This is a genomic window from Jutongia hominis (genome assembly GCF_014384965.1).
Taxonomy (GTDB): Bacteria; Bacillota; Clostridia; order Lachnospirales; family Lachnospiraceae; genus Butyribacter; species Butyribacter hominis.
Genome location: NZ_JACRSW010000008.1, coordinates 1 through 113,001, shown reverse-complemented (window position 1 = coordinate 113,001; position 113,001 = coordinate 1). Strand labels below are relative to the sequence as shown.

104 protein-coding genes, 2 tRNA genes and 3 pseudogenes are annotated in these 113,001 nt (G+C 38.0%); 92 read left to right on the top strand and 17 right to left on the bottom strand.

Annotated features, from left to right (window positions below; genetic code table 11):
• Nucleotides 1-125: 125 nt before the first annotated feature.
• The 23 genes and pseudogenes from H8700_RS02375 (at nucleotide 126) to serS (ending at nucleotide 23,555) form a co-directional block, all read left to right on the top strand.
• Nucleotides 126-740 (top strand): WYL domain-containing protein, encoded by a 615-nt coding sequence (locus H8700_RS02375; RefSeq protein ID WP_249302780.1) that lies wholly within the window; start codon nucleotides 126-128, stop codon nucleotides 738-740.
• A 197-nt stretch (nucleotides 741-937) separates the two neighbouring features.
• Nucleotides 938-1,555: a hypothetical protein gene (locus H8700_RS02370; RefSeq protein WP_249302778.1), complete on the top strand. Its 618-nt coding sequence runs from the start codon at nucleotides 938-940 to the stop codon at nucleotides 1,553-1,555.
• Nucleotides 1,556-1,682: 127 nt separating this feature from the next.
• Nucleotides 1,683-1,841: pseudogene (locus H8700_RS12520) on the top strand (hypothetical protein); the annotation flags it as partial.
• Between the two features lie 323 nt (nucleotides 1,842-2,164).
• A complete protein-coding gene (locus H8700_RS02365; RefSeq protein ID WP_249302776.1) occupies nucleotides 2,165-3,337 on the top strand; it encodes a hypothetical protein in 1,173 nt (390 codons plus the stop codon).
• 331 nt (nucleotides 3,338-3,668) lie between these two features.
• A complete protein-coding gene (locus H8700_RS02360; protein WP_249302774.1) occupies nucleotides 3,669-4,295 on the top strand; it encodes a GNAT family N-acetyltransferase in 627 nt (208 codons plus the stop codon).
• Nucleotides 4,296-4,524: 229 nt separating this feature from the next.
• Entirely contained in the window at nucleotides 4,525-5,415 is an 891-nt protein-coding gene (locus H8700_RS02355) for a Fic family protein (RefSeq protein WP_249302771.1), read from the top strand.
• Nucleotides 5,416-5,687: 272 nt separating this feature from the next.
• Nucleotides 5,688-5,765 carry an AlbA family DNA-binding domain-containing protein gene (locus tag H8700_RS12605; protein WP_442905247.1) on the top strand — a complete coding sequence of 26 codons (78 nt, stop codon included), beginning with the start codon at nucleotides 5,688-5,690 and terminating at the stop codon, nucleotides 5,763-5,765.
• A gap of 398 nt (nucleotides 5,766-6,163) precedes the next feature.
• Nucleotides 6,164-7,882 carry an AAA family ATPase gene (locus H8700_RS02350; RefSeq protein ID WP_330606269.1) on the top strand — a complete coding sequence of 573 codons (1,719 nt, stop codon included), beginning with the start codon at nucleotides 6,164-6,166 and terminating at the stop codon, nucleotides 7,880-7,882.
• A gap of 31 nt (nucleotides 7,883-7,913) precedes the next feature.
• Nucleotides 7,914-8,231: a helix-turn-helix transcriptional regulator gene (locus tag H8700_RS02345; protein ID WP_055274060.1), complete on the top strand. Its 318-nt coding sequence runs from the start codon at nucleotides 7,914-7,916 to the stop codon at nucleotides 8,229-8,231.
• A gap of 82 nt (nucleotides 8,232-8,313) precedes the next feature.
• Nucleotides 8,314-8,976 (top strand): hypothetical protein, encoded by a 663-nt coding sequence (locus tag H8700_RS02340; RefSeq protein ID WP_118004304.1) that lies wholly within the window; start codon nucleotides 8,314-8,316, stop codon nucleotides 8,974-8,976.
• A gap of 100 nt (nucleotides 8,977-9,076) precedes the next feature.
• Nucleotides 9,077-9,149: transfer RNA gene (locus H8700_RS02335), tRNA-Thr, on the top strand.
• A gap of 667 nt (nucleotides 9,150-9,816) precedes the next feature.
• Nucleotides 9,817-10,443, top strand: coding sequence for a hypothetical protein (locus H8700_RS02330; RefSeq protein ID WP_249302769.1), 627 nt, complete (start codon nucleotides 9,817-9,819; stop codon nucleotides 10,441-10,443).
• Nucleotides 10,444-10,561: 118 nt separating this feature from the next.
• Nucleotides 10,562-10,840 (top strand): helix-turn-helix domain-containing protein, encoded by a 279-nt coding sequence (locus tag H8700_RS02325; protein ID WP_249302767.1) that lies wholly within the window; start codon nucleotides 10,562-10,564, stop codon nucleotides 10,838-10,840.
• A 20-nt stretch (nucleotides 10,841-10,860) separates the two neighbouring features.
• The gene (locus H8700_RS02320) at nucleotides 10,861-11,427 is read left to right on the top strand and encodes a hypothetical protein (RefSeq protein WP_249302765.1); all 567 of its coding nucleotides are present in this window, start codon (nucleotides 10,861-10,863) and stop codon (nucleotides 11,425-11,427) included.
• Between the two features lie 429 nt (nucleotides 11,428-11,856).
• Nucleotides 11,857-12,066: a MerR family transcriptional regulator gene (locus H8700_RS02315; protein ID WP_249302763.1), complete on the top strand. Its 210-nt coding sequence runs from the start codon at nucleotides 11,857-11,859 to the stop codon at nucleotides 12,064-12,066.
• Nucleotides 12,066-13,346: pseudogene (locus H8700_RS12375) on the top strand (tyrosine-type recombinase/integrase). Before H8700_RS02315 ends, H8700_RS12375 begins: the two are co-directional and overlap by 1 nt.
• Before the next feature lie 111 nt (nucleotides 13,347-13,457).
• Nucleotides 13,458-15,041 (top strand): DUF4062 domain-containing protein, encoded by a 1,584-nt coding sequence (locus H8700_RS02305; RefSeq protein WP_249302760.1) that lies wholly within the window; start codon nucleotides 13,458-13,460, stop codon nucleotides 15,039-15,041.
• Nucleotides 15,042-15,209: 168 nt separating this feature from the next.
• A complete protein-coding gene (locus H8700_RS02300) occupies nucleotides 15,210-15,680 on the top strand; it encodes a low molecular weight protein-tyrosine-phosphatase (protein WP_249302758.1) in 471 nt (156 codons plus the stop codon).
• 163 nt (nucleotides 15,681-15,843) lie between these two features.
• A complete protein-coding gene (locus H8700_RS02295) occupies nucleotides 15,844-16,365 on the top strand; it encodes a VanZ family protein (RefSeq protein ID WP_249302754.1) in 522 nt (173 codons plus the stop codon).
• 735 nt (nucleotides 16,366-17,100) lie between these two features.
• A complete protein-coding gene (locus H8700_RS02290; protein WP_022142418.1) occupies nucleotides 17,101-18,264 on the top strand; it encodes a galactokinase in 1,164 nt (387 codons plus the stop codon).
• Nucleotides 18,265-18,373: 109 nt separating this feature from the next.
• Nucleotides 18,374-20,893 carry a bifunctional diguanylate cyclase/phosphodiesterase gene (locus H8700_RS02285; protein ID WP_249302752.1) on the top strand — a complete coding sequence of 840 codons (2,520 nt, stop codon included), beginning with the start codon at nucleotides 18,374-18,376 and terminating at the stop codon, nucleotides 20,891-20,893.
• A 277-nt stretch (nucleotides 20,894-21,170) separates the two neighbouring features.
• Nucleotides 21,171-21,986 (top strand): CAP domain-containing protein, encoded by an 816-nt coding sequence (locus H8700_RS02280; protein WP_249302750.1) that lies wholly within the window; start codon nucleotides 21,171-21,173, stop codon nucleotides 21,984-21,986.
• Between the two features lie 273 nt (nucleotides 21,987-22,259).
• A complete protein-coding gene (gene serS, locus H8700_RS02275) occupies nucleotides 22,260-23,555 on the top strand; it encodes a serine--tRNA ligase (RefSeq protein ID WP_249302748.1) in 1,296 nt (431 codons plus the stop codon).
• Nucleotides 23,556-23,830: 275 nt separating this feature from the next.
• Here serS and H8700_RS02270 read toward each other — a convergent pair whose 3' ends face one another.
• Entirely contained in the window at nucleotides 23,831-24,331 is a 501-nt protein-coding gene (locus H8700_RS02270; RefSeq protein ID WP_249302746.1) for a ribonuclease FAU-1 family protein, read from the bottom strand.
• A gap of 287 nt (nucleotides 24,332-24,618) precedes the next feature.
• On the opposite strand from H8700_RS02270, the gene H8700_RS02265 reads away from it, so the two are divergent.
• From H8700_RS02265 to H8700_RS02210, 12 genes are all read left to right on the top strand, one after another.
• Nucleotides 24,619-24,969 carry an AtpZ/AtpI family protein gene (locus tag H8700_RS02265; RefSeq protein WP_022142423.1) on the top strand — a complete coding sequence of 117 codons (351 nt, stop codon included), beginning with the start codon at nucleotides 24,619-24,621 and terminating at the stop codon, nucleotides 24,967-24,969.
• Between the two features lie 3 nt (nucleotides 24,970-24,972).
• Nucleotides 24,973-25,371, top strand: a complete 399-nt coding sequence (locus tag H8700_RS02260; RefSeq protein ID WP_249302744.1) for an ATP synthase subunit I — start codon at nucleotides 24,973-24,975, stop codon at nucleotides 25,369-25,371.
• 93 nt (nucleotides 25,372-25,464) lie between these two features.
• Nucleotides 25,465-26,220, top strand: a complete 756-nt coding sequence (gene atpB, locus H8700_RS02255; RefSeq protein ID WP_249302786.1) for a F0F1 ATP synthase subunit A — start codon at nucleotides 25,465-25,467, stop codon at nucleotides 26,218-26,220.
• Between the two features lie 121 nt (nucleotides 26,221-26,341).
• Nucleotides 26,342-26,608, top strand: coding sequence for an ATP synthase F0 subunit C (gene atpE, locus H8700_RS02250; protein WP_022142426.1), 267 nt, complete (start codon nucleotides 26,342-26,344; stop codon nucleotides 26,606-26,608).
• 101 nt (nucleotides 26,609-26,709) lie between these two features.
• Complete coding sequence (gene atpF, locus H8700_RS02245; protein ID WP_249302784.1) at nucleotides 26,710-27,255, top strand: F0F1 ATP synthase subunit B; 546 nt, start codon at nucleotides 26,710-26,712, stop codon at nucleotides 27,253-27,255.
• A complete protein-coding gene (gene atpH / locus H8700_RS02240; RefSeq protein WP_022142428.1) occupies nucleotides 27,243-27,794 on the top strand; it encodes an ATP synthase F1 subunit delta in 552 nt (183 codons plus the stop codon). The genes atpF and atpH overlap by 13 nt, the downstream gene beginning before the upstream one ends.
• Before the next feature lie 29 nt (nucleotides 27,795-27,823).
• The gene (atpA, locus tag H8700_RS02235; protein ID WP_249302742.1) at nucleotides 27,824-29,338 is read left to right on the top strand and encodes a F0F1 ATP synthase subunit alpha; all 1,515 of its coding nucleotides are present in this window, start codon (nucleotides 27,824-27,826) and stop codon (nucleotides 29,336-29,338) included.
• A gap of 20 nt (nucleotides 29,339-29,358) precedes the next feature.
• Complete coding sequence (gene atpG / locus H8700_RS02230; RefSeq protein WP_022141162.1) at nucleotides 29,359-30,240, top strand: ATP synthase F1 subunit gamma; 882 nt, start codon at nucleotides 29,359-29,361, stop codon at nucleotides 30,238-30,240.
• A gap of 68 nt (nucleotides 30,241-30,308) precedes the next feature.
• A complete protein-coding gene (atpD, locus tag H8700_RS02225) occupies nucleotides 30,309-31,706 on the top strand; it encodes a F0F1 ATP synthase subunit beta (RefSeq protein ID WP_022141161.1) in 1,398 nt (465 codons plus the stop codon).
• A gap of 14 nt (nucleotides 31,707-31,720) precedes the next feature.
• Nucleotides 31,721-32,128: a F0F1 ATP synthase subunit epsilon gene (locus H8700_RS02220; RefSeq protein ID WP_022141160.1), complete on the top strand. Its 408-nt coding sequence runs from the start codon at nucleotides 31,721-31,723 to the stop codon at nucleotides 32,126-32,128.
• 491 nt (nucleotides 32,129-32,619) lie between these two features.
• A complete protein-coding gene (locus tag H8700_RS02215) occupies nucleotides 32,620-35,007 on the top strand; it encodes a phosphoketolase family protein (RefSeq protein WP_249302740.1) in 2,388 nt (795 codons plus the stop codon).
• A 450-nt stretch (nucleotides 35,008-35,457) separates the two neighbouring features.
• Nucleotides 35,458-37,923 carry a CotH kinase family protein gene (locus tag H8700_RS02210; protein WP_249302738.1) on the top strand — a complete coding sequence of 822 codons (2,466 nt, stop codon included), beginning with the start codon at nucleotides 35,458-35,460 and terminating at the stop codon, nucleotides 37,921-37,923.
• Here H8700_RS02210 and H8700_RS02205 read toward each other — a convergent pair.
• The 4 genes from H8700_RS02205 to ispE all read right to left on the bottom strand — a co-directional run bounded on the left by H8700_RS02205 (nucleotide 37,868) and on the right by ispE (nucleotide 41,604).
• Complete coding sequence (locus H8700_RS02205) at nucleotides 37,868-38,956, bottom strand: DUF389 domain-containing protein (RefSeq protein ID WP_249302736.1); 1,089 nt, start codon at nucleotides 38,954-38,956, stop codon at nucleotides 37,868-37,870. The genes H8700_RS02210 and H8700_RS02205 overlap by 56 nt on opposite strands.
• Before the next feature lie 784 nt (nucleotides 38,957-39,740).
• Nucleotides 39,741-40,370, bottom strand: coding sequence for a hypothetical protein (locus H8700_RS02200; protein ID WP_249302734.1), 630 nt, complete (start codon nucleotides 40,368-40,370; stop codon nucleotides 39,741-39,743).
• On the bottom strand, nucleotides 40,355-40,519 hold the full coding sequence (locus H8700_RS02195) for a hypothetical protein (RefSeq protein ID WP_249302732.1): 165 nt from the start codon (nucleotides 40,517-40,519) through the stop codon (nucleotides 40,355-40,357). The genes H8700_RS02200 and H8700_RS02195 overlap by 16 nt, the downstream gene beginning before the upstream one ends.
• 188 nt (nucleotides 40,520-40,707) lie before the next feature.
• Nucleotides 40,708-41,604, bottom strand: a complete 897-nt coding sequence (gene ispE, locus H8700_RS02190) for a 4-(cytidine 5'-diphospho)-2-C-methyl-D-erythritol kinase (protein ID WP_249302730.1) — start codon at nucleotides 41,602-41,604, stop codon at nucleotides 40,708-40,710.
• Nucleotides 41,605-42,118: 514 nt separating this feature from the next.
• Here ispE and H8700_RS02185 point away from each other — a divergent pair.
• From H8700_RS02185 to H8700_RS02175, 3 genes are all read left to right on the top strand, one after another.
• Nucleotides 42,119-43,252 (top strand): M15 family metallopeptidase, encoded by a 1,134-nt coding sequence (locus H8700_RS02185; protein ID WP_249302728.1) that lies wholly within the window; start codon nucleotides 42,119-42,121, stop codon nucleotides 43,250-43,252.
• A 69-nt stretch (nucleotides 43,253-43,321) separates the two neighbouring features.
• Entirely contained in the window at nucleotides 43,322-44,053 is a 732-nt protein-coding gene (locus tag H8700_RS02180; RefSeq protein ID WP_249302726.1) for a lysophospholipid acyltransferase family protein, read from the top strand.
• A gap of 220 nt (nucleotides 44,054-44,273) precedes the next feature.
• A complete protein-coding gene (locus H8700_RS02175) occupies nucleotides 44,274-44,774 on the top strand; it encodes a hypothetical protein (RefSeq protein WP_249302725.1) in 501 nt (166 codons plus the stop codon).
• A 190-nt stretch (nucleotides 44,775-44,964) separates the two neighbouring features.
• Here the strand turns inward: H8700_RS02175 and H8700_RS02170 are convergent, their stop codons facing one another.
• Both H8700_RS02170 and spoIIR read right to left on the bottom strand, forming a co-directional pair.
• On the bottom strand, nucleotides 44,965-45,402 hold the full coding sequence (locus tag H8700_RS02170) for a YwiB family protein (RefSeq protein ID WP_249302723.1): 438 nt from the start codon (nucleotides 45,400-45,402) through the stop codon (nucleotides 44,965-44,967).
• A gap of 174 nt (nucleotides 45,403-45,576) precedes the next feature.
• Nucleotides 45,577-46,425 carry a stage II sporulation protein R gene (gene spoIIR, locus H8700_RS02165; RefSeq protein ID WP_249302722.1) on the bottom strand — a complete coding sequence of 283 codons (849 nt, stop codon included), beginning with the start codon at nucleotides 46,423-46,425 and terminating at the stop codon, nucleotides 45,577-45,579.
• 293 nt (nucleotides 46,426-46,718) lie between these two features.
• On the opposite strand from spoIIR, the gene H8700_RS02160 reads away from it, so the two are divergent.
• From H8700_RS02160 to H8700_RS02110, 11 genes are all read left to right on the top strand, one after another.
• The gene (locus H8700_RS02160) at nucleotides 46,719-49,217 is read left to right on the top strand and encodes a transglycosylase domain-containing protein (protein ID WP_249302721.1); all 2,499 of its coding nucleotides are present in this window, start codon (nucleotides 46,719-46,721) and stop codon (nucleotides 49,215-49,217) included.
• A 65-nt stretch (nucleotides 49,218-49,282) separates the two neighbouring features.
• Complete coding sequence (locus H8700_RS02155) at nucleotides 49,283-50,236, top strand: glycosyltransferase family 2 protein (RefSeq protein WP_249302720.1); 954 nt, start codon at nucleotides 49,283-49,285, stop codon at nucleotides 50,234-50,236.
• Between the two features lie 53 nt (nucleotides 50,237-50,289).
• Nucleotides 50,290-50,637 carry an ArsR/SmtB family transcription factor gene (locus H8700_RS02150; protein WP_022142313.1) on the top strand — a complete coding sequence of 116 codons (348 nt, stop codon included), beginning with the start codon at nucleotides 50,290-50,292 and terminating at the stop codon, nucleotides 50,635-50,637.
• 82 nt (nucleotides 50,638-50,719) lie between these two features.
• On the top strand, nucleotides 50,720-51,433 hold the full coding sequence (locus tag H8700_RS02145; protein ID WP_249302718.1) for an acyl-[acyl-carrier-protein] thioesterase: 714 nt from the start codon (nucleotides 50,720-50,722) through the stop codon (nucleotides 51,431-51,433).
• 29 nt (nucleotides 51,434-51,462) lie between these two features.
• Complete coding sequence (locus tag H8700_RS02140) at nucleotides 51,463-52,209, top strand: YdcF family protein (protein WP_249302715.1); 747 nt, start codon at nucleotides 51,463-51,465, stop codon at nucleotides 52,207-52,209.
• A gap of 124 nt (nucleotides 52,210-52,333) precedes the next feature.
• Nucleotides 52,334-52,903 (top strand): DUF4358 domain-containing protein, encoded by a 570-nt coding sequence (locus H8700_RS02135; RefSeq protein WP_022142316.1) that lies wholly within the window; start codon nucleotides 52,334-52,336, stop codon nucleotides 52,901-52,903.
• Between the two features lie 17 nt (nucleotides 52,904-52,920).
• Nucleotides 52,921-54,138, top strand: coding sequence for a DHHW family protein (locus H8700_RS02130; RefSeq protein ID WP_249302713.1), 1,218 nt, complete (start codon nucleotides 52,921-52,923; stop codon nucleotides 54,136-54,138).
• Between the two features lie 90 nt (nucleotides 54,139-54,228).
• Nucleotides 54,229-55,674: an MBOAT family O-acyltransferase gene (locus tag H8700_RS02125; protein WP_249302711.1), complete on the top strand. Its 1,446-nt coding sequence runs from the start codon at nucleotides 54,229-54,231 to the stop codon at nucleotides 55,672-55,674.
• Between the two features lie 228 nt (nucleotides 55,675-55,902).
• Nucleotides 55,903-56,991, top strand: a complete 1,089-nt coding sequence (locus H8700_RS02120; RefSeq protein ID WP_249302709.1) for a DHHW family protein — start codon at nucleotides 55,903-55,905, stop codon at nucleotides 56,989-56,991.
• A gap of 278 nt (nucleotides 56,992-57,269) precedes the next feature.
• Nucleotides 57,270-58,655: an NlpC/P60 family protein gene (locus H8700_RS02115; protein WP_249302707.1), complete on the top strand. Its 1,386-nt coding sequence runs from the start codon at nucleotides 57,270-57,272 to the stop codon at nucleotides 58,653-58,655.
• Nucleotides 58,656-59,001: 346 nt separating this feature from the next.
• The gene (locus tag H8700_RS02110) at nucleotides 59,002-60,696 is read left to right on the top strand and encodes a D-alanyl-D-alanine carboxypeptidase family protein (protein ID WP_249302706.1); all 1,695 of its coding nucleotides are present in this window, start codon (nucleotides 59,002-59,004) and stop codon (nucleotides 60,694-60,696) included.
• Nucleotides 60,697-60,765: 69 nt separating this feature from the next.
• On the opposite strand, the gene H8700_RS02105 is transcribed toward H8700_RS02110, so the two are convergent.
• Both H8700_RS02105 and H8700_RS02100 read right to left on the bottom strand, forming a co-directional pair.
• Nucleotides 60,766-60,839: transfer RNA gene (locus H8700_RS02105), tRNA-Arg, on the bottom strand.
• Nucleotides 60,840-60,917: 78 nt separating this feature from the next.
• Nucleotides 60,918-61,745: a sensor histidine kinase gene (locus H8700_RS02100; RefSeq protein WP_249302705.1), complete on the bottom strand. Its 828-nt coding sequence runs from the start codon at nucleotides 61,743-61,745 to the stop codon at nucleotides 60,918-60,920.
• On the opposite strand from H8700_RS02100, the gene H8700_RS02095 reads away from it, so the two are divergent.
• Nucleotides 61,744-61,899 carry a hypothetical protein gene (locus H8700_RS02095; RefSeq protein ID WP_249302704.1) on the top strand — a complete coding sequence of 52 codons (156 nt, stop codon included), beginning with the start codon at nucleotides 61,744-61,746 and terminating at the stop codon, nucleotides 61,897-61,899. The two genes, H8700_RS02100 and H8700_RS02095, sit on opposite strands and share 2 nt — an antisense overlap.
• Before the next feature lie 344 nt (nucleotides 61,900-62,243).
• Here H8700_RS02095 and H8700_RS02090 read toward each other — a convergent pair whose 3' ends face one another.
• Nucleotides 62,244-62,957, bottom strand: coding sequence for a LytR/AlgR family response regulator transcription factor (locus H8700_RS02090; RefSeq protein WP_249302703.1), 714 nt, complete (start codon nucleotides 62,955-62,957; stop codon nucleotides 62,244-62,246).
• A gap of 82 nt (nucleotides 62,958-63,039) precedes the next feature.
• On the bottom strand, nucleotides 63,040-64,389 hold the full coding sequence (locus tag H8700_RS02085; protein ID WP_249302702.1) for a hypothetical protein: 1,350 nt from the start codon (nucleotides 64,387-64,389) through the stop codon (nucleotides 63,040-63,042).
• A 244-nt stretch (nucleotides 64,390-64,633) separates the two neighbouring features.
• Here H8700_RS02085 and clpX point away from each other — a divergent pair, with 244 nt between their 5' ends.
• Complete coding sequence (gene clpX, locus H8700_RS02080) at nucleotides 64,634-66,046, top strand: ATP-dependent Clp protease ATP-binding subunit ClpX (RefSeq protein WP_249302700.1); 1,413 nt, start codon at nucleotides 64,634-64,636, stop codon at nucleotides 66,044-66,046.
• A 124-nt stretch (nucleotides 66,047-66,170) separates the two neighbouring features.
• Complete coding sequence (locus H8700_RS02075) at nucleotides 66,171-67,922, top strand: S8 family peptidase (RefSeq protein WP_249302697.1); 1,752 nt, start codon at nucleotides 66,171-66,173, stop codon at nucleotides 67,920-67,922.
• Between the two features lie 53 nt (nucleotides 67,923-67,975).
• On the opposite strand, the gene H8700_RS02070 is transcribed toward H8700_RS02075, so the two are convergent.
• A complete protein-coding gene (locus H8700_RS02070) occupies nucleotides 67,976-68,266 on the bottom strand; it encodes a DUF2508 family protein (protein ID WP_022142326.1) in 291 nt (96 codons plus the stop codon).
• A 286-nt stretch (nucleotides 68,267-68,552) separates the two neighbouring features.
• On the opposite strand from H8700_RS02070, the gene H8700_RS02065 reads away from it, so the two are divergent.
• The 12 genes from H8700_RS02065 (at nucleotide 68,553) to H8700_RS02010 (ending at nucleotide 78,947) form a co-directional block, all read left to right on the top strand.
• Nucleotides 68,553-68,828: a pro-sigmaK processing inhibitor BofA family protein gene (locus H8700_RS02065; protein WP_249302695.1), complete on the top strand. Its 276-nt coding sequence runs from the start codon at nucleotides 68,553-68,555 to the stop codon at nucleotides 68,826-68,828.
• 90 nt (nucleotides 68,829-68,918) lie between these two features.
• Complete coding sequence (locus tag H8700_RS02060; RefSeq protein WP_022142328.1) at nucleotides 68,919-69,470, top strand: A24 family peptidase; 552 nt, start codon at nucleotides 68,919-68,921, stop codon at nucleotides 69,468-69,470.
• Nucleotides 69,464-70,426 carry a P-loop NTPase family protein gene (locus tag H8700_RS02055; protein ID WP_249302693.1) on the top strand — a complete coding sequence of 321 codons (963 nt, stop codon included), beginning with the start codon at nucleotides 69,464-69,466 and terminating at the stop codon, nucleotides 70,424-70,426. Before H8700_RS02060 ends, H8700_RS02055 begins: the two co-directional genes overlap by 7 nt.
• Nucleotides 70,427-70,437: 11 nt before the next feature.
• Nucleotides 70,438-71,724, top strand: a complete 1,287-nt coding sequence (locus tag H8700_RS02050) for a TadA family conjugal transfer-associated ATPase (protein ID WP_249302690.1) — start codon at nucleotides 70,438-70,440, stop codon at nucleotides 71,722-71,724.
• A complete protein-coding gene (locus H8700_RS02045) occupies nucleotides 71,711-72,436 on the top strand; it encodes a type II secretion system F family protein (RefSeq protein WP_249302689.1) in 726 nt (241 codons plus the stop codon). The genes H8700_RS02050 and H8700_RS02045 overlap by 14 nt, the downstream gene beginning before the upstream one ends.
• Before the next feature lie 27 nt (nucleotides 72,437-72,463).
• Entirely contained in the window at nucleotides 72,464-73,918 is a 1,455-nt protein-coding gene (locus H8700_RS02040; RefSeq protein ID WP_249302688.1) for an immunoglobulin-like domain-containing protein, read from the top strand.
• 100 nt (nucleotides 73,919-74,018) lie between these two features.
• A complete protein-coding gene (locus tag H8700_RS02035; protein ID WP_022142333.1) occupies nucleotides 74,019-74,213 on the top strand; it encodes a Flp1 family type IVb pilin in 195 nt (64 codons plus the stop codon).
• 89 nt (nucleotides 74,214-74,302) lie between these two features.
• Nucleotides 74,303-75,955 (top strand): DUF5702 domain-containing protein, encoded by a 1,653-nt coding sequence (locus tag H8700_RS02030; protein ID WP_249302687.1) that lies wholly within the window; start codon nucleotides 74,303-74,305, stop codon nucleotides 75,953-75,955.
• 232 nt (nucleotides 75,956-76,187) lie between these two features.
• The gene (locus H8700_RS02025; RefSeq protein WP_249302686.1) at nucleotides 76,188-76,742 is read left to right on the top strand and encodes a hypothetical protein; all 555 of its coding nucleotides are present in this window, start codon (nucleotides 76,188-76,190) and stop codon (nucleotides 76,740-76,742) included.
• Nucleotides 76,743-76,894: 152 nt separating this feature from the next.
• Nucleotides 76,895-77,314 (top strand): prepilin peptidase, encoded by a 420-nt coding sequence (locus H8700_RS02020; RefSeq protein ID WP_022142336.1) that lies wholly within the window; start codon nucleotides 76,895-76,897, stop codon nucleotides 77,312-77,314.
• An 80-nt stretch (nucleotides 77,315-77,394) separates the two neighbouring features.
• A complete protein-coding gene (locus H8700_RS02015; RefSeq protein WP_249302685.1) occupies nucleotides 77,395-77,802 on the top strand; it encodes a TadE/TadG family type IV pilus assembly protein in 408 nt (135 codons plus the stop codon).
• A complete protein-coding gene (locus H8700_RS02010) occupies nucleotides 77,799-78,947 on the top strand; it encodes a DUF6382 and FHA domain-containing protein (RefSeq protein ID WP_249302683.1) in 1,149 nt (382 codons plus the stop codon). The genes H8700_RS02015 and H8700_RS02010 overlap by 4 nt, the downstream gene beginning before the upstream one ends.
• Before the next feature lie 6 nt (nucleotides 78,948-78,953).
• Here H8700_RS02010 and H8700_RS02005 read toward each other — a convergent pair whose 3' ends face one another.
• Entirely contained in the window at nucleotides 78,954-79,373 is a 420-nt protein-coding gene (locus tag H8700_RS02005) for a protease complex subunit PrcB family protein (protein ID WP_249302681.1), read from the bottom strand.
• 274 nt (nucleotides 79,374-79,647) lie between these two features.
• On the opposite strand from H8700_RS02005, the gene H8700_RS02000 reads away from it, so the two are divergent.
• From H8700_RS02000 to guaA, 7 genes are all read left to right on the top strand, one after another.
• The gene (locus H8700_RS02000) at nucleotides 79,648-82,110 is read left to right on the top strand and encodes a glycogen/starch/alpha-glucan phosphorylase (RefSeq protein ID WP_249302679.1); all 2,463 of its coding nucleotides are present in this window, start codon (nucleotides 79,648-79,650) and stop codon (nucleotides 82,108-82,110) included.
• Nucleotides 82,111-82,422: 312 nt separating this feature from the next.
• On the top strand, nucleotides 82,423-83,439 hold the full coding sequence (gene sppA / locus H8700_RS01995; protein ID WP_249302677.1) for a signal peptide peptidase SppA: 1,017 nt from the start codon (nucleotides 82,423-82,425) through the stop codon (nucleotides 83,437-83,439).
• On the top strand, nucleotides 83,429-84,487 hold the full coding sequence (locus tag H8700_RS01990; RefSeq protein WP_249302676.1) for an RDD family protein: 1,059 nt from the start codon (nucleotides 83,429-83,431) through the stop codon (nucleotides 84,485-84,487). Before sppA ends, H8700_RS01990 begins: the two co-directional genes overlap by 11 nt.
• A gap of 215 nt (nucleotides 84,488-84,702) precedes the next feature.
• Entirely contained in the window at nucleotides 84,703-85,533 is an 831-nt protein-coding gene (locus tag H8700_RS01985) for a peptidoglycan DD-metalloendopeptidase family protein (RefSeq protein WP_249302675.1), read from the top strand.
• Between the two features lie 662 nt (nucleotides 85,534-86,195).
• Nucleotides 86,196-86,876, top strand: a complete 681-nt coding sequence (locus H8700_RS01980; protein ID WP_249302674.1) for a TIGR00266 family protein — start codon at nucleotides 86,196-86,198, stop codon at nucleotides 86,874-86,876.
• A gap of 405 nt (nucleotides 86,877-87,281) precedes the next feature.
• Nucleotides 87,282-87,788, top strand: a complete 507-nt coding sequence (locus tag H8700_RS01975; protein ID WP_249302673.1) for a putative signal transducing protein — start codon at nucleotides 87,282-87,284, stop codon at nucleotides 87,786-87,788.
• Nucleotides 87,789-88,172: 384 nt separating this feature from the next.
• Complete coding sequence (gene guaA, locus H8700_RS01970) at nucleotides 88,173-89,717, top strand: glutamine-hydrolyzing GMP synthase (protein WP_249302671.1); 1,545 nt, start codon at nucleotides 88,173-88,175, stop codon at nucleotides 89,715-89,717.
• Between the two features lie 191 nt (nucleotides 89,718-89,908).
• Here guaA and H8700_RS01965 read toward each other — a convergent pair whose 3' ends face one another.
• A complete protein-coding gene (locus H8700_RS01965; protein WP_249302669.1) occupies nucleotides 89,909-90,430 on the bottom strand; it encodes a helix-turn-helix domain-containing protein in 522 nt (173 codons plus the stop codon).
• Between the two features lie 335 nt (nucleotides 90,431-90,765).
• Between H8700_RS01965 and H8700_RS01960 the strand changes: the two genes are divergently transcribed.
• From H8700_RS01960 to H8700_RS01935, 6 genes are all read left to right on the top strand, one after another.
• Nucleotides 90,766-90,954, top strand: a complete 189-nt coding sequence (locus H8700_RS01960; protein WP_087175032.1) for a hypothetical protein — start codon at nucleotides 90,766-90,768, stop codon at nucleotides 90,952-90,954.
• Between the two features lie 12 nt (nucleotides 90,955-90,966).
• Nucleotides 90,967-92,055: a site-specific integrase gene (locus H8700_RS01955; protein ID WP_249302666.1), complete on the top strand. Its 1,089-nt coding sequence runs from the start codon at nucleotides 90,967-90,969 to the stop codon at nucleotides 92,053-92,055.
• On the top strand, nucleotides 92,055-92,402 hold the full coding sequence (locus H8700_RS01950) for a plasmid mobilization protein (protein ID WP_118656685.1): 348 nt from the start codon (nucleotides 92,055-92,057) through the stop codon (nucleotides 92,400-92,402). The genes H8700_RS01955 and H8700_RS01950 overlap by 1 nt, the downstream gene beginning before the upstream one ends.
• Nucleotides 92,403-92,609: 207 nt before the next feature.
• Complete coding sequence (locus H8700_RS01945) at nucleotides 92,610-93,194, top strand: CHC2 zinc finger domain-containing protein (RefSeq protein ID WP_249302664.1); 585 nt, start codon at nucleotides 92,610-92,612, stop codon at nucleotides 93,192-93,194.
• A 27-nt stretch (nucleotides 93,195-93,221) separates the two neighbouring features.
• Nucleotides 93,222-94,565 (top strand): virulence-associated E family protein, encoded by a 1,344-nt coding sequence (locus H8700_RS01940; protein WP_249302782.1) that lies wholly within the window; start codon nucleotides 93,222-93,224, stop codon nucleotides 94,563-94,565.
• A 397-nt stretch (nucleotides 94,566-94,962) separates the two neighbouring features.
• Nucleotides 94,963-96,510, top strand: coding sequence for a coiled-coil domain-containing protein (locus H8700_RS01935; protein WP_249302662.1), 1,548 nt, complete (start codon nucleotides 94,963-94,965; stop codon nucleotides 96,508-96,510).
• Between the two features lie 72 nt (nucleotides 96,511-96,582).
• Here the strand turns inward: H8700_RS01935 and H8700_RS12370 are convergent, their stop codons facing one another.
• On the bottom strand, nucleotides 96,583-96,837 hold the full coding sequence (locus tag H8700_RS12370; RefSeq protein WP_226861992.1) for a helix-turn-helix transcriptional regulator: 255 nt from the start codon (nucleotides 96,835-96,837) through the stop codon (nucleotides 96,583-96,585).
• A gap of 108 nt (nucleotides 96,838-96,945) precedes the next feature.
• On the opposite strand from H8700_RS12370, the gene H8700_RS01925 reads away from it, so the two are divergent.
• From H8700_RS01925 to H8700_RS01885, 9 genes are all read left to right on the top strand, one after another.
• A complete protein-coding gene (locus H8700_RS01925) occupies nucleotides 96,946-97,380 on the top strand; it encodes a hypothetical protein (RefSeq protein ID WP_226861993.1) in 435 nt (144 codons plus the stop codon).
• Nucleotides 97,381-97,510: 130 nt separating this feature from the next.
• Entirely contained in the window at nucleotides 97,511-98,659 is a 1,149-nt protein-coding gene (dcm, locus tag H8700_RS01920; protein ID WP_226861994.1) for a DNA (cytosine-5-)-methyltransferase, read from the top strand.
• Nucleotides 98,659-99,840, top strand: coding sequence for a type II restriction endonuclease (locus tag H8700_RS01915; RefSeq protein ID WP_226861995.1), 1,182 nt, complete (start codon nucleotides 98,659-98,661; stop codon nucleotides 99,838-99,840). The genes dcm and H8700_RS01915 overlap by 1 nt, the downstream gene beginning before the upstream one ends.
• 1 nt (nucleotide 99,841) lies before the next feature.
• The gene (locus H8700_RS01910; RefSeq protein ID WP_249302660.1) at nucleotides 99,842-100,291 is read left to right on the top strand and encodes a very short patch repair endonuclease; all 450 of its coding nucleotides are present in this window, start codon (nucleotides 99,842-99,844) and stop codon (nucleotides 100,289-100,291) included.
• A gap of 15 nt (nucleotides 100,292-100,306) precedes the next feature.
• A complete protein-coding gene (locus H8700_RS01905) occupies nucleotides 100,307-102,085 on the top strand; it encodes an ATP-dependent nuclease (protein WP_249302657.1) in 1,779 nt (592 codons plus the stop codon).
• 21 nt (nucleotides 102,086-102,106) lie between these two features.
• Nucleotides 102,107-103,216 carry a DNA cytosine methyltransferase gene (locus H8700_RS01900; protein WP_226861998.1) on the top strand — a complete coding sequence of 370 codons (1,110 nt, stop codon included), beginning with the start codon at nucleotides 102,107-102,109 and terminating at the stop codon, nucleotides 103,214-103,216.
• Nucleotides 103,217-103,485: 269 nt separating this feature from the next.
• Nucleotides 103,486-104,628, top strand: coding sequence for a hypothetical protein (locus H8700_RS01895; protein ID WP_226861999.1), 1,143 nt, complete (start codon nucleotides 103,486-103,488; stop codon nucleotides 104,626-104,628).
• A 260-nt stretch (nucleotides 104,629-104,888) separates the two neighbouring features.
• Entirely contained in the window at nucleotides 104,889-105,131 is a 243-nt protein-coding gene (locus H8700_RS01890; RefSeq protein WP_249302655.1) for a hypothetical protein, read from the top strand.
• Nucleotides 105,132-105,359: 228 nt separating this feature from the next.
• Nucleotides 105,360-108,095: a restriction endonuclease gene (locus tag H8700_RS01885; RefSeq protein ID WP_249302653.1), complete on the top strand. Its 2,736-nt coding sequence runs from the start codon at nucleotides 105,360-105,362 to the stop codon at nucleotides 108,093-108,095.
• 487 nt (nucleotides 108,096-108,582) lie between these two features.
• On the opposite strand, the gene H8700_RS12155 is transcribed toward H8700_RS01885, so the two are convergent.
• Together H8700_RS12155 and H8700_RS12150 are read right to left on the bottom strand one after the other, a co-directional pair.
• The gene (locus H8700_RS12155; protein ID WP_283242173.1) at nucleotides 108,583-108,690 is read right to left on the bottom strand and encodes a tyrosine-type recombinase/integrase; all 108 of its coding nucleotides are present in this window, start codon (nucleotides 108,688-108,690) and stop codon (nucleotides 108,583-108,585) included.
• A pseudogene (locus H8700_RS12150) lies at nucleotides 108,691-108,867 on the bottom strand (restriction endonuclease subunit S domain-containing protein); the annotation flags it as partial.
• An 89-nt stretch (nucleotides 108,868-108,956) separates the two neighbouring features.
• Here H8700_RS12150 and H8700_RS01875 point away from each other — a divergent pair.
• The 6 genes from H8700_RS01875 to H8700_RS01850 all read left to right on the top strand — a co-directional run bounded on the left by H8700_RS01875 (nucleotide 108,957) and on the right by H8700_RS01850 (nucleotide 112,792).
• Nucleotides 108,957-109,157, top strand: a complete 201-nt coding sequence (locus H8700_RS01875) for a DNA-binding protein (protein WP_249302649.1) — start codon at nucleotides 108,957-108,959, stop codon at nucleotides 109,155-109,157.
• A 27-nt stretch (nucleotides 109,158-109,184) separates the two neighbouring features.
• Nucleotides 109,185-110,015 carry a GIY-YIG nuclease family protein gene (locus H8700_RS01870; protein ID WP_249302647.1) on the top strand — a complete coding sequence of 277 codons (831 nt, stop codon included), beginning with the start codon at nucleotides 109,185-109,187 and terminating at the stop codon, nucleotides 110,013-110,015.
• Between the two features lie 12 nt (nucleotides 110,016-110,027).
• Nucleotides 110,028-110,240, top strand: coding sequence for a hypothetical protein (locus H8700_RS01865; RefSeq protein WP_249302645.1), 213 nt, complete (start codon nucleotides 110,028-110,030; stop codon nucleotides 110,238-110,240).
• A 45-nt stretch (nucleotides 110,241-110,285) separates the two neighbouring features.
• Nucleotides 110,286-110,819: a hypothetical protein gene (locus H8700_RS01860; protein WP_249302643.1), complete on the top strand. Its 534-nt coding sequence runs from the start codon at nucleotides 110,286-110,288 to the stop codon at nucleotides 110,817-110,819.
• Between the two features lie 16 nt (nucleotides 110,820-110,835).
• Nucleotides 110,836-111,987: a macro domain-containing protein gene (locus H8700_RS01855; protein WP_249302642.1), complete on the top strand. Its 1,152-nt coding sequence runs from the start codon at nucleotides 110,836-110,838 to the stop codon at nucleotides 111,985-111,987.
• Between the two features lie 112 nt (nucleotides 111,988-112,099).
• Nucleotides 112,100-112,792: a vWA domain-containing protein gene (locus H8700_RS01850; protein ID WP_249302634.1), complete on the top strand. Its 693-nt coding sequence runs from the start codon at nucleotides 112,100-112,102 to the stop codon at nucleotides 112,790-112,792.
• Nucleotides 112,793-113,001: the final 209 nt, after the last annotated feature.

The window sequence follows — 113,001 nt, the reverse complement described above, 5'->3', positions numbered from 1 at the left end:
CAGTTGAGTAGTCAAGCTACAGAATAAACATCAAAAGTCCATAGTATCTGAATTGTATTGAACCACGATATTAAAAGAAAGGAAACGTGTGATAATTAACTTCCTAATTATCATACAAGATGAATATGAAATTTTCTGATGTAGAACCACTGTTTCTTCCATCAGATATTAGTATTTTTGACCAATATGATGATGGAGATCCATATTCTGATGCCGGATATATTGCTAACTTTCGTTTAATTTTGGAGGCAATACAGAAAAAAATACCGTTGGATGTATATTTTTTTAGTAAAAAAGGTAAAAAGCTGCATTCTGTTATTTTACCGGAATATCTTGAATATTCTGAGAAGGATGATAAGTTCCGACTGGTGGGTAGCGATAGCAAATTTAAAACGACAATTAATCTTGGACGAATTGCAGAATGTACATTTTATAAAAAGCCTTTTTTGACAAATTATCAAGAGAATAAGATTGAAAATATATGTCAAGTCAGTTTTGAACTAACTGATCAGCGAAATACTCTTGAGAGGGTGTTACTTCATTTTGCACATTTTAAGAAGTGTGCAAAAAAAGTTTCTGATGATAGATATTTAGTGACGATTTATTATGATAAAGAAGATGAGATGGAGATGGTTATTCGGATACTTTCTTTTGGACCAACAATTAAAGTTGTAGAACCAACGCATTTTATTGAATTAATAAAGAAAAGACTGATAGAACAAAAAAGTTGTGAAATTTGATGGTTTCGCAACTTTTTTTCCGTGAATAAAAAATTGAAAAAGGTAAAATATGGATATATTTTGCAAATATAAAAATTCAATTAGAAACAAAATGAGCGGAATGTAATAATTAATTTTGCGTTTCTAAAAGATATTACAGATCTGGAAAATTATATACTGGATGAAATATCTATGCACAGAAAATGGAGGAATGTATTATGAAAAAGACAATGATGTTAGGTTTAATGATTGTATCGATGTGTTTTGTGCTTACAGGTTGTAAGAGTGCTGATTATAAAAAAGCGAATGAGTATCAGACAAATGGACAATATAAAAAGGCTCTTGATATATACAATACAATTTCAGATTATAAGGATTCAAAAAGCAAGAGTGAAGAGTGCAAAAAAAAGATGGATGCGTTAGTAAACAATCCTAAAGAGCAATATATTATTAAATGTTTGAAGAAGGTAAAAGTAATTACAGGTATATCAGCAGTAACTGAAGATAATGATCCTAACGGAAATCTTGGTAAATCAGGTGAATATACTTCGCAGATATTTTTTTCTTGTAAATGGGTGGATCAAAGTGACTTTTCTGATCAAGAAAAAACAATTATTGATAAAGGTACTGCTTGTGGCGGTAGTGTTGAAGTGTATGATAGCATTGAGAATGCAAATAAGCGTAATGATTATCTTGCATTCTTTGATGGGAGTCGTCTCGATAGTGGTTCACATAAAATAGTTGGAACAGTTATTGTCAGAACATCATACAAATTGCCGTCGTCGAAGCAGAAGAAGTTAGAAAAGGCAATTATTACACAATTAATAGGAGGATGATTAAAATATACTCTTATGTTAAAGAAAAAGAGTACTACAGTTATACCAATGAGTAGATTTTGGAAGTGAGGTAGAGTAATTTTTAATAAAATAAAGGATATTTTGAAGAAATAATTTACCCCTCCCCTCAAGAACAGGATACATTTTTGCCGGCTGGTACACAACATCTTATAAAAAGAAAGTAATCGGTATCGATCATGGAACAACAGGAGATACAGCAGTTTATGCCATGTGGAAAACAGATCCAAAGTATGTCTATCTGAAATATGCCAAAGTGAAAAAATAAAGCCACAAAAATGTACCGGCAAAAAGATAAAACCAAATGTAGTGATCACATTGCAGGGGAAGAAACTTCGGAAAAACACAGATTACAAGCTTACATATAGCAAAAACGTAAAAGTCGGTAAAGCAAAGATTAAGATTACCGGAAAAGGAAGGTATAAAGGAACAAGAAAAGTTACTTTTAGAATTAAAAAGGTGAGGAAAAAACGGTAAAGATAGGAGGAGATATAATGAGTAACAAATAAAAGTGCTTTACAAATGTAATGTGTTTTTCTAAGGTAAGCTTGAGATAAAAAGGGTGATTTACAGTAAGTTAGGAGGGAAGATATGAATATTATTATAGAGATTTTAGGTGCAACAGTAGTGGCAAGTTTGTTTGCGTTTTTAGGATATAAAATTTATTATAAACCAACAATAATAGAACACAAATTAAATCCTGCTTCTTGGTTTTGCGCTCATCTGGCAATATATTTTTTAACAATTTTTTTGATGGTTGGTTCAGATGTTATAGTTATTAATTCGAAAGTAGATAAATGTATGCCGCTTAGCATTATGGGAGTGGTGTATTTATTTGTTCAAAATGGAGGATTGATCATATTTGTAATGGCAATCTCTTCTTTAATTTATGATATGTGGATAAAATTGATTGAGTTTAATTATTTTATCGAAAGATATAAGTGGTTAAAAAAATGTTTTTTTACAGTTGTATGTGCATCTCTGATAATAATGTATTTAATAATAATGGGAGAACAACCAAAGAACAAAAATATATTATGTGGTGAACATCAATATTGGGTTGTTTGGTTAATTGTTGTCATTGAAATATGGATTGGTTTTGATACAAGTTTTTTTAGTCGAGATAAATTAAGTGAATGGATTGCTCTTGAAAAAGAGAAAATTAAAAGAGAAGAAGAGAAAAAATATATAATCAGTTGTGTGGCAACAATGGTAATAATGTTGATTGTACCATTGATTCTATGGATTTCTCTGAAGTTGAGTGCTGATATTTTGTCTTTTGTTAATAATATTATTGCAGTCATTTCTGTTATGCTTATGATAGGTGCAACAGTAATGATTTTTACCGTGCTTTTTTTATATTACAAAGAAAGACCAAATCAAAAGAAAAGTAGAAAAAAATATCAAGCATTATTTGCAAACGTTCAAAAAGAGAAAAGGACAGCATTTTATATGGGACTGAAATACATGTTGTGGAAAGAAGAGGACGAGTATTTTTATAAAATAGAAAAGAAAAATATAATGCTTGGTGATGAAAAAAATTTTTCAAATGAATATATTAAAGAATTTCAAAAAGCATTTGATCAGGAAAGTGATAAATATTCGCTTAAGAAGTATAATGAAAAGGAGATATATCGATTAATAGAGGAAAAAATATTTGCAAAAGCTAAAAAACGGCAAGAATTATTGAGAGAAGGCTGGAAGATTGTTTATGAGATATGTGAAAAAAATGAGAAGGAATATACTGATTTGATGAATAAGTAAGATTATCTGACAAAATGCAAAGGAGTAGTAAGATGTGATGTTGATGGGGTGCTAAAAATAAAAAGTTGACTGGAACATTATTTTTTGTAAAATTTCAAAAGAAGGATTTAGCAACAATAAAAGGGATGACTAAATGGATATAAATATACTTGATTTAGTGGCTAGTAATGCTTTGGAATTTTGTAGATCTTTCAATTATATGAATTAAAATAATATTGATGCAAAAATATGTTTTGATTATGGTAATATAAGGACAAGTAATCTATTTTCTATGTGTATTATATTCTAGTTGTATATTTTTGATACGATGGAAATCAGGGAGAGAGGATATATGAAGAGAAATATCTTAGATAGAGATCAGACATGCCCGGATGGAATGATGTTTACAGAAGATGAATCATATTTATTGTGCAGATATGAAGAAAAGGACCGAAAACTATATGATAAAATATGGGAAGAGACATTTGGTCAATCACCGGTATTAAATGATACAGAGTTAAAAATAAAATTATGGCAAGATGTTTTATTTGACAAAAATAAATTGCAATTAAAAATAATACATAAAAAGACAGGAAAATATGTCGGTGAAGTTATGGTTATGAACCTGGATTCAGAAATGCCGGAGCTTGGAATTCAGATACTGAAAGAGTATCAGGGACAGGGGATTGGTAGCCGGATTATGAAAAATTTCATTGACCAGCTAAAGTCAATACTCCCGGTAGAAGCATTTCTGGTTAAAATCTTATCTGATAATCACATTAGCCGGAAATTGTTTGAAAATATGGGAGCGGTTCAAATTGGAGAAGAGGGAAAAGAATATGGTGAACTATTCAAAAAAGCAATGGAGGACATGGGAAAGGAAGTTTTTGAAAAATCAGTTACAAGTGATGTGGGAATCTTTCAACGATATATTATTTGTTATAAAATAGAGGCTAGGGGAGGAAATGGAAGACAATAATTAACTTGATACATTGATTAAATATGAAGTATGCCCTTAAGTCTGTATGAAGATTAGAAATGAAAATAAACTTTTTAATTCAACGTCGGCAAAAAATAATAATAAAAACAAAATACGTGCATTTATTGCCGATAACGTGATATACTAATCACGGTAAGTGTGATTTTTGACATCATGACAATGAGAAACTCATAGAATGTTTTTTTATCGTGTGAAAGGAGGACGGTGGATGCGATACCTTTCAGCTGCTGAAATAGCGAAAAAATGGGATGTATCTGAACGGAGTGTAAGAAATTATTGTGCCAATGGGCGTGTTCCGGGAGCGTTTCTTACCAGAAAGATGTGGAATATTCCGGAAAATGCTCCCAAGCCGGAGCGTTCTAATAAGAAGAAAGAAAAGCCGACAACTCTGCTGGATATTTTGCAGAATGAGAAGGCAAATAAATACTCTGGAGGTATTTATCATAAGACACAAATTGATTTAACATATAATTCAAACCATATGGAAGGTAGTCGGTTGACTCACGATCAGACCCGATATATCTTTGAGACGAATACCATTGGTATAGAAAAAGAAGTGCTCAATGTAGATGATGTGATTGAAACGGCAAATCATTTCCGGTGCATTGATATGATTATTGATCGCGCAAAATTGTCATTGACGGAAAAAATTATTAAGGAGCTGCATCTGATTTTGAAAAATGGCACAAGTGATTCCAGAAAGGATTGGTTTGCTGTTGGTAATTACAAGAAATTGCCAAATGAAGTTGGTGGTATGGAGACTGCGCTTCCGGAAGAAGTTGCAAATAAAATGAAAAAATTGTTGTCAGAGTATAATAACAAGGAAGAAAAGAACTTTGAAGATATTCTGGACTTCCATGTGAAGTTTGAGCGGATTCATCCGTTCCAGGATGGTAATGGGCGTGTGGGCAGATTGATTATGTTTAAGGAGTGTCTGAAATACAATATTGTTCCGTTCATTATCGAGGATAATCTGAAAATGTTCTATTACCGTGGATTGAAGGAATGGGACAACGAAAAAGGTTATCTGACAGACACTTGCTTGACAGCGCAAAATAGATATAAGGCGTACCTGGATTATTTTAGAATTTCATATTGAGAGAAAAATAAGAATTAGAATTATGTGAAAGCGGGGTGTTGCTTTTTATTTGCCACGACAGGTTTTGGGGGAAGATAAAAGATAAAGTTTCAGCGGTTGAAACTATTTTACACTTTTGGAAGATCAAATCGGTATAATTAAAATAATTATCACAATTCAGTTGGACAAAAAAGAATAATACATGCAAAAACAATCATTAGGGATGGAAAGGGATTGATTATTATGAGTGAGACAAGAATATTAGAATTCAGGGAACAATTACGAATACTTTTTTGAAAACAGTCAGTGCCTTTTCGAATTATAATGGTGGAACAATTCTTTTTGGTGTTGATGAGGAACAAAATATATAATTAAGTGAGAGGATCAGCTGGGCTGGTCCTTTTTCAGTGGAGTTAAACTTGTCTGAGTAATATGCTACAAACAAGTTTGTGGGCTGAAAAACCAAAATAAAAGTGCCGAAAAATACAAGACGCAAAACATTAAGCAAACGCAATAATTAAACGCAAAATATCGAATTGATTTGACTTTTTGCGTTTTGCTTAGGTATAATTTGCGTAAGATGAGGAATAATATTGCGAATGACAGGAGCTGATATATATATGAAAACTTGTAAAGAAAAGGCTTTAGAGTGGAATGTTTCTCCACGTTCCGTAAATGATATGTGCAAAAAGGAAGAATACAGGGTGCAATAAAAGAAAAAGGATCTTGGTTAATTCCAGACGACTCTCCAAAGCCAATGGATGGAAGAGTGTCTAATGGAAAATACATCAAGAAAAATATGGTTGCGAAAGCAGAAGTTAAATCATTACCAATCGGCATCTCTGACTATGTTCGTGCGCAGGAAGAATATTACTATGTCGACAAGACGTTATTAATCAAAGAATTCTTGGATCAAAAGCCATTGGTATCTTTGTTTACGAGACCAAGGAGATTCGGAAAGACCTTGAATATGGATATGCTCAGAGTGTTCTTTGAAATATCAGATAAGAATACTAGTAAGTATTTTGCCGATAAAAATATTTGGCAATGTGGAGAAGAGTATCGTTCACATCAAGGAAAATATCCAGTCATATTCTTAACTTTTAAGGATGTTAAATTTGATACTTGGGACGCAACAATAGATAAAATAAGGGGACTACTTCAAGAAGAGTATGGAAGACATCAAGAGCTACTAAATAGTGATAAGCTCTCACAATATGAGAAGGAGTATTTTACAAAGATTATTAGCGCTGCAGCTAATGAAGTGGAGCTTACTTCTTCGCTAGAAAGACTATCTAAAATGCTTGCTTCACATTATGATAAGGCTCCAGTAATCATTATTGATGAATATGATACTCCGATTCAAGAGGGATACTCTAAGGATTTCTGCGATGAAATTATTGGATTCATGAGAAATTTCTTTTCAGGAGCATTTAAGGATAATAAGAATTTATCCTATGGTTTCCTAACAGGAATTTTGCGTATTGCTCAGGAAAGTATCTTTAGTGGTCTAAATAATTTAACAGTGAACTCCGTAATGGATGAAGAATACGATAGCTTTTTTGGATTTACAGAATCTGAAGTGAAAGCAATGCTCAGTTACTATGGAGTATCAGATAAAGAGGAGGAACTTAAAGACTGGTACGATGGATATTTGTTTGGTAGCGAAGAAATATATAATCCATGGTCTGTAATCAACTATATTTCCAAGGGATGCCTTCCTCAAGCATATTGGGTAAATACAGGAAAAAATGAAATCCTTGATGATGTACTAAGAGTGGCTACAGATGATATTACAGAAAGATTATATGACCTTTTGCAAGGAGAAAGAGTAGTTGCAAGAATTGATCAAAATGTGGTGTATAGATCGCTTGCGGAGGATCCAGCAAATATTTATAGCTTATTGTTGGTTGCTGGCTATTTGAAAACTCCTAAAAAGGAACTGCAAGCAGATGGTTCATATTTATGTGAAGTATCAATTCCAAATAGAGAGATTGCAGCTGTATATAAGAGTGAAATCTTGTCACATTTCTTGCAAACTGGAGCAATTACAAGGACTACAGCAAATAAGATTGCAGAAAGTCTTTATGCCAATGATTACAAGAAGTTGCAGAGCGTTATTGGGGAATATATGGATAAATCAATTAGCTTCTTCGATGGTGGAGCTGAAGGATTTTATCATGGTTTGATGCTAGGATTAATAGCATTAATGGATAATCAGTATAAGATTAAATCGAACCGAGAATCTGGAGGTGGCAGATTTGATGTTTCTTTAATTCCAAGAGAAAAAAGGTATCCTGGTATTATTTTGGAATTAAAGTGGAAAGAAAAATTAAGAGATGTTGAGCTTAAAAAATGGTCTAATGAAGCATTAAAGCAAATTGGTGAGTTGCGATACGATTCTGAAATGAAAGAGGATGGAATTACGGAAATCTTGAAGTTTGGAATTGCTTTTTCGGGGAAGAAAGTATGTGTAAGAACTGAGTAGAACAAGAATTTAGTGCAAAGGAGGCGATAGTATGTTTCCAACAATTAATAAAAAAGAAACAGGTGTTAATCTTCGAAGAATTATGGATATGAGAGGAGTAAAACCAAAAGATATTCAAGAATATTTAGGGTTTGGATGTGTGCAGAGTGTTTATCGATGGTTGGATGGCGTTAGTATGCCAACAGTCGATAATCTGTATGCAATTAGCAAAATGCTTCAAGTTCCTATGGATTCAATTGTTTGCGGAAATGCTGGAAGAACAAAAAGTCAAATGGATGCATGTCTTACGGATCAGGAGAGAAGAGTTTATACCTACTATAAGAAAATGAGAGAATTAAATGCAGCATAATTTTTGAACTACAAGTTCAATGACATTACATGAATCCTCCCTTAGAATTATATTAAGAGATAATTTTAAGGGAGGATTTTTTATGAGCGAAAAGATGTTAGTAACACAGGCTCTTGACGAAAGAGACCTACTAGTAAAGAAGATATCAGATAAAATTGACAAAGCAAGTTTTGTGGATACCATAAAGCCAAATGAGGATAAAGTATATTCAAAGCGCATTGGCAAGGATGAATATGCGAAAGAAGCGGAGTCGGCATATCAGCAGATTGTTGATTTGATTGAACGATTCCAGAAAATTGATGCAGCTATTGTTGCATCCAATGCTGAAACAGAAATCACAACATCATATGGAAAATTCACAGTTGCTGGAGCTATTTCGCTTCGAAGCAGACTTCGTGGACTAGGAACATACGATGGAGAAGCTGATTTTGAAGGAATCCTTAAGTCTAAAATGCAGGATGAGTATAACGAGCGTGTGCGCACATGTGATCTTAAGAACAGTCAGCTTCAGAATACTGCTGAGAGCATGCGCCTTAGCATTCTCGGAAAAGACAGTAAAACAAAAGACGATAAGCCTCTTGGAGTCGTGGATGCATATGTGAAGGAAAACACAACAGAACTTGTGGATCCGCTTGATATCAAGAAAAAGATAGAGAGCCTGGAGGAAAAGAACAATACACTTTTAAAGGAATTAGATACTCAGATTAAAGTGTCTAATGCGACTACTTTGATTGAAATAGCATAAAGTATTTGCCTGCATTGCGAAAATCCTAAATCTGGCTTCCCGTAACAGGGTTACGTTACAAGATAAGTATACCAATTCAGCGAAAATTGGGTTACCAATATACAAAGTGGCGCAATGGGTAGCGCACATGATTTGTAATCGTGAAGTTGTAGGTTCGAATCCTATCTTTGAAAACATTGGTTTAACAGCGATGACTGATAATCATCTCCAATTTTAACGGTTTTGTGTCTTATTTGAACATTTAATTGTGAATTGTAAACTTTTAAATGATTGAATTGTTTTAGGTAAAATAAAAACATTGATTTAGGCATAGAGATATGCTGAAATCCATGAAGATGGTTAAAGTGTTAAGCCAGTTGACTGAGGAATATCCACATGGCTGCAATGTGGGCAAATATTTAATGGTGGAGTCATGGCGTAAGCTATGGCTCCATTTTAAGTTAGGGATGATTTAGGGAGGAATTAAGAAATGGCAAGAGGTAGCAAATCTACCGATTACGTTATTCTGTATTCACGGAAATCATGAGCGAAGACCAACAACTATTGTAGAATACAAGCTGCAGGAGTGGAATGGCGGAAAAGTATGGGTTGAAGAAGCATATCCAAATATTCTCTTTGCAAAGGATGGAGAAATATATGATATAGCGGGCATGAAAACAATTGTAATTGGTGGGGCATATAGTGTTGATAAATTTTATAGGTTAAGCAAAGGCTACAATTGGTTTGAAGATGAGCAACCGTCAGATTCTACATAGAAAACTAGATTATCAATAAGCTTTGAAAAATAGAAAGTGATGGATTGGAATGAGAAGAAGCAAAAGCTATGAAGTAAGAAATCCAATGAATATATGGAATAAATATGATTTTGCTATGTCAGGTCTCGGAAAGAAAAGCAAAATCTTGGCAAAAATAAAACATTTTTTTAAATGCGTAAAGTGGAGTAAACAGCGTATTACAAGGGGCTATTGTGATTGTGATGTTTGGGAGATGTTTTCTTTTCTTCAGACGCTTATTCCGGATATGCTGCAAACACTGAAAGATACAAGAATGGGTTCACCAGGATATTTGGGAGAAAACTATACCAATGAAAATGGAATTCTTGTAAATGATACCTGCCATGAGGAGTGGAATTGCATTCTAGACAAAATGATATTTTTATGGCGAGAAGCGGAGGAAGATACATGCTCACAAAAGAATCCATTTGATGAAGCGCATTCCAAAGCAATGGATGAATTTACGGAACGATTTGGATTATTTGGAAATAAACTTCAAACTGAGAAAGAATTAGAGGAAAATAGGAAGCGCGGTGGCGGAGGAACAATTCATTTTATGGATGAGTTGCCTGAGTATAAAGAGATTTCCGATAAATATCGCGAAGAAGAAAAGCGTTTGGAAGAATATAGAAGAAAGTGTAAGGATGAAGCTATAGATATGCTTAAACAATATTTCTATGACCTGTGGGATTGAGTTATTAGTAAATCTTAAACCAAAAGTTTAATGCAATTAGTAATAGAATCTGTTATACTAATCATCTACAGGTAAACTTGTGATTCGGGATGGAAGAAAATTACGGAGGTACAAAGAGATGGAACCAATGTATTTGCAGATCCTGCAAAAAGAAACAGGAAGACAGATTAAGAAACTGCTCGTGGAAAATGGTTATACCGTGAAAGACGTGCAGAATGCTATGGGATTTGAAAATCCACAAGCAGTCTACAAATGGATTTCAGGTAGATCATTACCGAGCTTAGACAATTTTGTAATCTTAAGCAGATTACTGCACACCAGCATAGAAGATATCCTCGTCATTGACGGGGATATTGTTCGTTTATGGGGATTTTCCTTTAAACTGTTAGTACAATGACAAACTTAGCGGAAGGCTTTATGCTGATATCAGAACAGGAGAAATCAGGAAAAGTAGAGAGGAGAAAAGATATGCAAACAATGACATCAGCATATGCAAATAAAATGCTTAAGAGTTTGGAAGAGGATAAGGCTTTCTGGCTGAACAAGGAGGAAGAGGCCTGCACATATGTTGCGGCAATTAATGAGGAGCCAGTTGTTCCTGATTATGATTATGTCGAGGTCGCAACGACAATTGCTGCGCTAGATGAGAAGATTGCTATTATAAAGCATGAACTTAATGTAACTAATGCAAGCGCAAAGGTTCTAGTAGGTGATGTAACAATGAGTATAGATAGCATTCTTATTAAGATGGCACAGCTGAATAGAAGAAAAACGGTATTAGACGTAATGCGTAAACGATTGCCTAAATCCAGAGAAGAACAACGTTCTTATATGTCCCGTAATTCGGTTCCTGAGTATAGATACATTAATTACGATTTGGAACTAGTTAAAAACGAGTATGAACTTGTGTCTAAGTCGATTATGGAAATGCAAATGGCACTTGATAAATATAATCAAACGGTACAGTTTGAAGTAGACATCTAAATGAAATATCCGTACAAGGCTTCATGAGATTGATAGTTGATCCAGGAGGTTCGTGTTCATTGTTAAGGTATATTTGTTATTAGTTTTTGTTTAACGTGAATAACATCAGAAAGCATGATTTCTTAACAGTTGCGTTGTAGAAAACCTGCAGGAAACTGCGTGTAGAGGTTCGGTTCTAAACACAAAACTGTGGAAAGTTTTTGGATTTTCCACAGTTATTTTTATGTGAAGTTGATAGACCCCATACTAGTAATATTGGATAAGTGACCAGTCACAATATTTATGCTAGTTCAAACTGAATTAGAAGAATAGTAGGGGTGGATTGCATTAGCTAAATAAATATGTTTACAGCAAGGGCGGCTGTGTACATAGGATGACCCCGAAAATCCTTGAAAAATGGCCATTTTGGGCAGAAAGGAATGTGATTTTATGGCAAGACCAAGTTTAGCAGAAAAGGATATTTTAAATCCTTCTGAGACAATTGAATATTTTGTTTTGAGCCGGAGAAAATTTTATGATTTATTGAATAATACGGATGGAGAAGAGTTTCTGGCATACTACGGAGAACGCAAGCTGATTCTTCGTGTAGCCTTTGAAAGGTATCTGCATAACCATCCAGAACTAAGGAGGCGGGTATAATGGCAAAGGCAGGAAGAGGACAGACAAGGCGAGATTCCAAGCGTAGAGTATTAAGACCGGGAGAGAGTGTAAGAGCAGATGGAAAATATCAATATAAATATCACATTGATGGGAAACCACACTTTGTATACAGTTGGAAACTGGAGCCTACGGACAAACTTTCAAAGGGCAAGAAACCATGCCTTTCCCTTCGTGAATTGGAAAAACAGGTAAACACAGATTTGGATTTGCTTGTAAATATCGTGGACGGACAGATGACAGTATGTGAACTGGTAGACCGATATTTGAAAACAAAGACCGGAGTAAGGCAAAGCACAAAACAGGGATATGTTACAGTACAGAGATTACTTGCAAAGGAAACATTCGGTAAAAAGACGATACGAAGTGTGAAAACATCCGATGCAAAGCTGTTCCTTATCAAATTACAGCAGGAAGATGGAAAAAGCTACAGTTCCATTCATACCATCAGGGGAGTGTTGCGACCAGCCTTTCAGATGGCGGTGGATGATGACATTCTGGTAAAGGATCCATTTGGATTTTAACTTGCCGGAGTATTGGTAAATGATGCAGTTACAAGAGAGGCAATCACAAAAGATTAGATGAGAAAGTTCTTAAAGTTTGTGCATGACGATGTGGTGTACTGTAAATATTATGAAGTGGTGTACATACTCTTTCATACGGGAATGAGAATATTAGAATTTTGTGGTTTGACGCTGAAGGACATTGATCTTGAGAACAGAACTGTAAATATTGACCACCAGTTGCAGCGAACATCAGATATGCGGTAAATCATAGAAACTACAAAGACGGATGCCGGAACAAGAGTATTGCCAATCACAGAGGATGTGGTACAGATGTTTCAGGCAATCATCGAGGACAGAAATGCACCGAAAGTGGAGAAAGCTATAGACGGCTATAGCGGATTCCTATTTTATGATGATAATGGAATGCCACTTGTGGCAATGCACTGGCAGCATCGATTCAATCATATGGTTGGAAGGTACAATGATATCTACCGGGTGCAGATGCCAAACATTACTCCCCGTGTATGCAGGCACACCTACTGTTCCAACATGGCAAAATCGGGAATGAATCCAAAGACGTTACAGTACCTTATGGGGCATTCGGATATTAGCGTTACTATGAATGTGTACACGCATATCGGGTTTGATGATGCTGAGGAAGAATTGAAGCGGATGGAAGAGTTTAGGAAGGCACAGACGGGGGTTGAGCAGAAGAAAGAGAAACCGATGTCGCAGAAGATGTTTAAGGTGGTTTAATATAGAAGAGGGATGACGCTCTGGTTTGGCTAGGGCGTTTTTTCTATGGAAAAGAAGTGAAAATGACGATATAATATATCTTGGAATAATTTTATATTGGAGGGATTGTGTATGCCAAGAGCGGGTATTACAGCATATGATTTATTAATATCATGTCCAGGAGATGTAGAAAAATACATTGAAGTTGTTAAAGAATGTTTAGAGGGATTTAATACTGTAATTGGTAGAATTAATAACGCAGAAATTGTAGGTAGACACTGGTCAACAGATAGTTATGCTCAGTCAGGAGATAAGCCACAAGAGTTGCTAAATCAACAATTTGTCAGAGATTGTGATGCTGCGGTTGCAATTTTTTGGACTAGATTTGGAACCCCAACAGATAAGTATGGATCTGGAACAGAAGAAGAGATAGAAGAAATGTTATCTGCAAACAAACAAGTATTTATGTATTTTGTTGATGAGCCTATCCCTATGTCTGGGGTGGATTTAGAGCAATACAAAAAAGTGCAAGGATTTAGGGAAAAGTACAAAGATAAGGGAATTTATTTTGTTGTAAAGGATGTTGAAGAGTTAAGAAAATTATTTACGAATCATTTATCACTTCATTTTCTGCCAATAATTGTTGGTGAAAAAACAATGAATATAAAAGAAACAAAAAGCCCCTTACTATCCATTCATGGAATTAATCATATAGCTGATAATAAGGCGGATATATTTTGTACGTCATATACAGATAGTAAATTTATTAAAACTTTGGAAGAAAAAATTTTAACAAAAATTGAGAGAGAAAAGGGTAACAAATTAGAGAAAAGAAAGGCTGACGAGATAAAGCCAAAACAAGAAGTGGCAGAGACGCATGATGAAAATTTTATCCGACTTCAAGAAGCATTTAAAAATGTTGATTTTTTAAAAGAACTTACGACAAATGCATATATTCCCGAGGAATGGAAGCAAGTTATTATAGCTTTTTGCAATCGATTTGACGTAATAATAGAAGAGGACTTTTGGAATGTGGGTAATTTGAAAATATCACAGTCATTAGTGAATCCTATGCTTGGTGGTGGTTCTTCTTTAAGTGGTGAGGATGATGAGAAGATTCATTATAAAGAAATTCGTGATATATATTGGAAGATAAAAGAATTGAACGAATACAGGCAGTATTTGGGGGATTTAGACAGTTATAAAATGGTTGAGTTTATTGTTTCAAATGATGGTACAACATATGACGAAGATATTGATATTAAGTTAATTGTTCCAAAAGGTAAAATTGTCAACAAAAAGAAATTGCCGATACCGGGAATTAATATTATTGATACATTATTAGAAATGCAGTTTATGAAATCTGCATTTCTAATTAAAGCAACAGATGAAATAGATTCGTATTGTGGATATTCAGCAATGCCAACAAGATTTGAGTATACATTTACCAATCCATTAAATCCGCCATCAGCTCGAGAAGAGTATGAATCAAGCAAGACGAAATATATGGATGAGATTAATCAATTATTCTGTTATGAATTGTTTGAAAAAGAGGATTGTGATGTTTTGACTTTTCATCTTAACTATTTGAAACACAATACCCGAATGGCATTTCCGTCTGTTCTTATTTTTTATGATGTTCCAGAGAGTATTGATTATGAAATGACATCAAAGCATTCGCCGGATGTGATTAAAGGAAAGATAGAAATTGCTTAGTAGTAACCAAATCCCGTTTTACTACCAACTTTACTACTAACAGCCCACAACAACTTGCTTCATCTTGCCCTATTTTGCCAAGATGTCAGCCAATACACACATTTCACAAATCCCCGAAATCCCTTGCAAAACAGGGCATTCCGGGGCAAAAGAAGGAGAAACAAAACTATGATAAAAGTATTATTCATCTGCCACGGTAATATCTGCCGTTCCACCATGGCACAATTCGTTTTCCAGGACATGATCAACCGTCAGAACTTAGCGGACAAATTTCTGGTCGATTCCAAAGCGACCAGTACCGAAGAGATTGGCAATGGTCCACACTACGGTACCGTTCAAAAGCTGCGCGAAGTAGGCGTTCCGGTGCTTGCCCATCGTGCGAGTCAGTTGCGACGAAGTGATTATGAAGAATTTGATTATCTGATTGGAATGGATCATTGGAATATGAAAAACATGCTTCGGATCGTAGGTGGCGATCCGGAAGGAAAAATGGCATTGCTTTTAGATTATACAAAACGTGCAGGGCAGGAAATTGCAGATCCGTGGTACACCGGAAACTTTGATGCAACGTATGATGATGTGGTAGAAGGCTGTACCGGCTTTTTAGAATATGTACGTAAAACACATCGGGAAATTTAAAGTAGCAATGATACAAAAGTTTATTCATAATATCTATCAGTGATACTATTTTGTCAGAATGTTGTAATAGAAAAAACTATATTGTGAGGAAGGTCATTTGATTATTTAAGAAAAAGGAAAATGACCATTTAGCATCTTAATAAAAAAGAAATGGCTCAGTAAAATGAAAAGAAAAATATATATTATATTGACGATCATCTGGATGATTACAATCTTTTGTTTTTCAGCAAGAAATGGTGTGACTTCTACCGGTGACAGTCACTATATCGGCATGAAGATCGGTGAAGTTTTTGTGCCGGGATTTGACCAATGGAACAGTACAAGACAGCTTGCTTTTGCGCAAAAAGTAGATTTTCCGATTCGCAAATCAGCTCACGCGATGGAATATGCATTGCTTGGATTTTTGATCACAGGATCATTTATTACAAATGCAAAGGAAAGAAAAAAGCAGGGAAATAAAGTACAGGAACATAAAAAACTGTATCTGGCTGCATGGATAGGAAGTGCTTTCTATGCAATGACAGATGAGTTTCATCAGCTTTTTGTGCCGGGAAGAAGTGGAAGAGTAGCAGATGTACTGCTTGACAGTACAGGGGCTGCTGTTGGTGTATGTCTATTCCTGATTATACAGATGTGGATTCAGCACAAAACACACAGCAAATCCACTGCAAATTGTATCAATTAATCTTAGTACCAATTATACAGTGAACCCATAATCCCCTATTAATTAAAAATTATTTGACTAAAAACTAAATATATATTTATAAATCTATCCGTCCATCGTTCCATCAAGTGATAACCATCACTAACTGATCCCTCTGTTTTATTCTCTATTCTTTTTAGTATATGTTCAACAAAAGCCTTGATTTTTCTGACTTTATGGAACAGTTGGTAAGTTACATATATCTGTAAAATAGAGTTTCACCCAATAATATATCACCGACAGCATAGCGCCGATAGCATATTCCTGACAGTATATCACCGATAGCATATTCCTGACAGCATATCACATATCCCAGACAACACAACAATGTTTGCCTGTTTTTTGCATATCATATATATAATACTTTTAAGCATCACCAATAACATTTATATATGTAATATAATATTATCTATCCAGTAATATTACCTATCTGGAAAATCCGGCAAACTCCGAATACATTCCAACACCAGATTCCTGCAAAATTCCGCAAAGAAGGACAACTATGCTCTGCATCTGAAAGATGAACCTCATATACATAGAGTGCGTATATATCCATATATAGAGAGCCTGTATATAGTGCTTGAAACTCCGTATGTATTCATGTACAATAATAATTGAGTTGTTATACTATTATTATAGCAATCAGAATAGATTGCATCACAACACGAAAAAGACAAAAATATAATTTAAAATATATAGTCGCAAAGGAGAGCAGGCATGAAAGATATTATTCTTAAAAAATTCGGTGAAGTATATGGAACTACAGAAGGTGCAAGAGCATTTTTCGCACCCGGACGTGTGAATTTGATCGGAGAACATACAGACTACAACGGAGGTCATGTATTTCCGTGCGCATTGACGATCGGTACTTATGCAGTAGCGAGAAAGAGAAATGACAGAAAGCTTCGTTTCTTCTCAATGAATTTTGAGCATCTTGGAATTATTGAGTCGTCTTTAGATGAATTAAAGCCAATGAAAGAAGCAGGATGGACAAACTATCCAAAGGGTGTGATGTGGGCATTCGGTGAAAGAGGAATGCATCTGGATTGTGGTCTGGATATCCTTTTGAACGGAAATATTCCAAATGGTTCGGGACTTTCTTCTTCTGCTTCCGTAGAAGTAGTAACCGGTTTTATCTTGAAATCATTATATGGATTTGATGTCAGCAATCAGGATCTTGCGTTGATCGGGCAGTTTTCAGAAAATAATTTCAATGGTGTAAATTGCGGTATTATGGATCAGTTTGCGATCGCAATGGGTAAGAAAGATAATGCAATCTTTTTAGATACAGCAACATTGGAATATGAATATGCTCCGGTCAAATTACAAGGAGCAAAGATTGTCATTTCATGCAGTAACAAGAAGCGCGGACTTGGCAGCTCAAAATACAATGAGCGTCGCAGTGAATGTGAGATGGCTTTATCTGAGATCCAGTCAGGAATGGGAATTGAAACACTTGGTGATCTGACAGAAGAACAGTTTGAAAGTGTGAAAATGGCGATCAAAGATGAAGATCGAAGAAAGAGAGCCAAACATGCCGTTTATGAGAACCAGCGTACGATCAAGGCAGTAGAAGCATTGAAGGCAAATGATATTGCATTGTTTGGTAAATTGATGAATGAGTCTCATGTATCATTGCGTGATGATTATGAAGTAACGGGTGAGGAGCTGGATACGTTAGTAGAAGCAGCATGGAAGATTGACGGTGTGATCGGATCCCGTATGACAGGCGCAGGCTTTGGCGGATGTACGGTCAGCATTGTGAAAGATGAGGCAGTGGACCGATTTATTGATCAGGTTGGTAAAACTTATAAGGAAACGATCGGCTATGCAGCAGATTTTTATGTCGTAGAGATCGGCTCCGGTCCATGTGAATTATAAAACAAGAGAAAAATAATAATATGTGACATTTGATATATCCATATGAATTTATAAATGTGCAACAAAGCGGGATGCCAACATCTGCTTGAAAGGATAAGGGGTGATATCCATGGGGAAAATAGAAGAACCACAGATGAGCGAGGAAGAATTAAGAAATTTACTGGAATATTCAGAGTGTGCAACGTTTGTTTTAGAACAGGGAATGGAGTTTAAAGTTGTATATGCCAATCCGAAATTTTATCAGATCTTGCGTTATACGAAAGAGGAGTTTGCCGATCAATTTGAGAATAAACTAAAGGAGCTGATTTTGCCGGAAGAAAAACAAAAGATATCTAATCTGATCGCAAGGCAGTCTGTAGCAGGTGGCCATATCCATTTGGAATATCGTATCAAACGCAAAGATGGTGTAGTTCGTTTTTTGTCGATGACAGCAAGTCCATTCGTTCGAAATGACAAGATGTGTTATTATTGCTCGGCAATGGATGTGACGCAGCAGAGACGGACATTAGCAGAAGTTTATGATGCAAAAAGACAAGTTGATCTCATAACAAATAATGTTCCGGGTGGCGTGATCAAGATTCGGATTTCTGATTTTTCCATTTTATATTCCAATGATGGCTTTTATCGTTTGGCGGGTTATAGTCGTTCGGAGTATTTCTCTTTGTTTGGAAATCATTGCGATAAAGTTATTTATGATCAAGATGTGGAAAGAGTAGTGCACATGATTCGTGCAGCGGTAGACAATGGTGGGACAATCAGCTTTGAATATCGTATCATTGCCAAAAACGGTGAAGTACGCTGGTCATATGTAAATGGATGTCGTGTGGATGATCTGGATGGTGAAGTTGTTTATCTTTGTATCATTATGGATATTACATCTAAGAAAAAACTGGAACAAAAAATGGAAGACAGTCTTCGCAGATCCGGTTATCTTCTGGAGTATATGAAGGAAACAGAGTGGACGTATCATATAATATCTAAAAAGCTATATCGCAATGGCTATATAGATGGCACCTATTCCAGAGAAAGAGAACTGAAAAATGCTTTTACCAGAGAAACATTAGGTCCGACGGTACATCCTGACGATTTGGATGCACTCTGTTCTTTTTTTGATGAACGGATGCGTAAAATCGGTAAAGCTAAGGGTGTTTTCAAAGTAAAAGACAGCAAGGGAAATTATCATCCGACTGAAGTGTATGCAATTACAGTTGGTACAGAAGAGACAGGCATGCCGGAAAAAATTTATGGAGAAACTCGTTTTTTGGATGACCGCTCTTTCATTGTGTCGCAAGAGCCTGCTGTTTCCCTTGTATCCGGGACTGTAGGAAAAGTCTTAAAGATTGCTGAAATGGCACAGGAGAAAGTCAAAGATGTTGTGACGGGAAGCATGCCTTATCAGGAATGGATCGAACGGACGCGTAACATTTTGAAAAATAACAAAGAAGAAAAATACGGTATTCTGTGCTGTGATATTGACGGCTTTCAAAGACTGACCTATCATTATGGAATTTCGATCGGAAACGAACTTTTGATAAGTTTTGCAAAACTGTTATGCAAGCATATGGCATATGATAATATGTGTTCCCGTATCAATGGAGATTATTTCGTCGTCTTTTTCAAATATGAAAAGCACGGTGAACTTTTGAAGAGAGTTTCCCATATGCTTCGTGTGCAAAAAGAAAGGGAAAAAGAGCTTAGTTATAATACATACGGAACGACAAGCGGTATCTATCTGGTAAAACCGGGCGAGCAGGATCTTGACAAGATGTTAGAATGTGCGGATCTGGCAAGGAGAAGTATCAAAGGTACTCGTGGAAATCATTATTCGATCTATACGGAAGAATTGCAAAGAAACCAGTTCTTAGAAGAAGAAGTCATTTCCGAAATTGGCACGGCGATGATGGAGCAATCAATTGAAATCTGCTACCTGCCCCGTATTTACAAGAATCGGGATAATGTGATCGGTTGTAAGGCGATTCCTCAGATTCAGATGCAGAATGGTTCTTATCTCTCATTAGAGGATCTGCGTCGTTATATTGATCGCAGTGAAGAAATACAGCAGCTATTCTTCTATGTCCTTTCGAATGTATGCTGCAGCCAGGGAGTATGGAAATCAAAAGGTTATAAGATCAAGCCGATTTCCATCGATATTACGGCAAGCCAGCTCTGTTTACAGAATGCAGTAGAGAAAATAGATGAAACGATTCGTGAAAATAATCTTGAACCAAAAGATATTATTTTGGAAATGCAGGAACATTGTTTTAAGGACATGACAACGAATCTGCAAATGGCATTGGAGGATTTAGATCGAAGAGGGTATAAAGTTTTTATCAGTCATTTTGGTTCAGATCACACAGCGATTCATTCGTTGCGCAGTCTTCCGATTGCGGGAATTAAATTTCATGGCGAATATTTCAAACAGGATATTTCAGACAAGAAAGAACATATCATTTTGAAAAAGATCGTAGAGATGGTAAAAGAAATGGATCTGACAGTTGCATGTGGCGGAATCCACACAAAGCTGCAGGAAGATATTGCACGTTCGATTGGTTGTGATATACTGGAAGGCGAGATCTATTATGGAGCAGTCCGTAATGAAGTATATGAAAAATGCTTCTTAGACAATTAGTATGTCAAACGATCCGTATATCGAAAATATAATGTCGCTGTACGGAATGAAAAGAGCCGGAAAAAAGGCAACGTGTTGACGTTGCTTTTTTTGAGAAAATGAAACAGAGGGTATTTGGGAACAAAGAGTATTATGAAAACGAGAAGGTTTCTGACCGGGTGTTGGCTTGGCTTTTGTTGAGGGATTGCAATAAAAACAGGACAATGGATGCAGGATGTATCAGTAAATTATGTGAAAAATGCAAGTTTTCACATGAATAAAAAAGAAAGGAAATGGAATGATGGAAAACGGGAAAAAGTATTTACGCAGGATTATGTTAGTAGCAATGGCATTTTTGTTATGTACTGTATGCAGCATGGAAACAAAAAGTGCAAAAGCCGCCTCACGTCCGACCGTACGCGTAACAAAACGTACGAAGAAAGAAGCGACGATCAAAATATCCAAATCAAAAGCAACCGGTTATCAGGTCTATTTATCGGCATCAAAGCATGGCAGTTATAAGCTTTTGATGGCAACACGTACACAATATTATAAGATTACGGGCTTAAAAGCGAACAAGACATATTATGTGAAAGTACGCGGCTATCGTACAAGAGGATATCGCATTTCACGCGGTAAATATTCTAAAGCGGTTAAGATCAACATCTATAAAAAAGCTGCAAAGAAGTCAACGAAGAAAACGACAACCACGACAAATACCACGACAGAAAGCTTAACTGAAGCAACGACAGCGGCGTTGAACAGTATCAACACAGAACGTCAGAATCGCGGACTTACAGCTCTAACATCGGATGCAGCTTTGTGTAAAGCCGCCGATACCAGAGCACAGGAATTAGCACAGTCCTTTGGTCATACAAGACCGGATGGAAGAGAGTTCCAGACTGTTCTTGAAGATGCATCATATGATTGCGAATATGCAACAGAAGACATTTATACCGGAACGACAAATCTCGAAGAGGTTCTGACAAAAGCCATGACAGATGTGAATCGTGCTGAAAATATCTTCTCGTCAGAAGTCAAAAAGATTGCGGTTGGTTATTGTTATAATGAAGCGACTGCAACAGGATACTGGGCAATTCTGATCACAGAATAAACCGTGGGATATCCACTTGATGGATGTATGGAATGTAAGCATACCGCTGACTGTGTCGGTACATGGAATAATACCCGATAACCTATGTTGTCAGCATGCTTGCAATCTCTATGAAATCTGTGTAAAATAAAGAAATGTAGTTTCTGATACAGGATCAAAGTGTCAGGTCTTGTTTTAGATGGTATAAGAACAAGCATTTGTTATTTTGATCTAAGAAAGAAAAGGCAGGAAAAGAAAAAGGCAGTATGCCATAATATAAGGAGACAAAAAAGGATGTTAGATATTAAGTTTTTAAGAGAAAATCCAGATGTAGTAAAACAGAATATTAAGAACAAGTTTCAGGACGATAAGCTTCCTTTAGTAGACGAAGTCATTGAATTGGACGCAGAAGCCCGTAAGACACAGCAGGAGGCAGATGAGCTTCGCGCTTCACGCAAGAAAGTATCAAAAGAGATCGGTGCTTTAATGGGACAGGGCAAGAAAGAAGAAGCAGAAGCAAAGAAGCAGGAAGTGGCAAAGAATGCACAGCGCTTGGAAGAACTTTCCGTAAAAGAAAAAGAATTACAGGAAAAAGTCAAAAAGATCATGATGGTCATTCCGAATATCATTGATCCGAGTGTTCCGATCGGTAAAGATGACAGCCAGAATGTTGAGATTGAGAAGTTTGGTGAGCCGGTTGTGCCTGATTTTGAAATTCCATACCATGCAGAAATCATGGAAAGCCTTAGCGGATTAGACATTGATGCAGCAGGTAAAGTAGCCGGAAATGGTTTCTATTATCTGATGGGTGATGTGGCAAGATTACATTCTGCAGTGATTTCATACGCAAGAGATTTCATGATCGACAAGGGATTTACTTATTGTATCCCTCCATATATGATCCGCAGTAATGTCGTAACAGGTGTTATGAGCTTTGCTGAGATGGATGCCATGATGTATAAGATTGAAGGGGAAGACCTCTATCTGATCGGTACAAGTGAGCATTCGATGATTGGTAAATTTATCGATACGATCACAGATGCAAAAGAGCTTCCAAAGACTTTGACATCTTATTCACCGTGTTTCCGTAAGGAAAAAGGTGCTCATGGTATCGAGGAACGTGGCGTATATCGTATTCATCAGTTTGAGAAGCAGGAAATGATCGTAGTCTGTGAGCCGGAAGACGCTATGAAATGGTATGATATCATGTGGAAGAACACAGTAGAGCTGTTTAGAAGCCTTGATATCCCGGTTCGTACATTAGAGTGCTGTTCCGGTGATCTTGCCGATCTGAAAGTGAAATCATGTGATGTAGAAGCATGGTCTCCACGTCAGAAGAAGTATTTCGAAGTAGGAAGTTGTTCGAATCTTGGTGACGCACAGGCAAGACGTTTACAGATCCGTGTGCGTGCTGAGGATGGAAGCAAGCATTTTGCGAATACATTGAACAATACAGTAGTAGCACCGCCACGTATGCTGATCGCATTCTTAGAGAATAACTTACAGGCAGACGGTTCGGTTCGTATTCCTGAAGTGCTTAGACCATATATGGGTGGAAAAGAAGTTTTAGTTCCTACAAAGAAAAACTAAGACAGATACAAACAATGCCAATCAATGCGTAAAATATAGAGTGATGGGGAATGCTGTAAGCTATTAACGGTTTTTGCGGCTTAGCAATGCTGTATGTGTTAATAGCAGATAGTCTTTTCACTAAAAAAAGAAAAGCAGATTTCAAACACAGAGATCAAGATGATCTCGATTTGAAATCTGCTTTTCTGGTATTTTTTGCTAAGATCCGGAAAGGCAGCGTGTCAGATCCGTTCATTGGCTTTTTGATCAGATAACAGTTGAAAAATTATCACATATCACGCATTTTCTTTCGCAAGTGTTTTTTCCATCTCATCAATCTTATCGGTCAGAGTATGAAAATTTCCGGCATAAATCGTCTGCAAGAGGTGATCGGTACGACGAAGCGTAGCGATTCCGAGTGTTTCTGTCAGAATATTTTTTTCGAGAATATCAGCAAACTCATCCAGATCAACCACACGGACACGTCCATCCGGATAGATCAGCACATCGACCAAAAGATCGTTGAAAGTATAAGTGTGAGCGGCTTTGTCGATCACCGGCTCCACAATATCACAATACCAATAGACCAATTCTTCACTGGCATTATAGACTTTGCTTACTTTGACGCCAAGATCAATAAAATATGCGGATATTCCGTGTGCAATGTCTTTGCGGGGTTTTAACACGTTCCATTTTGTCAGGATCAGGTCATCGCTTAGAAATAAAACGGTATCGTCCTTTAATTCTGTTACTTCATCAGGCAGGAAACGTCTTCGAAATAATCGTATCTGCTCCATATTGTATTCTCCATTCTTCTCTCGATAAGTTTAAGATCACATTGCAGATCTTAATTTGTATTGAAATTATTATAATCGCCTGCCAGAAGAATGTAAAGAAAAAAATGATCGGAAACCGGATAAAAATGGTCGGAAACGGAATGGATTTTTATAGACTTTTTGGATGTAATATTTTATAATAATAGAGTGTATAACAATGAGCTGTACGAGCAGTGCAGACTCAAAAATGCCGATAAGATGCAACAAAGTATCTGACGTGGTAAAGAAAAGGTTGGTGGGGAAACATCATGAATGATAAAAAAGTTTTGCGAAGCCTTGTAATGATTACTCAGATCGGTATAAGCATGATGGTTCCGCTTTTTTTGTGCGCAGGTATAGGATACTGGATAAATGGGCAGTTTGGTATTGTAGCAGCATTTCCGATTCTGCTGTGTCTCGGTGCCGGTGCGGCATTTCGTAATCTTTTTGTTTTGACAAAGACCTTTTATGCAAAAGATATCCAAAAGGAGGCAAAGCAGAAAGAATATATGGAAAATTTAAAGGCTTATCATGAAAAACATCCCGATGAAGATTTTTCGGATGTGATGGAAGGCAAGAAAAAAAGGTATCCCGACCCGAAAGGACCGACAAGGAGTTAAACGATGAAACAAGCCAGACAGCTTTGCAAAGAAATGATAATAGGGTTGATCCTGTGGCTCATTCCTGTTTTACTGATATTGACGATAATTGCTCCAAATCATCTGGCGATGGCAGCAGGTGTTTTGACAGGCGGAGCGGTGGCATCCGGTTTGCTCTGGCATATGTACCGGCATCTGGATATTGCTTTGGATATGGATGCAAAACATGCCCAGTCACACACACAGTTTGCAGCATTCAAAAGAATGTTTTTTGTCGGAGTGATCATGGCAGCAGCATTAGTCCTGCCGCAGTATGTGCATCCGATCGGTGTGGTATTTGGAATTATGGGGCTGAAGATCACGGCACTTATGTATCCGAAGCTTCATCCTGTTATTCAAAAGTACAGGAAAAAGAGACTGTAGTGATACGCTTTTTGTATCATCACAATATATCTGTGTTTCACAGAAAAAATAAAAGTAAAGGAAGGTGAGAGTGTGGGAAATGGCATCTTAGGTATGTCGCAAGGTCTGTTGGGAAGTAAGGCTCTTCTTGCCGGAGGCGGTGAGCAGGTAGACTTTTTTATTCACGGATATACGGATACGAAGTTTACCGTTTTTGGATGGGACATTTATCTGACGACGACTCATATTTCTATGATCATCGTTATTGCATCCATTCTTGTTTTTGCAATCTTTGCAAACCGGGTGATCAAGAAGGCTGATCCAAACAAAGTTCCGGGACCTTTTCTGAATGTGGTTGAACTGATCGTTGAGTCACTGGATGGAATGGTTGCCAGTTCAATGGGATCGAAGAAAGCATTGAAATTCAGAAACTATGTCAGTGCATTATTCTTTTTTATTCTGGTATGTAACTTATCCGGTTTACTCGGACTTCGTCCACCAACAGCAGATTACGGTGTTACATTTCCATTGGCAGTAATGACATGGGTTTTGATTCAGTTTAACGGATTCAAATACCAGAAATTTGGTAAGATCAAAGCATTGTTTGAACCAATCTTTTTGTTCTTCCCGATGAACCTGATCAGTGAGTTTTCAACTCCGGTATCTATGTCGTTACGTCTGTTTGGTAACATTTTATCCGGAACCGTTATGATGGGACTGATCTATGGTCTTTTGCCAAGGGTACTTACTCTGGTATGGCCGGCAGCACTTCATGCGTATTTGGATGTATTTTCCGGAGCGATCCAGACATACGTTTTCTGTATGCTGACGATGTGTTTTGTTTCGGATGCGATAGGCGACGAAATATAATCCTGCTTCGCATAAAGAGCAGTGAGGAAACAGCTTAGGCAAAAGTATCCGGCTTTTTTGAAAGCAGGATGCAGGAAAGCATTTAAGAAAGTAAAATTTTTATTTTAAGGAGGATTTTAACATGAATATAACAAATGAAGGTTTAGTATTAATGGGTTCTGCTATTGGTGCAGGTCTTGCAGTTATCGCAGGTATCGGTCCCGGTGTTGGTCAGGGTATTGCCGCTGGTTATGGTGCTTCTGCCGTAGGACGTAATCCGGGTGCAAAAGGTGATATCATGTCAACTATGATCTTAGGTCAGGCGGTCGCAGAGACAACAGGTCTTTATGGTCTGGTTATTGCTTTGATCCTGTTATTCGCTAACCCACTTTACAGCAAATTAAAATAATAGCATCAAAAGACAGGGCATTGTGCTTTGTCGGGATGGAAAAAGTGGTTAGAAATACAGTAAAAAGTTAATAACAGAAGGGAGGCTATAAAGTGAGTGTAATGAAAGTGGCTTTAGCTGGCGATGCTTTAGGCAATTACATTTTCGGACTTGATCCACAGCTTCTGATCGATTCATTGATTACGTTGATCGCAATGTTTGCACTTTTTCTGCTTCTGTCATATCTGCTCTTTGTACCGGCAAGAAACTTATTGCAAAAGCGACAGGATGGCATCCGTGAACAGATGGAAACGGCTGCAAAAGAAAAGAGTGATGCGATCGCTTTTAAAGCAGAATATGAAAGCAAGCTTAAAAACGTGGACAAGGAGGCAGAAGAAATCCTTACGCAGACACGTAAAAAAGCGATGAAGAAAGAAAGCGAAATCGTAAACGAAGCAAAAGAAGAAGCTGTCAGAGTTCTTGATAGAGCAAATCGCGAAGTAGAACTTGAGAAGAGCAAAGTAAAAGATGAAGTCAAGCAGGAAATGATTTCTGTAGCTGCTGCAATGGCAGGAAAGATTGTTGCATCTTCTTTGGATGAGGATAAGCAGGCACAGCTGATAGCAGACACTTTGGAAGAAATGGGTGATGAGACATGGCTAAATTAGTTTCAAAAGTATATGGTGAAGCTTTATTTGAAGCGGCCATAGAAGCAGGCACAGTCGATTCCCTGATGGAAGAAGTGGATGCTGTGCTGGCAATATTTCGTGCAAATGAGGAATATATCAAACTCTTGAATCATCCTAAGATTCCGGTGGAGGAAAAAGTTGCACTTTTGGAAGAAGCATTTAAAGGAAAAGCTTCGAACCAATTGGTAGGACTTTTGACTGCAACCGTGGAAAAAGGCAGATTTGCAGAGATTGAAAATATTTTGGCATATTTTGAATCCAAGGTACTGGAATACAAAAAAATCGGTATTGCCCATGTAACATCAGCAAGTGCATTGACAGATCAGCAGAAAGAAGAAGTACAAAAGCGTTTACTCGAAACGACTTCTTATGAAAGCATACAGACTGAATATCAGGTTGATGCATCGCTGATCGGTGGCATTGTCATACAGATTGGTGACAGAGTTGTTGATGGCAGTATCCGGACACAGCTGGGGAACATGGCAAAAGAATTGTCAAAGATCCAGCTCGTGAAATAAAATATTAAGAAAGAAGGTGCAAGAATATCATGAATTTGAAACCTGAAGAGATCAGTTCTGTAATCAAAGAACAGATTAATAAATATAGTACCAAATTCGAAGTATCCGATACAGGTACTGTAATCCAGGTTGCCGATGGTATCGCACGTATCCATGGATTGGAAAAGGCGATGCAGGGCGAACTTCTTGAATTCCCAAATGAGATCTATGGTATGGTATTGAACCTCGAAGAAGACAACGTAGGTGCCGTTCTTTTAGGTGATCATAAAAACATTAACGAAGGTGATCTGGTTAAGACAACAGGTCGAGTAGTTGAGGTGCCTGTAGGTGACGCAATGCTTGGTCGTGTTGTCAATGCGTTAGGACAGCCTATCGACGGAAAAGGCCCTATCGAGACTGATAAGTTCCGTCAGATTGAACGAGTTGCATCCGGTGTTATTTCAAGAAAGTCAGTAGATACACCGTTGCAAACAGGTATTAAGGCGATTGACTCTATGGTGCCGATCGGAAGAGGACAGCGTGAGCTGATCATCGGCGACCGTCAGACAGGTAAGACCGCCATCGCAGTAGATACGATCATTAACCAGAAAGGTCAGAATGTGAAGTGTATCTATGTTGCGATCGGTCAGAAAGCATCTACCGTTGCATCTATCGTAAAGAAATTAGAAGAATATGGTGCAATGGATTATACTACTGTTGTAGCATCAACAGCAAGTGAATTAGCACCACTTCAGTACATTGCTCCATATTCCGGTTGTGCGATCGGTGAGGAATGGATGGAAGCAGGACAGGATGTTTTAGTAATTTACGATGACCTGACAAAGCATGCAGCAGCATATCGTACACTTGCATTGCTCTTAAAACGTCCACCAGGACGTGAAGCATATCCCGGAGATGTATTCTATTTACATTCCAGACTGCTTGAGCGTGCAGCGAGATTGTCTGACAAATTAGGCGGCGGCTCATTGACAGCATTACCGATCATTGAGACACAGGCAGGTGACGTATCTGCTTATATTCCTACAAACGTTATCTCTATCACAGATGGTCAGATCTACCTTGAGACAGAGATGTTTAACTCCGGATTCCGTCCGGCTGTTAATGCAGGTCTTTCCGTGTCCCGTGTAGGTGGTTCTGCACAGATCAAAGCAATGAAGAAGATTTCAGGTCCGATCCGTATTGAGCTTGCTCAGTACCGTGAGCTGGCGGCATTCTCGCAGTTTAGTTCTGATCTCGATCCTGAGACAAAGGCACAGCTTGCACAGGGTGAGCGTATCCGTGAGATCTTAAAGCAGGATCAGTACAAGCCTATGCCGGTAGAGAATGAAGTAATCATTATATATGCAGCAACTAAGAAATATCTGATCGATATTGAAATTAGTGACATTCTTGACTTTGAAAAAGGTCTTTTCGAATATATTGATACAAAATATCCTGAAGTACCGGAGAGCATCCGTACAACAGGTGAGATCAAAGAAGATATTGAAAAGAAACTGATCGAAGCGATCGAAGGATTTAAGGCAGAATTCACTAAGAACAAATAGAAAGAAATGGGGAAAAGCATATGGCCTCAATGAGAGATATCAAAAGACGTAAAGAAAGTGTGCAAAGCACAGGACAGATTACGAAGGCAATGAAGCTCGTTTCTTCTGTCAAGCTGCAAAAAGCAAAGCTTGGGGCAGAAGTATCAAAGCCGTATTTTGATACAATGTATAATACAGTGGCAGGCATGATCGCAAAATCCGGTCAGATGTCACATCCATTTCTTCAAAAGAGCCGGTCGGACAGGAAAGCGGTCATTCTGATCACATCCAACCGAGGACTGGCAGGCGGATATAATTCCAATGTTGTTAAGCTGATCACGAAAGACGAACGTTTTTCGACAGAGAATACGGTGATCTATGCAGTAGGATCGAAAGGTCGCGATTCTATGGCGAGAGTCGGTTATGAAGTGGCTAAGGATTATTCAGAGGCTATGAATGAACCGATCTACAGCGATGCAACACTGATCGGCAAAGAAGTTTTAAGCCGGTTTGTCAAAGGAGAGATCGGAGAAATTTATCTTGCTTATACGATCTTTAAAAACACGGTCGTACAGATTCCGACTTTGACTAAGCTGTTACCGATCAATGCCGAAGACATCGTATCGGAAGAAGAAGATATATCAGAAAGTCCGATTGACAAGCTTACATTGATGAATTATGAACCGGAGCCGGAAGAAGCATTAAATGCGATCATTCCAAAATATATCAACAGTCTGATCTTTGGCGGACTGGTTGAATCTCATGCGAGTGAGAATGGAGCACGTATGCAGGCAATGGATTCCGCAACAAGCAATGCAGAGGAAATGATCAGTGATTTGTCTTTGAAGTATAATAGAGCAAGACAGGCATCTATTACACAGGAATTAACAGAAATTATAGCAGGTGCAAGTGCTATTTCATAATGCTATTCATAAAGAAAAACTTTATGAAACACAGTTATAAGCAGCTGAAAATGTAAAGGAGTGAAACAATGGCAGAATTAAATACAGGTAAGCTGACTCAGATTATCGGTGCCGTTCTGGATATTAAGTTTCCGGAAGGAAAACTGCCTGAGATCAACGACGCTATCAACGTACCGTTAGCCGATGGTAAAAAGCTGGTGGTCGAAGTATCTCAGCATCTGGGTGATGATACTGTACGTTGTATCGCGATGGGACCGACAGATGGTCTTGTACGTGGTATGGAAGCTCAGGCAACGGGCGGTCCTATCAGCGTGCCGGTAGGTGAAGCAACTCTGGGACGTATGTTTAACGTACTGGGAGAACCAATTGATGAGAAACCGGCTCCTGAAGGAGTTCAGTATGATCCGATTCATAGAAAAGCCCCTAAGTTCGAGGAGCAGTCAACAGAAACAGAAATTCTTGAAACAGGTATTAAGGTCGTAGATCTTCTTTGTCCTTATCAGAAAGGTGGTAAGATCGGTCTGTTTGGTGGTGCCGGTGTAGGTAAAACCGTATTGATCCAGGAACTTATCACAAATATTGCGCAGGAGCATGGTGGATACTCTGTATTTACCGGAGTAGGTGAGCGTACCCGTGAAGGAAATGACCTTTATTATGAAATGATCGAATCCGGTGTTATCGATAAGACAACCATGGTATTCGGTCAGATGAACGAGCCGCCGGGAGCACGTATGCGTGTAGGTCTTACAGGACTTACCATGGCAGAAAACTTCCGTGACCGTTCCGGAAAAGATGTCCTTCTCTTTATTGATAATATTTTCCGTTTTACACAGGCCGGTTCCGAGGTATCCGCTTTGCTTGGACGTATGCCAAGTGCGGTAGGTTACCAGCCGACATTACAGACAGAAATGGGTGCTTTACAGGAGCGAATCACTTCAACAAAGAAAGGTTCTATCACATCGGTACAGGCTGTTTATGTACCTGCCGATGACTTGACCGATCCGGCACCGGCAAATACATTTGCTCACTTGGATGCGACAACCGTACTTTCACGTTCAATCTCAGAGCTTGGTATTTATCCGGCAGTAGATCCGCTGGAGTCTACTTCGCGTATCCTTGATCCGCATATCGTCGGTGAGGAGCATTATCATGTAGCCCGCGGTGTACAGGAAATTCTTCAGAAATATAAGGAATTGCAGGATATCATCGCTATTCTTGGTATGGATGAATTGTCAGAAGAAGATAAGATCGTCGTAAACAGAGCCAGAAAGGTACAGAGATTCCTGTCTCAGCCTTTCCATGTTGCAGAGCAGTTTACAGGTCTTCCGGGACAGTATGTACCGGTAAGTGAAACAATCCGCGGCTTCCAGGAAATTCTGGATGGTAAGCATGATGATATCCCTGAGAACTATTTTCTTAACGCAGGAAATATTGATGAGGTAGTAGCCAGAGCTACAGACAGATAGGAAAGGAGAATCAGATGGCTGACAAAACGTTCAACCTGCGGATTATCTCCCCTACCCGCATTTTCTTTGATGGAGATGTTGATATGGTAGAAATGAAGACAACAGAGGGCGAGATCGGTGTTCTTGCCGGTCATATTCCTCTGACTGCCATTCTTGAACCGGGTGTGCTTCGGATAAAGCAAGAAGAAAATGTAAGAGAAGCAGCATTGCATGATGGCTTTGTAGAGATTCAAAAAGACCGTGTTACGGTGTTGGCAGAATCCTGCGAATGGCCGGATGAAATTGATGTAGAGCGTGCGAATGAAGCAAAAGAACGTGCTGAACGTCGTATTAAGAGCGGTAAAGCAGAAGTAGATATGCTTCGTGCTGAACTTGCATTAAAGAAAGCACTTACAAGAATTGATCTTGCAGGCAGAAAATAAGAAAAAGGCTTCCCAGTTAATAATATAAGCCGGGAGGCCTTTTTTCTTGTTTTAAGGATAGTATACTAACTTTGTGATTTGCTTTCCTTTCTTTTTAAAACTGAAAGTCTTTAAAGTATCTGCAGATGAGTAACTGCTGATGTTCCGACAGTATTTGGAAAATGTTGACTTTGAAACAGATGACATGGAAATATCCTGTGCCATATAATATTTTGCTTTTTGAGAGATTTTAAAAGTGCGTTTTTGGAATGATAAGGAAAAGCAAATACCAGATTTGCCATCGCTTGCTTTTCTTTTGGGTCCATTTATCACAAAGATAAAAAATAACTAAAAAAAAGACTATCTTTATTACTTTTTTGGAAAAAATGGAAAAAAAGCCGTGAAAGTCGGAAACACGTTGAAAAATGCTTGAATTTGTCGGTATTTGCACCTATAATAATGAACTATGGGTGAAAACTTACAAATACAAGACTATGAAAGGAGTTCATACTATGAATGAACAGAATAATTGTCTCGAAAAGCAGCCTCTCTGTGATGAGATGCTTCAGAAGATGGATGCATACTGGCGTGCAACGAATTATTTATCAGCCGGTCAGTTATATCTTTTAGATAATCCATTAATGAGAAAACCATTAACAATGGATGATGTAAAGAAAAAAATTGTAGGTCACTGGGGAACTGTACCCGGACAGAACTTTATCTATGTACACTGTAACCGCGTGATCAAACGTTATGACTTAGATATGATTTATATTTCAGGTCCGGGACATGGCGGAAACTTCCTGATCGCTAATACATATTTAGAGGGAACATACAGCGAAGTATATCCAAATATCAGTCAGGATGAAGAAGGAATGCAAAAGATGTTTAAGCAGTTCTCATTCCCATGTGGTGTACCAAGTCACTGTGCTCCTGAAACACCTGGTTCTATCAACGAAGGTGGTGAGCTTGGTTATTCTATCGCTCACGCATTTGGTGCTGTATTTGATAATCCTGACCTCATCGCTACAACTGTAGTAGGTGACGGTGAAGCAGAGACAGGTTCTCTTGCTACATCATGGCAGTGTAATAAATTCTTAAATCCGATCAATGATGGTGCCGTTCTTCCGATCCTTCATCTGAATGGATATAAGATCAGCAACCCTACTATTCTTTCTCGTATTCCTCAGGAAGAGTTAGAAAGCTTCTTCAAGGGTTGTGGATGGAAGCCTTACTTCGTAGAAGGTGACGATCCAATGACAATGCATAAAAAGATGGCAGAAACAATGGATACTGTTATCGAAGAAATCAAGGCAATCCAGAAGAATGCCCGTGAGAACAATGATCCTACAAGACCAATCTGGCCAATGATCGTATTACGCACACCAAAGGGATGGACAGGTCCTAAGGTTGTTGACGGTGACCAGATCGAAGGTACATTCCGTGCACATCAGGTTCCAATGTCAATGGAGAAACCGGAACATCTTGATATGTTAAAAGATTGGTTAGAGAGCTACAAGCCGGAAGAACTCTTTGATGAGAAGGGTCGTCTGATTCCTGAATTAGCTGAATTAGCTCCTAAGGGAGATGCACGTATGGGTGCTAACCCACATGCAAATGGTGGTCTTTTATTAAAGGATCTTCGTCTTCCTGACTTCCGTGAGTACGGTGTAAAAGAAGTAGATCCAGGTAAGACAAAAGCACAGGATATGATCGAACTTGGTGCTTATATCCGTGACATTTTCAAATTAAATAAGGAGAACAAGAACTTCCGTATCTTCGGACCGGATGAGTCTATGTCAAACCGTCTGTATCATGTATTTGAAGAGCAGAACAGAAGCTGGAATGCTGAGATGGTAGACAACGATGATTGTCTTGCAACAGATGGCCGTATCATGGATGGTATGCTTTCAGAGAATATGTGTGAAGGCTGGTTAGAGGGTTATCTCTTAACAGGTCGTCATGGTTTCTTTGCAAGTTACGAAGCATTTATCCGTGTTGTAGATTCCATGGCAGCACAGCATGCGAAATGGTTAAAGGTTACAAATCAGTTATCATGGAGACAGCCGATCGCATCATTGAACTTCATCCTGACATCAAACGTATGGCAGCAGGATCATAACGGATTTACACATCAGGATCCTGGTTTCTTAGATCATATCGCTAATAAGAAAGCAGACGTTGTCCGTATGTATCTCCCACCGGATGCAAACTGTCTGTTATCATGCTTTGACCATTGTATGAAGAGTAAGAACTATGTCAATGCAATTGTTGCTTCAAAACATCCAAGCTGCCAGTGGCTTACTATGGAGCAGGCTGTTAAGCATTGTTCACAAGGTATCGGTGTTTGGGAATGGGCAAGTAACGATCAGAACGAAGAACCTGATTTAGTAATGGCTTGCTGTGGCGATACACCAACACTTGAAACATTAGCAGCAGTAACTATTTTGCGTGATGCTATGCCTGAACTTAAGATCCGTGTTGTAAACGTAGTTGACCTCTTTAAGTTACAGTCAGATACAAAACATCCTCATGGATTAAGTAACCGTGAATATGACGCACTCTTTACAAAGGATACACCAATTATCTTTGCGTTCCACGGATATCCAACATTAATTCATGAATTAACATACGGACGTAACAACACAAACATTTCTGTACACGGTTATCAGGAAGAGGGTACGATCACTACTCCATTCGATATGCGTGTTCAGAATGAGATTGACCGTTTCAACCTTGTAAAAGACGCTATCATGCATTTACCACAGCTTGGAAATAAGGGCTCATACCTGATCCAGCAGATGAATGATAAGTTAGTAGAGCATAAACAGTACATCGCAGAGTATGGTTTAGATATGCCTGAGATCCGTGACTGGGAATGGACTACACCTGCAAAATAATTTGTAGGAAAAACAGATCAGAATCTGATCAAAAATATAAATAAAAATCCGGCTATATGAGAATACAGCCGGGTTGTAAAAGCGGAGACTGTAAAAAGTTCTCCGAATCGAAAAATCGCTTAGATCTCAGATCTGGGCGATTTTTTGTATCATTTATTATGAAGATATTTTTGCTAAAAGTGTCCTCATGTGATGTGTACTGTGCCGGTGTTGTTCTTGCTTTTGCAGTATGTTTTTGGCAAAAGAAGAAAAATGGATGTACAAGAAAGCGTAAATCTGCTGTATTATAAATATAGTAAATGTCGTATTGTAAAATTACAGGGTTTACAATACGAAGATATCGGATAATCGGCCATACGATCAGGTTAGGTGGTCAAAGCAGGCAAAACGAGTAGCTCTTGCCATGATAATCTGATAGGCGAAACATGTAGATCAGGAAAGGAGAAGCGTATGAGAAAAAAATTATGGAGCATATGTACCAAAGCAGCGGCAATTACTGTATTGACGTTTGCAATCACAACAGGAGCAGGGAATACCGCTTTTGCAAAAGAGGAAGCTGCAACGGTTACGATGTCAGCAGGCAGTGGGTGTTATGACAATGCATTTAATCTGACGATGACTTGTGATACAGCAACAAAAATCTACTATACAACGGATGGCAGTGATCCGAGAAGCAGCGACACAAGAAAAGAATATACTGCAGCTCTTACGATCAAAGACAGAAGCGGTGCAAACGGTGATGATAACTATGTTACCGCTGTTGATCCGGTCGAATTTGACAGTGCAAATGTCATATATCAAAATGGCAAGGCAAAGGATAAATATAAAGCACCGTCAAAAGAAGCTGTTGACAAGGCAACCGTGATCAAAGCAGCCGGTATGGATGCAGCCGGAAATTATACATCCGTAGCTACGAATACATATTTTGTCGGTCAGATGGATACCCATATCAAGGGAATCAAAGAAAGCTGTCAGGCAGCAGGTGTACCGATGTCGATCATGTCGATCTCGATGGATTACGATGATCTGTTTGATCAGGAAAAAGGAATTTATGTAAAAGGAAATATTTTTAAAGAAAAATTTTCTGAGGAGTCAGGACGTTTTTATAACGGGCAGGATATTTCTGATACCTGTCGGAAGTTAGATGCAAATTATAACCAGCGTGGCAAAGGATGGGAGCGTGCAGCACATATCGATTATATCGAAAGTGATGGTACAACGACAGAATGTAAATTGCAACAGGACTGTGGTATCCGTATTCAGGGAAATTATTCGCGTTCCGATATGCAAAAAGGACTTCGTCTGTATGCAAGAGAGGAATATGGCAAGAAGAACTTTAAGTATAACTTTTTTGGTAACGACACATTAAACAGCAAAGGAAAGCCGATGGATAAATACAAAAAGCTGACTTTGCGTGCCGGTGGTAACGCTGCATTTGCTGCTAAGTACAATGATGCATACTGGCAGTCACTGATCAAGGATCTGAAATGTGATACCCAGAGTTCAAGAGTATGTGTTGTCTATATAGATGGCGAATACTGGGGACTTTATATCTTACAGGAAGATTATTGCGATAATTACTGGGAAGAGAAATATGGTGTCAATAAAGATAATGTCATCTCTTATAAGGGAGATGCGGAAAAGTATGACATCGGATATGACATTGATGATGGAGAACTTCCGGAAGGACAGAATGATGTACGTTATTTCTGGAATGATCTTTTAAAATTCTATGATACACATGCAAATCTGAATAAGCAGGATGATTATGAAGCATTTGAAAAATTAGTTGATGTCGAATCGGTAAGAGATTACTTTGCGGTAAATCTCTGGCTGAACAATAAATGGGACTGGCCGGGCAAGAACTGGCTTGCATGGAAGACAACACAGGCAGAAGATGGCAATGCTTATGCAGACGGAAGATGGAGACTTTGCTTCTATGATCTTGATTTTGGTGGAGCAAGTTCAAAGGATTACAGAACCAATACGGTAAAAGAAGATAACTACAAAACATATGGTATGCTGGATCTGAATACAGAAAATCCGGTTGTATTGATGTTTGGTTATCTGATGACGAATGATACATTCAGAAATGAATTTAATACAAAGCTGTTAGCGTTATCTTCTACGAATTTTGAGAAAGATACAATGCTTACGAGACTGGATCAATATCTGAATACGTATAAACCATTATATGATCAGTTCTTTACACGCTATGACGGAAATGGAAGTGCATCACAGGCGATCAACAGTGAGTACCTGAGTTACGCAATGATAAAAGAGTTTGCTACAAACCGCAGAAACGTTGACAATAAGTATATTCAGCAGCAGATTGATTTTATCAACAGCAACTATGGTAAATCGTCCGGTACAAGAGATCAGATGGCAATGGACGATGGAGAGCAGCCGGATCAGACACCAACTCCGGTTCCGACAAAGACACCACAGGCAAGTACATCACCAACGAATGTACCGGCAGGACCGGCACAGAACCCTTCAACCACAACACCGTCTGATGTACAACCGACATTAAATCCGAATAGCACTACACAGCCAACGGTGACTCCGAATGAATCTGTAAAAGATCAGACCGGAACAGATACGAAGAATGATACTTCTAAGAAAGCAGATCGAAAAGCGAAAAAAACACTGCCTCTTAAAGTGACTGCACGTAAAGGTAAGAAAACGGTTACGATCAAGACAGTGAAAAAGGCAGTTGTTAAAGTGACAGCAACTAAGAAAGTGATATATAAAGGGAAGAAAGTGACGAAAAGACTTACGATTCCGGCAAAGAAAAACAAGACAGGAAAAATTGTCATCAAACTTTCTAAGCCGCTCAATAAGAACATGAAGTTAAAAGTTACTGTTTCAAAGAAGAATTATCAGACGAAGAAGCAGACGATAAAGGTGAAGTAAATTCCACATGGGAAATATCACCTTCCAAAGCCAGGATCTTTTTGATCTTGGCTTTTTCATTATTTTCTAAAGGTTCTTTTAACTTTACGATTGCCGTCAGAGTTTCGGTGGTATGTCCGTTTTCTTTTTCGTAGTCAAAAAGATAACCGATCTGAAGGGAATGAATCTGTGGATAGATCAGCTTGAGTTCTTTTGTAACACGCTCCACATTGATATTACCGATTTCCGATTCATATGTACCGGAATTTTCATTTGTTTCTTTTTGAACCAGTCGTGCCGCAAAAAAGATACTTGGAATGATCAAAATGATCGTATTGCGTATGATCTTATGGCGCAAGCGAAGCCAGACTTCTTTGGTAAATGTATGATCAGAAGCATGATGTTTTTCTTTTTTGGGAACTTCCAGTGCAATCAATACAATTGTGGAAGTCAGGCAGATAAAATATGTATTGATAATAAACAGATACAAAGCACCAAAGAAATAAGACAGACTGCCATTTGCAATCCCATAGCCAGCAGTACAAAGCGGTGGCATCAAAGCAGTAGCGATAGCGACACCCGGAATCACATTTGACTTTTCTTCGCGCGTTGTACCGATAATTCCTGCCAGTCCGCCAAAGCAAGCGATCAACACATCCCAGATCGTCGGACTGGTACGTGCAAGAATTTCACTCGAAGCCGTTTTGATCGGTGATATGGCAAAATACAAAGAAGAAATGATCAGACAGGCGATTACCTGAATTGTCAGACCGACTGCTGAGTTACGAACCATTTTAAAGTCAACGGTAGCAATACCGTAACCGATCGCCATGATACCACCCATTAATGGTGAGATCAGCATTGCTCCGATAATAACAGCGGTCGAATTCATATTCAGACCGATTGATGCAATGAAAATGGCAAGAACCAGAATACAAAGGTTAGTGCCCTTGATCTCTGCTCCACTCACGATCCGATTATGAATCTCATCATAAGAAGCCTTATCACCATGAATATTAAATGCCTGTTTTACGATTTTTTTAATTTGTTCCACTTAAAAAACTCCTTTCGGGATAGTAATAGAAGGCATTTGCAAAACAAAATGCATTCCCCTGAAACCATCCTCACACCAAAATGGAATGCGTCATGTTCATATTTATGATTTGTGTTTTTCTTTCTTTTAATTGTGGAATAGACACGACAGCTGATTAGAATTTTTGATTTTTTAATCTTTTTTGCTGATTGGGCGCGGGTCATAACTATAGGGGCGACTCAGTCTGAGTAGCATTGCTGTTTGGGACACGCTCCCGCTTCGCAAAGCCACGTAGCGCACACATAGCACTGCAAAAAGCAAATACTTTTTTGCAGTGCAAGTGACGACGGTCTTTGAGATTCCCAAACAGCAATGTACATCAGACCGGCCTTGCCCCTATATCAGATGAGAGCGCCCATAATCAAAGCAAAAAAGAAAAAAATCTTAAAAATTCTTATCAGGTGAAACAGTGCTTTCACAATTAAAAGAAAGAAAAACACAATTTAATCTCTTAAGATATGACGCATTCTATTTTTGTTGTGAGGATGTTGTTACAGCGCAGGGATTTGTTTTGCAAATGGCTGTTATACTAAGTAATAAAGAAAATATATCAAGTAGGCGTTTTTTTTGCAAGCTGTTATGATATCGAAAAAGCCCGGATGCCTCATTCGATGAAGTACCCGAGCCTTTTTCGATGTTATCAGTCAATCAGCATTTGCTGATTCTTTTCATAAAGTAAAGATCAATGCTTTGTTTCTATAAACAAAATCATTTTCATCATCCTTAACAGGATTACAAATGGATCTTATGATAAATAATCAGCGTAATCTTTTGCGGTTGTTACGCCGTTTTTCCAGTCATCCATTTTCTTCATAGCTGCATCATATGTATCCTGGCAAAGCTGTGGAAGCTTCTCACCCCATGCAGCAGTAGCTTTTTTAAAGCCTTTTGTGATTGCATTTTTTAATTCATCTGCTTTGTCAGTGTCTCCACCGGCAAGAGCAATTGCCATGCTGACCAAACGATCAGAAGTTTTATTCACGCCCCAGTAGCCGTCCTCTGCGATATCAGCCTGTGCTTTTGCAATATCTTCAGGGCTTGCAAACTGTACAGCCTGACGGAATGTTGCAGCTAAGTTTGTGCTGTTTGCAAGATCAAAAGTACCTTTCTGTTTTCCGAGAAGTTTTTCTACTAAATTCTGCATAGAAGCAGCTCGGTTTTCCTGGTCTGCTTTTAATTGGGCAACGACAGCATCACGATTATAAATCTTGTTTGCACTGTCTTTTTTCTCAGTTGTTGTTTTCTCATATACTGCAGCAGTATCGGCAGCTTTTGTCGTATTAGATGTGTTATCGGTTTTTTTTGCAAAAGACTTTAAAGCTGACTTACTTGAGCCGGTTGCGTAGGTGCCGCTTGTGTTTACTGATAAATCCATTCGAAAGAACCTCCTTTTTCTACTAATGTACTCTCGATATTTTCTCCAAACGAACCCTTTCGGCTGGATTTTCGATATACTGCTTCCATTTTCTCATCGTACACACCGTGTACGCATTGCAAAAATGTCATTGTATAACAAAAATCCATCTCGAAATATTTCGTTTAGAAAATTCCGAGAGTACATACTATAGTTATCAAAATAGAATAACTATTTTCCAATCATCTTTTGATGTGTCACATAAGTTTTGCTCATCCATGAGTTATCTTTGTAATATATATCGGCACGGAAATAAAAAAGTTGATACTCAGACAGTGTAAATATGCGACAAATCCACTTAATTGAAAATTTTGTCCGTATCAGGTTTTTTGGTCTGGCAAAGGATTACATCGCAATCGGAATATTTTTCCAGGGCAGCTCTGTATGCAAAATTCGCAAGGATCTCATCCTGAAAAAGACCATATGTCGTTGGACCGCTTCCGCTCATCAATGCACCGATTGAACCATTTTGCAATAAAAATTCTTTGATCTGTGCAAGAACAGGATATTCAGGGATTGTAACAAGCTCAAGAACATTACATAGCTTTTGGGCAATTCCGACCGGATCTTTTCGTTTGATCGCATCAATGACTGCATTCGTATCGGGACGTGTTACAATGTTCTGTTTATCAATCTCACCATATACATAAGGAGTACTGACTGAGATATGCGGCTTGATCAGGAGCGCCCAAAGAGGTGGCAGATCCGGCAGTGGCGTTAGGATCTCTCCGATCCCTTCAGCAAGCATCGTTCCCTGCATAATGCAGAAAGGAACATCTGCACCGAGGGTTACGCCGACCTGGCAGAGTTCTTCCTTAGAAAGTCCGAGATCACAGATAGTATTGATGGCAGTCAGAGTGGCGGCACAGTCAGCACTTCCGCCTGCAAGTCCGGCAGCAGCCGGTATATTTTTCTGAAGTTTAATAGCAAAACCATTGCTCAAATGGTATTTTTCCTGCATTACCTTAGCTGCTTTATATACCAGATTTTTCTCGGGTGGGATTTTATCGGGAAGTTCTTTATTCATATGCAGGTGAATTTCGGGAGAACCTGTTATGCTGACAGTTAAGACATCATAGATATCAATTGTCTGCATGATCATTTCGAGACTGTGATATCCGTTTGGCAGTTTTTGCAATACATCTAATGTCAGATTGATTTTGGCAGGAGCCGGTATTTCCAATGTGTTTGGCATAAAAATCCTCTTGCATTTTCCGTATAAACTTTTAAATTTGTAAATTCATGCAAAATTTCGTTTCCATAAATAGGGAAATGCTTTCTTTCTTAATTTATATTTATTCTTTTGGATCAAGATGTCTGTATTCTGATTTTGAGACTCTTGTACCCCTTATATATTTTGATAGAGTATAGAAAAAAAGTCAATGGAATATCTTAAGTTTATAAAGAATTTGTAATCTTATGGCAAAAAGTACTATCTGGAATGGAAAAGCATGTAAACAGGGTTGCTCAAAGGTTTTTGAGTGTGTTATAATTAACAATACGTGTGTAGAATGAACAAGGTTGTACACAACAAAAGAGATATCTGCACGACCGGGTATAGGAAAAAGAAATTTAAGATACATTTTCAATAGATGAGCAGAATCAGAGAAAGAGGCTGGTATGAAAGATCTTTATGCGACAGAGTATTCACACAAAAGATCTGTGCTTATAGTATAAAGCGCACAGCTGAGAAAGGAACATAAGCTTTTATGAAAAGAAAAATTGCAATTCTTGGGGCATGTGTGATCGTGCTTGCGGGAGCTGTCGGTATAAAGATGAGCAGTCAGCCGGCAACAGATGCAGTTTCAAAGTCCCAAAGTAAAAAATATGAATATACTGATATCCAAAAGGATCAGAAGGAGGAAACTGACGTGGCAAAGGAAGAAGATACTGCCACATCGGAGAAAAAGAAAACAGAATACATTAAAGCGGATATCAATCCTGACAGTTATACAGTGTTAGTAAACAGGGAACATTTAATATCAAAGGATTATATTCCCGGAGACCTTGTGATACCGAATATCCCGTTTAGCTTCTATGGGCGCTATGAGAAGAGTTATATGAGAAAAAGAGCTGCAGGTGCATTAGAAGACTTGTTTGCCGGAGCAAAGAAGAAGGGCTATACCTTAAAAGGGGTATCTGCATACCGGTCATATGAACGACAAAAGCAGATTTATGATAATAATGTAAGAAGCCGCGGAACGACACAGACAGATAAAGTATCTGCCGTGCCGGGAAGTAGTGAGCATCAGACAGGATTATCGATCGATGTTTCAAGTGATTCCGTAGGATGTTCGATCGAAACATCTTTTGGAAGTACCAAAGAAGGAAAATGGCTGGAAAAGAATTGTTATAAATATGGTTTTATCATACGTTATCCGAAAGATAAGACAAAAATCACCGGATATTCGTATGAACCATGGCATATCCGGTATGTCGGAAAGAATTTAGCAAAGTATCTTTACAAGAATAATCTGACGCTGGAAGAATATTATAAGATTACTACAATAGACAATAAAGTGGCAGCAGATCCGGTGGAAGATACCGATACTAACGCTGCGGCAGATAAGAAAGCAGAGACGGCTCCAACGCCAAGACCGACGAAGAAGCCAACGGCGACACCGGTTCCGACACCGACAGCAACGCCCAAAAAAACGAAGAAACCAAAGAAGACACAAAAACCAAAGGCAACGAAAAAGCCGACACCAAAGCCGACTAAGAAAGCAGTTGCTACAAAAAAACCGATAGTGACTGCAAAGCCGACACAAACTCCGGTGAGACATACAGAAGCACCATCTCAGGAGCCGACACAGACACCGGCAGCAGAAGAGCCGGGAATGTAAAAGTTGCGGTTTCAAAAAGGTAAAAAATATAGCGAATACTAATTTTAATGCGATGCAAAGGAGGAAATTATGAGATCAATCATCGTAGCATTCTATTTGCTTTTATATGCGATTGTCAGTTTGCCATTATTTTTGATATTCTATATTATAGGTAAGTTCAGTCCGTCAAAGAAGGCGTATTTATCTCAGAAATTTGTAAACAATTTTGGATTTCGTCCGATTCTGTTTCTATCGGGAGTCCGTCTGACAGTCAAGGGACGGGAAAATATCTTGCAAGATCAGGCGGCATTGTATGTCTTTAACCATCGTGGATTTTATGACATTCTGGCAGGTTATACGACAGCACCATATCCAACTGCTTTTGTATCGAAGAAAGAGATTGGGAAAGTGCCTATGGTATCACGCTGGATGAAATATATGAATTGCCTTTTCCTTGACCGTTCGGATATCCGCCAGGGACTGCAGACAATTTTACAGGGTGTTGAGCTTTTGAAAAATGGTACATCTGTATATATTGCACCGGAAGGTACAAGAAATACCGGTGAGGAACTTCTGGAATTTCATGCTGCCAGCTTTAAACTGGCAGAAAAATCAAAATGCCCGATTGTACCTGTTGCATTAAATAATACTGATGAAGTGCTAGAAAAACATATGCCTTGGATACACAAAGCACATGTGATCATTGAATATTGCGAGCCGATCTATACAGAAGATCTGGATCGTACACAAAGAAAGCAGCTTGCGAATAATGTACGTGATATTTTGTCAGAAAAAGTAAAAGCAAACAAAAAGGAAATCTAAGCAGATCATAGATTTGTCAGAAAAGTATTTTCAGATATCACAAAATATGCTATTCTATTTATTATGAAATCATGAAGTTGTTTGTAAGTGGCACAATGATAGTGGAAAAGGTCTGCAGGCTATACCGGTCAGAATGTCAGTCAGACAGCTTTGCCAGAAATAGTGGACGTGCATGAAAGAAACTGGCAAAAAGGAAGTGTGATGCACGAAAGGAGAACAGATGAGTAATTATATGATGGTAGTGCCCGTGTTGGGAATTGCAACATGGACGATTGTAATGTTAGTAGTATTAGTAGTTTTGATCGCTGCATTAGTAGCATTGAGTATTTATGGCAAGAAGCTTCAGGAACGTCAGGAGCAGTCACAGCAGGAACTTGAGAATGCTTCACAGAATGTTTCTCTTCTGGTTATTGATAAAAAGAGGATGAAACTAAAAGAAGCCGGACTTCCACAATTGATCTTAGATCAGACACCGAAGTATATGCGTGGACGTAAGGTACCGATCGTAAAGGCGAAGATCGGACCAAAGATCATGTCCTTTATCTGTGATGAGAAGATTTTTGAGGTTATTCCCGTAAAGAAAGAAGTACGCGCCATGATCAGTGGAATTTATATCATGGGTGTAAAAGGATTGCATACGAATCTGGATGCAAGACAGACCAAGCTTAAATTTACAGATAAGATGCGTTTGAAGATGGATTCTCTAAAAGGAAAGAAATAATAGGATATCATGTCCTTTCGAAATTTTTGTTCGGAAGATTTCGAGAATACATGATAAAGATAAGCAGGAAAAAGCCTGCCGGTAAGATAAAGAAGGGTATCATTCTAAAAGTCAGATGAAAGTATTGACGATTGGAAGGATACCCTTTTTGGTTCTTTTGTTTTGCATGTATAGAGAATAATTTTATGCTTTATGATTCTGCATTGTGATCAATGGATATGATCATTTCATTTTTAGAAACTTTTGCATGATTCATATGTAAAGTATAAAGCAGGACGATGCGAATCCCCGATGCAGTTTCTTCGACCAGAAGATCGTGTGTATCGATCGCGGTTGCGAATGTACCAAATGGAGTTTGGTAGATTCCTTCATGGCGGCTGTCCTTTTCAAAGTGCATCTGGCTTGTTACATCTCCTTTTTTGGAAATATGTACCATGTTTTGATTAAAGCGAATGATATTTTTACTTGTCATCGGAGCTTCGCCATCAGCAGCAAAAGCTTCTTCATAAGAAATGACATGTTTGTTGGAGACTTTACGATACAGTCCTGTATAGGACGTTTCAATCTTTGCTTCTTTCTGTTCGGTTGGAGTAGAAACAATTGTAATCGTTACTTGTTCTGGATTCATTAAATGCTTCCTTTCCGAATATAATATATGCATTGCAAAAATGCCATTACCCTGAAGTATACGCTATTTAGACAGAGCATGCAAGCAGTTGACTGTGAGTAGATTCTGCACGTTCCCACATTATAGTGTTCTGATCAGCGAGATCATGTGTTGCAACAGCCTGGTTGTATCTGTTTATTGTACTTTGGAATGTATCCAGTCTGCTATGCCAAAGCGTACTTTGATCTGCTTTTGACCGGGAGACGGTGCAGGAGTTGTGGATGCATTAGAAGTTGTCTGTCTGTTTGCAGATAAAAGACTATTATAATCCTCTTCCGACAAAGCAGATTGTAATTTTTCTTTGGAATCCTGTGGCACAACGGCTGTTGTTTCATCTACAAAGCATAAGCTTGGGAAAAGAACGCACCACCAGTTATGTCCATCGGCTTTACCGATCTCAATGCATAGTGCATCATATGTGCCGGCAGGAAAGGTCAGATCTCCATATTGCTTAACCGGAAAATACCGTTTGCCGACAACAACTTTTACAGATGCATTACAATGTTTAGAAACCAGTGCTTTCTGCGCCGCAGTCTGTATCTGCGTCAAATGTTTTTTGGTTACTTTTTTTGCTTCCGATGCAGAATGGACTTCTTTCATATCATTCTGAAGCGAATGCAGGATCTGATCACGGACAAAAAGCTTTAAATTCTGATCTTTTGCACTGTCGCTGTTTGCAATAATGTGTAACCGCAATACTTTTTTTGCGATTGCTTTCTGATCGCCTGCAGGGTGTGTGTTAGCAAGTGCGACAGATGACAATGCACCCGCATTTGCTGCGTCCGTATGTGAGGCATCGGTCTTTGCAGCAGATAGGGTAACTGTACCTGCTGATGATGTCACAGGTGATGTTTCCGCGTCAGCGGATGCTATCGGTGTAGTGGACGCAAGTTCAAGAACAAGTCCCTGCATGCCAATCAACAAACATCCGAGTGCAAATATGTATGCAGCAAATAAAATAATCCATCTTTTCTTTATTATCATATCAAAACCTCATTTCCTATATTTATATCCTCTCGGTATCTTCTCAAAACGAATCCTTTCGTCTAAGTACAGTATTGCCCCAAAATCAGAACTTAAACCAAAATTTTTCTATGTATGGTAAATGGATGGGAGTATTTGCCTGTAGTCAAAAAAAATATTTCTAACATCTGTAAATTTCAGAAAAATCCTATTGTTTTGCAAATATCAGAAAATATGATATTATGATATGATGATAAGTGTGATTGTTTGCGGATAGAGGAGAGTTTGAGAAAGCCAGGTTATGGAGGTATAACATGAACAACGACAACAAGGATTTTGATCCGATGCTTAGTATTCCGAGTATGGAAGAACTGGATCGGCAGTGGAAAGAAAGAGAAGCTGCCCAGAATTACACAAAAACGACATCGAGAAAAAATACCACAAAAAGAACAGCTTCCGGTCATAACAATGCAAGAAATAACGCTCAGAGAAGAACCATGGCGGAAGCACCGAGACAGAGTAATAAAGCAAAAGCGAATAAAAAGCAGAGAAGAGCAAAAGAAAAGAAACCAAAGAAGTTTAAGAAATTCAGACTTTTTTTGAAAATCTTTCTGCTTATTTTTCTGATCGCCTGCCTGGGTGTATTGATGGTGTTCTATTTTAAATATGGTGATGATCTTTTAAAATGGAAAAAGGAAGCCAAGACAATAGTAGAACAGTCAACGAAAAAGACATTTCAGGCTTCGGAGACCAGTATGATCTACGCATCAAACAAAAAAATGATCGCAAAGCTGCGTGGTGATAAGGATGCAAGCTATATTAATTTTGAAGATATTCCGCAGGCAGCGATTGACTGTATGGTTGTAACAGAAGACAAGGATTTTTATGAGCATTCAGGGGTTTCACTGCTGTCAACAGGGAAAGCAGCCTTTTTGCTTGTGAAGAGCAAGATACAAAAGCAGCATATATCCCGTGGTGGTAGTACGATCACACAGCAGTTAGCAAAGAATGTGTTCCTGAGTAATGAACAGACATATGAGCGTAAAGTGCGTGAAATGTTCTTAGCGGTAGAGCTTGAAAAGAAATATACCAAAGACGAAATTATGGAATTTTATATGAATAATATCTGCTTTGGTAATGCCCACTTTGGTATTGAGGCGGCAAGTAAAGCGTACTTTAGTAAGTCAGCAAAAGATCTGGATCTTGCCGAGATCGCTTTCCTTTGTGCAATCCCGAACAGACCGACGTATTATGATCCGCTGGATCATTTTGATAATGCCAATAAGCGTAAAGAAAGGATCTTAAAGCAGCTTTTGGACGATGGTAAGATTACTGCGGCTGAGTACAGTGATGCGATGTATGAAGAGATTATCCTGAAACCGGCAGATGCAGTAAAATCACAGGATTATATGACAACCTATGCCATTACCTGTGCAACAAAAGCGCTTATGAAGTCGCAGGGCTTTGAGTTTAAGACAGAATTCAAGACCAATCAGGAGAAAGAAGAATATGGCAAAGAATATAAGACGGTTTATGAAGAGTGTCATAGCTCTCTGTATACCGGAGGTTATCGTATCTACACTTCTCTTAGCATGAGCAAACAAAGCAAATTGCAAAAGTCTGTTAATACAACACTCAAAGGCTTTAAGGATAAAACGAAAGACGGAACCTATAAGCTTCAGGGTGCAGCAACTTCGATCGACAATAAGACAGGCTTTGTCGTTGCGATCGTTGGTGGACGAAAGCAGAAGAACACAACCGGATATACGCTAAACAGAGCGTTCCAGAGTGCGAGACAGCCGGGTAGCTGCTTTAAACCTTTAGTTGTATATACGCCACAGTTAGAGAGAGGATATACACCAAGTACGATCGTGGATGACAGCAGATTTAAAGGCGGACCGAGAAACTCAGGTGGAACGTATCTTGGCAAGATCCCACTTCGTACAGCGGTAGAAAAGTCCAAGAACGTAGTTGCATGGAGACTGTTTAAGGAATTGACACCTAAAGTAGGGCTTTCTTATGTATTGAAAATGAACTTTGCTAATATTGTAGCAAACGATTATTATCTGTCTGCATCACTTGGTGGTCTGACCAATGGTGTCAGCACGGTAGAGATGGCATCTGCCTATGCAACGATTGAAAATAATGGTGTCTATCGCGATGCAACCTGTGTCACAAAGATTACGGATTCTTCCGGAAATGTTGTGATCGACAATAAGAAGAACAGAGAAAAGAAACAGGTATATGAAGAGACAGCAGCACGTATGATGACAGATATCCTGGAAGGTGTTCTGATCCGTGGTACGGCAAGCGGTCATCAGTTATCTAATATGGCATGTGCCGGTAAAACAGGTACAACGAATGATAAAAAAGACGGATGGTTCTGTGGATACACACCATATTACACAACGGTAGTATGGGTGGGCTATGATTCGCCAAAGACATTAGATGATCTGTATGGATCAACCTATCCTTTGACAATCTGGCAGGATTATATGGAAAAGATCCATGAAAACCTTGAATATGAAGATTTCCCATCTTATAAAGGAGAATCATCGATCAATCATAAATCTACAGACAGTTCGGCAAACAGTTATGATACACCTTCTGAGACATTAGATCCGGAAGCAGTTGATAATACAGCAGAACCGGACAAAACAACAAAGCCTGCGGCAACAAAAGCACCAACGAAGACACAGGAACCTGCACAGACAACTGCACCAACGCAGGAACCCGCACAGACACAGGCACCGGCAGAGGATATACCGAATACCGATCAAAATACAGAAGATATACCGGAAGGTGCAGAGTAAAAGGAAACGGCATTGCATGTGCAGCTTTTATATAGTCTATGATGCAGAAGAAGGCAGGAGGAAAGATGACAAGCTTTAGTTTATGTATGATCGTCAAAAACGAAGAAAAGGTATTGGAACGGTGTCTAAAAAGTCTGGCACCGTATATGGATGAAATTATCATAGCCGATACCGGGTCGAGCGATACAACAAAAAAGATTGCTCAAAAATATGCAGACAAGGTCTACGATTTTGAATGGACAGGAAACTTCAGCGATGCAAGAAACTTTGTCGCATCAAAAGCAACAAAAGAGTATATCTATACTGCTGATGCAGATGAATATCTTGATGCAGACAATCAAAAAAAGCTTGCACAGTTAAAGCAGATCCTTTTGCCGGAGATTGAAATGGTGCAAATGTTATATTGTACAAAAGCAGAGTTTAATACCGTTTATAATTTTGAAAAAGAATATCGTCCGAAATTATACCGCCGTTTACGGGCATTTCAATGGATCGATCCAATCCATGAAACATTGCGGATCGATCCGATCGTATATGACAGTCAGATAGAGATCATTCATGAACCGCAATCGGATCATTCCAAAAGAGATTTTGATGCATTGCTTCAGGCAGGATTAAAAGAAAGATTGTCTAAAAAACTGCATCACATGTATGCAATGGAGTTGTATCATTCCGGACAGGATGAAGATTTCGTAAAAGCGATCCCGGTCTTTGAACAGACATTGCAGCAGGATAGCAGAGAAATGGATACGATCAAAGAAGCAATCTGCGTGTTAGTACGTGCATACCGCATCAAGGGAGACATTCCAAAGTTTTTTGGATATGCTCTCAAAGATACGGCAACCGTATCCAGTGCAGAAGTATGTTGTGAACTTGGAAGATACTATGAAAGCACCGGTGAGTTGCAGGAGGCATTGATCTGGTATCAGAATGCATCGACAGAGACAGAAAGTATACTAGACATTGCAACTTCACAAACAATCCCGCAGGAAGCATTAAAAAGACTGGGAGCATACTAATGCCAATCACAGAATAGCAACGCCGGAAATACGCCGGGAAATGAGGGATATAGATGGAAAAAGAGAATGGTTATATGACAGTGGATGATGATACAGTCAATAGTATTGAAGAAAAAATGCCAATCGAAAGTGAGCTGTACGAGTTAGCAGATCTTTTTAAGGTGTTTGGAGATTCAACCAGAATCAAAATTCTATATGTATTATATGAAAATGAAATGTGTGTCTTTGATATTGCAAAGATCTTAAATATGACACAAAGCGCTATTTCTCATCAGCTTCGTGTATTAAAGCAGAATCGCCTTGTTAAATACCGCAAAGAAGGAAAGACCGTATTATATACACTTGCAGATGAACATGTATTTACGATATTGAGTCAGGGAATTGAACATGTAGAAGAGTAAAGGCTGAAAGAAAATAAATGCTGATTTAGAGCATATTTTTGATGCAATTGGAGGATGTAGAAGAATAAAGTCAGGAGGAACTATGTATACATTTGACAGCAGAGTACGATATAGCGAAGTAGGAGAAGATGCACGCATTACGGTAAATGCGATCATTGATTATATGCAGGATTGTACGAATTTTCAATCTGAGGATCTGGGTGTCGGATTGGAATATCATAAGAAGAAACAATTGATGTGGGTATTGAACTCATGGCAGATCGTCATTGAAAAATATCCTGCCATGGGCGAAGAGATCACAGTAGGCACACAGGCATATGGTTTTGAAAAAATGTTTGGATATCGTAATTTCCTGATTACGGACAGTTCGGGAGAGTGCGTTGCGAAAGCAAATTCTATCTGGGTTTTGATGGATTTAAAAAAGAACCGTCCGATGATCGTAACACCGGAGATCGGAGATGTTTATGGCGTTCATGATCCATTGGAAATGGATTATGCACCAAGAAAGATCAAACTCCCGGAGAGTGGAGAGAAGAAAGATGGCTTTTTGGTAAAAGAATATCATCTTGATACAAACCATCATGTCAACAACCGTCAGTATGTTCAGATGGCAACCGAATATCTTCCTCATATGGAAAGTGAGATCAAAGAACTCAGGGCGGAATATCGTAAGCAGGCCGTTTTGGGAGATAAGATCATTCCGGTTGTGTATACCGTTAATTCAAAAGAAATTGTAGTAGCATTGGATGGAGAAGATCAAAAGCCTTTTGCGGTTGTACAATTCTTTTTACGCTAAGGGTTCAACAGTATGAAAAGAGGATGAATATGAGTATTGTGTGGTGGGCAGCAGGAAGCATCAGTTTACTTTATTTTATCGGGTATGTGGTCTGGGTAGGAGCCAATAACTCTTTTACGTTTTTCTGGCTGCTGCTTGGCATCCTTTTCGTTGTGCTCGGCTTTGTGCATCAATGGATGAAAAACAAAAACCTGAATTGGTATCCGCATGCTGCACATATCTTTTACGGCGTACTGCTTTGTGTGTTGTCATTCTTTCTTGTAACACTTGGTGTTGTCATAAAAGACGGAGTAAAAAAAGCAGATCGGAATGCAGATTATCTGATCGTTCTGGGTGCACATGTTTATGGAGAGCGTATGAGCTCGAATTTAAAATATCGGATTGAACTTGCAAAAGAATATTTGGAAGAAAATCCTGAGACAAAAGTGATCGTGTCAGGCGGACAGGGGCATGGTGAAAAGATCAGTGAAGCAGAAGCCATGTATCGTTATCTGATTAAAAATGGAATTGCAAAAGAACGGATACAAAAGGAAGAAGCTTCTGTGAACACGGAAGAAAATATAAAAAACAGTATCAAAACAGGCGCTCTTGAAAAGAAAACAGTAGTCATTGTCAGCAATGACTTTCATGTACATCGTGCGGTTGGGATTGCTAAAAAACTGGGGCTTACCGGTGTGCAGGGACTTGGCTCGAAAACACATCCGTATACATCTGTAAATTGTTATACCAGAGAAGTTTTTGCTGTGATAAAATATAAAGTATGCGGGCAGATTTAGAAATATCGTCACAAGAGCATTATCAAATAAAGAATAATCAGAGAAGTGCTATCGGAAAAACATTATTTAGAAATGCATTGGAAAGAGAGTATAGAGAAACCACACAGGGAAAAGGAGCATAAGAATGGAACAGGCAAAAGGGAATGAAATAATCAGGCGGCGTAAGACGATGGTCACGATCATGTTTGTAATGGTTATTGTCATTTTTATACTAGGATCAATACAGCTTTTTAGAGACATTGCCAAGCAAAATACTTCTAATACGGCAAAAACGGAAAAAGTATATGACAATTCCAAAAATGCCGGAAAAACATTAGATGTTGATGCATTAGTGCAAAAAGTACAAAAAGAGGTACAATTTGAATCCGATTTAGAAAAACTGGATGATTCTGTCGCAAACGGAATGGTAAAGACAGCAACCGGTACCAAACTTCAGATCTATCTCGGTAATGGAACATATGCAGACGAACTGATCGTGATGACGGGAAAAAGTGAGAAGGATGCCAGGGAAAACCAGCAACATGTCAGAAAGCATTTTGAAGATATGAAAAAATCTTTTGAAGATTATCTTCCCAACGAAGCGAAAAAGATAGACAAAGCAGTGATTATACGCTGTGGAAGTTATTTGATCGCATGTGTTACTTCAGATTATGAAAAGGCAAAAGACGTGATTACAAAAGCAATTAAAGAGTAGTCTGCGAGGAAAAAGGGATGAAGAAAAAAACGATTTATCTGATCTTAGGTGTTATGGCAGTTGCAATTGTCATAGGAAGCAGGATCTATGCTTCGAATCGAATGTCATCGACAGGAACACTGGGTGATGAAATCATTTCTGTAGGAAATGTATCAGAAAAAAAAGAAGATAAGAAAGAAAGTACAAAGTCAGGGCAGCATAACAAGAAAAGCAGTGTACAAAAAGCAGAAGCAAAAGAACCTCAAAAGACAGAGACGGCAGTAACTTCTTCCGGCACACCGAAAGAAAAAACACAGGAGCAGACAGATACATATCCGAAATTACATAGCAATAAAAAAGTACATTTGTATGCAAGCGGGACAGCGAGAATTGGTGATACAGCATATGAACAGTATTCTTATGTCGAAAGCATTGCGAAAACGTATGCATCTGTCGTAGACAAGATGAACAAAAATCTGAATAAAAAGAGTAAATTATATAGTTGTATCGTTCCGACAAGTGCCGGCATCACAGTACCGGATAACAAAAAGACAAAGATCAAGTCAGGCGATCAGCAAAAAGCGATTCAGAAAATCGTAAAAAAATATAAGGGTGATCAAACGGTTATTTCTTTGTATGATACATTTATGAAACACCGTGACGAATATATTTATTTTCGGACAGATCATCATTGGACACCGCTTGGAGCCTTTTATGCCTATATCGAATTTTGTAACGCAAAAGGGATTCGTGCAAATAATATTTTACAATACAAAAAGAAAACATTTAAAGGGTTTAAAGGTACATTTTATCGGGATACAAACAACAACAAGACACTTCGTGCGGATAATATCCAGACCTTTTATCCATTATCCGGCAAGAAAATCTCTATGTATTATAAGACCGTGCAGGGACAGAAAATTCATGCACCATTGATTGACAATGTAAGCCGTTACGGAGAAAGTCTGAAATATTGTGCATTTATTTCCGGGGATAATCCATTGACTGTGATCAAAAACAAAGCAATCAAGGATGGATCGTCCTGTGTGGTAGTAAAAGAATCATTCGGAAATGTATTTGTGCCATATCTGGCAGATCATTATCAGAACGTTTATGTGATCGATTATCGTTATTGGAGTGGGAAGTTGTCATCTTTTGTGCAAAAGAAAAAAGTACAGGATGTTATTTTGCTTAATAACATTTCTATGACAAGAAACAGTTACCTGGTAAGTAAGTTAGGCGGAATTGCAGGTTAAAGCGGCAGTGAGTAAACAAAAAGAATTCTTTCGGCTGGATTTTTGTTCAGAAGATTCCGAAAGTGCATAAAACAAGAATGGAGTTTTAAAATGGTATTCAGCAGTTTGACATTTTTATGTATATTTCTTCCCGTTGTAGTAATCTTATATGGAATCTTTCCGGTAAAGTGGAGAAACTTTTTACTGTTGGCTGCCAGTCTTGTCTTTTATGCATGGGGAGAACCGAGATACATACTGATCATGCTTTTTTCTACCGTTTTTGATTATATCAATGGCAGACTGATCGAATACTATGACAAGCAGCAGAAACAAAAAGCAAAAAAACGGGTTGTTATGGTATCCATTGTAGGAAATCTTGGAATCCTTGCATTCTTTAAATATACGGATATGCTGATCGTTTCATGGAATCAGATCACAGCGTCGAATCTTTCCCTCTTAAAGATTGCATTGCCAATCGGTATTTCCTTTTATACGTTTCAGACAATGTCCTATACGATCGATGTGTATCGCGGACTCGTCAAAGCACAGCGTAATCTGATCTCTTTTGGAATGTATGTCTGTATGTTCCCACAGCTGATCGCGGGACCGATCGTGCGCTACCAGACGATTGCTGACCAGATTGACGAACGTAAAGAAAATAATGCAGTCTGGGTAGCGGGAATGCAGCGTTTCATCCTGGGTCTTGCTAAAAAAGTAATCTTAGCAAACCAGATCGGACGTCTTTGGGAAGAAATCAGCACAACACAGATGACACAGTTAAGTACAGCCGGTGCATGGCTTGGTGCGATTGCTTATACCTTCCAGATTTATTTTGACTTTTCGGGATATTCAGACATGGCGATCGGACTTGGAAAAATGTTTGGTTTTACATTTCCGGAAAACTTTAAACATCCATATGAATCTAAGAGCATTACAGAATTCTGGCGACGCTGGCATATTACTTTGAGTACATGGTTCCGGGAGTATGTCTATATCCCACTTGGTGGAAACCGGAAAGGGCTTAAAAGACAGATTGTCAATCTTTTGATCGTCTGGTTTTTAACAGGGTTATGGCATGGTGCAAGCTGGAATTTCGTGTTATGGGGATTGTATTATTTTGTTCTGCTTGTGATTGAAAAAGTATTTTTGCTTGCAAAAATGCAGCGTTGGCCCCGGGTGCTGCAGCACTTTTATGCGCTCTTTTTTATCGTGACAGGCTGGGTGGTCTTTGCAATCGAAGATTTTCATAAAATGGGACAATATCTGTTAGTGATGTTTGGTCTGCGTGGCAGTTGGATCAATAACACAGCACAGTATCAGTGGTGTACCTATGCTTTCTTTTTAATGATTCTGGTGGCAGCATCAACAACGATCTGTTCCAAGGTATGGAACCGGATTCGTCGTCATATGATCAGAGAGGAAGCGGATTTTGTCAGGGAAAAAGGACTTCATGCAGAGTTTATTTTAAAGAGTGTGATCTCTGTCCTGCTTCTGGCTGTAAGCCTTGCCATGCTCGTTGCGGGCAGCTTTAATCCTTTTTTATATTTCCGGTTCTGATGCAGAATGATAGACGGGATCAAAAAGAACTAAAAAATCGAGCATGGGATATTGTCGATAAGGAAATATCAATTAATGGTATTGGAATCGAAGAAAAATTGTGTATAGATGCAAGAGCTATTTGGAAAAAGTTGCAGAGAAGAAGATTGAAGAGAAGTTAAAAAATATTGTGATGAATAGAGAAATGAGGCAGAAACGTTGAAAAAATATTTTTGGATATACAAAATAGTGATTTTTTGTATTCTGGCGGGCTTTGGATTAGTTTCACTGATCCGGCCGCAAAACGCATTCTCCGATAATGAGAATCGTCCGCTGGAGCAATATCCTGAATGGAAACTGCAAGGTGTCTTAGATGGAAGTTTTCAACAGGACTTTGACAATGCATTTAGTGATCAGTTTGCCGGCAGGGATTCCTGGATGGGATTTTCTACATCTGTAGAGAAATTATTAGGGTTTCGTGATATCGGAGACGTGTATCTTGGAAAAGACAATTACTATTTTGCAAAGACAACACAAGAGGATATCGACCAGAAAAACTACTTGCAAAACCTTCGTTATGTAGAATATCTTGGTGAAAAAAATGCCGGGAAAACACAGATTCTGCTTGCACCGTCGCCTGCGGTTGTCTTACAAGATAAATTGCCGCAAAAAGCTCCATACTATGATGCAAAAGCAATGTATGAAGAGGCAGACACATTATTATCTTCCGTGAAAAATATTAAGGCACAATCTACAATTGTAGAATATTCTCGCCAAAATCAGGTGTATTATAAAACGGATCATCACTGGAGCCTTTTAGGTGCATATGCCGCATATTGTGCGTATTGTAACCAGAATGATGAGACAAAACATACATATGGGTATTTTACACCGCAAAAGATTACGCAGGATTTTTTCGGAACTATGTATTCAAAGACGCTTGATCCTGCTGCGAAAGCGGATACAATGTATGCGGCTACTAATATTCCGCTGGCAGATGTTACGTGTGACGGAACGTTAAAAAAAGGAATTTATGACGTGGGAAAATTAACACAGAAAGATAAATATGCCTATTTCTTTGGCGGCAATTATGGTAAAGCAGAGATCGCAATGAAGCAGGGGGGAGATAAGAAACTTCTTGTGATCAAGGATTCTTTTGCAAACAGCTTTGTTCCGTTTTTGATGGAGGATTATAGTGATATAACGATGTTGGATCTGCGTTATTATAATGCATCTGTTCAAAAACTGGTCGAACAGGGGGATTATGACAGGATATTGATTCTTTATGAAATGAGTAATTTTGCACAGGATACGAATATATATAAGATTGTACATTAATAATACAGGGATATTACAAAGGCAGGACGTTGTTCCTGCCTTTTTTATGGAATAGGAAACTGCTCGTACAGTAGTGGTACATATAGCAAAGCGCCGGCTTTGCCCTTTTTTATGGAATAGGAAACTGCTTGTATGGTATTTTTTCCCTTTTAGGGTGGAAAAGTTGACAAATCGTAATCAGGTTGTTATAATTTTTAACATATTGTAATAAAATTGTAACATTTACACGATGCAATTCAATGAGTGTAAATGAATCTGAAATGGAAACGAGGATTATCATGAGAAGAGACAGTTGGTATGTGCGGTTAGGAGTTCTGAGTGCAGCAGGATTATTAGCATTTGGTCCATCTGACAATATTGCAGGAGCAGTTACAGCAAATATTGCAATATCACAAAAGAATGTGATTGATCAGAATGTTTTTTATGACAGCACAAAAACTACCGATGAAGAAGATATGAATATTCAATCTGCGATTACGGCATCCATTGCCGCTATTTCAGTAGATACAACGACAGGAAGTGCATTGACGGCAACTCCTTCACTAAAAGCGGATAACACACAGGCAAGCACAGCACCGGCAGACGGTACACAGCAGAATGTACAGGCAAGCGCAGTAACGGCAGACGGTACACAGCAGAATGTACAGGCAAGCGCAGCACCGGCAGACGGTACACAGCAGAATGTACAGGCAAGCGCAGCACCGGCAGACGGTACACAGCAAAATGTACAGGCAAGCGCAGCACCGGCAGACGGTACACAGCAGAATGTACAGGCAAGTGCAGCACCGGATCAGAAACCGCAAAAAGTTTCAAAGCAATTTCAAAAACTTGCTATTTCTATAGCGAAAGATTTTGTGTATGTCAGAAAAAGCGCCTCAACCGGCTGTAAGGCAATCGGTAAGCTGCATCGTGGCAGTGCCGGTACGATCCTTGGCAAAAAAGGAGCATGGGTTAAGATTTCTTCCGGCAGCCTGAAAGGATATGTGAAAAAAGAATACCTCGCAACAGGTGCAGATGCAGAAAAGCTGGCAGAAAAATATGGTACAAAATATGCTGTATTAAAAAAAGGAACTTCAGTATTAAATGTCCGTGAAGAAAAAAATACATCTTCAGATATTGTTACACAGCTTCCGGAGGGCAAAAGATATACTGTTAAATCAGAAAATGCAGACTGGTGTAAAGTAAAAGTCAAAGGTAAAAGCGGATATGTTGCGAAAGAATATGTGCATACCAAATACAGTTTTAAAGAAGCAAAATCGTTAACGAAAAAAATAAAAGAAACCGTTCGTTCTTATGCATCAGAAAATAAGGCGGAAAGCCTGATCTCTTATGCAAAACAGTTCATTGGAAATAAATATGTATGGGGAGGAACAAGTCTGACAAATGGTACAGACTGCTCCGGTTTTACACTTCGTGTATTCCAGAAGTTTGGCTATAGCCTTCCGCGTACTTCCGCAGAACAGGCAGGATGTGGCAGCAGCGTTAAACTGAGTGAATTAAAGCCGGGTGACCTGGTCTTTTATAAAAGAGGCGGCAGAGTTCATCATGTAGCGATCTACATTGGCGGCGGACAGATTGTTCATGCAGCAGGTGCAAAATGGGGAATTATTACTTCAAATATGAATTATAGCAGAGTTTCTCATGCAAGACGTATTTTAAAATAGTTTTCCGGAATAGAAACAATACAAAAAAGCAAAATAAAAAAACTCTGTTATAGACAGAGCGTATCAAAAGACATCAGATAGAAGAGACAATCTCAAATGTCCGGCTAAAAGTCCGACAGATGGATTCGGACTTTGTAATCTGATGTCTTTTTTGCACAGTTTGCTTTTGGTTTGCATACTTCGTTTTTGGAGCTTTTAACGATATCACAGATTTGAAAAGGCTCATATTAACTATATCATAGATTTGAAATGGCTTTTCTCGTAAATGATTTTGTGATACAATCAATAAGATAGGCATTTTATGATATTAAAAACGGAGTATGATCACTCCAGAATGGAGTAACTAATGAAAAAAAACAGAGTAGTAGCACTTTTTTTGTGTGCAGCACTTCTTTTGTCGGGATTTACCAATACTATGGTGAAAGCGGCAGGTGCAACAGGTAAGCAGACTACGACTGCACAAAAGTCAAAATGGCCAAGCGGTCCGAGTAAAAGCAGTTTGTCAAGTGATTCTGCAATTGTAATGGAACTTTCTACAGGAACAATCTTATATAGAAAGAACATTCATAAGCAGCATTATCCTGCAAGTATTACAAAGATCATGACAGCTATGCTGACAGCGGAGAACTGTTCACTGGATGAGACGGTTACTTTTTCTAAAACGGCTGTATATGGAATTGAATCGGGCAGCTCTACGATTTATACCGATGTAGGAGAAAAGTTGACCGTGGAGCAGTGTCTTTATGCGATCATGTTAGAGTCAGCAAACGAGGTTTGTCTGGGGGTAGCTGAGCAGGTTTCCGGTACGATTGGCAAGTTTGTAGATAAAATGAATGAACGTGTCAGAGAGCTTGGATTAAAAGATACTCATTTTAATAATCCGAATGGTCTACCGGACCCGAAACATTATACGACAGCATATGATATGGCTGTGATCGCCAGAGAAGCGATGAAGAATCCAACATTTCGAAAGGCATGTTCTACCAAGACATATGTGATGCCAAAGACCAATACGCACAAACAGAAACGTTATTGGAATAACCATCATCAGATGGTCAACGGATATAAAAATCCGGAATATGAATACAAATATTGTATTGGTGGAAAGACCGGTTATACAAATGTAGCAAGAAATACATTGGTTACTTTTGCTGAGAAAGACGGCATGGAATTAGTGTGCGTTATTATGAAAGCAAATGGTCCAAAGCAGGGAGAACCGAATGAATATACAGATTCTACACGTTTATTGAATTTTGGCTTTGAGAAGTACAAAAAGCATATGATCAATCAGCAGAGCACGAATCTGAATAAAGAGCTTTTTAATAATTATGACAGCTATTTTGATGCGGATGCATCACCGATCCATCTGGAAAATGAATCGGCAGTTGTTCTTCCAAACGGTGTTGATATATCAGAAGCAACACAGAAAGTTACTTATGACAAAAACGTGACATTATATGATGGTGATAATGTGATCGGTCATGTGACATATACTTATAATGGACGAATCGTTGGTTCCACGGATATTTTATATACCAAGTCGGCCGATTCAACAACGTCTCATCTCGACGAAGCAACACGAAAGATTGTTGACAGCAAGATTCAGGATATAAAAGAGAGTGAGAAAAAAGATCAGAAGAATGCAAACTTCTTACGAAAGATCAAGAAAGGGCTCATGAGCTTTTTCGGAAATCGTATTGTACAGATCGTACTTTTAGTGATACTGATTGGAATCATTATTGCCATTCTGGTTTGTATCTTAAAGAAGGTTGAACTTCCAAAGTTTGGAAGACGCAGACGAGGACGGATATCCGGTGGATATCGAAGCCGAGGAGGCAGACGGCAGCATGCTCGCCGTCAAAGAAGTATGCGAAGCAGTGAACGTAAAACAGGGAAAAGGCAGCGTCGCAATCACAGTAAGCATTATGAAAAGAAAAATACATCAACACCTGCAGTATCATCTAAAAAGAAAGGTATGAGCTTCCGTAAGAAGAGAAAGAATACCAAAGAAAGTTTTGGAAAGAATTTCTTTGATTTTTAAAAGATAAATATCAATCATAAAAAGGTCAATATCTGATAATATCATGTTATCGGATATTGACCTTTTCAACGTCTCCGGGAGGATTTGAACCTCTGACCCCTCGCTTAGGAGGCGAGTGCTCTATCCAGCTGAGCTACGAAGACAGATTATAACAGACCTCAAAGCTGTCATACATTTAATAATTTTATCATATGGCACTAAGAGCGTCAAGAAATATGGAATCAGATATGGATTTCCATACACAGATACGTTTTATTATTGATATTATGATGAGCTGTGTTGCTGACAATGACATCACCATGATATTTTTGGATCGTTTTTCGCAGGATTGACAGTCCGACACCATGTCCGATGGAGTGTTCCTTTGTTGTATAGCCGGGGCGGAAGATTTTTGATAAAAAGGCACTATCTGCTTTTGGTCCCGGGTTTTCGATCCGGAAGAGAAAACGATCCTGCATACGGTCGATCGTGATAAAAATGGTGTCATTTTCATGGGAAGCATCTATTGCATTGTCGATCAGGATACCGACAAGATCCACTAATTCAATGTCCGTGCAATGACAAGGGCAGGTATAGTCTGAGATCGTAATATCAAAACGCAGTTTCTTTTCTTTAGCTGCCGTTGTTTTCGCATACATGAGGCCGGCCAACAGCCGGTTTTGCAAATGAAGAAACTGATAGGATATTTTCTGGGATATGTTATATTCCGTAATTTTATGCAATGCTTCTTTTAATGTGTTATCATCCTTTTCTTCTAAAGCCTGTGAGATGGAGAGAAGCTGGTCATTATAGATGTCCTGCTTTTTCTGTATATCTTCGATCAGCCGGTTCAGAACCGGGATATAAATCGTATAATCATCCAGTTCCTGCTTTTTCTTATATCCTGTCATACTTTGATAAAGGAAAAAGACCAGTAGAAATATACCGATAGCAAGAGCGGTAGATGCAGGGATCAGCATATCAAATTCTGACTTTGTAATGAGGATATATAGGAGAATGATAATTACAGCAAGCAGGAAAAATATGGCGGCTGCATAAGAAAAATGCATGGCTTTTTCAATGTATTTTAGAATAGGAGTAAAAGAAAAGAGCAGAATGACAGCGATAAAGGTTAATATCATGACGAAGCAGAGAGGAACAGAGGTTATGTCATTGGTATCAACCGAAAAGCATAGACTGAACGGAACCAAAAAGACAACTTGAATCAGACTTATGACAACAAAGTCGATGATGGCTAGAAACAAAGATTGTGTGATATTTCGCTCGGAATTAAAAAACGCAATTACAGTAAGGAAGAAGAATTCTATAAATAAGGAAAACAGTAAGAAATGTTCGTTTGTTATTTGGAGAAAATATATTGCGAGTGTATAGATGATAAAGCAGAGAACGAACCGCCGGGTAAAGATCCGCTTGATCGAGTGATTTGCAATATAGACCAGCGTTCCGGTATAAGCCATATTCTGAAAAAAGGATGAAAGAATAGCAATCAGTATGTTTAGTATATATGACATCATAATCAAGTCCTCCTGTGTGATTCGTAGAATAAATTATCTGATCTGTTCCTGCGTAACGGAGTAATAACGGTTTCCGTAAGGAATCTGTTCACCGATTGTTTTAAGCTGTATGAAATGTTGTCCCGGTGAGACAAAATCAATATACTTGGAATTGATAATATAGGATTTGTGGCATTGGATAAAGAATGACGGTAACAGAGTTGTCAATTCTTTCAAGCGGTATTGTCTGGATTTAATAATGCCCTGTGTAGTATGAAAATACATATATCGCGCATGTGATTCGATATAATAGATCTCTGCAAAATTCAGTTTGGCATAGATGCCTTCCAATGTTTTTAATTGCAAGGCATATTCTGTATGAAAGATGGCATTCAGCTGGGCATAAAGATCCTTTTGCGTATATGGTTTTAAGAGATAGGCGGTACAATGAATATCATTGACGGCTGTATATATGTGTTCCGGAAAGGCAGTGATAAAAATAATATTACGGTTACCGGCAGCTGTGGTGGTGCGGGAATCGATAATATAATTTGCAACTGCAAGACCATCCGTATCCAGATCTGCACTACCAAGAGATACGTCAAGCAGATAAGCATTAAAGTCCGGATGATTCTTTAAAAGAATAAATGCTTCTTCTTTCGAGGATGCAATGCAAAGCTCGATATCCGGTGCATAGTTGTGAATATATCTGGTCAGTGTTTTTACCTGTGTCATGTTATCTTCTAAAATAAAAATAGATGTTCTCATAGAATTCTCCCTGTTATTCATATGATCTTTTTGGTTCTTTATCATTTTTATAAACAAAACGTCCTTATTTGGGCGGCTGTATTTAAATGTATAGTCTGATCGTAAGATTTTCTGTTTCATTTTTCTTTTTCGGCGGGGTACTCTCAACGAGCAGACTGCCGTGGTATTTTTTTACCTTTTTTTGAAGTGCATGTAACGTATAATTTTGCTGTATCTGATCGGCAGGTACCGTATCTTTCCATACGCGCACTTGACGCACCGAAGGATTGTTTTGATATGCTATGGACGTTTGGAATGTCAGCAGCATTTGCTGTTTAGAGGGATGGCTGTTGTCTGATACAGATGATTCTGTTTTGTCCGTTTGCTTTTTTGGCAGTGTGGTATTTTCAATCGTCAGGGTAACCGAGTCATTTTCATGACATCGGGCGATCACATGGTCAAAAAGAATGCACACGCAGTCTACCAGTTCCGGATCGCTGCACCGACAGGGACAGGTGTCATCTTTGATCGTTATATCAAAGTGAATGGCATGTGCCTGCGCAAAAAGCAGTTTGGTGTATAACAATCCGGCTAACAGACGATTTTGGAGCTGAAGAAAATGATAGGATGCATTCTGCTTTGCACTCTGGGCCGTAATTTCGGCTAAGGTATCTTTTAATGAGTCCATATCTCCGGTTTCTAAGAGTTGGGAAAGAGAAAGAAACTGGTTTTTATATAGATGCTGTCTTTGCTGCATACCCAGTATCATTTCATCGAGGATTGGAAGATACGTGCTGTAATCCCGTAATGTCTGCTGTCTTTTCAGATCGCTTTTTGCCTGTCTGATGAAAAGAATAATTAAAACAGAACAGATCAGAAGTGTGGTAACGGTTGGTGCTAATAATCGTAGATCGATTTTCAGTGAAGATGTAACGATTAGCAGCAAAATAAGGGTTAATAAACAGAGGATTTCTATATTGTGAGGGATCGCAAGGATTTTTTCAAACCAGCGATAGGGAATATATCGTATCAGGAATAAAGAAAAGCCTGCTTTAAAAAAGATTACGAATAGTGTTTGCGGAGAAGCAATATCATTCGGAGTTAATCCGATCGTGTTTAATGCAAGAAAAACAAAAAAAACTTCAATCAAAGATACATAAAAATAGGTGAAAAAAGCAATGCTGATCGCCTGATACAGATTGCAAGTCGAATTGATCAGAACAAAAATAGTTAATAATACCATATGCAAGAGCCATGCCAGAAGTATAAAGTGATTATCGTTGGCTGCTGTGATATATACGATAACACTAAATAGGATAAAACTGATCGCAAACCGGGCAGAACGGATCGGTTTGAAACTGTGATGTGCAATATAGATCATGATCCCGCAGTAAGGAATATAACATAATAACGTACCTAAAACGGTTAAGAATATTTGAAGTAATAAATGCATAGGTCAGTCTCCCTCTTTTGTTAAATATGAATAGATTCTTAAATTTATATTAACATTTTTCGGGGGGGGTAAAGACTATTTATTAAAAAAATATAACTTTTAAGGATAGTTTTGTACTATCGGGATGGGTTAGAATATTTCGGTAGATACCATAAAGAAAGCTTAAATTTCATAATCCTACTTTAAAAATATGTATTTTTTTGATAGAGTAGTATCATGAGACTTAGGAATTGAGGTGGAAATCATGGCAGATGAGAAAAATGTAAATGATGATTCAGAATATGAAGATATTTGTTATATATGCAGAAGACCGGAGAGCGTTGCCGGTAAAATGATACACATTCCGAATAATATCTGTATCTGTAATGACTGTATGCAAAAAACGTTTGATTCGATGGATAAGATGGGACCAATGCCCGGTATGCCGGGAATGCCATATATGGACATGTTTTCAATGGGACAGCCGCCACAGGACGGAGGGGTGCCAAAGAACCAGCGTTTGAAGAAGAAAAAGCCGGCGCAAGACAAGAAAAAGAAGACCGAAGAAAAAGGTATTTTTGATATTGAACATTTACCGGCGCCCCATGTTATCAAAGGCAGTCTGGATGAATATGTCGTAGGACAGGAATATGCAAAGAAAGTCATGTCGGTAGCTGTTTATAACCATTATAAAAGAGTGCTTACGGACAATGATAACGATGATGGCGTAGAGATTGAGAAATCAAACATGCTGATGATCGGACCAACCGGTTCGGGTAAAACATTTTTAGTAAAGACATTAGCACGAATTTTGCAGGTTCCGCTTGCGATCACAGATGCAACCTCTCTTACGGAAGCCGGTTATATCGGTGATGATGTAGAAAGTGTATTGTCAAAGCTTCTTGCGGCAGCGGACAACGATGTCGAAAAAGCAGAACATGGTATTATTTTTATTGATGAGATCGATAAGATCGCAAAGAAAAGAAACACCAACAGTCGTGATGTCAGTGGAGAGTCTGTACAGCAGGGAATGTTAAAGCTGTTAGAGGGCAGTGATGTCGAAGTACCGGTAGGTGCGACGAACAAAAATGCAATGGTTCCGATGACAACAGTCAATACCAGAAACATTTTGTTTATCTGTGGCGGTGCTTTTCCGGAGCTTGATAAAGTGATCAAGAACCGTTTGACAAAGCAGTCGTCGATCGGATTTAATGCACAGTTATCCGATGAATTTGATAAAGATGAGAATATTTTGCAAAAAGTAACGACAGAAGATCTTCGTGAATTTGGTATGATACCGGAATTTTTAGGAAGACTTCCGGTTGTCTTTGCTTTACAGGCAATGACAGAGGAGATGTTAAAGAAAGTTCTGACACAGCCTAAGAATGCGATCATTAAGCAGTATCAGAAACTTTTGGCATTAGACGAGGTAAATCTTGTCTTTGATGACGAGGCAGTCACGGCGATCGCCAAAAAAGCGGTTGAGAAGAAGACAGGAGCCAGAGCATTGCGTGCGATCATCGAAGAATTTATGCTCGATATTATGTATGAAATTCCAAAGGATGATATGATCGGACAGGTGACGATCACCAAGGATTATATTGAGAAAAAGGGCAGTCCGCTGATCACGATGCGTGAAAGCGGTGAGGCAAAGCTTTTGACGCAGCGGGAATCATAGAAGAAGCAGCATGATATGCAGATAGGGACACATCAATCAGCTGGCACATATAATATGATAAAAATGTGCAAATCCGCTTTTGAAAAACAGGCTGTTGCATAAAAGCGGTACAGTGGAGTGTTTTATGGCAGATTTCTGTACGGATGCAATCTATTCTGAAGAATACATTGATTATCTGGTTGAATACGTCAGAGGCGGGCTTAGTATCAATGAAGTATACGATGTTCCATGCTCGCAAATAGCATCTGACCGTTTTGCTGTGATCTATCAGGAAGGCGGAAAATATACTTCGGATAAATTAGCCGGTATTAAACTGTTGCCCAGATGTTATGGCTTGTTGTCATCGGAAGAAGTGCTGACAAGTTCGGGTGTTACAAGGGTACGCAGACAGCCCGGACTTGATCTTTATGGAACCGGTGTGATCATAGGCTTTGTTGATACAGGCATTGATTATTCTCATCCGGCATTTATCGGAAGCGACGGCAGAACAAGGATCTTGAGTATATGGGATCAGACAAAAGAAAATCTTTCGGAAGGCGAAAAGCGGCCGGAAGATTTTTTTTATGGAGTAGAATATACGCAGGAAGATATCGATCATGCATTAGAAAGTGATGATCCGTTAGGAGTTGTACCCAGCCGTGACAGGAACGGACATGGCACTTTTTTAGCCGGTATAGCCTGTGGCGGGCAGATTGAGGAAGAAAGTTTTTCCGGTGTAGCTCCCTTAGCTCAGATCTGTGTGGTCAAATGCAAAGAAGCCAAACAGAATTTAAGAGACTATTATTTTATAGGAAATGATGTGCCATGTTATGCCGAAACGGATATAATGCTAGGGATCCGATATTTATGGTTACAGGCGGTTAAAAGGCGGACTCCGCTGATCATTTGTCTGGGGATGGGAACGAGTCAGGGAAGCCATGACAGAGGCGGTATTTTGGGACAATTTTTGCAGGAATACGGAGATTATAGAGGTGTATTTTGTGTAACGGCAGGCGGAAATGAGGGAAATGCAGCACATCACTACCGAAGTCCTATGATTGAGATTGATGGAGAGATTGAGGTGGAATTGAAAGTCGGTGCAAAAGAGAACGGATTTTCGATGGAATTATGGACGGATTCCCCGGATCTTTATGCAGTAGCATTGATCTCACCTGATGGAGAATATAGCGGAAGGACAGAGGCACGTATAGGGGAGTCAAGAAGAATTCCTTTTTTATTTACAAATACCGTGGTTTATATTGATTATCTGATCGTATCGGCGGAAAGCGGCGACGAATGCATTCGTATCCGTTTTGAAAATCCTCTGGAGGGGATTTGGAGGATACGTGTTTTTAATGCAAATAACTATTCGGGTTTTTTTGATCTATGGCTTCCGATTCGCAATTTTATCACCGATGAGACATATTTTTTGCGTCCTGATCCCGATATTACAATATGCGATCCGTCAAATAATATCGGTGTGATCACCTGTTCCTATTATAATTCTTTAAATCGCAGCGAGGCGATTGAATCTGGCAGAGGGTATACACGCACACAAAATATCAAACCGAATTTTGCGGCACCGGGCAATGCGGTATACGGTACACTCCCATTTGCCGGAAATTATCCTGCCAATGAAGAAGAAAGAACAGACCGTGCAAGATTTGGCTACCGGAGTGGCTCGAGTTATGCGGCTGCAGTGACGGCAGGATGTGTGGCATTACTTGCACAGTGGGCATTGATCGAACGAAATGACATCGGTATAGATACGAATGCAGCAAATAAATATCTGATCCGCGGGGCGCAGCGGCAAGGTATGTTAAATGTGCCAAACAGAACATGGGGAAATGGTACGTTAGACATTTATGGTGTATTTGACAGTCTCCGGCCGAGATGAACAAGAGGAGTAGAAGCTGCTTTTATCATGCTTCCATATGGATCACTCATTTTCTAGGCATGAGGAAAAAGAGGTGCAGAAGCTGTTTGGCAATTCCGGCTCTGTGAAATTGCATCTGCTTTCTTTTTCTGACTTTCTAATTGTTTATAATCACGCAAAATAACCTGATAGCGCAGGTTTGCGGCATTTACTTCATAGATATAGCAATCGATCAGATCAGGATCTTTCACATTGGCAAGTCCGGTGTACGCATCCTGCAGATTACGTTGTGCCTCTAAGAGAGCTTTTTTTAAAAAAAGCTCTTTTTTTACTTCCTTTTCTTCTTTTTTCTTTATCATTTTCATAATAATCCCCATTTCTTTCAAACATGATCTGTTTTATTGTTTTTATTTTATGATACTGTGGGTAAATCATCGGATGGCAATTTATATGTAACCATACATTGCTATCTGCTTTTCTGTTTTTATCAATAAAAAATAAAAGTGTAATCTTATTTTCATTATAGGACAGAATTTTAGATTTTATGCAACAAAAAGTAAACGGATTGTTTTTTTAGAAGAATAGTACAAGAAAAAAAGCATATCTTGTATCAAAAAGTAGTTGTGAGTGCCATATTGAAGGAGGAATGATATGGAAAATACCATTATCATTGTGTTAGTTCTGGCTGGAATATGCGTTTTTTTGTTATGGGTGGGTGTAGATGCATGGAAATACATTTTGAATTTTATGGTTCGATGCCTGTCAGGCCTTGTGATCATTTACGTTGTGAATTGTGCAATACAATCTTATGGTGGAAATCTTACCGTCAAAATAAACGAAATTGCAATGGGCTTTTCGGGGATTTTGGGAATTTGGGGCGTTATTTTCCTATATGCTTTACAGTATTATTTTACAATTGTACCTTAAAAATTTTGTGAGAAAGTTACATAAAAGCAGTGAGTTGACACAAAAAAGATTTGTCTGCTATAGTTGCGGCACACGAAAGGAGGTGCTGCGATGAAAGAAGTCATCCTGCTGGTTTTGCTGATAGCAGCGATGATATCCGATCTTCGAACCGGAAAGATCCCAAATGGCTTGATCGTGTTTGGCTGGATACTTGCCTGTATCATACAGACGGAAAGTTTTGGTATGACAGGAGGCCTGATTGCTTGCAAGGATGCGATCTGTCTGATCGGTATCTGTCTTCCGGTGTTTTTATTACATGCAATCGGAGCCGGAGATATTAAACTATGGTCAGTGATTGCGGCAATGCACGGATTGGCTGTAACATGGCAGATTGCTGTGGTATTTTTTGCTATAGCAGGAAGCTGTTCTTTGATCCGGATGTTTCAACAAAAAATTTTTGTCGAACGTTTTTATTATCTGGTTCATTTTGTACATATTTGCATGAACAGGAGATGTAATGAGCCGTATGAGACAGCTGATGGAACGGAATTGCGTTATTACGACAAACAACGTGATGGCACAGGATGTGCGATAAAACTGGCACCATTTACAATGATCGCCTACGTTGTTGTTTTGACAGGGAGGTGGACAGGACGATGTTAAAGAAAATACGGCTTGCACTTTATGATAAAAGTGATTATATGAAAAATTTTATGCAATATCTTTACCGTCAAAAGTATCATGCACTGGAGACAAGATTATTTACATCTTTTGAAAATTTGCTTTGTCAGGCGAAAAAAGGAGAGATCGATGTGTTGTTAGGCGGAGAAGAAGCAGAAGAGGAGTTTACCGTGTTGCACAGTCTGATCCCGCAGATCATTCTTTTGTCAGAAGGTAATATGGTACGAGAGGATTCTGCATTTTGCAAGATTTTTAAATACCAGTCTGTGCCTGACATTATGCGGGAAGTACTGGCTGTCGTAGCGGATGATGATTCAATTGTTTATACAGAAAAAAGAGCGACGCACAAATCAGCAGAAATACTTGCAGTCTATGCCCCGTTTGGCGGCTCGGGTGTTTCACAATATGCGTTTTCCATGGCGAAGGATCTTTCCGGTAAATTCCGTACTTTATATGTGAATTTGGAAGCTTTTTATGGATTTTGCGAAATAGTAACGGATAAAAAAGGGAAGCCGGTTGAGGATTTTCGCGGAATGTCAGAAGTGATCTTTTATATCCGGCAAAAGAAAGAGAAACTGGCTTTAAAGTTAGAAAGTATCATTGTTACAGAGCAAAAGCTGGATTGCCTGCTGACAGTAGAAGACTACAGAGATCTGTTTTATATGACAAAAGAGGATATGAACAAGCTGATACAGGTTCTTTTACTGGAGACGGATTATGAAAAAATTGTCTTTGATATTGGATTTATTACAGATGCCATGATGGTCTTACTGGAAAAAGCGGACCGGATCTTTATGCCGGAGGCACGACATCCGATACAGAAGTCAAAGCAGCAGGCGTTTGAGAGACTGATTCTTCGCGAACATTTAGAACAGATTTGGAACAAGACAGACAAGGTGCCTGTATTACATAGGGAAAATATATCGGAGAAGAGGTGATAGCTCTTGTTATGACACAGGAAGAGATGACGAAGGTTATTATGGAGATACAGGAAGTAATCTTACAAAAGCTGGATATTAACAGCAGCATATCCGATCAGACCATTTTATCGCTGATCGAGGAAAGTGTATTACGGTTTGCTCATACGGTTTACCTGAGTATGGATGAGAAGAAAGAAGTGATACAAAGAACCTTTTATGCGATCCGTAAACTTGATGTGCTACAGGAAATTTTAGAAGATCAGGAGATTACAGAGATCATGGTTAATGGACCTGATCAGATTTTTATTGAAAAACAGGGCAGGCTTGAGCCATATCCCAAAAAATTTCTGAGTAAAGAAAAGTTAGAGGATGTGATCCAGCAGATTGTCGGAAAAGTCAATCGTACCGTTAATGAATCCAGTCCCATTGTTGATGTAAGACTGCAGGATGGTTCAAGAGTCAATGTTGTATTACCACCGGTAGCGATCAATGGGCCGATCGTAACAATTCGAAAGTTCCCTGCCGACCCGATCACAATGGAATATCTGGTATCCATTCAATCTATTACGATGCAGGCAGCGGAATTTCTAAAAAAACTGGTGCAGGCAAAATATAATATTTTTATCAGTGGTGGTACCGGAAGTGGAAAAACCACATTTCTTAATGCATTATCCGCATACATTCCCAAGGAAGAAAGAATTATTACAATAGAAGATTCCGCAGAACTTCAGATTCAAAATATTCCTAATCTGGTTCGCTTAGAAGTAAGAAATGCCAATCTTGAAGGAAAGAATGAAGTGACGATCAGGGATCTGATCCGTTCTGCTTTACGCATGAGACCTGACAGAATTATTTTGGGCGAAGTGCGTGATGCGGCAGCATATGATCTTTTAAGTGTTATGAATACCGGGCATGATGGAAGCTTATCGACCGGACATGCAAACAGTCCAAATGATATGCTCAAACGTCTGGAAGCCTTGGTGTTGACAGCTGTTGATATCCCGCTTTTGGCAGTTCGCAGTCAGATTGCATCAGCGATCGACATTGTTGTGCAGCTTGGCCGTTTGCGTGACAGATCGAGAAAAGTATTAGAGATTGATGAAATGATTGGAATGGATGGAACAGAGATTATTATGAAGCCATTGTATTGTTTTAAAGAGCAGGGGGAAGATGAGAAAGGCAATGTGATCGGTCAGTTAGCTGCGACCCCAAATGCACTGTATCATACTCAAAAACTCAAGGCAGCAGGCATGGAACTGCCTGAGTTATCTGATGGGTATCGGGCAGAAAAAGGAGATGATTATGCAGAACGGTAAAATACAGATTATAGGAAAAGGTTTTTTGAAAGGCTTTATAAAAATGGCAGTTGTCAGTATGCTTTTTTATCGGAATATGATACCGACTTTCGTTATTGGGAGCATTGCCGGCATGATGGGAATCCGACAGGAAAAAAAGCAGATCAGGGCAAAAGAACAAAAAGAGATAACAATGCAGTTTAGGGATGGCTTGCAAGGAATAGCCTCCGCATTAAGTGCAGGATATGCCATTGAAAATGCTTTTATGGAATCGAGAAAAGATCTGATGCTTTTGTACGGAAAAGATAGTCTGCTTGCAAAAGAATTTTTATGGATCGATCAACAGATCAGTATGAATCAGCCAATAGAAAAGATATTGTATCAATTTGCAAGGAAATGGGATATAGAAGACATTTCTTCATTTGCCCAGATTTTTCAAACGGCAAAGAGAACAGGTGGTGATCTGATCTGTATTACACGTTCCTGTGCAGAAAAAAACAGTTTGAAGATAGAAGTGGGAAGAGAAATACAGACAATGATTGCCGGGAAAAAGATGGAAAGCCGTATTATGAACGCAATTCCATTAGGTATGATTGTCTATTTCCAACTGTGTTCACCGGGATTTTTAGATTGCATGTATCGTGCAGGTGGTCGTATTGTTATGACGATATTAATGAGTATTTATCTGATCGCATATTACTGGAGCAATCGCATTTGTGATATCAGAGTATAGGACAGGCTGTTAAAGGAGGAATAAAGCGTGTTATTGGAAGAAATCTGTGTATCGGTGGGAATCCTTCTTTTGGGATTGATTGCATTTCTGGCAGTAAAAGCGGAAAAAAACGATCAAAATCCATATCGGAATATCAAAGGAAAGAAATTAAAAAGCAGTATTTTTTATGTTCTGATCCATATGAAAAAACGGATCATACCAAAACTTTCTAAAGAAAAGACAGATACATTGAAAAAAATATATCCCGGAAAGGGAATAGAGGAGATCTATTATCTTTTAGGAGAACGAATGCTGCTTTTGGGATTTTCTGTAGTAATGCTTGGAATGTTGCTTGCAGTTGGCAGCGGACTTGTGACGCCCGCAATGAATCTGATACAGGGATATTATCTGAAAAGAGATGTTGCAACCGGACAAAAACGTTATGTGGATGTAGTAGCAAAAGCCGGAAAACACCAACAAGAGATCACGATACCTGTTTTACCCGAACAGTACAGTGAAAAAGAAAGAAAAAAGAAGTTTCGTGAAGCAAAGCAATATATTGAACGAAATTATCTTGGCGGAAACAAAAGTGAAAATCAGATCATAAGTTCTTTGAATCTGATGACCACAATACCAAAGAGTGCTGTCTCGGTAACCTGGTCTAGCAGTGATCCTTCTGTGATCAAAGAAGATGGAACGCTGCTTGCTACAGATTGTCAGGAAGCAGTCGTGATCGAGCTGGTTGCTGTGATCCGGTACAGAAAAAGAACAGAATCCATATCTAAAACAGTAGTGGTATTGCCGGTACAAAAAACAAAAGAACGCTTATTCTGGGAGCAATGGCAGGAGCAGTTTGCACAAAATGAAAAAGCCTCTAATACCACAAAGTATCTTTTCTTGCCGGAACAGGTCGGAAAGCAGAAAGTGTCGTATCAGGAAAAAGTCAGACAGTGGAGCAGTACGATTCTTTTGTTGACCTGTATTTTACTGCTGCTTGTTCCTTTTAGAGAAGGGAAAAAATTACAAAGTGCCATGATAAAAAGAGAAAAACAGTTAAAAATGGATTTTCCGGAAATGATAGAACGCTTTACTTTATTAGTAGAAGCAGGACTAAGCGTGAAGGGTGCATGGCTTCGGATCACACAGGAATATGAGAAAAGAGAAGAAAAAAATAAAGTCCACTATGTATATGAGGAAATGATCCTGGTGGCCAGAGAGATGGAAAATGGGATGAGTGAAGCAAAAGCATATGAATTGTTTGGTAAAAGAACAGGATTGCTTCCGTATATGAAGTTTAGCACTTTGCTGGTACAAAATTTGAAAAAAGGAACAACAGATCTGATCCGTCTTCTTGATTTTGAAGTGGAAGATGCTTTTCATGAAAGAAGAGAAAATGCAAAAGTATTGGGAGAAGAAGCAGGGACCAAATTGCTGTTTCCGATGATGTTAATGTTGTCAATTGTTTTTGCACTTATTTTATATGCAGCATTTCAAAGTATGTAAGTACAAAGCACCATAAAGTATTGCATAAGAAATAACAGAACCGGAGAAACGGTTAGGTTAGAACATGAAAATGACAGATATTGATAGGAGGACAAAGCTTATGAAAGTAATCAGAGAAGTTTGGCAGGAAGAAGATGGAATCGGTGTGGTTGAGATTATATTGATCTTAGTGATATTGATCATGATCATTGCAATTTTTCGAAAGCAGATTGTTGATATTATCGGAAAAGCCTTTAAACAGATCAACAGCAATGCATCGGATGTTAATTCTAAAATTGAATTACCAAAAGAATAACAACAGTCTGTACTTTCGAAATTCGATCGAAGGGATTCGTTTTTGAGAAGATGCCGAGAGTACATCAGTAAACGGAAAGGAGGCTGCGAATGGATCAAAAAGAAGGCGGAAGCATTACAGTTTTTCTTAGTATTATTTTTCTTTTGTTTTTTGCAATGTTTGGCGTGACTTTTGAAAATGTCCGCAGCCTTATCAATGCCGGACATGTTCGTACGTCTGCCTATTCTGCAGCTGTAACAGCATTTGGTGACTACAACAAAGAGTTGTATCGGGAGTATGGTTTATTTGGGTATGGCGGCGCAGAAGGAAAGAATGTTTCTGATCTGGAGTTTGCGTATCAGAGGGTTCTGTTTGAAAATCTTAGTGCAGTGCCGGTTAAGAAGGACAAGCAATATGTGGATCTTTTTGGATATCGGGATATCGATGCTATTGTAAAAAAAGCAGATTATATTACAGACTCTAATGAATTTTTAGGTCAGGTGACAGCTTTTTTGAAACAGGAAGCAGTAATGGACATCAAAGATACTATTGACCAAAAGATACAGACAGCGGATAAGAACGAAATACAAAGTAAACTTGCCGTGACAAAAGATTATGAGCAGGGAAAATACGAGCAGTCTGATGATAAAAAAGCCACAAAAGGCAAAAATGCTGCAGAAGAAAAACAAGAGATCAGTCATGACAAGACAGATTCTGCCGGTGGAAATCCGTTAAAATTTTTCACCAATTTGGCAAGAGATGGGATTTTAGGACTTGTGTGCGATGAGGATAGAATGACAGATGGCGTTATTACTTCCTGTCAGGAGAATGACAGACCTGATCAAAAGGATGAGGATGACAAGAAGAATAAAGAGGGCACAAAGAAGGCAACTGATATAAAAGATATGCAAAGAAAAGATGCGAAGTCAGAATCGGAGGCTGGTGCCATTTTGAGTGACTTTATCAGTAAAAATCAAAAGCAGGAGGATGAGAGGGAAAAAGTAAACAGTCCTATAGAAAAAATAAGTATAATTCGTTATGCCAATAAAGTCTTTTCTTCTTATACAAATGAGCAGAACCGGACAACGAAATATGGTCTCGAATATCTGATCGGGGGAAAAAGCAGGGAAAAAGATAATTTAATTTCTGTGATCAATCGGTTATTAGTTGTTCGTTTGCTGTTAAATTTTACATGTGTTATGAGTGATGCGGCTTTTCAGGAAAAGAGTCTGGCTACAGCAACTGCAATTGCAGGAATTACCGGTCTTCCACCCGTGATCAATGCAATACAGTATACTATTTTATTAATTTTGTCATTTGAGGAAGCCTGTGTGGATGTTCGAGCCCTGTTGATGGGAAAAAAGATTTCTGCTTTGAAGAAATCATCTGATTTTCAAATGAAATATGAAGAAATCTGCATGGGGTCGAAAAAGTTATTTACGCAAAAAGCCAATGTATATCCAAATGATGATGGAAAAAAGGAGATATCGTCTATATCATATTCGCAGTATTTATGGAGTTTTCTTTTATTTGTTTCGCAAGATACGATTGAAAAAAGAATTTTTAGTCTGATCGAATATGACTTGAGAGAGAAATATAACCGGACATTCTGCGTTCATACCTGTATTTGCAAATGCAGATATAAGGTCAACTATCAGATACCATATCAGTTTTGTGAACTGCCATTTCTAGAGAACTCTCTTTTTCAAACAAAATATACCTATAAAAGTCTGGAGGTGAATTATGGATATAAAAGTGAATAGGGGTGTCCTTCGCTTTGTAAAAATGAACCATATTACAGAAAAAAACCTAAATGTGAACAAGGAAGCTCCCCAAAGTTTCTCCTCCAAATATCAAAGAGAAGGATGCCCCTGTGTGCTTTTGAAAAAGGGAACATTAACGGTGGAAGCTGCTTTTTGCGCAACAACATTCTTTTTAGCCTTTTTTTCCCTTTTATATTTGTTTGAGCTTGTATTTATTCAAAGCAGAATGGAAATGACATTAGCACGGGCAGTTGCCCGGTATCAGACATATGGAACAAAAGCAGGAATGATAGAAATGCTTTATAAAGAAAAGGCTGTCATTCGATGGGATGATGAACAAAAAATATGTAGTGTTGCAACAAAACATAAGATTCCGTTTATAGGAAGTTCGCAGTTTAAAATATATTCTTATCGTCAGATAAAATATCATGATTATACTGGAAAGAGCATGGTTTATGAAGGTGATGGAACAGAAGAATTTGTATACATTACAGAACATGGAAGAGTTTATCATAAACAGCAGAAATGTGTATATCTTTACCCGGATATTCAAAGTGTTCTATATCAAAATGTATATAAAAAAAGAAATGCTTCCGGTGGAAAATATGGTATCTGTAAAAGTTGTTGCCGTAATATGGAATTGACGGCAGGAAGACTGGTTTATATTACAACATATGGCGATTGCTGTCATGCAATAAGATCATGCTCTAAATTATTGCGAACACCGAGAAAGGTGCCAAGAAAAGATGTTGCGGATATGCCGGGGTGCAGCAAATGTGTTAAATAGCAAGGGGCTATAACATGGAAAATAAGAGCTGTGCGAATGTGAAATATATGATAACCGATTACATATCAGTTTTTTATAACCTGAAAAGATAAGATTAGTGTAAATGAGAAAAAAGAACTTTACAGGCAGAAAAGATACGGGAAGGAGTTTATATGGAATATGGTATTCAGGCTTTAGCAGGGATTGGAATGGTCTTTGCGGTTATTACAGATCTGTGGCAGAAAAAAATTGCAGTGTATGTTATCTTTACGATTACAATAGTATTGCTTTTTATGCAATTTTGTAGTGGAAACGGATTCATATGGATCTGTTCGCTAGGAAGCGGCAGTATTTTTTATATGATCAGTTTGCTGACAAAAGAAAAAATCGGAAAAGGAGATGCTTTTTTATTTGGAATGACAGGAGCAGCAATGGGATTATGGAAAAATGTCATGATCATTTATATCAGTTTTATGATTGCTTTTGTTGTTGCATTATATCTGATTATTTTACGCAAAAAAAATAAAGAAACCGCGTTTCCGTTTGCACCATGTATTGGGTTAGCATATTTTCTGGTGCTGGCAGCAGGATAATGGGATGAATTGCCTGGCGATAACCGGGAGAAAGGATAAATTCAATTACCGGCTAAGGCAATTGGATTATATATGAGGATATGCTTTGGAAAAAAGAAAGAGGGAGTTATACCGTAGAGGCAGCATTTATTGTTCCGATGGTTCTTGGAATTGCATTTATGATCCTGTATCTGATCTTGTGGCACCATGACAGATGTGTTTTACAGGCGGATTTGCAAGACCGAGTCTTTTTGATGGCAGAGAAAGAAAAGAAAGAGTCAGGACCTATAGAGGAACTTCAAAAAAAGATGTGGATCATGATTATAGATAAAAAAGAGATATCTTCAAATGTTCTTTTGATCAAGGGAAAGGTCGCAGCACATTCCCGTGTGAACATTCCATTGCTTACTTTTATGCTTCATGGTAGTCAAAAAATAGAATTAGAAGAAACATATCCGGCAAAACAACCGGATGAAGCCAGAAGATATCGAAAAAAGGAGGAGAAATGAATAAAGAAGGATTGTATCTTGATCAGGAAAAAAAGCAGGTGGTATGGACAATGCCGATCGAAATAGTAAAAGAAGATGAATTGACATGGAATATGCTGCAAAATAATTCTATAGATGGTTTCTTAGAACTTGAATATTATTGTATAGATGACAAAATGTGTCTGTGTTATCCATATCAAAATTTACAATCGGTTTGCAGCTATTTAGAAAAGAAGAAAGCAGATCTTTCTTTTTTTCGACTGTTATTTGAAAATATTGCAAAACTGATGGAATCCGGTGCATCATTTTTACTTCCTGAGCAGGGGTATCTTTTAGACATTGAGATGATCTTTATCGATCATGTGAAGAAACAAGTGAAGGTGTGTTATCTTCCGGGACAAAAAGCCGTAATAGAACAGCAGATGATCCGTTTGGTAGAAATATTATTAGAAAAAGCAGATCATCATTCAGAAGAGGGTATCCGATTTATTTATGGTCTATATGATATGTTTGTAACGGAAGGTTTTTGCATAGAGAGACTTCAACAGTTTTTAAAGGATTTTTCGATAGAAAATATAAGAAAAAGAGACAATGTTACTCTAAAAAAAGAATTTGATCATACAATAAAAGAGTCGTTTCAAACTAACGGTCGGAATGAAAATGATTTGGATTTGGAGAAAAGCAGAAAATGCAATGCTTATCCGCAACAATCGGTCGGACAGGAAAACAAAAATATATATTATACACAAGAAGAAAAGATAAAATCACAAAAAAATAGTGCATCAGACAAAATACGATTTCAATTGCAATATGTACCATCTTACAAAGAAGAGAAAACTAAAAGCTTATTTTGGCAAAAAAGAAAGAAAAAATCGTTGATTGATTTTTTTATAGCAGCTTGCAGGTTAGAACAATATGAAAGCAGTCTGGATGAAATCAGCATTGGAAGGGATCAAAAGTGCGATTACAGCATTGCATGGGAGAGGATCAGTATGCAGCATGCTCATGTAGGGATGGAAGAGAACCGGTTTTATGTAATGGATATGGATTCTGCATATGGTACATATATCAATGGAGAAAAAGTATCCGCATTTGTCAAAACATTCTGTCATACAGGGGACATCCTGACATTTGCGGATATTTCATACCGGATATGCGGGAGTTAAACAGCCTTAGCGGAAAACAACAGGATTTTCACGGAATTCTGTTTTGATAATAATATAAGGGTAGGAAGGCAATGTTGAGAATGTATCATCCTTTTTCGGACCCAAAAGTTCCGTATCAAAAACAAGATCATCATTGGATTGATAAAAATCATTTACCGTAATACTATACCCACCGGTGGGCTGTTTTCCATATCCTTTCACGATATAAAGAGATGCGTTATCAGAAAAAGTCAGTTCAAAAGGATTCTTTTTCCGCTCTTTGATCAGTTTATTCAATTCTTCGGGAACGTCTCCTGCAGATACAACAGTGAAATCAACATCATTTGTTTTAGCGGGTTTTGTATTTTTGCCACATCCTGAAAGAGAGAAGAGCAGCACGAACAGACAGATAGCACAAAAAAGAGAAAGACATTGTTTTTTAATCATGACTATATGATCCTTTGGTGTTGTTACTTAATAGATATGAAAAAATGAAGTAAAATATGCCGGATGACAATAGAGTTTTCTTTTTGCAGAATCACTGTATCCATGATAACGGTAATAATCTGATATCAGGAAGAACAGAAAATACGTATTGTTCGAAAAAAGCATATTCAGTATATATTATGGATAAAATATTTGGTAAAAATTGCTTTTTTGCATATTGTGATATATAATAAAATCTGTATTCTTGACAACAGCGTGCAAACAGGAGGGACAAATGAAGGAACTTAACAAAGAGGAATTCAAAAGTGAAGTAGAAGATTACGTGAAGGTATTGTTCCGTAAATCAATCAAAGAAGCGGATGATCAGCAGATTTTTCAGGCTGTGGCATATGCAGTAAAGGATTTTATTGTAGATCAGTGGATGGCTACACATAGAACTTACGAAGAAAAAGATGTCAAAACCGTATATTATCTGTCAATGGAGTTTTTGATGGGTAGAGCGTTAGGAAATATTATTATAAACTTAAAAGGAAATCAGGCAATCAAAGAGGCGATTGAAGAGCTTGGATTGAATTTGGATGTGATTGAGGATCAGGAGCCGGATGCAGCACTTGGTAATGGTGGTCTTGGACGTTTGGCAGCATGTTTTCTTGATTCACTTTCTACATTGGGATATGCCGCATATGGATGCGGTATCCGTTATAAATACGGTATGTTCAAGCAGGTTATTGAGAATGGTTATCAGATAGAAAAGCCGGATGACTGGTTGAAATATGGTAATCCGTTTGAAATTAAACGTCCGGAATATGCAGTTGAAGTTAAATTTGGCGGTTATGTATCGATCAAAAAGGATGAAGAGACCGGACGTAACAAGTTTGTTCAGGAAAATTATCAGTCAGTTTTGGCTGTACCTTATGATCTTCCGGTTGTAGGATATAACAATAATGTGGTAAATACGCTGCGTATTTGGGATGCAGAAGCGATTGATACATTTAATCTGGATTCATTTGATAAAGGTGATTATCAGAAAGCAGTTGAACAGCAGAACCTTGCACGTACAATCTGTGAAGTTTTATATCCAAATGATAATCATATGGCAGGTAAAGAATTACGTTTGAAACAGCAGTATTTCTTTGTGTCAGCCAGCGTACAGCGTGCCGTTATGAAATATATGGAGAAGCATGATGATATCCGTAAGATTCATGAAAAAGTATGCTTCCAGTTAAATGATACACATCCGACTGTAGCAGTTGCAGAATTAATGCGTATTCTTGTGGATGAATACAATATCGAGTGGGATGAAGCATGGCACATTACGAATAAAACATGTGCATATACAAACCACACGATCATGTCAGAAGCACTTGAAAAATGGCCGTTGGAATTATTCTCAAGACTTCTTCCTCGTATTTATCAGATTATTGAGGAGATTAACCGCCGTTTTGTACTGGATATCCAGCGTGCATATCCTGATGATTATGGCAAAGTGGAAAGAATGGCTATTATTTATGATGGTCAGGTTAAGATGGCTCATCTTGCGATCGCTGCCGGATTTTCAGTAAATGGTGTGGCTCGTCTTCATACAGAAATTTTAAAGAATCAGGAATTAAAAGATTTCTATCAGATGATGCCTGAGAAATTTAATAATAAGACAAATGGTATTACACAGCGTAGATTCCTTCTTCATGGTAATCCTTTACTTGCTGATTTTGTTACAAAAAAGATTGGTGATGACTGGATCACAGATTTGAAGCATATTGATGAATTGTCTGTTTATACGGATGATGAAATGAGCCGGAAAGAATTTATGAATATCAAATATCAGAATAAGGTTCGTCTTGCTAAATATATCAAGGAGCATAATGGAATTGAAGTCAATCCACGTTCTATCTTTGATGTTCAGGTTAAGAGATTGCATGAATACAAACGTCAGTTATTAAACATTTTACATGTTATGTATCTGTACAATGAATTAAAGAAAAATCCGGATAAAGAATTCTATCCAAGAACATTTATCTTTGGTGCAAAAGCATCCGCAGGATATCATAGAGCAAAATCGATTATTAAATTGATCAACAGTGTTGCAGACGTTGTCAATAACGATAAGTCTATTGATGGAAAGATTAAGGTTGTCTTTATTGAAAACTATCGTGTTTCTAATGCAGAGATCATTTTTGCGGCAGCGGATGTATCTGAGCAGATCTCTACTGCCAGTAAAGAGGCTTCAGGAACAGGTAACATGAAATTTATGTTAAATGGTGCCGTAACGTTAGGAACAATGGATGGTGCCAATGTTGAGATCGTAGAAGAAGTTGGTAAAGAAAATGCATTTATCTTTGGACTTTCTTCTGATGAAGTCATTGCTTATGAGCATAATGGTCAGTACAATCCTAGAGATATTTATAATACAGACGGAGATATCCGTGCTGTCCTGACACAGTTAGTAGATGGAACATATTCAAGTAATCTGGATGAGTTTAGAGATATCTACAATTCATTATTAGACGGTCAAGGTGGTCGTCCGGATATGTACTTTATCTTAAAGGATTTCCGTTCTTATGCAGAAGCACAGGAAAGAGTAAGTGCTGCTTATGCTGATACAGCAAAATGGGCTAAGATGGCAATGTTAAATACAGCAAAATGTGGTAAATTCTCATCTGATAGAACAATTGAAGAGTATGCACAGGAGATCTGGCATCTTGAGAAAGTAAAAGTAGAAGTTACAACAGAAGACTAATTGATGCAAAGTGCTGTATATCGTTTTGATTTATGTCACATATCAAGCAGGCTGTCAAAAGATTGATGTTTTTTGATAGGAAAAAAATTTGACAGCTCGGTCATATGTAGATGAAAAGAGGTAAATTCAGAAAACTGGAATACTCTTTTCTATATAGCAGAATGGGATTTTGCTATGTGGAAAAGAAATACAGCATCCTCTGATTTGCCTCTTTTTTATGGAATAGGAAAATGCTTGTACAGCAGTGGTGCATCAACAAGAATTGCTTTAGCACTTTTTTATAGAATAGGGAATTACAGATTGGAGATCGCAATGAAGAAGAAACAATTAATTAGTATTATAGTCACAGGAGTCGTGATCATAGCAGTAGGTGTTGTTGGTGTAGCGACAAACGCTGTATCGAAAAAACTGTTGGGTGATGATACAGAAAATTTAAGTTCAACAGTTGAAAAATACATTTCCGATGCAGCATCTTCTGATGTTGAACTGCCGGAAGAAGACTTTATTGGTGTAATCAATATAGTTGGGGAGATTGGTGCAAGCTCTTCACAGAGTTTGACTTCAGATTCTTCTTACAATCATGAGCTCTATATGAATTATATTGATGAAATGATAGACTCTGATGATAATAAAGGTATTTTATTATACGTAGACAGTCCGGGTGGTGCTGTTTACCAGTCGGATGAGTTATATCAGAAAATTATGGAATATAAGAAAAAAACAAAACGTCCGGTCTATGCATATTTTGCTTCTGAGGCCTGCTCCGGTGGTTACTATATTTCCATGGCAGCAGATAAGATTTATGCAAACCGAAATTGCTGGACGGGTTCGATCGGTGTTATTGTATCATTAACGAATTGCAAAAAGCTTTATGATAAACTGGGAATCAAGGAGATTGATATTACCAGTGGAAAGAACAAAGCGATGGGAGCAGCCGGTCTGGATCTGACACAGGAGCAAAGAGATATTTTACAGGGGCTGGTTGATGAGGCATATGACCAATTTGTTGATATTGTCAGCAAAGGACGTAATTTAGATGAGGCGAAGGTACGTGAGTTAGCAGATGGACGTATTTATTCTGCAAAGCAGGCAAAGGAAAATGCACTGGTTGATGTGATCTCTACAGAAGCAGAGGCAAAAAAAGAACTCACAAAGAATATTGGCTGTGATGACGATATTACGTTCTTCGCTCCTGACAATGACTTAAATGGATTTTTCAATTCTTTGTTTGGCAAGATCGAAAAAATCATGCCAAAATCCAATGTGGAACTTGCAACTGATATCGTTGAGAATAACGGAAATGGGGTGTTAAAATATTATGCAAAATAACACACCAACACAGGCGCAAGATCGGGTATATGCCGGTTTTTTTGTACGGTTAGCAGCATATCTGATTGACTGGTTTATAGTGGGAGCAGCATTATTGGTTGTGCGTATTCCAATGTGGATAGCTTCACTGGCCGGTGGAGCAGATTTTATGTTTCAGGACTTTATATTCACATATTCTGCATATGATATATTGATTTATGTTTTAAAGGTGGGTTATTTCGTGATAATGACTTATCTTACCGGTGCAACGGTTGGAAAAAGATTATTACAGATCAAGGTGGTTAGCACCGAAGATCGTAAACCAACCTTTTTTGAAATAGCATTTCGTGAAAGTATAGGAAAATTTTTATCAGGACTCGTTTTGTATGTCGGTTATTTTATTATTGGTGCAGACAAAGATAAAAAGGGGTTACATGATATTTTAAGTGATACTCGTGTCATCTATTATCACAAAAAGACAATTGTAATCCCACCACCGGTTGAATATCGTACCATTCAATTTGGGCAAATGCCAAATCAGAATTTTACAGCAGGTCAGAATCAATCAGATCAGTATAGGTCAAATCCAAATGGCTATCAGCAGATGGATTTGACACAGGTGCAAGGGGATAAAGAAAATCCGTTTGTTGCTGTACCAGGTTCGCAAAGTAAGGAAATTATGCCAAACAATGCGGTTGTACAAGGTCAGCCAATGACAACACAAGATACACCGGATCAAGACTGGTCGACTATGCCAGGCGATGTGCCTATACAAAGCCAGTCAACTACAGAACAGGATGCACCGGATCAAGACTGGTCGGCTATGCCAGGCGATGTGCCTATACAAAGCCGGTCAACTACAGAACAGGATACACCGGATCAAGACTGGTCGGCTATGCCAGGCGATGTGCCTATACAAAGCCAGTCAACTACAGAACAGGATGCACCGGATCAAGTTCATTCAGCTATGTCAAGTGATGCATCTGTACAAAATCCGATCAATTCAAAACAAAATTCCGATGAATATGAGACGAAAACAGGCATGCTTAGAGACGATTTCTGGGATTAGAGATAAAAAAGTAACAAAATTAAAATCGCAGCAATTTGGTTCTTTGTCAAGGGCTGGAGTAAAACCTCAAATTAGAATCGAAGAAATATCAAAAGAAGATGTTTCTTCGATTTTTTTGTATAAAATTCCTTTTTTGGTACAAAATACAAATAACATCAATGTTATTTTATGAAAGTATTGAAATGAAGATTCGATTTTGTAGGGAGGTAGTTCGTATGTTTGAAGAGAAGGAATCATTTTGGCAAAAGAAAGGTTTTTACTTTTCTGCTTGTCTCTTGCTGGTTGGTGTGATGGCAGTCGGTGCAATCTGTTATCGTCAGGCAAACCGGAAGAATACTGACAAAATGATGGCAGATATAGCAACGGAAGAACCACAAGAAACAGAAAAAGCTGCTGCATCAGAAAAAGAAGCAGTCAAAGCTGCAAATGCACAGGTGACACCGAAAAGCACGCATAACAATGATAAAAAAACATCGCAACAGGAAAAAAATACTGCACAGACAAAAGTAGAAAAAACGGGCAACAAAACGAAAAATGGACAGACTTCTCAAAGAGCGACTGCAAAAAAAAGCGGCGTTAAAAAGGCAAAAACAAAGGAAACATCAGCTAATATTACTCAGAATAAACTGTCTTTTAATGAAGAAAGTGGTTTATTGTGGCCGGTGACGGGAAAAGTGCTTCTGAAGTATAGTATGACGAATACTGTATTTTTTAAGACATTAGCGCAATATAAATGCAATCCGGGAATTATGATTGCTGCAAAAGAGGGAACGGAAGTAAAAGCAGCATCGGATTGTAAGGTAACAAAGATCAGTAAAGATGATGAACATGGAACACTGATCACAACAGACATTGGGGACAACTATTCTGTAACGTATGGACAGGTAGATCATCTAAAAGTCAAAAAAGGCGATGTCGTTGAGGAAGGAAAAATTATTGCTACCGTTGCAAAACCGACAAAGTATTTTACAAAAGAAGGAGCTAATCTGTATATGCAGGTTACAGAAGGAAAGAACACCGTCGATCCATTGTTCCTTTTGCGATAAAGTGTATAGAAAGATGTAGATATTATTTTAATCTCTTGTATTATTTATAATTTAACAGCTATATTAAATTTTTTTTGGGAAGCTGGAAAATATTTTTATGCAGTATTTTGTGTTTATGAGAGAAATACAAAATGCTGCTTTTTTTATGGAATAGGAAATTGTTCGTACAGTAGCGGTACACAAAGTTTAATGTTCCACTAAACTTTTGACAAAGCGCTGGCTTTGCACTTTTTTATTATTCTTGTTTCATGTCAATGAGGCTATGGAAAGAGTATATCTGTCTGAGAAATTGATGACTATATATCGTGTCTGGGAAAATGACAAAAAAGAATGCAATAATAGCGAAGTATTTTAACATAAATCTCTGAATTGTGTTAAAATAGCAGTATGTTACAAAATTGTTTTGCTGATAAGTTTAGTTAAGCTTATTTTAATTTATTCACTGGACTTATTTACCGGGAAATGTTTTGTATGCGGGAGCGGCCTGAGCGAACAAGTTGATTTTTACAAAGCAGAAATTAAGTTCTAAAAGAAAGCAAAAATGAATTTGTTTCGAACAGGAAGTTGTTTCAACAGCATTCTTTTTACATTTAAAAGATATGCAAGGTTAAAGAGCCCAGAGTTTTAACAAAAAGATTGAATGATATGAGGAGGAGAAGAAGATGCAGTATAGAATTATTGGAAATACAATGCCGGCAGTTGAAATTTTATTTGATCAACCGGGAGAACGAATGTATACACAGTCAGGCGGCATGGCATGGATGAGTGATGGTATTACAATGGAAACCAATACCCATGGCGGTTTGCTCAAAGGTGTCGGTCGCATGTTTGCCGGAGAATCTATTTTTATGGCACATTACATAGCACAGAGGGCAGGTGCTACGATTGCTTTTGCATCGACAGTTGCCGGTGAAGTGATGCCGGTTGATGTAGGTAAATCCGGTGGACTGATCTGCCAGAAGGGTGCTTTTTTGTGTGCAGAGCCGGGAGTCAATCTAAACATTACTCTTACGAAGAAATTTTCCAGTGGATTTTTTGGCGGGGAAGGATTTATTTTAGAAGATCTTTCCGGCGTAGGAATGGCATTTCTGGAAATTGACGGAGATAAAGTGATCAAGGAACTTGCTCCGGGTGAAGTGTTAAAAGTCGATACCGGGAATGTAGTTGCATTTGAAAGAACAGTCAGTTATGAAATAGAAACAGTAAAAGGAATCAAAAACATTTTCCTGGGTGGAGAAGGCCTTTTTCTGACACGCCTGGTTGGTCCGGGAAAAGTGATCTTACAAACGCAGAACTTTAATGATTTTGCAGGAAAGATAGCCGGCATGATCCCATCGAAATAAAATGGATCGGTTGAAATTTAGCCTATGAATTTAGAAAAAGTGGCGCTGTAATTCTATCGAAGTAAAATGGATCGGTTAAATTTAGCCTATGTATTTAGAAAAAGTGGTGCTGTAATTCTATCGAAGTAAAATGGATTGGTTGAAATTTAGCCTATGAATTTAGAAAAAGTGGCGCTGTAATTCTATCGAAGTAAAATGGATTGGTTGAAATTCAGCCTTTGAATTTAGAAAAAGTGGTGCTGTAATTCTATCGAAGTAAAATGGATTGGTTGAAATTTAGCCTATGAATTTAGAAAAAGTGGCGCTGTAATTCTATTGAAGTAAAATGGATTGGTTGCATTCAGCGTTTTTATTTAGAAAAAGTACTTGGATGAGAGAACGTTTTTTGGAAATGGGGTGAACAAAATGGAGGATGTTATAAAAATTTATCATGCGAGCAATGATGTTGATGCGGAAATTATTTTAGAGAGACTTCGCGATTGTGGAATAGAAGGTTATATTTCAGAGGCACATTCCGTTTATCCTAAAATATACTCCGGCAGCATGAATGGATCGGTAATCTGGGGAAGTGACATTTATATCAATGCGCAGGATGAAGAACGTGCACGGGAACTTTTGCAGCAATGGGACCGCGAGGCGGAAAAAGATGTTGAAATCCTGTCGGATCAGGCTAGAAATGCCAAAGAAATTCCGGAAGATGTTCAGGAATTTCTTGCACAAAGAGCAGACAGCAAAATGGGAGACGAAGATCGCAAAGATGGTGTGGAATTGCAATGCGATTATGATAAGGAAGTACATGATCAAAAGAAACAAATGCATAAAAAACTTTCCATTCGCCGCAGAATTGCCCAGTTGACCGCAGTATTTATCTTGCTCTTTTTAATTGTATATTTTATTACTTGCTTCATTTAGAAGAAAAGTTAAACAAGCGATTTCTTAAAATATGGAGGAGACGGGTAAAATAATGAAAGCTGCTTTGACTCTTTCAAGGTGGCATCCACTTATTTCCTTCAGTAATTGGATGCCACTTTAAAGGAAGATTACTATCTGGAAATGGGAGAACAAGTTCTTTGATAATTTGCTGAAGTGGAAATAAATTTTTCCTCTCTGTTCTTTGATGATTGGTGGAGTGGAAATAAACTTTTTACTTTAGTGATGGGATCATTTGGGTAAAATATTATCAGAACATTGGACGTTTATAGCTTCTTAAATAATTTTAGCGAAATTGCTTGTGTTTCTTATCGGGCTAATTTATAATAAAATGTATGTGTACATTTTTATAGGAGGAAAATATTGATGGATCAGGAAAAGGTTATTGTCATTGACTTTGGCGGACAATACAATCAGTTGGTTGCACGTCGTGTCAGAGAATGCAATGTATATTGTGAGATTTATTCATATAAGACAGACCTTGAGCAGATTAAGGCAATGAATCCGAAAGGAATTATTCTGACCGGAGGCCCGAATAGCTGCTACGAGGCAGATTCACCGACATATCAGAAAGAACTTTTTGAACTTGGCATTCCGGTGCTTGGTTTATGCTATGGTGCCCAGCTTATGATGCATGTTCTTGGCGGAAAGGTTGAAACACCGGAAGTTGGAGAGTATGGAAAGACAGAAGTTATGCTGGATCAGAGCTGCGCATTATTTGAGGGACTCGCTTCTAAGGAAATTTGCTGGATGAGCCACTTCGATCGTATTGCGAAGACAGCACCGGGATTTCGTGTTGTAGCACATACAGCAGATTGTCCGGTTGCAGCAGCGGAGAATGCAGAGAAAAAATTATATGCCATTCAGTTCCATCCGGAAGTGCTTCATACAGAGCATGGTGCAGAAATGCTGTACAGCTTTGTCCGTAATGTGTGCGGTTGTGCCGGCACATGGAGAATGGATGCATTTGTTGAAAATTCAATCAAAGAAATACGTGAAAAAGTAGGCGATGGTAAAGTGCTTTGTGCTTTATCCGGTGGTGTTGATTCTTCGGTTGCAGCAGTTATGCTGTCAAAGGCGATCGGTAACCAGCTTACATGCGTTTTTGTAGACCAGGGATTGCTTCGTAAAGACGAAGGCGATGAAGTAGAAGAAGTATTTGGACCAAATGGCTCATATGACTTGAACTTTATCCGTGTCAATGCACAGGAACGTTTTTACAGCAAGTTAGCCGGTGTAACAGAACCGGAACAGAAACGTAAAATTATCGGTGAAGAATTTATTCGTGTATTTGAAGAAGAAGCAAAGAAGATCGGTGCCGTTGATTTTCTCGTTCAGGGAACGATTTACCCTGACGTTGTAGAAAGCGGACTTGGCGGAGAATCAGCCGTGATCAAATCACATCACAATGTTGGCGGACTTCCTGACTATGTTGATTTTAAAGAAATCATTGAACCACTCCGTAACCTCTTCAAAGATGAGGTTCGAAAAGCAGGATTGGAAATGGGAATTCCGGAGAAACTTGTATTCCGTCAGCCGTTCCCGGGTCCGGGCCTTGGCATCCGTATCATTGGAGAGGTTACAGCCGAGAAAGTTAAGATCGTTCAGGAAGCAGATGCTATTTACCGTGAGGAAATCGCAAATGCCGGTCTGGATAAATCAATTGGCCAGTATTTTGCAGCTCTTACGAATATGCAGTCCGTTGGTGTCATGGGTGATGAAAGAACGTATGATTATGCAGTTGCACTTCGTGCTGTAAATACGATAGATTTCATGACAGCAGAAAGTGCCGAGATACCATTTGATGTATTGCAAAAGGTGATGAGCAGAATTATTAATGAAGTGAAAGGGGTTAATCGTGTATTTTATGATCTGACGAGTAAGCCACCTGGAACGATAGAGTTTGAATAGGATTTTGCAAAAATAGACCCAGTATTTATGCGGGTTCCAAACAAATTCCGTTATTTTTTGGCAACGGATTGGCAACACTTTTTGCAATATTCCTTGAATATAATTATATTTCTATAACATAAAAACCTTACTGATGAACTGTTTCCAAAATTGGAAAGAGCAGTCAGTAAGGTTTTTATTTTTGCATTTCTTTATTGATTTTCTTTTTTCAGTGCCTTGATGAGTTCGTCAGAGAGTTCTAGAGACGGAACTTTTGCCCGAATCTCGGAGGTGTCCAATTCCGGATAGTTATATCGCCAGTTATCGTATTCTTCCTGACTGATCTCTCCAGATTCCAGTTTTGCAGCTATTTGCTGCCATGTATGAAAAGGTTCGAACAGATGCTGATATTCTCTGTGTTCCCGGTCAAGTCGGAGGCAGAGTTCTCCGTCAATCTCTCCGATCTTGATGCCATACATATCTTCCAGTGCAAAGAGGGTGTGCATGAGTCCAAGATAGGAGTCAATGTTCGGAACATTGATTGCTCTGGGACTGACACCGAAGATCTGTGCCATTTCTTTGACCAGATCAGCTTTAGGGGTTCTGGCTTCTGTCTCGTACTGCGCCACACGGACATCCGAAGTCTTTCCAAGGAATCCAAGAAGTTCGCCAAGCTCCTTCTGCTTCATATCTTTTCTGTTTCTGAAAAATTTAATGCGTTTTCCAAATGCCATGGGGATCTCTCCTTTTCCTGAAATCTTTTATCCATTTTTGAATATAAGTTCCTACCGTGGTGCAATGAATAGAAACTGGTGGTTAACGATATTTGTTTAAATCAGTATAGCATATGGAAAAATAAGACGCAAGAAAAACTTAAACAAAAAAATTTAATTACTGATGTTCAAACCACTTGACTTAACGGAAAAGAGTTAATATAATACGGTTAAAACTTAACTAATTAAAGTTAAGTTAAAGAAAAATTTGAAAGCGAGGTTGTATAAGATGCCTTGAAAAGTTGGATAAGTAGAGGGGTTTTTCCTCGAAGATGATGCGGGAGGAGGTGAATGGAATGTCTGAATTAAAGAATGGGTTTCTGACTGCAGAAGAAGTAATGGATATTTTACAGGTCAAGCAGTCGAAGGCATACCAGATTATCCGTCAGCTGAATAAAGAACTCAGCGGAATGGGACTGATCACAGTGCCGGGGCGTGTGGATGCCAATTATTTCAAGAAAAAGTTGTTTTATGAAGAAAAATAGGAGGTACTTAAGATGGCTGTATATCAGGAAAAAGACAAAGGTACATGGAGAGTGGTGTTCCGGTACACCGATTTTACCGGGGAAAGAAAGCAGACGCAGAAACGTGGCTTCAAGACCAAACGGGAAGCGACTGCATGGGAACATGAGATGATGCTCCGAAAAGGAAATAAGCTGGATATGACGTTTGAGAGCTTTTATGAGATTTATTCCGAGTATAAATGCCAGCGGGTAAAGGAAAGTACATTTGAGACGAAAAGCCACATTGTGCGGACAAAAATTCTTCCTTACTTTGGAAAACGGAAGATCAATGAGATTACCGTGGCAGATGTGATTGCCTGGCAGAATGAAATGATGGCATACAGGGATGAAAAGGGCAAGCCCTATTCGGTGGATTATCTGAAAACGATTCAGGCACAGCTTACAGCAATTTTCAATCATGCGGTGAACTATTATAATCTGCCCAGCAATCCGGCAAGACAGGCAGGAAGTATGGGAAAAGAGGTTCCAAAGGAAATGAAATTCTGGACAAAGGAACAGTATCTGAAATTTGCTGAGGCAATGATGGACAAGCCCAGATCCTATTATGCCTTTGAGATGCTTTATTGGACCGGAATCCGGGAAGGGGAGCTGCTTGCCCTCACACCGGCAGATTTTGATTTTGAAAAACAGACGGTGCGGATCAATAAAACGTACCACCGGATGAAAAAGCAGGATATTATTACTTCGCCAAAGACAGCGAAAAGTAACCGGATCGTTGTAATGCCGGAGTTTCTCTGTGAAGAGATACGAGATTACTTTCAGATGTATTATTCATTAGCACCGGATCAGCGGATCTTCCCATTTTCCAAATCCTATCTGAAACATGAAATGGAACGGGGATGCAAAGAGACAGGAGTTCCGATTATCCGAATCCACGATCTACGTCATAGCCATGTTTCCCTGCTGATTCACATGGGTTTCACAGCACTTGCGATTGGAAACCGTGTGGGACATGAAGCAGAAAAAATCACGTATCGGTATGCACATTTGTTTCCAACGGTACAGACGGAGATGGCGAATAAACTGGATGTGGAGCGGATGGAGAAGGAGGATGAAATCTGATGGAGAGAACGTTAGATGCAAAAGGACGATGGAGAAACCGGACCGTGGGATTCCGGGTATCCGAGGAAGAAGCAAAAATGATTGACCGCATGGTGGCGTTATCCGGGCTTACCAAACAGGAGTACATCCTGAGAAAGTTAATGGACTGGGAAGTGACCGTGCAGGGAAATCCAAGAGTTTATAAAGCTCTGAAAAATCAGATGCAGCAGATTTACGGAGAACTGAAACGGTTGGAAGTGTGCAGTGAAGAAAATGAAGAATTGCTTCAGACCATCCAGATGGTTGCTGTGACATTGAATGGGATGAAGGAGGAAGCGCAGCATGTGGAATCCCCGGAACAGCCTTAAAAAAGAAAATGTCCCTGCTGGTAACAAGGACATTTCGACACTAAACAAAACTTATACAGGCTCTGGTAAAGCCTCATAGACAAAAATTCAATCCTTACGGGAGAAGTCTGTCTATACGCATATAGCTTTATGTGTAGTATAGCAAAGTTCTCCTGTAACGAAAAGAGGAAAAATTACTGAAATTAAAATGATACAGGAGGATGGAACATGAACATTTTTCAGGAAGTGAAAGAACGTGTCACCGCAAGGCAGGTGGCAGAAAGATATGGTTTAAAAGTGCGACGTAATGGGATGGCGTGCTGTCCTTTTCATAATGACAAACATCCCAGTATGAAGATTGATCAGAATTATTACTGCTTTGCCTGTGGAGCAAAAGGAGATGCAGTTAATTATGTGGCGCTACTGTTTGGATTATCCCAGTTTGAAGCAGCGAAGAAGATCAATGAAGATTTTTCTCTGGAAATTCCCATTGGGAAGACAGAGGTTGGAAGAAAACGAAAACCCGAAGTCCACAAAAAAGAGAAGGTTCTCACAAAAGAGGAACGGATACAATTCCTCCAAAAGAAAATTGACGGATGGGTAAAGGATGCCGCGAATGTATTGCTGCGGTATCTGCGATGGATGGAATTCTGGAAGGAATTTTACAAGCCGGAATCCACGGAAGAGGAATGGCATCCGTTATTTGTCGAAGCCTTACAGAATGAAAGCAAGATCAGTTATCTGGTGGACATGCTGATGTTTGGAACAGATGAAGAGATTCTGGCTTTTTCCGGAATGGAAGGGAGGAGGTGAAGTGGTATGAACAGAGATTTGCAGAATATGAGCGAGGAGTCCTTGCAGAACTTAGAGGAGATTGTGGAAACGGAGCTTCTGACAGTGGAGGATATCCGGGAACGGCTGGATACCACGGAAAAGGGGAAAATTCGTCAGTCCATTCAGAACTGCAAATATGCGTTGGAGCATGATCCTTGTCTGAAAGGAGCCATCTGCAGAAATGAAATGACGTGTCAGATTGACATTAGGAAGAAAATGCCATGGAAAAGACGTGGTGTTCATATGACGGATACCGATATGAACAATCTGGCTTTATATCTGGAAAAGAATTATGGACTGACCAGCGATCGTGTAATTGCAAAGGCGATAGATATTGTGGCGAATGAAAACAGTTTCCATCCGATACTTCAACATTTGGAGAGCCTGAAATGGGATGGGATACCAAGAATTCAGCATATGCTGACCCATTTCTTTGGAGCAGAAGATATTGCATATACCGGAGAAGTGATGAAGATGCATATGATGGGAGCTATCCGCAGACTGTATGAGCCGGGAGCCAAATATGACATCATGCTCTGTCTGGTCGGAGGTCAGGGAACCGGAAAATCCACCTTCTTCTGCTATCTGGCAATCAAAGATGAATGGTTTACGGACGATATGAAGAGGATTGATGACAAGAAAGTTTATGAATATCTGCAGGGACACTGGATTGTGGAAATGTCAGAAATGAATGCAGTGGCAAATGCAAAGAGTATTGAAGAGACTAAATCGTTCCTGAGCCGGCAGAAGGATATTTATCGTATTCCATATGAAAGGCGGGCAGAGGACAGATATCGACAGTGTGTATTTTGCGGTACTTCCAATGACTTGAATTTTCTTCCATTTGACCGCACAGGGAACCGGAGATTTGCACCAGTCAGAGTATTTCCGGAAAAAGCGGAAACCACCATTTATGAAAATGAAGCAGAATCCAGAGCATACATTATCCAGGCATGGGCAGAGGCAATGGAAATCTACCGAAGCGGAGACTATCCGATGACTTTTTCACCGGAGATGGAAGATCATGTCAAACTTCTCCAAAGGGAATTCATGCCAGAAGATACCCAGACAGGTATGATTCAGGCATTCCTTGATGCATATGAAGAAGATTATGTGTGTTCCACCATTATCTATCAACAGGTATTTCATCAGGAAGGAATCGTGCCAAAATGGCAGTCAAAAGAAATCGGTGATCTGATGGACAATGAGATCATCGGCTGGACGAAACATGGCAATCACAGATTTGGTAGGGCAATCGGAACGCAGAGGTCGTGGAAACGGATTCAGCCGAAAAAAGATGAGGAGGGATTCCTAAAGGTGGATGAAAGCATGGAAATCCCATTTGATTAAGAAATACTTTTAAAATGTTTTGAGCCCTGTTCACAGGTTTCTGTTCACAAAAATCCGAGCGAAATGTGAACAAGAAGGTGTGAACAGGAGCGATAAAACTTTGAAAACAAAGCAGAAACGAGAAACAGCCCGGAAACGGGCATCAATAAAAATGGCGGATACGCCAGTTGGAAAAAATCAATCATCAGTAGATATAGAATCATCCGGGTATGACAAAAGTAGCCCTCGGCGATTGAGAGCGAAATACACCCATCGCACAAGCTGAAGCTTATGCTCTGTGTCTTTCGTCCTCCCGGAGGGTCTCGCAGGGGCGGGTTTTGCCTTGTTAAAATATTCTGTAAAAGCGAATGGCGGTGGTAATTTCTGATGGCAGTGTATCCGGCTGAAAGGAGGAAGTGTGAACAGACGGAATCATAGCTTTGTTATGGAAAGCAAACTGCATGATGTAAAAGGCAGAGTGGATTATATCAGCAGCCCCAAGCGGCAGGAAAATTTGTATGCGGTATTTTCCAATGTGGAGGACAGATACTGGGATCTGCTTGCCGAACAGAATCAGCGGGATTTTGCAAAAAGCGGGACAGAGGGAACGTGTATTGAAGCCAGAGAGCTGATTATTATGTTACCGCAGAGTCTGATAGATTATGACTATGAGATTCTGTTGAAATATATGACATCGAAATTTTTGGAAAAGTATGATGTGGGATGCTGCGCAGCTCTGCATCATAATAAGAGCAAAACCAATCTACATATTCATCTGATCTTCTCCGAGCGGGAGATCCGGCAGAAAGTGGAGCGGAAAATTGCGAGCAGAAATATGTTTTATAATGAATCTGGGAAACATGTTCGAACAAAAAAGGAAATTTTGGATGAGAACGGAAATCTCCGACCCGGATGTAAGATCATCAAAAAAGGGGAAGTGTATGAGACGAATTTCTTTCAACCAAAGAAAGAGGAATTTAAGTCCAATGCATTTCTAGAAAACATAAAGCAGGTCATGACGGATGCTATCAATGAGATTGTGAAAGATGAAAATGAGAAGATGCAGGTATTTCAGAAAGGCGGTCCTTATCTTGCTACCAAAAAGATTGGAAAAAACAATCCCAAAGAAGCGGAGATCAGGGCAGATAATTATCTCCGGCAGGAATGGAACCGGAATGTAGATCGGGCATTGCTTACAGGTGCATCAGAAGTAGAAGTGATGATGGCAAAGCAATCACAGATTGACGAACCGGTGGCGGAGTCACTCCGGGAACATGGGCAGGATCCGAAATTATTTACCGGGATTCTTCAGAAAGCAGTCGGATACCTAAGGGGATTTGCAGAATTTCTGCGGGAAACAAAATACTGTGATAGAGATCCAGACGGGAATCCTCTGATTGATCATGATATGAGGATTGACATTACGCCAGAACCATTGCCGGCAAAACCGAAAGGGGAACGACCTTCTTCAGAAAAACAGGAAGCAGAGGTTATGCGATTACAGCAAATCCTCAATAAGATGAAAAAGCAAGAACAGAAGATCTATGCCATTGAGAAAGCGATTGTGAAATTGGAAAAGGATCTGAAAGAAGTGAAAAAGAAATGGTTTCACCGAAAAGAGCAGAAAGAACTGGAAGGAAAGATTGAAGCTAAGAACGTTCAACTGGAAAAGGCAAAGGCTACATTGGATTTAATCCCAGCTCAGCATGGATATCAAAATACACTGGAAGTTACAAAGGCAATGAAGCTTGCGAAAGCAGAATTAAAGAAAGTTCAACAGGCTCAGAAAGTATGGGATGCACTGGAACAGAAACCGGAGAAAATGTATCTGAGGATTCCAGCGAATGTGCAGAATATGGAGAAACAGGAAAGGCAGAAAAGGAGTATTCATGAACGGTTGGAGGAGAAGAAGCAGATTGTGGAGCAGCAAACAAAGAAGAAGCAGAGAAGTGGAATGGAACTATAACTCGTATATAATTGGAGAATATGACTGATAAGCAAAACCCTGGATGACAGAATGAAAACTGTTGATCCAGGGTTATTTATTGTAAGATAGTCCATTAAATATTGTGTTGAAATCGGTATGAAATATTTCGGTTAAGGCAATGAGTTCACTAACCTTGATGTTGTAGGTACCTGCCTCTATCTGGGAGTAAATGCTGCGGGTGGTTGGAAGATTCCGAAGCTGTAATTGAGCAACAACCTGTTCTTGTGTAAGGTTTGCAGCATTTCTTAAATTTCGTAAATTATTTCCAATGGAAACATCATTGATTTGTCGTAGCCTTTGCTCCATAAAAATCCATACCTTTCATTTACATCATTGTCCTTGTGCTTATATTGATTTTACTTTAAATATTTTCTATAATTGCAATGCATATATTGCAAATGAAGGAGTTTAATTATGAATAAAAAACGTATATGTATAGTGTGCGTAATAATGGTATTTGGTATCATGGCAGGCTGTTTTTTGGAAGAGAAATATGAGAATCATATACCGATGGAGCCGGATGTGGTTAGCAGTATCAGTATGAATCAGGATCAGTATCTTACAATAGTTGCAAATAGAGATAAGATCGAAGATAAAGAAGAATTTGCAGAGTTACTGGTGAAGATGTGTAGGGAAAATTCATTTCATACAATTAAGTTTTCTACAGATAGAGGATATGCGACTAGTGTGAATATGAGGGTATATCTCTGGAAAGATGAAATTGAAGGAAATGAGCCTGTAATGGTAGTGGAGTATAAAACCACTGGGTATGGAGAAGAATATGACATTGTGCATGATCCAGAGCAGTTTGATTTGTTTATTGACGGAAATTGTGTGAATAATTATTGAGATACTCAACTTTGGGATGCACATAAATTAAGCGGGCGAAAATATGTTCGATTCTTTCGCTTGCTTTTTTTATGCTTTCATATTATAATGGGAAAAAACAGGTATAAAATTATTCCCAGGAGTGATTAACATGAAACAGGTACATATCAGAGTGGAAGACGAGTTATATGACAAACTGAATGCATATTCCTTACAGAGTGAGCAGAGTATGCAGGACTGTGTTCGAGAAGCCGTAGCCTATTATGTAACAGATATGAAAAGAAGGCAGAAAGATATTTCGAACAAACAATTTTCTTTTATAGATTTATTTGCAGGAATTGGAGGAATGAGAATTGCATTTGACAGAGCCGGGGGACATTGCGTTTATTCGAATGAGTGGAATAAATACAGTCAACAGACATATTTTGCAAATTTTGGTGAGCAGCCGGATGGTGATATTACACAGGTAAATGAGAAAGATATACCAGATCATGATATTCTGGTTGCAGGGTTTCCGTGTCAGCCTTTTTCTATTGCCGGGGTTTCCAAAAAAAACAGTATGGGTCGAGAAACTGGATTTGCAGATAAAACACAGGGAACTTTGTTTTTTGATGTTTGTCGAATTTTGAAAGAAAAGCGTCCTAAAGCATTTATGTTGGAAAATGTTAAAAATCTTTGCAGTCATGACAAGGGGCGAACATTTCATGTGATTAAAGAATCTCTGGATGAGCTGAATTATGAAGTGTTCTATGCGATTTTAGATGGTCAGAATTATGTACCACAGCATAGAGAAAGAATTATTATAGTTGGATTTGACAGAGAAAGGTATGGAAAAGATATTGACTTTAAATTTAACTTGACACCGAAAATTCCAAAGCCGGTTATGCAGGATATTTTGGATAAGGATGTCGATGCGAAATATACTTTGTCAGATAAATTGTGGACATATCTGCAAAATTATGCTGCAAAGCATAAAGCTGCGGGTAATGGTTTCGGTTATGGAATAGCTCCGTTAGATGGCGTGTCAAGAACGATAAGTGCAAGATATTATAAAGATGGTTCAGAGATATTGATAGCACAGGAAGGCAAAAACCCAAGAAGGCTTACTCCAAGAGAGTGTGCGAGGTTACAGGGATTCCCCGACAGTTTCAAAATTCCGGTATCAGATACGCAGGCATATAAACAGTTTGGCAATTCAGTTGTTGTTCCTTTGATGGAAAATGTTGCCAAGTTAATAGTTGAGAAACTTAAATATATGGATGCAGAGGTAGCAGATGAAGAGCGGAGGAAGGTGATTTAATGTCTACAGAATATTCTAATCAGGCAATAAATTCAGTGCTAAACAGTGAACAGGCCTTTTGTAAATTCCTGTCAGCGAATGATACAGGAGCCACAGGAGGACATCAATCGGGAATATTGATTTCAAAATCAGCAGAGTTGATGTTATTTTCACTGCAGCAGCTTAAACAGGATGGCATATTAAAACGTACGGTTAAAATTAGATGGCAAGATGATTTTTTGACAGAAAGCTGTTTTACATATTACGAAAGTAAGAATGAATTGAGGATTACCCGTTTTGGTAGAGGATTCCCCTTTCTGAAACCGGATAAGACAGGTACATTATTTGTGTTTACCAAACAGAGTGAAGAAGATTATAGTGGATATTTTCTGGAAACGGAAGAAGAAATTGAAGAATTTCTAAATACATTTGGTATTGGACCGACTCAGACTAATTGTCTTATTGATACAGGAAAAGTGGGTGCACTTTTGGGAAGGAGAGAAGAACTTGCAATAAGAGAGTTTATCGAGAGTTTGAACGTTGATTTTCCTGTATCTGAAGAAATGTCAGCGGCTTCCAGATATATTGAAAACACAGTGTATGATCGAATTGAAGATATTCAGGAAAATCCGGATAGGAAGTTAATTGCGTGGACAAATATGGAATATAAGCTGTTCAAGGCATTAGAGCATGATAGATACAGAGATTTAATCTATAAGGGATTCACATCTGTTGATGAGTTTGTAAAGGTTGCCAATATTGTATTGAATAGAAGAAAGAGTAGAGCAGGAAAAAGTCTGGAGCATCATCTTGCTGCAATATTTGATGGAAATGAACTGGAGTACTCGGCACAGGTTGTAACAGAAGGTAATAAAAAACCAGATTTCATTTTTCCATCTAAAGAAGCCTATCATAACAGTGGCTTTTCAGTAGAAAGATTAATTTCTTTGGCTGCAAAAACTACATGTAAAGACAGATGGAGACAGGTACTTAATGAAGCGGACAGGTTAAAAGATAAACCAAAGTATTTATGTACACTTCAGCAGGGAATCTCCGGTGCGCAGATGGATGAAATGCAGGCGGCAAATGTAATTCTCGTTGTTCCGCAGCCTTATATTAAAACATATCCTTCTGATAGACAGGACAGAATCTGGACATTATCGAGATTTGTGCAGTATGTAAAGGCAATAGAGGGAAAGTAAAATGGATATAGTAACACCGGAACAGCGAAGTAAAAATATGGCGGCTATTCGATCAAAAGATACAAAACCGGAGGTTTATTTTCGTAAGCTGCTGTTTGTGAAAGGCTACAGATACAGCCTGAATTCAAAAACAGTACCGGGGCATCCAGATATATATTTAAGAAAGTACAATACAGCTGTATTTGTTCATGGCTGTTTCTGGCACAGGCATGAGGGATGTAAATTTGCATATATGCCAAAATCAAGAATAGAGTTTTGGCAAAACAAATTTGAAGCAAATCGGAAAAGAGATATTGTGGTAAGAAATGAATTACATGAGAAGGGTATCAAGTGTCTGGTTGTGTGGGAATGTTCTATCAAGAAAATGGGAAAAAGTGAGCTTATTGGTAGTGAATATATTAAACAGATAGAAGCATTTTTGGAAAGTAAAGAATTGTACAGGGAGATATAAATTCAGAGGATAAAAATGAAACAGACAAGTATTGAAGATAAAATTAGTACTATATCTCGTATGAAAGAACGAGGTGTATTTAATAACTATATTGAATATATGGTTTTTCCATATTATAAAAATTTGGTTCCTGGTACAAAGATAGATTTTGCGTTTCCTTTGACTGTTTTAGTAGGGAAAAATGGGTCGGGAAAAAGTTCAACATTACATGCTTTGTATGGAGCTCCATATTGGCATAGCTGTTCTGAATTTTGGTTTTCTACAGAAACAGATCCAATAGTAGAAACTGGTGGAAATGGTAGAAATCGTTTTTTTTATGGCTATACAGAAAATAGAAATTCTGGAATAAAAGAAGTAATGAAAACCCGAATGAAAAGGGGATCAAAAACCAAGGAGGACGATCCAGATTATTGGGAAACCTCAAAACCGATTAAGAGAGATGGAATGATTGCATCAAAAAGGAATGATCCGGTAAAGAGAGATGTTATTTATATTGATTTTCGTGCGGAAGTAAGTGCTTTTGATAAAATATTTCATTTTTCTAAAGGCAATTTGAATGAAAAAAAGGCATTATTACGAAGTCGTTCAAAATATCTTAATCGCTTATTTAATGGAGAAGCAATGCGTTTCCCGGGGCAGCCGGACGATAAGGTTGGCACGGTAATCGAATTAAGTGAAGACAATAGGAAAATTATCGGGAATATTTTAGGGAAAGAATATGTAAATATAAAAATAGCGGAACATTCTTTGTTTAAAAACATAGGGACGTCAATATATGTTAAGACTAAAACGTCATCATTATATTCCGAAGCAAATGCAGGTAGTGGAGAAGTGGCTGTTATCCAGTTGGTGAAGAAAATTGAGGATGCGTCGGAGTATAGTCTGATTTTATTAGACGAACCAGAAGTGTCTATACACCCGGGTGCACAAGAAAAATTGAAAATGTATCTCTTAGACGCAATTATTAGAAAAAAACTCCAAATAGTAATATCTACGCACTCACCTATTTTAATCAAGGATATGCCGAATGAGGCAATTAAATTGTATATAACTAATGAACGGGGAAAATTTGAAGTAAAGGGAGATATTAATTATCAAGAAGCATTTTTTGACTTGGAAGAAAGTGTAGACGAGAAAAAAGTTATTTTTTGTGAAGATTTTGCAGCTAAAAAGCTCATCGATAATATATTGATCCGTATTGAGAAAGAGCAGTTTTTTGATGTGGAGTATAATCCTGGAGGAGAAAAAACTTTGATTACTAAATACTTACCATCATTTACAGTACATGAATTATTTCGAGAAAAAATATTCATGATTCTTGATGGGGATATGAAAACGGGTTATACTTTTGAAGAAGAAAAACTAACGGTTGTCCAGCAAAAGGATAGCACTTATTTAAATAATTGTGTGAAAAGTGCCTATGGAACGGAAGTTGAAGTTTATGTGGATGGGGGTGCTGGTGGAAGTAGAGACGATCAGAAATGTGATGCATATTTACGTTATTTGAGATATTATAACAAGAACGTGTACTATCTTCCAGATGGTTTGATTCCAGAGCTTATTCTTTTGGAAAGCTCTTATGTAGAAAAAGAATTTTCACATGTATTAAAAAAATATGATTCTGTGGACAATTTTAATGCCAAAAAAGTTATTTGTGATATTTCAAAAGAAGATTATGGTAATGAAGATCATATTAATGATGTGATAGCAAGATTGGCTTATAAATGGAGTATAGAAGACGGACCAAAACAAATATATTTTATTAAAATGTTAAATGAAATATTTGAAAAATAATGTGTAAGGAGGCGCAACAAAGTGAAATATAAAGCGGTTGATTTGTTTTGTGGCGCTGGTGGATTGTCATTTGGATTAAAAAAAGGTGGATTTGATGTAGTTTTGGGAATTGATATAGATCAGACTGCATTAAAAACTTATAAAGATAATATAAAAAGAGCAAAGGTACTTAATAAAGATATTAAATTGGTTTCTGGTAAGGAAATTGAGAAAATAACAGGAATAAAAAAGGGTGATTGCTTTTTGTTAGCAGGATGTCCACCTTGTCAAGGCTTTTCAAATTTGGGAAAAAGGGATGCAACGGATCAAAAAAACAAATTGGTATATGAGTATATTCGACTGATTTTCGAATTGGAACCTTGTTTTATTTTGATGGAAAATGTACCAGGAATGTCAAGAGGAGTAGGAAAAGAAATTTTCAATGATGTAGTGCAAAAATTAAAAGAAAAGTATTGTGTTCAGTATGATACACTTAATGCGGCAGATTTTGGAGTTCCACAAATTAGAAAAAGACTTGTTTTGCATGGAGTAAGAAAGGATGTATATGCTACGTTGTTGGATATTCTAAAAGTAAATGAGTTGTCATTGATGCCAGAAGCAACGCATGCTAAAGATAAAAAGAATGGTTTGAAAAAATGGGTAACAGTGAGAAAAGCAATAATGGATTTACCCGAATTAAAAGCAGGAGAAGAAGTAAAGTGTGTTGGAACGGCTAATCATGTTGCAAGAAAATTATCAAAGACAAATGAAAGAAGATTGGATGATATAAGAAAAAAAGGCGGTAATAGAGTAAATGCATCTGAGGAACTGCAATTGGAATGTCACAAAAAGAAAAATGTGTCATATACAGATACATATGGAGTAATAGACTTAGATAAACCTGCTCCAACAATTACATCTGGATGTACGACGATTTCAAAAGGGCGTTATGGTCATCCAACCCAAAACAGAGGCTTATCTGTACGAGAAGCGGCAAGATTGCAGTCATTTGATGACAAGTTTATTTTTTCAGGGAATATTGGGGAAATGAGTTTACAAGTTGGTAATGCGGTACCTCCAAAGTTGGCTCAAGCAAGTGCAAAAGAGATCTTAAAATATATGAATCTTTTAGAATCTAATCAAGAAGACTAGAACAGTTCAAGGAAAGCTGACGATATTTCACTGAAAACAGTAGATCAGATAACTTATATTATTTGGATACTTGGTAACGAGTTGAAATCATAATATATAATAACATCTATGCAGGAAGTATAGTACGAAAGTTTGATTTTCAAATATGAATAATATGAAAATGCACGGATTATTTTATATGGCAGGTAATATATAAGGTTGTTTGCAGTATTGTTATATATGGTAGTATACTTTACTAAGATTATGGTTGCCATTGAAGGAGGTATAACATGATAGATGATATGTTGATTGATGTGGCAAGACAAGGATATTCGTCAGATGATATAAAAGATGCGGTTGTTAAGGTGTTACAGCCATATTTTACTCATATGGATGTTTTAAATAAATATGCTTGCGATAGTCAATTATTGTCAGCTTTTGAATTTTTTGTCAGGTATTATAATGAAAGTGAGTTTTCTCAAGGAATTAAAGAGGTAACTGATTGCTATAAGAATGCAAACATAAATTTTAATAAGGAATCGTGGGATATTATTTTATCGACTTATGCGGTAATGGTAGAAGATGAGAATAAAATGTGGAGTATTCGCAATAGTAAATTAAATTTGCAAGAGGATGATCCTTATGAGAAAATGGTGCAGATTTTTCAACGTATAGGAAATGTATTAGAGGTTTCTGTTAAGCACATTGTACAAGAATTGTATGCACTAATATATTTGAAATATAAAGGCTGTGTTGATTATGAAAAAATTAGGAAACAAGACTTCGGTGTAATTATTAACAATATACTTGATAAAGATTTGTTACAATCAGTACTAAGGATAGAACCTTGTGGAATGAAATTATCTGATTGGAGAAATATTGCTTATCATCATACTTATGCTCTTGGGGATGATGGTAATATAGATTGTACATATGGAAAAGGCAACATAAATAATATCAGAATGTCTATGCAAGAATTGGAGAGATATCTTCATAAAATAATAAGAGCATCAAATGTTTTAAATATAGCCAGATGTATATTTGTTTTTGATTTCATTGATGATATTCCTAAAGACCAGCCACTTCAAAAAGCTTCTTTTAGACAAGCAATCAAAAGGGAACAATTTAGAATTAGTTTATTGTCACAAGAGTTTCAATTAGGCGATATTTTTCTAAATGAAAATGAAGTAGAGATTGACCTGCATGATTTGAATTTAAATGAAAATCAAAAGAGTAGAATAGTGCATTGCTCTCAACTTTTACTTAATACTTGGAATATATGGAAACGTAAATCGATTTGTATAAATTATTTCGCAAATAATGGAAGAAAAATTTGCTGTGTTTATGTTAGTGGCGAGATATGTGAAGCAATATATGAAGGAAAGGAAGAAATTACTTATTTAGCAAATCAATTTCAGATTAAATATTTCTGATAGTGATAGAGTGGCAACATTCTGGCAACAGTTCATCGGAAAGCCAATGGAAATTATGTAATAGAAATAAAAATAAGGCTTATTGTAAGCGAAAACTTAATTAATTCCGTTAAGTTTTGCTGCGACGGAGCCGAGTTTGAATAACGGACTAAAATGCCGAAAGCCTGTATTTATGAGGGTTTCTGGCATTTTTTTTGTTAAATGGCTCTAGTTTGGCTCTATTTGTGGGGAGAGTAATATATAATTATTGTATGCCATTTGTGAATAAGCTTAAAACACTGATAAAGAATCTGACAATCCAGTGTGTAAGGCTAAAAGAGGAAGTAATACAGCTTCGAAAGGAAAAGAAGAGATTGTCAGATGATGTGGAGTTTTACAAGGGCAAGATTAAGAATATGAGTGATAGGACAGAGCTGTTGCAGGAAAAGGCTGATGATCTGGAGCGTGTGAAGAGATATGCCGGTGCGGTGCAGAGCAGATTGATACGATTATTCGTAAGGTAAAGGAACAGGAGCGTACAGAACAGCAGATAAGGCGATATGACAAGTCTTATGGGACAAGATAATGGGAAGGATGGATTGAAGATAGTTACAGTGAATGTGGGAGATATACTTTATAGTGGTATGATGGATGGAAAAGTAGTATAATAAAAAAGAATTTGAAAGCGAGTAATGAGAGTATTATGTGTAGAAATTGAAATGATTTTTAAACTTTTTGTGAGAGGTGTAATTATGTTCTATTTTATAAATTTTGATACGCCAACTAAATCCGAAAATTATGACAAAGGTGTCTTGTTTGAAAGATTGTGCAAAGATTTGTTAGATGCAAGTGGATATAATGATATAGAAATGAGGGTTAAAGCGAATAATCTTGAATATGATATTGTGGCTAATAATAAGGTTACAAATCAAAAGTTAATAGGAGAAGCTAAAGCTTGGGATAAAAAAATATCTTCGGAAATTATGGCATTTATAGCAAAAATGATGCATTTTTGGATAAAGGAACCCAATGATTGGGGGATTTTTATATCTATAAGTGATTTAACATCCGATGTGAAACAACAGGTAGATGATTTGGTAGATGCTGGATATCATATTAGATATATAGTGGGGGATTCAATAATAGATGCTTTGGTTTCTCAAAAAAATTATTTGAGTGTAAAGCAAATTAGAGATATTTCTCAAAATAATATAAATTTAGGTAGTGGAGATGTGTATTTTTTAGTAAGTGATAGAGGATATTATTATATTCAATTGCTTATTGAGGATGGGAAAACACTACCATCATATTTTGTTTGTTATGATATGTTTGGAAACTCTATAGAAGATGAGGATTTCATTTTGAGAGTTTCTAGCAAAATAGAATTGCTAAAAGAACTAAAATATTATAAACACGGAGAAAAAACTAAATATAGTGAAAGTGAAGTGGATAATTCATATTTAGGAGTTATGCACGGAGAAGGATGGTTTGATTACCAGTTTCCTGCTAACCCAGATAGGTTTATAGGACGAACTTCTTTGATTAATGCATTCAATGATTCTGTAAACGATGTAAAGAATGGAATTACAAGTACTAAAGTTATTGAAATATTAAGTCGTTCGGGAGTGGGTAAAAGTTCAATTTCTTTAAAACTTCAAAGATTATATAAAGAAAAAGGATTCTCAACTGCTATTGTAGATTCTAGAAATATACGGTCAGATATTGATATTTTGCAGATTTTTCAAATGTTAGTAAAAGATTTTAATTTTCATTGTAATTTGAATTGTGAGGTACCAAAAGAGAAAGAGCAGATTAATATTATAAGTAAATTAATAGATGAATTTAATACAGAAAATGGTAAAATGTCCTTGATTTTTTTAGACCAATTTGAAAGTGTTTTTGCTAGACCATCTGTTTATAATACACTTATTGATATAATATTGGAGTTTAATGTTAAGTTTAAAAGTTTTATTTTTGTTATAGCTCGTAAAAATGATCAGCCAACAACTTATGATGAGTCATCATTGATTGATTTGAATCGATTGAAGAGCATTTCTAAGCCGATTGTCCTACAAGATTTTAAGACAGAAGAAGCGATAGAATTGATAAGCCATATAAATGATGAAATAGGAACATCTCTAATTAAGCCATTAAAAGAACAAGTATTAGAGATATCAAATGGCTTTCCTTGGCTATTAAAAAAATATTGTGCACATATAATAAAACTTGTTAGAAGTGGTGAAAAACAAAAGAATATTGTTCAATCAGGAATGCAGTTAGAAGACTTATTTAACGAAGATATTCTAGCATTGGATGAAGCTATTAGGGAGTTCTTTTATAGATTAATTGCATATTTGCCATCTACATATGCAGAATTATCTGAAATTTTTACAGATGAGGATTTATCAATTAAATTAAAAATATTGCAGAATGACTATAGATTAATAAGACTAACTGGTAGAACATATGATACTTATAATGATATTTTGAAAGAGTTTGTAAAAACTGGGCATGTAAACTTGTCAAGAAGATATCTTATTCGTTACACTTCAAATACTGTTTTAAATTTGTATAAAATTATTGTAAGTAAGAATTTATGTAATGTAGATCAGATTGTTGAAAATTCTCGGGTTAAGAAAACGAGTATTATAAATATATTGGGAGAATTAAAAAAATTGAAATTTATTGAAGGGTCTAATAATAATTTTTCACTTAATTCATATGCCTATCAATACTATACAGAAAATAATATTGTAAAATATTTAGCTAATATATTAATGGATAATACTTTGATTAAAAAAATACTTTTGGAATTGGAGAAAAATAAGAAATTAACTTTGAAACAAGTTAAAAATATATTAATAAGTGAAATGCCGTTTATAGATGCAACAGATAAAATTTGGGAGCAATATAGTAAGGTTATGTGTAAATGGTTATCTGCTGCTACAATGGTTAATATGGATAAAAATAATACTATTTCAACGAATAACCTGGGAAGAGAAATTGGTGATTTTTTAAGTGATGAAATTTTTTTCCCAACGACGATGTTGGCACAAATTATCAAAGTAGTGGAACTATTGGCTGATAATAAAGAAGGTATGACAATTCAAGAACTAAAAAAATCGATGAAAAGATCAAGTTTAAATGGTCATCTAATAGATGCATGTTTTTTAGGGCTTGTTAGACCTATATCTAGAAGTGAATATGAAATAACACAAAACGGATTGGAGTTTCTTGGCAAGGAATCCAATGAAAAAAGAGCATATATTAGAGAAAAACTTTTGGGTTTAGAGTATGTCTGTCAGTATTTAGAACAAATTAAAACGACAAATAAGGAACCTTTAGAGGTGTTTACTAATATATTGGATGAAATGAAAGTAGATAAGTGGAACGAAGTAAGTATAAAATGGAAACATAAGCTGTTAAGAAATTGGTTAATATACTCTAAATTAGTAGTTGGAAAAACTCATAAAAAACAAGTTGATTGATGGCTCCATTTTGGCTCTAAAAAATTTAGATGAGGTACACAAAAATGCAAAATAAGATGAATGTGAAGAATAAAACACACAAATGTGTACCAAGAAACAGCCAGATAAATCTTTCCGCCCAAGAGTTTGAATAACCTTAGAGTGGTTTAGAGGTTAGCTCCACAAATCCAGTATTTTCAAGGCCTGAAACTGTGTGGAATTACACGGTTTCAGGCCTTTTTTTGGTTGTTGCTTCTAAAATGATTCTAATTTTCTAAAAAAACAGAAGCGAAATAACTCCAAAACAAAGTCAAATTCTGTTTCTTATCTTTTATCTTCCTCAGATTTCAAAAAAATTAAATATTTTTGCTGTGATTAGTAATGAGCTTTTTTTCAACCCAAATGTATTACGTAAGAAAAAACACGTAATTGGAGGTGAATGAAATGTTTGAATGCAGAACCTTTATCACAGTAAAAGAAATCGGCGAAGTACTCGGTGTTTCGGAATCTAAGTCATTTCATTCTGCCAAGCAAGAACATCTCGTGGAGTGATATCTCTCATTACAAGATCCTTAAAGTATGGAAGAATCTTTTTCTCAATAACCCGGTAATTCATATTTCCACACAAAGCCCCCTGCCGACCAATCAATGCAAATTCACCATCATGATTGTAATCCGAAGTATACCCTCTTAATCCATTTCCTCCATAGACGGGATAATCTCCTGCTGTATCTATCTGATCTGCCTTCAAAGAATTCCCACTTTTGAATTCTTGGCATACTTCACCCAACTTACGCTGTTCCCAAGAATATGTTTGATTTCATTCATATTTGAGAATATAATTAGACTAACTATTGATTGCTATATATATGTGGAGAGTGCATGGAATATAAATCAATTCGAGAAATGGCAGATGAGTGGGGGATATCCAAAAGACGTATACAGGTTCTTTGTTCTGAAAACAGAATAGAAGGCACAGTAAGAATAGGATATTTATGGGCAATTCAAGCAAATGCAAAAAAGCCTAAAGATGTACGAATTAAGAGCGAAAAGTACAGAAAAAACAAGAGTGATGATGAATGATAATCAGCTAATGGGAGGGATTATAAGATGTATGGAAAAGCTATTGAACTCTTTCTTGTAAATGGATCCGCAGATAGTTTGACTACAGCGGAATTATCGAATTGGAATGGAAAAGCCATAAAGATTCCAAGAACAGAGATTGCAGGATGTGATCGGGATGATATTAAAGGTGTCGGTGTGTACTTTTTAATGTGTCAGGAGGATGACGGAACGGATTCTGTGTATATCGGCGAAGCAGAAAACGTGTTGGATAGGCTTTCTCAACATCTTAGGGATTATCAGTCCGGCAAGGAGAAATATTACTGGAATACTGCGGTAATTTTTGTAGGTAGAGACTTGAATAAAGCCTTAATTAGATATTTAGAGAATCGCTTTGTTGAGATTGCTAAGGACTGTGGCAGATATTCTATCCTGACGAAGAACACGTATAAGAACACTGTACTGAAAGAAGCACAGATTGCTACTATGGAAGAGTTTATAGATAACGTGAAAATCCTTATCAATACTCTTGGATATAAGGTTCTTGTGCCGGTTCCGAAGGCTGCAGATGATACAGTTTATCTGTATTGCAAGGGAACAGAGGCAAGTGCAAAAGGTTTTGTAAGTACAGGTGGATTCACAGTACTTTCAGGTTCAAAAATATCAGACCATACAGTGCCGTCATTGGAGACCCAGGGTAAAGGTTATTATAATCTGCGAAATACACTTATCAAAGATGAAGTGATAAAAGATGGAGTATTCCAAAAGGATTATGAGTTTAGTGCTCCATCCGCTGCATCGGCTGTAATACTTGGACATACATCCAATGGTAATGTTGATTGGAAAACCGAGAACGGAACGAAATTAAAAGATTTGTAGGAGATGTTTAGATTGAAGTATATCGTAAAGAAAATCATGGAACCGGATTACGGTTGTGAGGAGCGTCCGGATGATTATGTGGCTATGGACAAAGTCTTATTAAGAGATGAAAACGGATCTGAAATTGATATGGAGATTGCTGATAAAGAATTATACAGTAAAGATATCAATGAAGGAGATTGGGTATATTTTGATCTAAACAATCAGATTTTTAAAGAGCAATAACTTTTGGTCCAATGGACCAGAAGTTGACCAGGGGGAATAATATCGATGGATAATAATTTCATAGAGGAATTGCTCAATCATCCATATGAAGAAAAGAGTATTAAGTCATTAAGAGGTGAATTCTGGATAGAGGAAGTCTTTACAAATAAGAACAATCATATAGATGGTGAAATACGTTCTGGTATTCATGGAGACGATTTATTGAATGGTAGTGTGGAGATTCACATAGACATCGAAAAATTTAAAAATGAACATCATGCTAGATTTGGTTATTTGGAAGTACCCTCAAGGATTAGCAATCATGGAATAGGCACAACACTTATGCTTTCCGTTATTGATATAATAAAGGCTTTTAAGGAATTTTATTCGGTAGGAGAAACAGTGAGTGTAAGTGGCTGGTTATCTACGTCGGATAAACAAAACGGGAATTGGAACAAGTCGGTTCCTCTTTATGAAAAGATAGGGTACTTAGCAAATGTAGAAAGCAATTTTACCATCAAGAATGATGAAAATCATTATACAGCAGAAGATTTTTTGCGTATATCAAATGACGATGGAAGTATTATTTATTTGATTTAAGTAGGGAGGTGAGGATTTGCCTTTTCAGATTATTAGAAATGACATAACAAAAGTAAAAGCAGATGCCATAGTAAATACGGCAAATCCGAACGTTGCCGTTGGAGATGGTGTAGATTCTGCCATATATAAAGCCGCTGGTAAGGAAAAACTTCTTGAAGCACGTAAGAAGATTGGTCTTTTGATGCCGGGCGAAGTAGCAATCACTGATGCATTTGATCTTGATGCAAAGTACATCATTCATGCAAGTGGTCCATGGTGGACGGATGGAAGCAATGGCGAGGAAGCGTGTCTTCGTTCTTGTTATGAAAAAGCTTTGCAGTTGGCAAAAGACCACGGATGTAATTCCATTGCATTCCCACTTCTTGCTACGGGCACATATGGTTTTCCGAAGGAGCTTGGCATTCAGATTGCCGTTGATACTTTTACAGCTTTCTTGGAAGACAATGATATAGAGATCACGCTTGCTGTATTTGGCAGCGAGGATGTTACCATTTCCGGTAAGCTTGTAGAAGATGTAGCCAGCTTTGTTGATGACGGCTACGTAGCAACAGCTCTTGCTGAGGAATACCGAAATGACAATTATCCGCGTGAAATAGGAAAACGTCCGGAGAGCAGAGTAGGTTCTACAGTGCAATCTTTCCGTATACCATCATTCCTGCGAAGAGAAAACAGGGATGAAGAGGAAGATAGTTTTGATGCACTTCCTTTAGAGGAAGAGGCTAAAGAAGATGAAGCACTTTCGGTTATGATGCCGGAGTATCTTAAGCCGGTTTCCTTTGAAAAGAAGACAGAGTCTTTAGAGGATGCGTTAAAGGAAATCTATACGGATTCTTTTGAAAAGCATTTACAGCAGCTTATCAATAAAAAGGGGCTTAAAAATTCAGAAGTATATGCAACAGCGAATATTTCAAAGCAGTATTTTTCAAAACTACTTAAGGGGCAGGTAAAGCCTTCAAAAGAGAAGATGCTTGCACTTGCTGTTGGGTTGCGCCTTAATCTTGACGAAACGATAGATTTTCTTAGAATAGCCGGGTATGCGTTGTCACCGATATCGCAGACAGATAAGATAGTTGAGTATTTCATAGAGCACGAAGACTATAACGTCTTAAAAATAGATATTGTATTATTTGATTATGGGCTTGATCCCCTGTCAAATCAAAAAATATGAAAGGTCGCCTCACGGTTGACCTTTTTTCTTTGCCCACGGTTTATTATTACATCACAACAAGGAAATGCCTCACTGCAGGGAGGTCAGTAATAGAAAACGGAGGTAAAGAATCATGAGTAAAGGATTAACGGAAATCGTTTATATTTTGGATAGAAGCGGATCAATGGGAGGGCTTGAAGCAGATACTATCGGTGGTTTTAATTCCATGATGGAGAAGCAGAAAAAAAACGGTGAAAAGGCATATGTATCTACAGTATTGTTTGATGATACCTGTGAGGTCCTACATGATAGAGTTTCGATTGATAAGATTAAGAAGATGACGGATAAGGAGTATTATGTTCGAGGATGCACAGCACTTCTTGACGCGGTAGGCGGAGCAATCCATCACATTGGGAATATTCATAAGTATGCTAGACCGGAAGACCGCCCGGAGAAGACCATCTTTGTGATTACAACAGATGGTATGGAAAATTCCAGCAGACAGTATTCTTATGATAAGGTGCAAAAGATGGTAAAGCGCCAGCAGAAAAAGTACGGCTGGGAGTTTATTTTCATCGGAGCTAACATTGATGCATATGCGGAAGCTCAGCGTTTTGGAATCAGAAAAGAGCGTGCCGTAAATTATGTGCATGACAATATCGGAACCGCTACAGTTTATGAAGGTGTATCAAAGGCAGTGTGCTTTGCGATGAAGGCAAGTTCTGCGGAAGATATGGAGGATTGTCTTAATGACAGTGGATGGGAAGCTCCAATCGTAGCAGATTATCTAACTCGTGGAAATAAGAAGAATGGGGGTAAGAACTAATGGCTATTAAGGGTGCAGTATTAGGCGATATATTGGGATCTCAGTATGAATTTAATCGTCTAAAGAATTTTTCGGCATTATATTAGCCACCATCCGGAATTTCAGGAATATTTTGACCGCAGGCAGAAAAATTTCAGTCACAAAAAGTCAGCGATGCGTTTTGAAACTCCTCCCGGACAACAGGCACAGCTGGATTGGAAAGAATCCAT

Bases quoted from the DNA above. Each gene is read 5' to 3' on its own strand.
- H8700_RS02375 (WP_249302780.1), top strand. From the start codon at position 126: ATGAAATTTTCTGATGTAGAACCACTGTTTCTTCCATCAGATATTAGT.
- H8700_RS02370 (WP_249302778.1), top strand. From the start codon at position 938: ATGAAAAAGACAATGATGTTAGGTTTAATGATTGTATCGATGTGTTTT.
- H8700_RS02365 (WP_249302776.1), top strand. From the start codon at position 2,165: ATGAATATTATTATAGAGATTTTAGGTGCAACAGTAGTGGCAAGTTTG.
- H8700_RS02360 (WP_249302774.1), top strand. From the start codon at position 3,669: ATGAAGAGAAATATCTTAGATAGAGATCAGACATGCCCGGATGGAATG.
- H8700_RS02355 (WP_249302771.1), top strand. From the start codon at position 4,525: ATGCGATACCTTTCAGCTGCTGAAATAGCGAAAAAATGGGATGTATCT.
- H8700_RS02345 (WP_055274060.1), top strand. From the start codon at position 7,914: ATGTTTCCAACAATTAATAAAAAAGAAACAGGTGTTAATCTTCGAAGA.
- H8700_RS02340 (WP_118004304.1), top strand. From the start codon at position 8,314: ATGAGCGAAAAGATGTTAGTAACACAGGCTCTTGACGAAAGAGACCTA.
- H8700_RS02330 (WP_249302769.1), top strand. From the start codon at position 9,817: ATGAATATATGGAATAAATATGATTTTGCTATGTCAGGTCTCGGAAAG.
- H8700_RS02325 (WP_249302767.1), top strand. From the start codon at position 10,562: ATGGAACCAATGTATTTGCAGATCCTGCAAAAAGAAACAGGAAGACAG.
- H8700_RS02320 (WP_249302765.1), top strand. From the start codon at position 10,861: ATGCTGATATCAGAACAGGAGAAATCAGGAAAAGTAGAGAGGAGAAAA.
- H8700_RS02315 (WP_249302763.1), top strand. From the start codon at position 11,857: ATGGCAAGACCAAGTTTAGCAGAAAAGGATATTTTAAATCCTTCTGAG.
- H8700_RS02305 (WP_249302760.1), top strand. From the start codon at position 13,458: ATGCCAAGAGCGGGTATTACAGCATATGATTTATTAATATCATGTCCA.
- H8700_RS02300 (WP_249302758.1), top strand. From the start codon at position 15,210: ATGATAAAAGTATTATTCATCTGCCACGGTAATATCTGCCGTTCCACC.
- H8700_RS02295 (WP_249302754.1), top strand. From the start codon at position 15,844: ATGAAAAGAAAAATATATATTATATTGACGATCATCTGGATGATTACA.
- H8700_RS02290 (WP_022142418.1), top strand. From the start codon at position 17,101: ATGAAAGATATTATTCTTAAAAAATTCGGTGAAGTATATGGAACTACA.
- H8700_RS02285 (WP_249302752.1), top strand. From the start codon at position 18,374: ATGGGGAAAATAGAAGAACCACAGATGAGCGAGGAAGAATTAAGAAAT.
- H8700_RS02280 (WP_249302750.1), top strand. From the start codon at position 21,171: ATGATGGAAAACGGGAAAAAGTATTTACGCAGGATTATGTTAGTAGCA.
- serS (WP_249302748.1), top strand. From the start codon at position 22,260: ATGTTAGATATTAAGTTTTTAAGAGAAAATCCAGATGTAGTAAAACAG.
- H8700_RS02270 (WP_249302746.1), bottom strand. From the start codon at position 24,331: ATGGAGCAGATACGATTATTTCGAAGACGTTTCCTGCCTGATGAAGTA.
- H8700_RS02265 (WP_022142423.1), top strand. From the start codon at position 24,619: ATGAATGATAAAAAAGTTTTGCGAAGCCTTGTAATGATTACTCAGATC.
- H8700_RS02260 (WP_249302744.1), top strand. From the start codon at position 24,973: ATGAAACAAGCCAGACAGCTTTGCAAAGAAATGATAATAGGGTTGATC.
- atpB (WP_249302786.1), top strand. From the start codon at position 25,465: ATGTCGCAAGGTCTGTTGGGAAGTAAGGCTCTTCTTGCCGGAGGCGGT.
- atpE (WP_022142426.1), top strand. From the start codon at position 26,342: ATGAATATAACAAATGAAGGTTTAGTATTAATGGGTTCTGCTATTGGT.
- atpF (WP_249302784.1), top strand. From the start codon at position 26,710: ATGAAAGTGGCTTTAGCTGGCGATGCTTTAGGCAATTACATTTTCGGA.
- atpH (WP_022142428.1), top strand. From the start codon at position 27,243: ATGGCTAAATTAGTTTCAAAAGTATATGGTGAAGCTTTATTTGAAGCG.
- atpA (WP_249302742.1), top strand. From the start codon at position 27,824: ATGAATTTGAAACCTGAAGAGATCAGTTCTGTAATCAAAGAACAGATT.
- atpG (WP_022141162.1), top strand. From the start codon at position 29,359: ATGGCCTCAATGAGAGATATCAAAAGACGTAAAGAAAGTGTGCAAAGC.
- atpD (WP_022141161.1), top strand. From the start codon at position 30,309: ATGGCAGAATTAAATACAGGTAAGCTGACTCAGATTATCGGTGCCGTT.
- H8700_RS02220 (WP_022141160.1), top strand. From the start codon at position 31,721: ATGGCTGACAAAACGTTCAACCTGCGGATTATCTCCCCTACCCGCATT.
- H8700_RS02215 (WP_249302740.1), top strand. From the start codon at position 32,620: ATGAATGAACAGAATAATTGTCTCGAAAAGCAGCCTCTCTGTGATGAG.
- H8700_RS02210 (WP_249302738.1), top strand. From the start codon at position 35,458: ATGAGAAAAAAATTATGGAGCATATGTACCAAAGCAGCGGCAATTACT.
- H8700_RS02200 (WP_249302734.1), bottom strand. From the start codon at position 40,370: ATGGATTTATCAGTAAACACAAGCGGCACCTACGCAACCGGCTCAAGT.
- H8700_RS02195 (WP_249302732.1), bottom strand. From the start codon at position 40,519: ATGGATTTTTGTTATACAATGACATTTTTGCAATGCGTACACGGTGTG.
- ispE (WP_249302730.1), bottom strand. From the start codon at position 41,604: ATGCCAAACACATTGGAAATACCGGCTCCTGCCAAAATCAATCTGACA.
- H8700_RS02185 (WP_249302728.1), top strand. From the start codon at position 42,119: ATGAAAAGAAAAATTGCAATTCTTGGGGCATGTGTGATCGTGCTTGCG.
- H8700_RS02180 (WP_249302726.1), top strand. From the start codon at position 43,322: ATGAGATCAATCATCGTAGCATTCTATTTGCTTTTATATGCGATTGTC.
- H8700_RS02175 (WP_249302725.1), top strand. From the start codon at position 44,274: ATGAGTAATTATATGATGGTAGTGCCCGTGTTGGGAATTGCAACATGG.
- H8700_RS02170 (WP_249302723.1), bottom strand. From the start codon at position 45,402: ATGAATCCAGAACAAGTAACGATTACAATTGTTTCTACTCCAACCGAA.
- spoIIR (WP_249302722.1), bottom strand. From the start codon at position 46,425: ATGATAATAAAGAAAAGATGGATTATTTTATTTGCTGCATACATATTT.
- H8700_RS02160 (WP_249302721.1), top strand. From the start codon at position 46,719: ATGAACAACGACAACAAGGATTTTGATCCGATGCTTAGTATTCCGAGT.
- H8700_RS02155 (WP_249302720.1), top strand. From the start codon at position 49,283: ATGACAAGCTTTAGTTTATGTATGATCGTCAAAAACGAAGAAAAGGTA.
- H8700_RS02150 (WP_022142313.1), top strand. From the start codon at position 50,290: ATGGAAAAAGAGAATGGTTATATGACAGTGGATGATGATACAGTCAAT.
- H8700_RS02145 (WP_249302718.1), top strand. From the start codon at position 50,720: ATGTATACATTTGACAGCAGAGTACGATATAGCGAAGTAGGAGAAGAT.
- H8700_RS02140 (WP_249302715.1), top strand. From the start codon at position 51,463: ATGAGTATTGTGTGGTGGGCAGCAGGAAGCATCAGTTTACTTTATTTT.
- H8700_RS02135 (WP_022142316.1), top strand. From the start codon at position 52,334: ATGGAACAGGCAAAAGGGAATGAAATAATCAGGCGGCGTAAGACGATG.
- H8700_RS02130 (WP_249302713.1), top strand. From the start codon at position 52,921: ATGAAGAAAAAAACGATTTATCTGATCTTAGGTGTTATGGCAGTTGCA.
- H8700_RS02125 (WP_249302711.1), top strand. From the start codon at position 54,229: ATGGTATTCAGCAGTTTGACATTTTTATGTATATTTCTTCCCGTTGTA.
- H8700_RS02115 (WP_249302707.1), top strand. From the start codon at position 57,270: ATGAGAAGAGACAGTTGGTATGTGCGGTTAGGAGTTCTGAGTGCAGCA.
- H8700_RS02110 (WP_249302706.1), top strand. From the start codon at position 59,002: ATGAAAAAAAACAGAGTAGTAGCACTTTTTTTGTGTGCAGCACTTCTT.
- H8700_RS02095 (WP_249302704.1), top strand. From the start codon at position 61,744: ATGGCTTTTTCAATGTATTTTAGAATAGGAGTAAAAGAAAAGAGCAGA.
- H8700_RS02100 (WP_249302705.1), bottom strand. From the start codon at position 61,745: ATGCATTTTTCTTATGCAGCCGCCATATTTTTCCTGCTTGCTGTAATT.
- H8700_RS02090 (WP_249302703.1), bottom strand. From the start codon at position 62,957: ATGAGAACATCTATTTTTATTTTAGAAGATAACATGACACAGGTAAAA.
- H8700_RS02085 (WP_249302702.1), bottom strand. From the start codon at position 64,389: ATGCATTTATTACTTCAAATATTCTTAACCGTTTTAGGTACGTTATTA.
- clpX (WP_249302700.1), top strand. From the start codon at position 64,634: ATGGCAGATGAGAAAAATGTAAATGATGATTCAGAATATGAAGATATT.
- H8700_RS02075 (WP_249302697.1), top strand. From the start codon at position 66,171: ATGGCAGATTTCTGTACGGATGCAATCTATTCTGAAGAATACATTGAT.
- H8700_RS02070 (WP_022142326.1), bottom strand. From the start codon at position 68,266: ATGAAAATGATAAAGAAAAAAGAAGAAAAGGAAGTAAAAAAAGAGCTT.
- H8700_RS02065 (WP_249302695.1), top strand. From the start codon at position 68,553: ATGGAAAATACCATTATCATTGTGTTAGTTCTGGCTGGAATATGCGTT.
- H8700_RS02060 (WP_022142328.1), top strand. From the start codon at position 68,919: ATGAAAGAAGTCATCCTGCTGGTTTTGCTGATAGCAGCGATGATATCC.
- H8700_RS02055 (WP_249302693.1), top strand. From the start codon at position 69,464: ATGTTAAAGAAAATACGGCTTGCACTTTATGATAAAAGTGATTATATG.
- H8700_RS02050 (WP_249302690.1), top strand. From the start codon at position 70,438: ATGACACAGGAAGAGATGACGAAGGTTATTATGGAGATACAGGAAGTA.
- H8700_RS02045 (WP_249302689.1), top strand. From the start codon at position 71,711: ATGCAGAACGGTAAAATACAGATTATAGGAAAAGGTTTTTTGAAAGGC.
- H8700_RS02035 (WP_022142333.1), top strand. From the start codon at position 74,019: ATGAAAGTAATCAGAGAAGTTTGGCAGGAAGAAGATGGAATCGGTGTG.
- H8700_RS02030 (WP_249302687.1), top strand. From the start codon at position 74,303: ATGGATCAAAAAGAAGGCGGAAGCATTACAGTTTTTCTTAGTATTATT.
- H8700_RS02025 (WP_249302686.1), top strand. From the start codon at position 76,188: ATGACATTAGCACGGGCAGTTGCCCGGTATCAGACATATGGAACAAAA.
- H8700_RS02020 (WP_022142336.1), top strand. From the start codon at position 76,895: ATGGAATATGGTATTCAGGCTTTAGCAGGGATTGGAATGGTCTTTGCG.
- H8700_RS02015 (WP_249302685.1), top strand. From the start codon at position 77,395: ATGCTTTGGAAAAAAGAAAGAGGGAGTTATACCGTAGAGGCAGCATTT.
- H8700_RS02010 (WP_249302683.1), top strand. From the start codon at position 77,799: ATGAATAAAGAAGGATTGTATCTTGATCAGGAAAAAAAGCAGGTGGTA.
- H8700_RS02005 (WP_249302681.1), bottom strand. From the start codon at position 79,373: ATGATTAAAAAACAATGTCTTTCTCTTTTTTGTGCTATCTGTCTGTTC.
- H8700_RS02000 (WP_249302679.1), top strand. From the start codon at position 79,648: ATGAAGGAACTTAACAAAGAGGAATTCAAAAGTGAAGTAGAAGATTAC.
- sppA (WP_249302677.1), top strand. From the start codon at position 82,423: ATGAAGAAGAAACAATTAATTAGTATTATAGTCACAGGAGTCGTGATC.
- H8700_RS01990 (WP_249302676.1), top strand. From the start codon at position 83,429: ATGCAAAATAACACACCAACACAGGCGCAAGATCGGGTATATGCCGGT.
- H8700_RS01985 (WP_249302675.1), top strand. From the start codon at position 84,703: ATGTTTGAAGAGAAGGAATCATTTTGGCAAAAGAAAGGTTTTTACTTT.
- H8700_RS01980 (WP_249302674.1), top strand. From the start codon at position 86,196: ATGCAGTATAGAATTATTGGAAATACAATGCCGGCAGTTGAAATTTTA.
- H8700_RS01975 (WP_249302673.1), top strand. From the start codon at position 87,282: ATGGAGGATGTTATAAAAATTTATCATGCGAGCAATGATGTTGATGCG.
- guaA (WP_249302671.1), top strand. From the start codon at position 88,173: ATGGATCAGGAAAAGGTTATTGTCATTGACTTTGGCGGACAATACAAT.
- H8700_RS01965 (WP_249302669.1), bottom strand. From the start codon at position 90,430: ATGGCATTTGGAAAACGCATTAAATTTTTCAGAAACAGAAAAGATATG.
- H8700_RS01960 (WP_087175032.1), top strand. From the start codon at position 90,766: ATGTCTGAATTAAAGAATGGGTTTCTGACTGCAGAAGAAGTAATGGAT.
- H8700_RS01955 (WP_249302666.1), top strand. From the start codon at position 90,967: ATGGCTGTATATCAGGAAAAAGACAAAGGTACATGGAGAGTGGTGTTC.
- H8700_RS01950 (WP_118656685.1), top strand. From the start codon at position 92,055: ATGGAGAGAACGTTAGATGCAAAAGGACGATGGAGAAACCGGACCGTG.
- H8700_RS01945 (WP_249302664.1), top strand. From the start codon at position 92,610: ATGAACATTTTTCAGGAAGTGAAAGAACGTGTCACCGCAAGGCAGGTG.
- H8700_RS01940 (WP_249302782.1), top strand. From the start codon at position 93,222: ATGAGCGAGGAGTCCTTGCAGAACTTAGAGGAGATTGTGGAAACGGAG.
- H8700_RS12370 (WP_226861992.1), bottom strand. From the start codon at position 96,837: ATGGAGCAAAGGCTACGACAAATCAATGATGTTTCCATTGGAAATAAT.
- H8700_RS01925 (WP_226861993.1), top strand. From the start codon at position 96,946: ATGAATAAAAAACGTATATGTATAGTGTGCGTAATAATGGTATTTGGT.
- dcm (WP_226861994.1), top strand. From the start codon at position 97,511: ATGAAACAGGTACATATCAGAGTGGAAGACGAGTTATATGACAAACTG.
- H8700_RS01915 (WP_226861995.1), top strand. From the start codon at position 98,659: ATGTCTACAGAATATTCTAATCAGGCAATAAATTCAGTGCTAAACAGT.
- H8700_RS01910 (WP_249302660.1), top strand. From the start codon at position 99,842: ATGGATATAGTAACACCGGAACAGCGAAGTAAAAATATGGCGGCTATT.
- H8700_RS01905 (WP_249302657.1), top strand. From the start codon at position 100,307: ATGAAACAGACAAGTATTGAAGATAAAATTAGTACTATATCTCGTATG.
- H8700_RS01895 (WP_226861999.1), top strand. From the start codon at position 103,486: ATGATAGATGATATGTTGATTGATGTGGCAAGACAAGGATATTCGTCA.
- H8700_RS01885 (WP_249302653.1), top strand. From the start codon at position 105,360: ATGTTCTATTTTATAAATTTTGATACGCCAACTAAATCCGAAAATTAT.
- H8700_RS12155 (WP_283242173.1), bottom strand. From the start codon at position 108,690: ATGAATTACCGGGTTATTGAGAAAAAGATTCTTCCATACTTTAAGGAT.
- H8700_RS01875 (WP_249302649.1), top strand. From the start codon at position 108,957: ATGGAATATAAATCAATTCGAGAAATGGCAGATGAGTGGGGGATATCC.
- H8700_RS01870 (WP_249302647.1), top strand. From the start codon at position 109,185: ATGTATGGAAAAGCTATTGAACTCTTTCTTGTAAATGGATCCGCAGAT.
- H8700_RS01860 (WP_249302643.1), top strand. From the start codon at position 110,286: ATGGATAATAATTTCATAGAGGAATTGCTCAATCATCCATATGAAGAA.
- H8700_RS01850 (WP_249302634.1), top strand. From the start codon at position 112,100: ATGAGTAAAGGATTAACGGAAATCGTTTATATTTTGGATAGAAGCGGA.